Origin of the sequence: Phaeobacter sp. S60, from assembly GCF_000826845.1 — a bacterium.
Taxonomy (GTDB): Bacteria; Pseudomonadota; Alphaproteobacteria; order Rhodobacterales; family Rhodobacteraceae; genus Phaeobacter; species Phaeobacter piscinae.
This window is the reverse complement of the sequence record NZ_JSWJ01000028.1, coordinates 57672-173014: the sequence shown is the minus strand read 5'-3', so window position 1 is coordinate 173014 and position 115343 is coordinate 57672. Positions and strand designations below refer to the sequence as shown.

Annotated in this window: 105 protein-coding genes, 1 tRNA gene and 1 pseudogene (2 of these 107 cut by a window edge); 52 read left to right on the top strand and 55 right to left on the bottom strand. The window is 58.0% G+C overall.

From position 1 onward, the window contains the following. The 12 genes and pseudogenes from OO25_RS20455 to OO25_RS22410 form a co-directional block, all read right to left on the bottom strand. Nucleotides 1-951 carry the 5' portion of an IlvD/Edd family dehydratase gene (locus tag OO25_RS20455; protein WP_040182491.1) on the bottom strand. It extends 792 nt beyond the left edge of the window, so the window shows 951 of its 1743 coding nt (coding positions 1-951); it begins with the start codon at nt 949-951; the stop codon falls past the left edge of the window. A 6-nt stretch (nt 952-957) separates the two neighbouring features. Beyond that, nucleotides 958-2400 carry an NAD-dependent succinate-semialdehyde dehydrogenase gene (locus OO25_RS20450; protein ID WP_040182490.1) on the bottom strand — a complete coding sequence of 481 codons (1443 nt, stop codon included), beginning with the start codon at nt 2398-2400 and terminating at the stop codon, nt 958-960. Between the two features lie 9 nt (nt 2401-2409). Then, a complete protein-coding gene (locus tag OO25_RS20445; protein ID WP_052465741.1) occupies nt 2410-4302 on the bottom strand; it encodes a thiamine pyrophosphate-binding protein in 1893 nt (630 codons plus the stop codon). Next, nucleotides 4295-5809 (bottom strand): tripartite tricarboxylate transporter permease, encoded by a 1515-nt coding sequence (locus OO25_RS20440; RefSeq protein WP_040182487.1) that lies wholly within the window; start codon nt 5807-5809, stop codon nt 4295-4297. Before OO25_RS20440 ends, OO25_RS20445 begins: the two co-directional genes overlap by 8 nt. A 4-nt stretch (nt 5810-5813) precedes the next feature. Continuing rightward, nucleotides 5814-6317: a tripartite tricarboxylate transporter TctB family protein gene (locus tag OO25_RS20435; RefSeq protein ID WP_040182484.1), complete on the bottom strand. Its 504-nt coding sequence runs from the start codon at nt 6315-6317 to the stop codon at nt 5814-5816. Nucleotides 6318-6338: 21 nt separating this feature from the next. Next, nucleotides 6339-7304 carry a tripartite tricarboxylate transporter substrate binding protein gene (locus OO25_RS20430; RefSeq protein ID WP_040182482.1) on the bottom strand — a complete coding sequence of 322 codons (966 nt, stop codon included), beginning with the start codon at nt 7302-7304 and terminating at the stop codon, nt 6339-6341. A 44-nt stretch (nt 7305-7348) separates the two neighbouring features. Beyond that, nucleotides 7349-8410 carry a xanthine dehydrogenase family protein molybdopterin-binding subunit gene (locus OO25_RS23385; RefSeq protein WP_082035381.1) on the bottom strand — a complete coding sequence of 354 codons (1062 nt, stop codon included), beginning with the start codon at nt 8408-8410 and terminating at the stop codon, nt 7349-7351. Further along, nucleotides 8410-10296 carry a molybdopterin cofactor-binding domain-containing protein gene (locus OO25_RS23035; protein ID WP_040182480.1) on the bottom strand — a complete coding sequence of 629 codons (1887 nt, stop codon included), beginning with the start codon at nt 10294-10296 and terminating at the stop codon, nt 8410-8412. Before OO25_RS23035 ends, OO25_RS23385 begins: the two co-directional genes overlap by 1 nt. Beyond that, nucleotides 10289-11209, bottom strand: coding sequence for a xanthine dehydrogenase family protein subunit M (locus OO25_RS20415; RefSeq protein ID WP_052465740.1), 921 nt, complete (start codon nt 11207-11209; stop codon nt 10289-10291). Before OO25_RS20415 ends, OO25_RS23035 begins: the two co-directional genes overlap by 8 nt. A gap of 22 nt (nt 11210-11231) precedes the next feature. Continuing rightward, nucleotides 11232-12395, bottom strand: coding sequence for a zinc-binding dehydrogenase (locus OO25_RS20410; protein WP_040182478.1), 1164 nt, complete (start codon nt 12393-12395; stop codon nt 11232-11234). Nucleotides 12396-12426: 31 nt separating this feature from the next. Then, the gene (locus OO25_RS20405) at nt 12427-13278 is read right to left on the bottom strand and encodes an IclR family transcriptional regulator (protein WP_052463831.1); all 852 of its coding nucleotides are present in this window, start codon (nt 13276-13278) and stop codon (nt 12427-12429) included. A 766-nt stretch (nt 13279-14044) separates the two neighbouring features. Continuing rightward, a pseudogene (locus OO25_RS22410) lies at nt 14045-14241 on the bottom strand (recombinase family protein); the annotation flags it as partial. A 77-nt stretch (nt 14242-14318) separates the two neighbouring features. On the opposite strand from OO25_RS22410, the gene OO25_RS20395 reads away from it, so the two are divergent. From OO25_RS20395 to OO25_RS20390, 3 genes are all read left to right on the top strand, one after another. Continuing rightward, nucleotides 14319-14960, top strand: a complete 642-nt coding sequence (locus OO25_RS20395) for a hypothetical protein (protein WP_175304851.1) — start codon at nt 14319-14321, stop codon at nt 14958-14960. Nucleotides 14961-15002: 42 nt separating this feature from the next. Continuing rightward, nucleotides 15003-15128, top strand: a complete 126-nt coding sequence (locus tag OO25_RS23380) for a hypothetical protein (protein ID WP_255352604.1) — start codon at nt 15003-15005, stop codon at nt 15126-15128. A 120-nt stretch (nt 15129-15248) separates the two neighbouring features. Next, complete coding sequence (locus OO25_RS20390; protein WP_040182475.1) at nt 15249-16703, top strand: sodium:alanine symporter family protein; 1455 nt, start codon at nt 15249-15251, stop codon at nt 16701-16703. A gap of 216 nt (nt 16704-16919) precedes the next feature. On the opposite strand, the gene OO25_RS23300 is transcribed toward OO25_RS20390, so the two are convergent. Next, the gene (locus OO25_RS23300) at nt 16920-17162 is read right to left on the bottom strand and encodes a hypothetical protein (RefSeq protein ID WP_241770523.1); all 243 of its coding nucleotides are present in this window, start codon (nt 17160-17162) and stop codon (nt 16920-16922) included. Here OO25_RS23300 and OO25_RS23490 point away from each other — a divergent pair. Continuing rightward, nucleotides 17067-17342, top strand: coding sequence for a hypothetical protein (locus OO25_RS23490; protein WP_369808879.1), 276 nt, complete (start codon nt 17067-17069; stop codon nt 17340-17342). The genes OO25_RS23300 and OO25_RS23490 overlap by 96 nt on opposite strands. Before the next feature lie 120 nt (nt 17343-17462). Here OO25_RS23490 and OO25_RS20380 read toward each other — a convergent pair whose 3' ends face one another. From OO25_RS20380 to OO25_RS20355, 6 genes are all read right to left on the bottom strand, one after another. Further along, complete coding sequence (locus OO25_RS20380; protein ID WP_040182473.1) at nt 17463-18488, bottom strand: LacI family DNA-binding transcriptional regulator; 1026 nt, start codon at nt 18486-18488, stop codon at nt 17463-17465. Nucleotides 18489-18514: 26 nt separating this feature from the next. After that, the gene (locus OO25_RS20375) at nt 18515-18952 is read right to left on the bottom strand and encodes an ester cyclase (protein ID WP_082035029.1); all 438 of its coding nucleotides are present in this window, start codon (nt 18950-18952) and stop codon (nt 18515-18517) included. A gap of 3 nt (nt 18953-18955) precedes the next feature. Then, nucleotides 18956-19795: a carbohydrate ABC transporter permease gene (locus tag OO25_RS20370; RefSeq protein ID WP_040182470.1), complete on the bottom strand. Its 840-nt coding sequence runs from the start codon at nt 19793-19795 to the stop codon at nt 18956-18958. After that, a complete protein-coding gene (locus tag OO25_RS20365; RefSeq protein ID WP_040182469.1) occupies nt 19792-20838 on the bottom strand; it encodes a carbohydrate ABC transporter permease in 1047 nt (348 codons plus the stop codon). The genes OO25_RS20370 and OO25_RS20365 overlap by 4 nt, the downstream gene beginning before the upstream one ends. A gap of 69 nt (nt 20839-20907) precedes the next feature. Further along, nucleotides 20908-22137: an extracellular solute-binding protein gene (locus OO25_RS20360; RefSeq protein WP_040169857.1), complete on the bottom strand. Its 1230-nt coding sequence runs from the start codon at nt 22135-22137 to the stop codon at nt 20908-20910. Nucleotides 22138-22165: 28 nt separating this feature from the next. Further along, entirely contained in the window at nt 22166-23374 is a 1209-nt protein-coding gene (locus tag OO25_RS20355; protein WP_175304850.1) for an ester cyclase, read from the bottom strand. Between the two features lie 955 nt (nt 23375-24329). Here OO25_RS20355 and OO25_RS20350 point away from each other — a divergent pair. The 3 genes from OO25_RS20350 to OO25_RS20340 all read left to right on the top strand — a co-directional run bounded on the left by OO25_RS20350 (nt 24330) and on the right by OO25_RS20340 (nt 28181). Further along, nucleotides 24330-25322: a nuclear transport factor 2 family protein gene (locus OO25_RS20350; RefSeq protein WP_040182466.1), complete on the top strand. Its 993-nt coding sequence runs from the start codon at nt 24330-24332 to the stop codon at nt 25320-25322. Between the two features lie 795 nt (nt 25323-26117). Then, nucleotides 26118-27515: a selenium-binding protein SBP56-related protein gene (locus tag OO25_RS20345; protein WP_040169852.1), complete on the top strand. Its 1398-nt coding sequence runs from the start codon at nt 26118-26120 to the stop codon at nt 27513-27515. A gap of 21 nt (nt 27516-27536) precedes the next feature. Next, entirely contained in the window at nt 27537-28181 is a 645-nt protein-coding gene (locus tag OO25_RS20340; protein WP_040169850.1) for a hypothetical protein, read from the top strand. Nucleotides 28182-28763: 582 nt separating this feature from the next. Here the strand turns inward: OO25_RS20340 and OO25_RS20335 are convergent. The 3 genes from OO25_RS20335 to OO25_RS22655 all read right to left on the bottom strand — a co-directional run bounded on the left by OO25_RS20335 (nt 28764) and on the right by OO25_RS22655 (nt 30476). After that, a tRNA-Arg gene (locus tag OO25_RS20335) sits at nt 28764-28840 on the bottom strand. 104 nt (nt 28841-28944) lie between these two features. Continuing rightward, complete coding sequence (locus OO25_RS20330; RefSeq protein ID WP_338090142.1) at nt 28945-29430, bottom strand: DUF995 domain-containing protein; 486 nt, start codon at nt 29428-29430, stop codon at nt 28945-28947. 122 nt (nt 29431-29552) lie between these two features. Further along, complete coding sequence (locus tag OO25_RS22655; protein WP_040169845.1) at nt 29553-30476, bottom strand: calcium-binding protein; 924 nt, start codon at nt 30474-30476, stop codon at nt 29553-29555. A gap of 528 nt (nt 30477-31004) precedes the next feature. On the opposite strand from OO25_RS22655, the gene OO25_RS20320 reads away from it, so the two are divergent. The 14 genes from OO25_RS20320 (at nt 31005) to OO25_RS20255 (ending at nt 44443) form a co-directional block, all read left to right on the top strand. Further along, a complete protein-coding gene (locus OO25_RS20320) occupies nt 31005-32561 on the top strand; it encodes an ABC transporter substrate-binding protein (RefSeq protein WP_040182464.1) in 1557 nt (518 codons plus the stop codon). Nucleotides 32562-32712: 151 nt separating this feature from the next. Further along, the gene (locus OO25_RS20315; protein WP_014881734.1) at nt 32713-33693 is read left to right on the top strand and encodes an ABC transporter permease; all 981 of its coding nucleotides are present in this window, start codon (nt 32713-32715) and stop codon (nt 33691-33693) included. Beyond that, complete coding sequence (locus OO25_RS20310; RefSeq protein ID WP_040169841.1) at nt 33690-34637, top strand: ABC transporter permease; 948 nt, start codon at nt 33690-33692, stop codon at nt 34635-34637. Before OO25_RS20315 ends, OO25_RS20310 begins: the two co-directional genes overlap by 4 nt. Before the next feature lie 5 nt (nt 34638-34642). Further along, a complete protein-coding gene (locus OO25_RS20305) occupies nt 34643-35635 on the top strand; it encodes an ABC transporter ATP-binding protein (RefSeq protein ID WP_040169839.1) in 993 nt (330 codons plus the stop codon). Then, nucleotides 35632-36666, top strand: a complete 1035-nt coding sequence (locus OO25_RS20300; protein ID WP_040182463.1) for an ABC transporter ATP-binding protein — start codon at nt 35632-35634, stop codon at nt 36664-36666. Before OO25_RS20305 ends, OO25_RS20300 begins: the two co-directional genes overlap by 4 nt. Before the next feature lie 50 nt (nt 36667-36716). Next, nucleotides 36717-37640, top strand: coding sequence for a LysR family transcriptional regulator (locus OO25_RS20295; RefSeq protein WP_040182461.1), 924 nt, complete (start codon nt 36717-36719; stop codon nt 37638-37640). Between the two features lie 269 nt (nt 37641-37909). Then, nucleotides 37910-38800 carry a LysR family transcriptional regulator gene (locus OO25_RS20290; protein WP_040182459.1) on the top strand — a complete coding sequence of 297 codons (891 nt, stop codon included), beginning with the start codon at nt 37910-37912 and terminating at the stop codon, nt 38798-38800. Nucleotides 38801-39015: 215 nt separating this feature from the next. Then, nucleotides 39016-39708: a glutathione S-transferase family protein gene (locus OO25_RS20285; protein WP_040182457.1), complete on the top strand. Its 693-nt coding sequence runs from the start codon at nt 39016-39018 to the stop codon at nt 39706-39708. Nucleotides 39709-40228: 520 nt separating this feature from the next. Further along, nucleotides 40229-40831: a prephenate dehydratase gene (locus OO25_RS20280; protein WP_040182455.1), complete on the top strand. Its 603-nt coding sequence runs from the start codon at nt 40229-40231 to the stop codon at nt 40829-40831. Between the two features lie 37 nt (nt 40832-40868). Further along, nucleotides 40869-41285, top strand: coding sequence for a thioesterase family protein (locus tag OO25_RS20275; protein ID WP_040182454.1), 417 nt, complete (start codon nt 40869-40871; stop codon nt 41283-41285). A 23-nt stretch (nt 41286-41308) separates the two neighbouring features. Further along, the gene (locus tag OO25_RS20270) at nt 41309-42502 is read left to right on the top strand and encodes an acyl-CoA dehydrogenase family protein (RefSeq protein WP_040182453.1); all 1194 of its coding nucleotides are present in this window, start codon (nt 41309-41311) and stop codon (nt 42500-42502) included. 39 nt (nt 42503-42541) lie between these two features. Continuing rightward, nucleotides 42542-43117 carry a hypothetical protein gene (locus tag OO25_RS20265; protein ID WP_040182452.1) on the top strand — a complete coding sequence of 192 codons (576 nt, stop codon included), beginning with the start codon at nt 42542-42544 and terminating at the stop codon, nt 43115-43117. Continuing rightward, entirely contained in the window at nt 43114-43800 is a 687-nt protein-coding gene (locus OO25_RS20260; protein ID WP_040182451.1) for a M23 family metallopeptidase, read from the top strand. The genes OO25_RS20265 and OO25_RS20260 overlap by 4 nt, the downstream gene beginning before the upstream one ends. An 85-nt stretch (nt 43801-43885) precedes the next feature. Next, nucleotides 43886-44443 carry a gamma-glutamylcyclotransferase gene (locus tag OO25_RS20255; RefSeq protein WP_040182450.1) on the top strand — a complete coding sequence of 186 codons (558 nt, stop codon included), beginning with the start codon at nt 43886-43888 and terminating at the stop codon, nt 44441-44443. On the opposite strand, the gene OO25_RS20250 is transcribed toward OO25_RS20255, so the two are convergent. The 5 genes from OO25_RS20250 to tsaA all read right to left on the bottom strand — a co-directional run bounded on the left by OO25_RS20250 (nt 44440) and on the right by tsaA (nt 49893). Continuing rightward, nucleotides 44440-45936, bottom strand: a complete 1497-nt coding sequence (locus tag OO25_RS20250; RefSeq protein WP_040182448.1) for an ABC transporter ATP-binding protein — start codon at nt 45934-45936, stop codon at nt 44440-44442. The genes OO25_RS20255 and OO25_RS20250 overlap by 4 nt on opposite strands. Beyond that, the gene (locus OO25_RS20245) at nt 45933-46574 is read right to left on the bottom strand and encodes an ABC transporter permease (RefSeq protein ID WP_242407087.1); all 642 of its coding nucleotides are present in this window, start codon (nt 46572-46574) and stop codon (nt 45933-45935) included. The genes OO25_RS20250 and OO25_RS20245 overlap by 4 nt, the downstream gene beginning before the upstream one ends. A gap of 168 nt (nt 46575-46742) precedes the next feature. Beyond that, nucleotides 46743-47786: an ABC transporter permease gene (locus OO25_RS20240; protein WP_175304849.1), complete on the bottom strand. Its 1044-nt coding sequence runs from the start codon at nt 47784-47786 to the stop codon at nt 46743-46745. A 4-nt stretch (nt 47787-47790) separates the two neighbouring features. Next, nucleotides 47791-49392, bottom strand: coding sequence for an ABC transporter substrate-binding protein (locus OO25_RS20235; RefSeq protein ID WP_040182445.1), 1602 nt, complete (start codon nt 49390-49392; stop codon nt 47791-47793). 42 nt (nt 49393-49434) lie between these two features. Further along, the gene (tsaA, locus tag OO25_RS20230; protein ID WP_052465735.1) at nt 49435-49893 is read right to left on the bottom strand and encodes a tRNA (N6-threonylcarbamoyladenosine(37)-N6)-methyltransferase TrmO; all 459 of its coding nucleotides are present in this window, start codon (nt 49891-49893) and stop codon (nt 49435-49437) included. 297 nt (nt 49894-50190) lie between these two features. Between tsaA and OO25_RS20225 the strand changes: the two genes are divergently transcribed. From OO25_RS20225 to OO25_RS20210, 4 genes are all read left to right on the top strand, one after another. After that, a complete protein-coding gene (locus tag OO25_RS20225; protein WP_040182436.1) occupies nt 50191-51648 on the top strand; it encodes an SLC13 family permease in 1458 nt (485 codons plus the stop codon). Nucleotides 51649-51778: 130 nt separating this feature from the next. Continuing rightward, nucleotides 51779-53104, top strand: a complete 1326-nt coding sequence (locus OO25_RS20220) for a vanadium-dependent haloperoxidase (protein ID WP_040182434.1) — start codon at nt 51779-51781, stop codon at nt 53102-53104. Between the two features lie 90 nt (nt 53105-53194). Then, nucleotides 53195-54256: a hypothetical protein gene (locus OO25_RS20215; protein WP_040182433.1), complete on the top strand. Its 1062-nt coding sequence runs from the start codon at nt 53195-53197 to the stop codon at nt 54254-54256. 4 nt (nt 54257-54260) lie between these two features. Continuing rightward, on the top strand, nt 54261-54701 hold the full coding sequence (locus OO25_RS20210) for a hypothetical protein (protein WP_040182430.1): 441 nt from the start codon (nt 54261-54263) through the stop codon (nt 54699-54701). 63 nt (nt 54702-54764) lie between these two features. Here OO25_RS20210 and OO25_RS20205 read toward each other — a convergent pair whose 3' ends face one another. Further along, entirely contained in the window at nt 54765-55346 is a 582-nt protein-coding gene (locus OO25_RS20205; RefSeq protein WP_040169813.1) for a flavoprotein, read from the bottom strand. Between the two features lie 34 nt (nt 55347-55380). Beyond that, nucleotides 55381-57513 (bottom strand): phenylacetic acid degradation bifunctional protein PaaZ, encoded by a 2133-nt coding sequence (paaZ, locus tag OO25_RS20200; protein ID WP_040182514.1) that lies wholly within the window; start codon nt 57511-57513, stop codon nt 55381-55383. Nucleotides 57514-57846: 333 nt separating this feature from the next. Here paaZ and OO25_RS20195 point away from each other — a divergent pair, with 333 nt between their 5' ends. Then, a complete protein-coding gene (locus tag OO25_RS20195) occupies nt 57847-58956 on the top strand; it encodes an NAD-dependent epimerase/dehydratase family protein (protein ID WP_040182429.1) in 1110 nt (369 codons plus the stop codon). A gap of 5 nt (nt 58957-58961) precedes the next feature. Here OO25_RS20195 and OO25_RS20190 read toward each other — a convergent pair whose 3' ends face one another. Together OO25_RS20190 and OO25_RS20185 are read right to left on the bottom strand one after the other, a co-directional pair. Next, entirely contained in the window at nt 58962-60206 is a 1245-nt protein-coding gene (locus OO25_RS20190; RefSeq protein ID WP_040182428.1) for a lytic murein transglycosylase, read from the bottom strand. A gap of 87 nt (nt 60207-60293) precedes the next feature. Beyond that, nucleotides 60294-60767 (bottom strand): Lrp/AsnC family transcriptional regulator, encoded by a 474-nt coding sequence (locus tag OO25_RS20185; RefSeq protein ID WP_040169807.1) that lies wholly within the window; start codon nt 60765-60767, stop codon nt 60294-60296. Between the two features lie 84 nt (nt 60768-60851). Between OO25_RS20185 and OO25_RS20180 the strand changes: the two genes are divergently transcribed. Then, entirely contained in the window at nt 60852-61877 is a 1026-nt protein-coding gene (locus tag OO25_RS20180; protein ID WP_040182427.1) for a pyridoxal-phosphate dependent enzyme, read from the top strand. Then, nucleotides 61870-62997, top strand: a complete 1128-nt coding sequence (locus OO25_RS20175; protein ID WP_040182426.1) for an amidohydrolase — start codon at nt 61870-61872, stop codon at nt 62995-62997. The genes OO25_RS20180 and OO25_RS20175 overlap by 8 nt, the downstream gene beginning before the upstream one ends. On the opposite strand, the gene OO25_RS20170 is transcribed toward OO25_RS20175, so the two are convergent. The 5 genes from OO25_RS20170 to OO25_RS20150 are packed head-to-tail and all read right to left on the bottom strand — an operon-like array spanning nt 62989 to nt 66801. After that, entirely contained in the window at nt 62989-64143 is a 1155-nt protein-coding gene (locus tag OO25_RS20170) for a sensor histidine kinase (RefSeq protein ID WP_242407085.1), read from the bottom strand. The two genes, OO25_RS20175 and OO25_RS20170, sit on opposite strands and share 9 nt — an antisense overlap. 4 nt (nt 64144-64147) lie before the next feature. Beyond that, nucleotides 64148-65161 (bottom strand): ATP-binding protein, encoded by a 1014-nt coding sequence (locus OO25_RS20165; protein WP_040169802.1) that lies wholly within the window; start codon nt 65159-65161, stop codon nt 64148-64150. Beyond that, entirely contained in the window at nt 65158-65565 is a 408-nt protein-coding gene (locus OO25_RS20160; protein ID WP_040169799.1) for an ATP-binding protein, read from the bottom strand. The genes OO25_RS20165 and OO25_RS20160 overlap by 4 nt, the downstream gene beginning before the upstream one ends. Next, nucleotides 65562-65924: an STAS domain-containing protein gene (locus OO25_RS20155; protein WP_040169797.1), complete on the bottom strand. Its 363-nt coding sequence runs from the start codon at nt 65922-65924 to the stop codon at nt 65562-65564. Before OO25_RS20155 ends, OO25_RS20160 begins: the two co-directional genes overlap by 4 nt. Nucleotide 65925: 1 nt before the next feature. Further along, nucleotides 65926-66801, bottom strand: coding sequence for an STAS domain-containing protein (locus OO25_RS20150; RefSeq protein WP_040182425.1), 876 nt, complete (start codon nt 66799-66801; stop codon nt 65926-65928). Between the two features lie 242 nt (nt 66802-67043). On the opposite strand from OO25_RS20150, the gene OO25_RS20145 reads away from it, so the two are divergent. The 5 genes from OO25_RS20145 (at nt 67044) to OO25_RS20125 (ending at nt 72232) form a co-directional block, all read left to right on the top strand. After that, complete coding sequence (locus OO25_RS20145) at nt 67044-67517, top strand: MgtC/SapB family protein (RefSeq protein WP_241770517.1); 474 nt, start codon at nt 67044-67046, stop codon at nt 67515-67517. A gap of 104 nt (nt 67518-67621) precedes the next feature. Beyond that, complete coding sequence (locus OO25_RS20140; RefSeq protein WP_052465734.1) at nt 67622-68974, top strand: hypothetical protein; 1353 nt, start codon at nt 67622-67624, stop codon at nt 68972-68974. A gap of 277 nt (nt 68975-69251) precedes the next feature. Then, nucleotides 69252-69785 carry an ATP-dependent Clp protease proteolytic subunit gene (locus OO25_RS23295; RefSeq protein WP_242407084.1) on the top strand — a complete coding sequence of 178 codons (534 nt, stop codon included), beginning with the start codon at nt 69252-69254 and terminating at the stop codon, nt 69783-69785. Nucleotides 69786-69896: 111 nt separating this feature from the next. Further along, nucleotides 69897-71045 carry a lytic murein transglycosylase gene (locus OO25_RS20130; RefSeq protein WP_040182507.1) on the top strand — a complete coding sequence of 383 codons (1149 nt, stop codon included), beginning with the start codon at nt 69897-69899 and terminating at the stop codon, nt 71043-71045. A gap of 137 nt (nt 71046-71182) precedes the next feature. Then, the gene (locus tag OO25_RS20125) at nt 71183-72232 is read left to right on the top strand and encodes a DUF418 domain-containing protein (RefSeq protein ID WP_040182505.1); all 1050 of its coding nucleotides are present in this window, start codon (nt 71183-71185) and stop codon (nt 72230-72232) included. 116 nt (nt 72233-72348) lie between these two features. Here the strand turns inward: OO25_RS20125 and OO25_RS20120 are convergent, their stop codons facing one another. Both OO25_RS20120 and OO25_RS20115 read right to left on the bottom strand, forming a co-directional pair. Next, the gene (locus OO25_RS20120) at nt 72349-73002 is read right to left on the bottom strand and encodes a Rho termination factor N-terminal domain-containing protein (RefSeq protein WP_040182424.1); all 654 of its coding nucleotides are present in this window, start codon (nt 73000-73002) and stop codon (nt 72349-72351) included. A 141-nt stretch (nt 73003-73143) separates the two neighbouring features. After that, nucleotides 73144-73872 (bottom strand): metallophosphoesterase, encoded by a 729-nt coding sequence (locus OO25_RS20115; RefSeq protein WP_040182423.1) that lies wholly within the window; start codon nt 73870-73872, stop codon nt 73144-73146. 127 nt (nt 73873-73999) lie between these two features. On the opposite strand from OO25_RS20115, the gene OO25_RS20110 reads away from it, so the two are divergent. Genes OO25_RS20110 through OO25_RS20095 form a run of 4 tightly spaced genes read left to right on the top strand, consistent with a single transcriptional unit; the run spans nt 74000 to nt 78499 of the window. Then, complete coding sequence (locus OO25_RS20110; RefSeq protein WP_082035377.1) at nt 74000-76129, top strand: YjbH domain-containing protein; 2130 nt, start codon at nt 74000-74002, stop codon at nt 76127-76129. Further along, nucleotides 76126-76785 carry a YjbF family lipoprotein gene (locus OO25_RS20105; RefSeq protein ID WP_040182421.1) on the top strand — a complete coding sequence of 220 codons (660 nt, stop codon included), beginning with the start codon at nt 76126-76128 and terminating at the stop codon, nt 76783-76785. The genes OO25_RS20110 and OO25_RS20105 overlap by 4 nt, the downstream gene beginning before the upstream one ends. Before the next feature lie 56 nt (nt 76786-76841). Next, the gene (locus OO25_RS20100; RefSeq protein ID WP_175304853.1) at nt 76842-78215 is read left to right on the top strand and encodes a polysaccharide biosynthesis/export family protein; all 1374 of its coding nucleotides are present in this window, start codon (nt 76842-76844) and stop codon (nt 78213-78215) included. 26 nt (nt 78216-78241) lie between these two features. Beyond that, entirely contained in the window at nt 78242-78499 is a 258-nt protein-coding gene (locus OO25_RS20095) for a hypothetical protein (RefSeq protein WP_040169896.1), read from the top strand. Between the two features lie 26 nt (nt 78500-78525). Here the strand turns inward: OO25_RS20095 and OO25_RS20090 are convergent, their stop codons facing one another. After that, the gene (locus OO25_RS20090) at nt 78526-79971 is read right to left on the bottom strand and encodes a UdgX family uracil-DNA binding protein (protein WP_040182419.1); all 1446 of its coding nucleotides are present in this window, start codon (nt 79969-79971) and stop codon (nt 78526-78528) included. After that, on the bottom strand, nt 79971-81206 hold the full coding sequence (locus OO25_RS20085) for a putative DNA modification/repair radical SAM protein (protein ID WP_040182417.1): 1236 nt from the start codon (nt 81204-81206) through the stop codon (nt 79971-79973). Before OO25_RS20085 ends, OO25_RS20090 begins: the two co-directional genes overlap by 1 nt. Nucleotides 81207-81395: 189 nt before the next feature. On the opposite strand from OO25_RS20085, the gene OO25_RS20080 reads away from it, so the two are divergent. Both OO25_RS20080 and OO25_RS20075 read left to right on the top strand, forming a co-directional pair. Next, nucleotides 81396-82775 carry an NAD-dependent succinate-semialdehyde dehydrogenase gene (locus tag OO25_RS20080; protein ID WP_040182415.1) on the top strand — a complete coding sequence of 460 codons (1380 nt, stop codon included), beginning with the start codon at nt 81396-81398 and terminating at the stop codon, nt 82773-82775. Between the two features lie 74 nt (nt 82776-82849). Then, entirely contained in the window at nt 82850-83827 is a 978-nt protein-coding gene (locus OO25_RS20075) for a DNA topoisomerase IB (RefSeq protein ID WP_040182413.1), read from the top strand. A 9-nt stretch (nt 83828-83836) separates the two neighbouring features. On the opposite strand, the gene OO25_RS20070 is transcribed toward OO25_RS20075, so the two are convergent. Further along, nucleotides 83837-85171: an MATE family efflux transporter gene (locus OO25_RS20070; protein WP_040182412.1), complete on the bottom strand. Its 1335-nt coding sequence runs from the start codon at nt 85169-85171 to the stop codon at nt 83837-83839. Nucleotides 85172-85364: 193 nt separating this feature from the next. Between OO25_RS20070 and OO25_RS20065 the strand changes: the two genes are divergently transcribed. The 5 genes from OO25_RS20065 (at nt 85365) to OO25_RS20045 (ending at nt 89392) form a co-directional block, all read left to right on the top strand. Further along, entirely contained in the window at nt 85365-86378 is a 1014-nt protein-coding gene (locus OO25_RS20065; protein WP_040182409.1) for a ligase-associated DNA damage response exonuclease, read from the top strand. Continuing rightward, nucleotides 86378-87934 (top strand): cisplatin damage response ATP-dependent DNA ligase, encoded by a 1557-nt coding sequence (locus OO25_RS20060; RefSeq protein ID WP_040182407.1) that lies wholly within the window; start codon nt 86378-86380, stop codon nt 87932-87934. Before OO25_RS20065 ends, OO25_RS20060 begins: the two co-directional genes overlap by 1 nt. 78 nt (nt 87935-88012) lie before the next feature. Then, nucleotides 88013-88735, top strand: coding sequence for a tryptophan-rich sensory protein (locus OO25_RS20055; RefSeq protein WP_040182405.1), 723 nt, complete (start codon nt 88013-88015; stop codon nt 88733-88735). Between the two features lie 41 nt (nt 88736-88776). Further along, complete coding sequence (locus tag OO25_RS20050; protein WP_040182404.1) at nt 88777-89052, top strand: type II toxin-antitoxin system ParD family antitoxin; 276 nt, start codon at nt 88777-88779, stop codon at nt 89050-89052. Further along, entirely contained in the window at nt 89036-89392 is a 357-nt protein-coding gene (locus OO25_RS20045) for a type II toxin-antitoxin system RelE/ParE family toxin (RefSeq protein ID WP_040182403.1), read from the top strand. Before OO25_RS20050 ends, OO25_RS20045 begins: the two co-directional genes overlap by 17 nt. Before the next feature lie 12 nt (nt 89393-89404). Here OO25_RS20045 and OO25_RS20040 read toward each other — a convergent pair whose 3' ends face one another. From OO25_RS20040 to xylF, 4 genes are all read right to left on the bottom strand, one after another. Beyond that, nucleotides 89405-89833: a helix-turn-helix domain-containing protein gene (locus OO25_RS20040; protein ID WP_040169775.1), complete on the bottom strand. Its 429-nt coding sequence runs from the start codon at nt 89831-89833 to the stop codon at nt 89405-89407. Between the two features lie 125 nt (nt 89834-89958). Further along, on the bottom strand, nt 89959-90741 hold the full coding sequence (locus OO25_RS20035; protein WP_040169773.1) for an ATP-binding cassette domain-containing protein: 783 nt from the start codon (nt 90739-90741) through the stop codon (nt 89959-89961). Then, nucleotides 90738-92039: a sugar ABC transporter permease gene (locus OO25_RS20030; protein WP_040169771.1), complete on the bottom strand. Its 1302-nt coding sequence runs from the start codon at nt 92037-92039 to the stop codon at nt 90738-90740. The genes OO25_RS20035 and OO25_RS20030 overlap by 4 nt, the downstream gene beginning before the upstream one ends. A 118-nt stretch (nt 92040-92157) precedes the next feature. Beyond that, nucleotides 92158-93183 (bottom strand): D-xylose ABC transporter substrate-binding protein, encoded by a 1026-nt coding sequence (gene xylF / locus OO25_RS20025; RefSeq protein WP_040169769.1) that lies wholly within the window; start codon nt 93181-93183, stop codon nt 92158-92160. A gap of 186 nt (nt 93184-93369) precedes the next feature. Here xylF and OO25_RS20020 point away from each other — a divergent pair, with 186 nt between their 5' ends. Beyond that, a complete protein-coding gene (locus tag OO25_RS20020) occupies nt 93370-94584 on the top strand; it encodes an ROK family transcriptional regulator (protein ID WP_040182402.1) in 1215 nt (404 codons plus the stop codon). Next, on the top strand, nt 94574-96130 hold the full coding sequence (locus OO25_RS20015) for a CRTAC1 family protein (RefSeq protein ID WP_040182400.1): 1557 nt from the start codon (nt 94574-94576) through the stop codon (nt 96128-96130). The genes OO25_RS20020 and OO25_RS20015 overlap by 11 nt, the downstream gene beginning before the upstream one ends. Before the next feature lie 12 nt (nt 96131-96142). On the opposite strand, the gene OO25_RS20010 is transcribed toward OO25_RS20015, so the two are convergent. Next, on the bottom strand, nt 96143-97495 hold the full coding sequence (locus tag OO25_RS20010) for a cytochrome-c peroxidase (RefSeq protein ID WP_040182398.1): 1353 nt from the start codon (nt 97493-97495) through the stop codon (nt 96143-96145). After that, nucleotides 97488-98549 carry an aldose epimerase family protein gene (locus OO25_RS20005; protein ID WP_040182397.1) on the bottom strand — a complete coding sequence of 354 codons (1062 nt, stop codon included), beginning with the start codon at nt 98547-98549 and terminating at the stop codon, nt 97488-97490. The genes OO25_RS20010 and OO25_RS20005 overlap by 8 nt, the downstream gene beginning before the upstream one ends. A gap of 353 nt (nt 98550-98902) precedes the next feature. Between OO25_RS20005 and OO25_RS20000 the strand changes: the two genes are divergently transcribed. Continuing rightward, complete coding sequence (locus OO25_RS20000; protein WP_040182395.1) at nt 98903-99586, top strand: sugar transferase; 684 nt, start codon at nt 98903-98905, stop codon at nt 99584-99586. A 120-nt stretch (nt 99587-99706) separates the two neighbouring features. Further along, the gene (locus tag OO25_RS19995) at nt 99707-101200 is read left to right on the top strand and encodes an oligosaccharide flippase family protein (RefSeq protein WP_040182392.1); all 1494 of its coding nucleotides are present in this window, start codon (nt 99707-99709) and stop codon (nt 101198-101200) included. An 814-nt stretch (nt 101201-102014) separates the two neighbouring features. Here the strand turns inward: OO25_RS19995 and OO25_RS19990 are convergent. The 8 genes from OO25_RS19990 to OO25_RS19955 all read right to left on the bottom strand — a co-directional run bounded on the left by OO25_RS19990 (nt 102015) and on the right by OO25_RS19955 (nt 112369). Then, nucleotides 102015-104159, bottom strand: coding sequence for a methyl-accepting chemotaxis protein (locus tag OO25_RS19990; RefSeq protein ID WP_040169757.1), 2145 nt, complete (start codon nt 104157-104159; stop codon nt 102015-102017). Between the two features lie 176 nt (nt 104160-104335). Continuing rightward, entirely contained in the window at nt 104336-106138 is a 1803-nt protein-coding gene (locus OO25_RS19985) for a M24 family metallopeptidase (RefSeq protein ID WP_040182389.1), read from the bottom strand. Beyond that, the gene (locus OO25_RS19980; protein ID WP_040182387.1) at nt 106131-107129 is read right to left on the bottom strand and encodes an ABC transporter ATP-binding protein; all 999 of its coding nucleotides are present in this window, start codon (nt 107127-107129) and stop codon (nt 106131-106133) included. Before OO25_RS19980 ends, OO25_RS19985 begins: the two co-directional genes overlap by 8 nt. Then, nucleotides 107126-108124 carry an ABC transporter ATP-binding protein gene (locus OO25_RS19975; protein WP_040182384.1) on the bottom strand — a complete coding sequence of 333 codons (999 nt, stop codon included), beginning with the start codon at nt 108122-108124 and terminating at the stop codon, nt 107126-107128. Before OO25_RS19975 ends, OO25_RS19980 begins: the two co-directional genes overlap by 4 nt. Before the next feature lie 27 nt (nt 108125-108151). Next, the gene (locus OO25_RS19970) at nt 108152-109018 is read right to left on the bottom strand and encodes an ABC transporter permease (protein ID WP_040182381.1); all 867 of its coding nucleotides are present in this window, start codon (nt 109016-109018) and stop codon (nt 108152-108154) included. After that, on the bottom strand, nt 109015-109956 hold the full coding sequence (locus OO25_RS19965; RefSeq protein WP_040182379.1) for an ABC transporter permease: 942 nt from the start codon (nt 109954-109956) through the stop codon (nt 109015-109017). Before OO25_RS19965 ends, OO25_RS19970 begins: the two co-directional genes overlap by 4 nt. Nucleotides 109957-110024: 68 nt before the next feature. After that, nucleotides 110025-111611, bottom strand: a complete 1587-nt coding sequence (locus OO25_RS19960) for an ABC transporter substrate-binding protein (RefSeq protein WP_040182377.1) — start codon at nt 111609-111611, stop codon at nt 110025-110027. 146 nt (nt 111612-111757) lie between these two features. Further along, entirely contained in the window at nt 111758-112369 is a 612-nt protein-coding gene (locus tag OO25_RS19955; protein WP_040182375.1) for a helix-turn-helix domain-containing protein, read from the bottom strand. A gap of 200 nt (nt 112370-112569) precedes the next feature. Here OO25_RS19955 and OO25_RS19950 point away from each other — a divergent pair, with 200 nt between their 5' ends. The 4 genes from OO25_RS19950 to OO25_RS19935 all read left to right on the top strand — a co-directional run. Beyond that, nucleotides 112570-113595 (top strand): proline racemase family protein, encoded by a 1026-nt coding sequence (locus OO25_RS19950; RefSeq protein WP_040182373.1) that lies wholly within the window; start codon nt 112570-112572, stop codon nt 113593-113595. A gap of 93 nt (nt 113596-113688) precedes the next feature. Then, nucleotides 113689-114357 carry a GntR family transcriptional regulator gene (locus OO25_RS19945; RefSeq protein WP_040182371.1) on the top strand — a complete coding sequence of 223 codons (669 nt, stop codon included), beginning with the start codon at nt 113689-113691 and terminating at the stop codon, nt 114355-114357. A 155-nt stretch (nt 114358-114512) separates the two neighbouring features. Then, entirely contained in the window at nt 114513-114953 is a 441-nt protein-coding gene (locus tag OO25_RS19940) for a hypothetical protein (RefSeq protein ID WP_040182370.1), read from the top strand. Between the two features lie 108 nt (nt 114954-115061). Next, nucleotides 115062-115343, top strand: partial view of a Dps family protein gene (locus OO25_RS19935; RefSeq protein WP_014881656.1) — the 5' portion only. The gene runs 192 nt beyond the window's last position; 282 of the gene's 474 nt are visible here — the first part of the coding sequence; its start codon is at nt 115062-115064; its stop codon lies off the right edge, out of view.

Below are 115343 nucleotides of genomic sequence, written 5' to 3'. Positions count from 1 at the left end.
GTAATCGGAACCCGCCGGTTTGAGGTTCACCAGAACCGGCGTGGTGTCCGACAAGGCGTTCAGCCGCTCCAAGGAAACCGGGATGCCCAGCCGCCCTGCGACAGCGGTTAGGTGAATGACCGCATTGGTCGACCCGCCAAGGGCCAAAAGCACGCGCATGGCATTTTCAACCGATTTCGCGGTGATGATTTGGCTGGGCCGGATCGGATTACTGATCATACGGGCAGCCGCAAGACCTGAGGCCTCTCCTGCGCGCAACCGGTCAGCGTGAACTGCGGGGATCGCGGCGGTGCCGGGCAGCGACATGCCCAGCGTTTCAGCGATGCAGGCCATGGTTGAGGCGGTACCCATTACCGCGCAGGTTCCTGCAGTGGTGGCCAGGCGGCCTTCGATCTGGTTGATCTCCTGTGCCGAAACCTCCTTGGCCCGGTACTTTCCCCAGAACCGGCGGCAGTCGGTACAGGCGCCGAGCCGTTCCTCGCCATGGCGCGAAGTCATCATCGGACCGGCAACCAGCTGGACCGCGGGCAGATCGGCAGAGGCCGCGCCCATGAGCTGCGCCGGCACCGTCTTGTCGCAGCCCCCCATCAGCACAACCGCATCCATCGGCTGGGCGCGGATCATCTCTTCGGTGTCCATCGACATGAGATTGCGGAACTTGAGGCTGGTTGGGCTGAGATAGACTTCACCCAGCGAGATGGTAGGAAATTCGACGGGCAGCCCGCCGCCGAGCAGAACGCCGCGCTTCACCGCTTCCAAAAGTTCGGGAAAGTGGCGGTGACAGCTGTTGAAGCCCGAAAAACTATTGGCAATGCCGACGATGGGCTTTTTCAGAACCTCCTGCGAATACCCCATCGAAGACGCAAATGATCTTCGCAGATAGATTGAAAAATCGCGGTCGCCGTAGTTGGTCAGGCCCCGCGCGAGACCTTGTTTGGGTTGATCGGTCATACGGGTTTATCCTGCCAGCTTGATCTTGACGTATTTGGGATCGAGGTAATCCTGAATGCCCAAAGCGCCGCCTTCACGTCCCATGCCGCTTTCCTTGACACCGCCAAAGGGCGCCTCGGCAGTGGCGAGCAGCATCTCGTTGACACCGACCATGCCGACTTCAAGGTCCTCATAGGCACGCGTGGCCACACTCAGGTCACTGGAGAAAACATAGCCGGCCAGACCGAAAGGAAGCGCATTGGCCCTGGCAATCACCTCGTCGTAACTGGTGAACGTGGTGATCGGAGCAATCGGGCCAAACGGTTCCTCGGTCATAACCATTGCATCGTCTGGCACACGGCCCAAGACGGTTGGTTCAAAGAAATGGCCCTTGTTAAAACCGACGGGCGGCCTGCCCCCAGCCAACAGTTCAGCCCCGCGGTCCACCGCGTCCTGGACCATTCGCTGGATCGTCTCCAGACCGCGCCGATTGGCCATTGGGCCAACCTGCACACCGTCATCAAGGCCATGGCCGATTCTGAGCGACTTGGCGATTTCTGCAAAACGGGCTGAGAAGGCATCATAGCTGTCTTCATGCACATAGAAGCGGGTTGGCGAAATGCAGACCTGGCCGCAGTTGCGGAACTTGGTCGGCGCGCAGGCCTCGGCGGCTGCAATGGGATCGAAGTCGCCGAAGACCAGAACCGGGCCATGTCCGCCCAATTCCATTGAGACTTTTTTTACCCCTTCTGCCGCCAGCGACAGGATCTGCTTGCCGACCGGAACCGAGCCAGTGACGCTGACCTTGCGAACGATGGGGGAGCGGATGAGCTGCGCCGAGATCCGGGCCGAGTTGCCGGTCACCATGTTGACGGTGCCCGGCGGAATGCCCGCATCGTGGCAGGCTTGGACAAGGGCGGCACAGCTCGCCGGTGTTTCCCCGGCGGGTTTGATAATGACTGCACATCCGGCGCCCAGGGCAGCGGCGATTTTGCGGGCGGGCAGCAGCGCCGGGAAATTCCACGCAGAAAAGGCTGCAACCACCCCCACGGGCTGGTAGATCACCGCCATGCGGCTATCACCGGTGCGCGCCTCGATTATCTGCCCGTAAATACGCTTGGTCTCCTCCGCGTACCACTCGAATTGATCCGCGGCCGCCCCGGTTTCGCCTAGTGCTTCGGCCAGCGGCTTGCCGGTTTCCAGCGACATCAGATAGGCGATGTCCGCCTGGCGTTCGCGGATAAGATCCGCCGCCTTGCGGATCTTCGCGGCCCTGTCCCAGGTGCCTGTCCTTCGCCAGGCGTCGAAGCCCTGCTGCGCCGCCGCCAGCGCGGCATCGATATCGTCAGGCGTCGCTGCGGCGATGGTGCCCAGCACCTCTTCCGTGGCCGGGTCGGTCACCGGCCTGGTTGCCTTATCCGACGCCGCGCGCCAGTCCCCGCCGATAAACAAGTTCAGATCCTGATACATGATTGGCTCCTAGATGGTTGCAGCCAGATACTGGCCCTGAACGTCTTCAACCCAGTTGCCGACATTCCATGATCCATAGGCCCCCATGCCGGCGATCGGATCGCGGCCCGCGTAGACCGGGATATGAACGAGAGAGAGGCCATCATGGGCATGGGCCGCTTCGAGGGCGGCGCCCAACTCTTCCCGGCTGAAGCCGCCATGCAGGGCCTTCACGCCGCTGACCGCCCCGGCCATCGCGGCATAATCGACAGCGACGCCATCATTTGTTTTGAATTCGCGCCCGTATTGATCGTATTGCAGACCGGTGATTGCAGCCATCCGGCGATTGTCGAACAGCGCGACCATGCCGCGCACGCCGTGCTCCACCGCATCAATCAAGATCTGCGGGTTCATCATGAAGGATCCGTCGCCAGTGAAGGCAATGCCGTATTTAGCGTCTACGAGATAAGCGCCGCTCAGCAGAGCTGACCCGGAAAACCCCATGAACGAAGCCCCAGTCTCGGTATACGTCTGGCCCGGCGCGTCATCTTCGACCAGTTGGAACCCGTTGGCCTGCACGTCTCCTGCATCAAAGAACTTGACCGCGCCGATGCGGTTGGCAAAGGAAGACACCGCATGAATGGCTGCAGGCTGGGTCAGAACCGGTCGCTGCCAGACTGCATCTTTCAGCGGCTCGGCATGTACACGCTCGGCCTTGAAAGCTGTCCATTCCTCTTTCTTTGCGGCGCAGTCGCGCAGCCATACCTTGCGTTGTCTGGCGCCAGTGTCCTCACCCAATTCTTCCAGCAGCGCCTGTATCACGGCCGATATGTCACCCGGCAGGCAGATCGAGTTGGCATAGTGCGCGAGGTCGTCCAGGTCGCCGTTGATGTTCAAAACGGCTTTGGCATTTGGATACCCGATGCCCGAACAATCCGCCTGACAGACCGCCCGGCTGCCAATCATGATAACTGCGTCAGCATTCTGCATCGCGAAGTTACCGGAGATCGACCCCTTGGAGCCTCCGACATGCATGTTCTGGACATGGGCATCCATCATCACACCGGTTGACCCCGGTGACAGAACAACCGGCGCCCCGATCCGGGACGCAAACTGGCGCAGCGCTTCATGGTGGCCCCGGGTGCCGCCTCCCGCCTTGATGACAATCCGCTCGTGTGTGCGCAGGAAGTCCACAGCCGCCGCCAGATCGGCGGACCGCGCCGGAGCAACTACCGGAACCCGGTTGCGCCTGGGCAGCGTGGAGATGTTTATTCTTGTGGTCTGAGGCTGCGTATTGATTGGCAGCATCACGTAGAAAGGGCCCGCTTTGTAAGGATGATGCACGCAAGCGGTGCCACGGCGCAGGCATTCCCGCAGCGCGCCAGGAGTGTGCAAGGTATAGGACTGGCCCATCAGCGCGGTCATCTTGCCAAAGATGCCCTGTTCGGGCTTTGGCACCTGCTGCATGTTGTAGCCTTCACCCTGCGTGGTCTCATCGCCGTAGATGTGATAGACGCCAACCCCGTTCGACGCGGCAGCAAGCGATCCGGCCATTGCCTGCAGGCCGCCTGGGCCGATCGAGGTAACAACTGCAGGCGTTTTGCCATAGACCCAGGCATAGGCGGTGGCGGCATGGGCCATCTCCACCTCGTTGCGGCAGTTGATGACCTCGATAGCGCCTTCCTCTTCATAGATACGCATCACCTCACCCAGATCTGTCGATCCATGGCCAAAGATGGCAAAGTAGCGACGAACCCCCTGCTTCATCAGTCCGATAACAAGCGCCTCGGACAAGGTGAGCTGTAAAATGCCGCCATTGTTATCGTCGATCAGTGCCTCGTCGACAGGATTGACCGCCAGCCGGATTGCACGCGTGCGGATTTCTTGCTCAGCCTCTTCAGGCGTGTGAATCTTATCAAGCATCTGAGGTCTCGTTTTTCTCTTGGGGTTTCTTTTTCAGCCTCAGTTCGCTCTTCAGCTGCAGGCCGATGACCAGCAGGGCGAAGGCGAAGAAGACCAGAACAGTTGGGGATGTCAGGAAGATGCTGGGGCTGCCGCCGGACAGCATCATGGCGGTTCGGAATTCATTCTCCAGCGTCGGGCCGAGCACCATTCCCAGAATGATCGGCGTGATTGGCACACGAATGGCGATCAGCACATAGGCCAGCACCCCGATCACTCCCATCGCGTAAATGTCAAACGCGCTGTTGCGGATCGAATAGGCGCCGATGGCGCACAGCACCAGGACCGCGACGGCCAGCATATCGCGCGGGATTTTCAGGACATGCACAAAAAGGCGGATGCCCAGAAGTTGCAGACCCAGCACCCAGACATAAGCAAGGACCACGGCAATATAGATGCCATAAACTTCACTGGCGTGGTTCATGAACAGCGCAGGGCCTGGATTGATACCGTGGATCATCAGCCCGGCCAAAACGATCGCGGTTGCCGGGTCGCCGGGTATGCCAAGCGACAGCAGCGGGATCAGTGTGCCTCCGGTCACGGCGTTGTTGGCGGTTTCAGGGGCGATGACACCTTCGATGCTGCCTTCGCCGAATTTCTCTGGCTTTTTGGAAAAGCGTTTGGCGTGATCGTAAGCTAGGAAAGAGGCAATCGCGCCGCCGGTGCCGGGGATCGCACCGATCCCGGTGCCCAGAACCGAGCAGCGGACCATCAGCCACGCATGGCGGATCAGCAGACGGAATTTCGGCAGTTCAGCCCGCACTCTTGCCACCCGGGTGTCGCCGCCGGGGTTCGCCCGCGGTTCCGAAAACGCTTCGATAACAAAGGGAACTGCGAACAGCCCTATCATCGCGACCAGAAGGTTCACGCCTTGGAGCAGGTTGATGCTGCCAAAAGTCATACGTGGCACGCCTTCGATCGAGTCGATGCCGATGGTCATGATCATCAGGCCTAAAACACCTGCAATCAGCCCTTTCAGCAGGGAGTCTCCGCACAGCCCGCAAATCGTCGACATGCCAAAAAGAACCAGCGCGAAGATTTCCGCGGGACCGAAACCTATGGCCAGCCGCGACACCAGATCGACTGAGACAACCATCACAACAAGGCTGAAGATGCCGCCAAAAACAGACACGATTACAGCAGTGCCAAGTGCGATGGACGCCTCACCTTGTTTTGTCATTCGGTGGCCGTCCAGAACCGTAGCTGCCGCCGACGGCGTGCCTGGAATGCCAAGCAGGATGGCCGAGACTGATCCGCCTGTCATGCCACCGATGTATGTACCGAGAAGCAGGCCGATTGCGGGTACCGGATCCATGCTGAAAGTGATTGGCAGCGCCAGCGCAAGTGCAACGGTGAAGGTCAGACCCGGGATCGAGCCGAAGATAAGCCCCACCAGCGCGCCCAGACCAATCGCGGCGATAGCCAACGGTGTCAGGGCCTGTGAGAGTGCTTGGAGAAAGAGATCCATCAGACTATCCCAAATTTATCCAGGTGCCATTGGCCAGATAGATGCCCAGCACTTTCTCAAAGAGCAGCCAGCACCCGGCGGTCATCCCCAGCGACATGGCCAGCAGTTTAGTGATCGACCGGACACGCAAGTTCACCAGCATCACGATCAGGATGATGACAGGGGTTGCCAGGACAAACCCGGCCTTCTCCAGCAGGATGCCATAGAGCCCTATTTCGATAAGGAGCGTGATGGCAGGCAGCCATTTCACCCTGCGGGACTTGCGTCTCTTGGTGGCTGCCTGGCCGCCATGCCCGGCGCCGGGGTCGTCCGATGATACCGTCAGGTGCAGTAAAAGCAGCGCAGCCAGCGCCAGCAGGATAATCCCGAAGGCCAAGGGAAAGGCCCGGGCGCCGATCTCTCCACTGCCAAATCCAGGAGGAATGGTTTCGACAACCAACCATGTCCAGACGCCTGCCAGTACCATCAGCGTTATTGCCAGTACGAAATCAGAAGCACGATTGGTCATCTGTTGCCTCCTTGCGGCTGATTACTTTGCCAACCCAAGATCTTGAAGCAGCGCGCTGTAGAAGGCATCGTCCTCCTCGATCAACGCTTTGAACTCTGCCGCGTTCTGATAGGCCGCAGAAAAGCCGATATTCGCCGCAGCCTCCTGGAACTGCGCGCTTGCGACCGCAGCCTCTGCAGCAGCTTGAAGCTTCGCCACCGCTTCATCGGGGGTTCCTGCTGGCGCAGCCAGTCCCCGCCACATCGAAATGTCGATGTCGACACCCTGCTCCTGTGCCGTCGGAACGTCGGGCAAAACTCCAACCCGTTCGCTGCCGGTCACGGCCAGCACGTTCAACTCGCCAGCTTCGGCATAAGAAGCAAACTGGCCGGGCCATTGGATGGCCGCATCGATACGGCCGGCCAAAAGCTCAACGGGCGCCTTGCCCTTGCCGTAGGAAATAAATGCGATCCGATCGCCGACCCCCATTGCATCGAACAAGGCAGCCGAGGTCAGATGGGTGAACGACCCTTTGCCGGAGATACCGACCTTTAGTTTGCCATCCATCCCGCTAACGGCTGCGGTGAGATCCTCAAGATTGTTCCAGCCTGTAGACGCATTGACGGCAAGAGCAGGAATTTCGGTAGAGACCCGCGCGATTGGCGTGAATGCTGAGTGGTCGAAGGGCACGCGCCCGGTGTGGTGCGCGGTGCTGATGGAGTTGGAGTTCCAAACTATGTTGTAGCCGTCCGGTGCAGTTCCGGCCACGTGGGAATAGCCAACGGCCCCGCCGCCGCCGGTGCGGCTGACAGGCACCACGGGCTGGCCAAGCTCATCCGACATCAATTCTGACAGAAGCTGAGCGATTGTATTGGCGGTACCGCCAAACAGAACTGTCATGTCGACGGGCTTTTCGGGGTATTCCGCGTGTGCGGCACCGCCCAATCCGATGACTGCTGATGAAACTGCTGCGATCAATCCCCTCTTTGCTTTCCGATGATACTCCATGACTTTCCTCCCTGTTTTCTGGTTTTGCGCCTTGCGGCGCCAGATCAGCTTCTCATCACACCGCTTCGTGCAGCCTCCGCACGCAGATGACGGTTCTCCTGTGCAATCTGGTTGCGCCCAGGAATGTGATCCTGAAGTGTTTTCAATATCTTCTCCGGCGTGGCCGGCAGAGTTTTGATACGCACGCCGATTGCGTCATAGATCGCATTCATGATTGCCGGCGCGGTCGGCACCAATGCCGGCTCGCCGATCCCCTTGGCCCGCAGCGGGCTTTTAGGATCCGGGTCTTCAACGATGATGCTGTTGATTTGCGGGATATCCAGCGAAGTCGGCAGTATGTACTTTGCGAAACCATGGGTGATCGCATGACCTTTGTCGGTGATGTATTCCTCCATCAGCGCTTGCCCCAGGCCCTGAACAACGCCGCCTTCAATCTGCCCTTCAACCCCACGCGGGTTGATGGCGCGGCCAACGTCATGCGCGGCCCAGATGCCCAGCACCTGCACTTCGCCGGTCCAGGTATCAACTTCGACTTCTGCCACTTGCGTTCCAAAGACATAGGCCTGCCAGGGACTGCCGGATCCATCGACAGGATCCAGTCCGGTTCCATGCGCGGTGAATGAGGCCGATCCAACCGGCACCACGCCGCGTGCTTTGCAGGTGGCAACTGCGTCTTCCATCGACATCCGAAGGTTGGTGTCCACGGCCCAGATCTCTCCATCAAAAGCACGCAGGTCTTCGGCGGCAACCTCCCAATGGTCCGCGATCTGTTCGAACAGCACATTGCGTGCCTCGCGCGATGCCAGCGCCACGGAATTTCCGATCATGTAGGTCTGCCGGGTCGCCCCCGCGTGTGCCGCCTCGGGTGAGCGTGCGGTGTCATTGTCGCCAATCGTCACATCCTGCGGCTTGATGCCCATCTCGTCGGCGGCAACCTGCGCCAGCACCGTCAGGATGCCTTCGCCGATCTCCGTCACGCCGGTGACCACCTTGCCGGTGCCGCCGTCGTCCAGTTCCGCCCAGGCACCCGCCCGGTCGATCGTTGCGGTGCGTGCAATTCCGTACCAGCTCGCCGCCATGCCGCGGCCGCGTTTCATCCTGGTCATCATGCCACCCTTTCCGATGTAGAAGTTTCAGCGCCTGCGCTCTTTATCCGGGCGCCCAGCGTGCAGGGCTTGCGTGTGCCGGGCCCGTTCAGATCGCCGCGCTCGCTGCCGCGCACCCGAGGCGCGCCTTTTTCCCAGCGGGAGGCCTCTTCCGCGGCACTCAGCACGCGGTCCAGAGACGCGGTTTCCAGCGTCTGCTGCGTGTGGGTCTTGGCACCGATTTTCATCATGTTAATCCGCCGGATTTCGAACGGGTCCATGTCCAGAGCCTCGGCGGCCATATCCATCATGCTTTCAGTCGCAAACTGCGCCTGCATTCCGCCAAAGGTCCGGAATGCGCCGGACGGCGTGTTGTTGGTATAAACCGCGCGCGTATCGACCTTGAGATTGTCCACCTCATAAGGCCCGCAGGACAGGATCGCGGCCTTGCGCATAACGCCTTCACTCGACATCCCGAAGGCGCCGCCATCGGACAGCATGTCGAATTCAATGGCGGTGATGCGGCCGTTCCACTTCAGCCCCATTTTGTAATGCACCCGTGACGGGTGGCGCTTGGCCGAAGCGATCAGGCTCTCCTCGCGGGTAAAGTTCAACTGGACGGGCCGGTGCGTCTTCATCGCGGCCAGTGCAAGCATGCCCTGATAGATCATGTCCTCCTTGCCGCCAAAGCCGCCGCCCACCGGGCTCATGATGAAGCGTACTTTGTTGATCGGCCTGGCGATGATCTCAGCCAGCATGTGGCGGTGGTGGGTGATGTTCTGCGATGGCGAGATCACCACCACGGTATCGTCCGCGTCGACATAGGCGATGCCCGCTTCAGGCTCGAGATAGGCGTGTTCGACCTGCTGGGTGCCAAAGTCGTCTTCGAGAATAAGGTTAGCTTCCGCAAATCCCTTGCTGACATCGCCTTTGCGGACGGGGATATGTTTGACCAGATTGCCGGGCGCGTATTCATGTATGACCGGGGCACCTGGGGCCAGCGCATCCTCCGGGTCAAAGAGCCCGGGCAGTGTTTCGTATTCGACCTTGATCTTCTCCAGAGCCTGACGGGCGATCACATGGTCCTCGGCGGCAACCGCGGCGACCGCTTCTCCCACGTGGCGCACCTTTCCGCGTGCCATTATCGGCTGGTCATGCACAAAGACGCCAAATCCGTCGTTGCCTGGCACATCCGCCGCTGTGATTACGCAAGCAACGCCGTCCATGGCCTCTGCTTCGCTGGTGTCGATCGACAGGATCCGCGCATGGGCATGCGGCGAGCGCAGCACTTGCAGCTGCAACATATCCGGCATCTTCATGTCGGCGGCGTATTTGAGTCGACCGGAAACCTTGGAAGGTGCATCCAGCCGCCGCACGTTAGCCCCGATATAGCTGTCTTCAACGCCGTCTTCTTCAAAGGCCGTTTCGGGCATGTCTCCAGCGATCACCGCCCGGGCCATCTCAACCGCCTCGAAAATCTTGGTGTAACCGGTACAACGGCAGATGTTGCCACCAAGTCGTTCCTTGATTTCCTCGATGCCAGCGTCCGGGTTTTCCCGCAAAGCCGATGTCGCGGCCATCACCATGCCAGGAATGCAATAGCCGCACTGGCTGGCACCTGTCTTGTGAAAGGCGCGCTGCACCGGAGTCAGTTCGCCGGGCACGGCCAAGCCTTCAATGGTTTCAATTTTCGTCCCTGCGGCCTTGGCTGCGGGCATCAGGCAGGATTTGACCAGCTTGCCGTCGACAAAAACAGAACAAGTGCCGCATTCGCCCGCGCCGCAGCCCTCTTTGGTGCCGGTCAGGTTCAGATCTTCGCGCAGGAAATCCAGCAGGCGGCTGTACGGGGCGGTGGTGCGGGATACTTTGCGGCCATTTACTTCCGCTTCGATTGTCAGCTTAGACATGAGCCTGCTCCTTTGCGTCTGCGAACTTGATCTCGGCATCGGTCTGATCAGCGAGGGCATCCTCGATCGCGGCGCGGACGAAGTTGACGACGACCTCGCGCCGGTATTCCTGTCGGCTACGGGAGGCGACCGTATCTGCAGCAGTCTGGGCCACACGGTTGATCAGCGCATGAGAGATTTGCTCCCCTCTGAGCGCCCGTTCGGCGTCCAGCATCCGGATCGGGCGCGGCCCGACACCGCCAAGCGCCAGGCGCGCGTCTTCGATCACGCGCCCGTCGCGGTCCGCCTTGACCAAGGCCGCGCAGCAGGCGACCGAGATCACCAAAGACCGGCGCTGCCCAACCTTCTGGAACGATCCGCCGTAACCATTTGCAGTATCGACGATTACCGCCGTAGCGATTTCATCCCCGGCGATTTGCGTGCGGCCCGGACCTTCGATAAAGTCGATTACTGGCACGCGGCGGCGGGCAATGCCGCCACTGTCAAGCCGTGCCAGTTCGATCTCACCGTTCAAGGCCGCCACCGCAGGCGTCCCATCTGCGACCGGCGACGCATTAACCAGGTTTCCAGTCAGTGAAGCCTGCTCCCGGATCTGATCGTCGGCGAACCAGATCGCGCAATAGGGCATGCAGGGCAGGCTTCGCATCAGCGTCTGGTCGGTCAGGAAGTCCTGATAAACCGTGTTCGCCCCCAGCCGCACGCGGCCGTTCTCGAAGACATAACCGTCAAGTTCGGAAATGCGCGTCACGTCCACCAGTTCCGGTAAATGCACGTCTCCGGCACGGCCCTCACGGGCCCAGGGAAGGATGTCGGTGGCGCCGGACACGATCCGGCTGCCACTGGCCGCGCCCGCCCAGACCTCCAGGGCCTCCTGCAGGCTTTCCGGCATGTGATATGTGTCGCAGGTGAGCATGGCTCGTCTCCTTGCCTGTTGCCTATTCCGCAGCCGCTTTGCGTGCCTCGGCGTGAGGGTTCTTGACCACAACTTTGATTGCGTCCTCGACCCGGTCCTTGGCGTAGCGCAGCGCCTCTTTCAGGTCGCTCATCTCAAAGGTGTGGGTGTGGATCAGCGTGGCATCGAACCGCTTTTGCCGCATAAAGGCCTCGGCCCGGTGAGTCGCGGTCTTGCCTTCGCCGCGAATGCCGTAAAGGTAGATATTGTTGCGGACCAAGTAGGCGACATCGACCTCCGGGCTGTTGCCCGGGAAAGCAGCCAGGCAGATCTTGCCGCCGCGGTTCACCATCTGTGCAGCTTCGTTCAAACCATTTGGGGCTCCGGCACACTCGACCACATAGTCGACGCCCTTGCCGCCGTTCAGCTCATGCACCTTTTCGACGACATTTTCATTGCGGACGTTGATGACATGGTCCGCGCCCAGTTTCTTGCCAATTTCCAGCCGGTTGTCGCGTGTGCCGGTCAGGATCACGGGCTGGGCGCCAAGCGCCTTGGCCACCGCGGCCCCCATCAGTCCGATCGGTCCCGGACCGGTAACAACCACGCTTTCGCCAGCGAGCAGCCCGCCCAGTTCGGTCAGCCCGTACATGGCGGTGCCGGCAGTCACGACGAGTGTCGCCTCTTCGTCGGACATGCTGTCGTCGACATGCACCAGCGTGTTGATGTTGTTGACTGCATATTCGGCAAAGCCGCCATCTGTGGTGAACCCGTTGGCCCGGTGGCCCTTGTCCACATCACCATAGTTCTTCCCATAGTTGTGGCACGAGGTGTACATGCCCTGGCGGCAGCGCTTGCATTGTCCGCAGCCCGCATGAATTTCCACTGTCACACGCTCGCCGATCCTGTATTCGTCAACGCCGGGTCCAAGCGCCACGACCGTGCCCATGTATTCATGGCCGGGGGTGAAGTTTTTGTTGAACGGATCACCGCCCTGAATTTGCGCCGGCGGTCCGTGGTGGATGATCTCCAGATCGGTGGCACAGATTGCGACGGCGTCAATCCGCACCAGAACCTCGGCCTTGCCCGGAACCGGAACCGGCTTGTCGCTCAGCGTCAGCTCTCTAGGATCTCCGAGCACCCAGGCTTTCATCTGCTCGGGGATCGGATGGGTATCACTTACAGTGACATTTTCGGGCATTGCCATGGTCGGGCTCCATTTTTAGTTGCAGGTTGCGCTATGTCTTGAGGGTGCGCAGTTTGTTGGAAAACGTGTTGGCTGCCGTGATCATTTCCTTGATCAAGTGCTGCCGGTATTCTTCTGTGGCGCGTTCGGCCGATACGGTGACTGAGATCGAACCAATTACCGCCCCTGCGCCTTCCCGGATGGTTGTGCCGATGCAGACGACCCCGTCGCGAAGTTCCTCGTCGTCAACAGCGTATTTGCGGCGCCGGACCAGCCGCAATTCCTCCACCAGGCCCGACAGCGAGGTGATGCTGCGCGGGGTGTAAGACGTCAGGCCATTGGCAGAGATCACGCGCACCAGCTCTGTGTCCGGTATCCAGGCAAGGATAGCCTTTCCGGTCGCGGTCGCGTGCAGCGCGGTCATCTTCTCGATTTCGCTCGGTTCGGCCACGCTGCCCTCGCCGCCGGGAAAGCTGAGTTTAGTCAGCAGCGAGGTTTCACTGAGAACCGCAAACTGTACGCCGTGACCCAGTCTCGCACCGAGATCCCGGAGGTCTTTCTCCAATAGAACTGCGGGATCAGTTTCACTTTCGGACAATTCCACAAGTTCGCCGAGCCTCGGACCAAGCGCATACCCGCGGGTTCGGCTGAGCTGGGTCAAGTATCCCCGGTGGACCAGAGTGGTGACCAGATGGTGGCAGGTTGAAACGTTCAAACCAACCATCTCGGAAATCGACGAAACAGTCATCCCATCTCGAGCCTCTGCGATTGTTTCGAGAACGGTCAGCGCCCTGTCCACAGACTGAATGGTTCTTCCCTGCTGCTCAGCGCCGGTGACCAAGGCCTTGGCCGACTGTGCTTGGGTTTCAAACTGATTTGGCTGTTCGTGTTTCATCGCCACCATCTCATCCTTTCGGTAAGCATTGAATCTTGCCGCCTTTATAGCAACATTTTTTGATATAGTCGTGTTATATTTGATATTGTCAAATTATAGTGTCCTGCTGAGGGTGCAGTCTCACTCAGCTGCCTCACCCAACTGCTGGAATGGCTTGAAACTCTGGGCGGCCGTGTGGAGAGCAGTTCACTCAAAATGCCGAGCGCTCCGACCAAACAGCTTTTCCAGCTGCTGGCCGTCAAACCACAACCATCAGGTTGCCTCACTATTCCGGAAGCAGGCGCAAATGCAGTGCGTATTTTGCTGCGCCTTTTTTACAGAGGCGCGCGATAAATTGCTCCCAATGCCAGCGCGGTTGACTGCCGCTTAGGGCAAGCCGTGCAGCAGCGCCGCGGCACATCCAGTGGCAAAGTCAACGCAACGATGTCGAAGTCACTTCATTGGCGTCCGGCAGCTCGGTACGCTTTGTGTGGATCTGTGCTTTCGGATTTGCTGCGAGCTCTTCGAATGGCCGCAGTTCCTTCTGCTATGCAGCGGGTGAAAATCGGCGGTGCAGCGCACCGACACGCTGCGGCGCGCGCACAGAAAAATTTCAGCACTTCCGCAGTGGGCTCCAACTGAACGCTCGCTACTTCAAGAACAGATGCCCGAACTGCCGAGCAAACCGTGCTTGTACAGCTGAAGCTTTAGTTGACGCAGCATCTGATTGCGATCAGAGCGGGGCGAATTTCGCAGTGCAGCAATCGTCACCAAAGTAACGGTTTGACTGGTTGCTAGATATTGCGACGACCGAGACTTTCCAACCCGAGAGCTTATTGAGGGAATCGAGCAAGTCTTGAGTAGAGCGCCCCCAGCGGGATAGTTCGGTGACCAGCACAGCGTCGACTTTCCGGGCATGGGCCAGCTCCATGACTTTTGGTCGCTCCACGCGGTCCGACTTGGTGCCAGACGCGGTTTCCTTATAACGCCCATCACTGCATAACCGCCACGCTCCGCAAATCCGGCCAACTCGCGCAACTGGCGTGCCTACGCCTGATCGGATGGCCGAGATGGTCTCGCGCGCATTTCACGTTGCTATGTCCGGACGTCCCGGCCCGGTGGTTCTGGCCCTGCCCGAAGACATGCTGGTGGAGCAGACAGTGAATAATCCGCCGCAGCTACCAGTAGCGCACCCAGCGCGTGCGACTGTTACTGCGGGTGATGCCACCACACTGCTCGGCGCATTGGAAACGTCCACCAACCCCATGATCGTGGTCGGTGGTGGGGCTTGGTCAAGTCAGGCGCGGCTAGACCTTCAGGATTTCGCCACCAAATGGTCGGTGCCCGTTGCGGTGTCTTTCAGGTGCCAGGATTTCTTTGACAATGCCCACCCGCTCTATGCTGGAGATGCCGGTATCGGGATCAACCCCAAGCTGGCCGCGCGGATTACATCTGCCGATGTGGTGATCCTGCCGGGCACCCGGTTCAGCGAGATGAAATCGAGTGGTTACAGCTTGATCAACATTCCAAAGCCCGCCCAACACCTCATTCACATTTATCCCGACCCGGATGAGATTGGTCGGGTTTATGTGCCCGATTTGGGTATCGCCGCACCGGCATTGGAAACGATCTCTAACCTGCTGGAGCATTCTGCGCCCAAGCATTCCGCCGCAAATCGGCAGGCGTATTCTGAAGAATGCAACGTGGATTAGCGCGCGTGGTCGACCCTGCCAGAGGGGCGCGGCGAATTGGCGATGGCCGAGATTATGCAGCAGCTGAACAACACGTCGCCGGATGATGCCATGGTGACCAACGGTGCAGGTAATTACACGGTTTGGGTCCATCGGTTCCTGAGCTTTCGCAGGTATTCATCGGGCTGATGCGAACTCATTAAAGACCAGCACGCAGGTCGCCCTGCGGACATTGTGATTTCAATCCAAGGCTTTCCCTTGCCTACCGAATGGTTAATGGTTGGGCATGCAACCAAGAGGGGCAAGAGTATGACAGCAATCGTCGATTTCTTAAACACTGTCTTATGGGGATACGTCCTCGTATATGGTCTGCTGGCCGTCGGGGTCTATTTCACCTGGCGAACAGGCTTCCTGCAATTCCGGCATTTCGCCGAGTTCTTTCGCGTCATCAAGTCATCACGCGACACCTCTGCTGCCGGCATTTCTCCATTCCAAGCTCTGACAATTTCCCTGGCAAGCAGGGTAGGCACGGGTAACCTTGCCGGCGTTGCTGTGGCGATCTATCTCGGCGGCCCGGGTGCTGTTTTCTGGATGTGGATTGTCGCCCTCGTGGGGATGGCGACGGCTTACGCCGAATCCACGCTGGCACAGCTCTACAAGGTACGAAACGAGGATGGACAATACCGTGGCGGTCCTGCCTTCTACATGGCACGGGGCATCGGATCGAGCGCCATGGGCTATGTCTTTTCGGTATGTCTCATCATCAGCTTCGGACTGATCTTCTCGGCGGTTCAGGCCAACTCCATCTCCGTCGCCATGGAAGAGGCATTCTCTATCCCCAAACTGGCCACCGGCCTTGCTGTCGGCGGCCTGGCCGGCATTGTGATTTTCGGCGGCATCAAGTCCATCGCGCGGGTCGCTGAAAAAGTCGTTCCAGGCATGGCCGGGCTTTATATCCTCGTGGCACTCGCCATCGTGGTCATAAACATCGCCGATGTTCCCGCCATGCTGGCGCTGATCGTCAAGTCGGCCTTCGGATTCGAAGCGGCGGCGGGCGGCTTCACGGGTGGGTTCATGGCGGCCCTGCTCAACGGCGTGAAGCGCGGCCTGTTCTCCAACGAGGCGGGCATGGGTTCGGCCCCCAACATCGCAGCTGTCGCGGTCCCTGACCCGCACCACCCATCCAGTCAGGGGCTAGTGCAGGGTCTGGGCGTTTTTATTGATACCCTGGTCATCTGTACAGCCACGGCGCTCATGATCCTGCTGTCCGGCGTGGTTGACTATTCTGAAGGCGCACCCACCGGCATGGCGCTGACACAGATTGCGCTGGAGCAGCACATCGGGGCGTTGGGTCCGATCTTCATTGGGATCGCTATTCCGTTCTTTGCCTTCACCTCGATCATTGGCAATTATTCCTACGCGGAGAACGCAATGGAATTCCTCGGCATGGGCAGGCGCATCCCGCTTCTCGTGCTGAAGGTGCTCGTGGTTGCGATGGTGATTTGGGGGTCTTTACAGGCGGTCACGACCGTCTTCAATTTTGCCGATGCGTCGATGGCGCTCATGGCGACGGTAAACCTGATCGCAATCCTGATCCTGTCCAAGACTGTAGCAAAACTCACGCGGGACTATTTCTCGCAACGTCGAGCGGGAATTGAGCCCGTCTTCGAGATCGCTGAATATTCCGAGCTCGGCGACGGCGTGGATCAGTCGATTTGGAACAGCGACGTCGAGCGTGAGACGAGGGCCGCAGATCCCGAGTGAACCCGGCGAGGCAAGGGGAGCACCCCTTGCCTCCTGCCTTGGTCGCATGCCTGTACTATAATGCTCGCGGCGTTCACGGAGATGGCACCTGACTTCATTAGGTCAGATGAAACGAAGTATAGAGACAGGCTCATCCGGTGATTACTTCAGTCGTGAAAACTTGGTTCTGGTGACTGATACGTCGTTGTCTGGCCACCGCGTTGCATGTGAACTGAATCAGATCATCGCTGAACCGGCATGGCGAAGACAGCCATGTCGGGCAACGGCACTTAGTTCACCCGCATGGCGATCCTCAACTGGGTGAAGAAAACGGGCATCGATCGGCATTTCATCGCGCCAGGAAAGCCCCGGCAGAATGGCTTCATCAACAGCTTCAACGGAAAACTGCGAGACGAGGGCCTCAGAAAAACGCTGCTCGCAACATTGCGCCATGCCTGCAACACAGTTGAAGAATGGCAAGAGGATTTCAACTGGCGCGGACCCCCTTCAGCATGGGCAACAGGACATCGATGGAACTTCTGCAGAGAAAGACAAGGGACAAGATGGCGGCCTAACGCCAGAAATCTAACCCCAAGGCTCCGCGCAAAATTGGAGGGACCGTGGGGCTCAGGCCAACGGATCCCGCGACTTCGAGTGTAAAAATCACTTCGATTGGGAAAGAGATCTTATGGGCAGAGACAACACAAAGCCCGCACGATCTCTGCTCTGTCTGAACTGCAAGTGTTTGACCCGGCAATCATTCAGGTTCTACGACTCGGTTCAATTACGCGACTGAACGGTATTTCGTTCAATGAGCTTTGGTGCCAACGCTATGTTCTCAACTTCGATGGTTTTGCCTCTCACCAGCTCGTTAATCTGGCGAACCGCGTTGGCAACCATATTGTTAACGGGCTGTCTTAGCGTAGTAAGAGAAAACTCAGGCATAGAAGCCATAGGGATGTCATCGAACCCGATAACTGAAAGATCGTTTGGAATGCTGATATTTAGCTCGCTACGCAAAATGCTGATCGCTTCGATCGCCATATAGTCGTTTGCCACAAAAAGGGCATCCGGATGCGTTTCCTTCGCGCCCTCAAACATCTTTCGAATCGCTGCTCCAGTTCTATCGAGATCAAAGTGACCGACTTCATGTGCAAAAAGATTGCGGTCACTTTCCCGAAGCTCAGCCTCAAAGCCAAATTTTCGATCCCGGCTTGTAGATGACCGCTCCCACCCGGACAGAAGTGCAATGTGTTGATGCCCCGTTTTCAGCAGATGCCGCGCAGCCATACGTCCGCCTGCGACATTGTCTGTTGTAACGCTGGCAATGCCATCATGTTCCTGAAAACGGTTGAACATCACTACTGGGATATCGCGCTGAGAACAGAATTTGACGAGAGTTGATGAAAGCTCGACAGATGCCGTGATGATTCCGTCGACCTGGTATTCCAGCAATTGAGATACAGTGTCCTCAACGCCTTCATCTGTACTGGGCATCATGAAAACCAGTGCGTGGAACCCGATTTTTTGTAGCTCTATGCAGAGTTTCTCAAGCGCGAGCGCGTAGAACTGGTTGTCCAGATAACTGAATAGAAGCGCGACTATGTTTGATCTTTGCGTGATAAGCGAACGCGCAATGGCATTAGGCCGGTACCCCAGCTCGTCCGCGGACTTGAGAATGCGCTTCTTTGTTTCAGGGGAAACACCCGATTGGGTCGGCGTGCGGGAAAATGCACGGCTCACCGCAGATTGAGAGACGCCAGCATGGCGCGCAACATCAATTGAGGTAACCTTGGACTTTTTCAAAGGAACTCACGCCAACCCGTTTTGCATTAGCTTTTCTTGACAACTGCCATCAGATCGACACCCAATTGCTTGAACGTATCGACGTGGTCAACCATTACCCAGTTTTCTTTCAGTTTACCATCGACCACCAGCCAGAAATCCGAAAAGCGCATCTTTACCGGTAGACCGGTGGGTGGCAGACCCAGATATTCACCATGTTGGTGGCCGGTCAGATATCCTGTCCCAGCAATCCATGTTTCGTTGGCGAACTCAATCTCGTGACTGACATGGTAGTCGGGAAATGCTTTGTAGAATTCGGCAAGAACGTCATATTTGAAGCGTTCGCGGCCATGGATGTCGCCGAAACCCGGCGGTCCGTGCCAGATCATATCCTCATGCCAATACTGGTCATGCGCATCAAGATCCTGAGCGTTCAACGCTACATACATATCTTGTATAAGTTTGAGGTTAGATTCAGCAGTCATGTCTCATCCTTTCACTGCACCTGCGGTCATCCCAGACACGATTTGTTTCTGGAAAACAAAAACCAAAACAATGATGGGTATGGTGATTGAGACGGCCCCGGCGATCCCGTGCATCAGCCGCGCGAGGCTTTGGTTCTGGCCCATGTAACTGCCAAGAGACGCGGTCATAGTGGCCATATCACCGTTCATGAGTTGACTGGAGATAATAAAGTCGTTGTAGGCCAGCAGGAATGAGAACAAGCCGGCAGTCACGATACCCGGCCACATGACAGGCACAATCACACGAAAGAAAGCCTGCCACCGATTGCAACCATCAACCAGCGCAGCTTCGTCCAGTTCCTGTGGTATATTCATGAAAAAGGCACGCAACATCCAGATTGTGAACGGTTGGTTAATAGCAACAAGGACAATGATGAGTGTCTCGTATCGGCTCCAGATTCCCAGCTCAAAAAAGGCCGGGCGATAGGCTGTCAGCAACACAACGTGCGGCATTGCGCGAAACACCATCGCGGCCATCAACAGCCAAAACCCAAGTGACCCGCGGTAACGCGACAAAGCATATGCCGCCAAACAGGCAATTGTGAGTGAAACGACTACGGTCGAAGTGGTTACGATGGTCGTGTTTATTGCATACTGCCAGAATCCGTCTTCAACCCAGATATGCCTGAAATTCTCCACAGTCATTGGGGCCAGTAGCTTTGGCGGGGTCGAAAACGCGTCTACGGGTTTGCGCAGAGAGATGACGAACATCCAAAAAAACGGGAGCAGCGCGGCAAAAAACCAGAACCAAAGGCCAAGGTTGATCGATACTCGAGACGCAAGGTTGAGTTTCGCTGGTCTCATTTTTTGGCTTTCTGGTCTTTGTAAGTCCGGATCATGATCGGTATCAACAACACAACGACCCCAGCCACCGTAAGCACGGCATAAGCCGCCGATTTGTGGATATTTCCCTCAAAAACAAGTGTGTAGTAGGTTAGATACTGTACTGAATTCGCGAAGACACGCGACCCGAATACCAGAACGGGCTCGAACACCCGGTAACTGTCCATCACATGGATCAGTGTGATTACGGCGAACAATGGAGACAGGTAAGGGATTACGATGTATCGAACACGTTGCCATGGCGTTGCGCCGTCTATGATCGCCGCCTCTAGCGGCTCTTCCGGTACCGTTTGCAACCCCGCATATAGTATGATGAACGCGAAGGGTGCAGCAAACCAAACTCCGTAGGCGATGATTACAAGTCGTATCGTGACCTGATCTGCAAGAAAGTAGAACTTTCCGAAGCCCATGGCCTCTAGTGTCGCTACGACAACACCGCCATCAATGAACAACCAATAAACCGCGAGGGACGAGACAACCGGGGTTACGATCATCGGCAGAAGCGTCACAAACACAACCGACCCACGCAGTTGCAGCGTTACTCGATTGGTTGCTAGGGCGAGACCGAACCCTAGGATCAGTATCATCGGTGTCGTGACAAACGTATAAAGCAATGTGAATTCAAGCGCGGACCAGAAATCTACGTCACTGATTTCTCGATAAAGCGCTTTGATAAACTCTCTGGGGGTTTCAATTTGGGCCCCATCAACGGAGGCCTTTAGGCCCTCCACATCGATAGCGTTTTCCAAGTTTTGTCCACCGACATATTGCCAGACCTTTACCGGATTGCCATCTGCATCCAGTACCGATTGTGGAACCATTCGGGTAACTTCCCGTGTTAACCCCCCAAACAGAGGTACCTCAGTCTTAACCTCTTTCAGTTCAGTTTGGGTAAAGGATTGATACAATGCGAGATAGACAATCGCGACAAGGGGGAGCGCGATAAGCAGCAGCATGGACACCAAAGACGGTGCAACGAATGAAAAGAAAGTAGAGCGCTTCACTGAACTATCCCGTCAGAAGTTTGATGCCAGCCAAATCGTATCGACGTAGCTGGCATCAGGGAGTAGGACCTACTTCAACAGGCCCTGGTCACGCGCCGCAGTGCGGTACGCCTTTGTTGCATCGGCCAGAGAGTCTTGGGCGCTTTCTTTGCCAACAATAAAGTCCGCGATGTTTTCACCCAGGGCCGAATGCGCCAGCGCAGCTTGCGGGTTCATCGGATAAGGAGGCGCGCCTGCAACAACCGTGTCAGTGATAGCCGCAGTGTATTGGCCTGGCTCATACGCCGAACGAATCCAGAGAGTTACATCGTTGTTCTCTTCGACCGTTTCCGCTCGCATTGCGTGCATCAGCACTTGGAACGTCAGATCTGGATCACCATCGAGGTTCTTTGGCATTACGTAGCCATCCCACCAGAATGTCGATGAAGGAGCTCCGCCTTCGACCATGATAGGGGACTGGGCAAATCCAATCTGGCCAACCACGGTGCTTTCGTCTGGATTGTCCATTCCTGAGGCTTCATTGCCCCACATAACGGCCATCGCCACATCACCTTGTTGCAATTGACGCTTCACGTCACCGAAGTCCATCGACATCGAATTTGGAGACATGTACCTATAGAGTGCGCCCATTTTCTCCAACGCCGCGACTGCTTCTGGCGTTTCGAAAGTAGAGTCGGATGTCTCTGGGTCGAACAATGTGCCACCATTTGCTAGGAGCATGTTGACGTACTCATTCGCCAATTCCCAGCTGTTGCCAAAGGCTGCGCCATAGGGGTGTTCGATCCCAGCTTGCTTGAGTTTTTCGGATGCCTCCAGAACCTCATCCCAAGTGGTCGGCACAGCGATGTTATTCTCTTCAAAGATGTCTTTGCGGTAGAACAGGTGTTGAGCGTTGACCATGAAGGCAATCGCCATGATGTCGTCGCCAAAACGGATCAGCATCCCCTCCTCAATGTCGTATTTTTCCCGGTACTTCTCGACCAGATCATTCAATGGGCGAAGTTGTCCCTTAGCCTGGAGCAGAGTTATTGAACTATTTGCGACGGCAGCTGCGTCCCAAGGGGACGTCGACGATTCAAACGCTTTATTCGTTTCTTCCTTGTGATCCGTGGTCAGTTTGGTTTCGACGACAAGGCCGGCCCGCTCGCAGGTTTCCATTTCTGCGGCCAAAACTTCTAGCGCTTCGAAGAAGTTGGACAAGACATTCACTTCACCCGTACCTTCGATCGTACATTCGGCCGAAGCCGCCATCGGGCTCAGTCCGATGGCCAATGCTGGTAGTATGTGTTTCAGTTTCATATCAACCTCCTTGTTGCCGCAGTCGCCGTTAGGTGTCTCCCAGTATCTGCATCAGAACCCCGAACTCATTGAAAACAGTCCATTCTTTCTGGACCTTATTGTTATGAATATGCCACTGAGTGATGCCCCAGATATGAGCTTCTTTTCCGGTGGGTTCACCGTATGGGCCGTTTCCGCGGTGCGCGCCGACACCACCCCAACGAATTGATACGAGATACCCGTCTTTGGCATTGCCCATCCAATAAATGTCATCGACGGCAATACGTATGTTTGGGAACATAGCGATCATCGACAGTACATGTGAGCGCATTTGGCCTACCCCACGGTAGACCCTACTTGTAGAGCCTTCGAAAACGACGTCCGGCTCATAAACCTGATCCATCGCAGCAAAGTTCCTGCGATTCCAAATGCTCTCAAATGCCGCATTAACGAAGTCTCGTATGTTTCCATCAACTTTATCCGGGATAGGGTAACGTTTAGGAAACGCCTGACCGGCCAATCGCTTCGGCTCGCTGGCAGCAAAGTTCGGAGCAAACGGCCCTTGCGGCCGTTGCGAGGCAATTTGTCTGGCTACTTCGCCTACGTCAAAGCCCATTTGCTGGATCAGTGCAGCAGTGTCATAGGCAACGTGTTCGTCATAAATTTCGTTGTCTCGTACGACACAATTGGCGATGCAGAACAGCCGAAGGGGCCGATTGGTAGGGGGCCCGAAGCGCGAGTAACCTGTGTTGGTTCCCATGATCATCGTGCGATGTGAGGTATGAAAACTCACGTCGTCATTACCGGCCCAAATCACCTCGTCCGCGATAAGCCGTATGTCAGGGATCGCATTGTTGGTATGAACGGTATCTTCGACGATCTTGTCGCGCCCGTATTGCAGCCCGACATCGTCCCAAACGCGGCAGTCATGGCTGTAGGTATCATAGATACAGCCGATGTCTTTTTCTTCCCAGATCTGATGCGTTATTCGGACAATGTAGTCGACAATATTCTTATATTTGTCGTCAAACCCTCTCATCGCCTGCGTGGCCAGGTGTTCGGGCTCTTTCCCCAGGAATTCCTTCGTTCCGCCGCGTCGATACTCTTCCAGAGAGATCGAGTAATCCGCCGGCATATGTTGGTCTTTCAAGGGACTGAATCGAATATGCGTTCCCGGTTTCGCGACATCGTCGCTGCGCAGCGACGATGTCGCGGATGCGGCTGAAGTATCTTCAGGAAGTTTAGGTTTTTGTGTCACGGTGCCCTCATCGATTCCAAACCGCATACGTATGCTTTAAAATTCAAGAAATATCTGGTTCTGTCAAGAGCTCGTATCGAGATAGCGGGCAAGTCCAAGTCATATAACACTTTTAGCTATTGATTTATTGAGCGAACTTACAGATGATGCGCATACCTATGCATCCAAATACAGGGATTTCGACTTGTATCAGCTTCATGATGCAAGATCATTTGCTCACCTTAAGAGCGGTCAGCGTTGCCTTTGTCCGTGCGCCTGTGATGATATTCCCGCCTGTCCTTGCCTGACGATCCAGCCAAAAGGCGGATGCGTGAGGCTCAAAGTCAGCGGCAATAGATCTGCGGACAGGCGTATTGCCGATCCAACGAGAAAGGACAGTGACAAGTCGGCCAAGTACTGGATCTTCGTTGATCAGCATAGGCTATGGAGACAGTTGGGGGTTGATTTGACAGTGGCCCATGAAGCAATGGGCCGCTGAAATGCCAAGCTGGAGTGATCAGAAATACCATGATCTTTGCCACTTCATTGGTGATGGTTCCTACATTGGAGAAGTGGGTTGGCCTGCCATGCAGCAAACTCTGGTCGGCGACGGGCTCCTGGGTCCTCTACCAACGCGATAAACCCTAGATATTCGCGGATTGGATTTTTGACGCAGGGAGGGCGATTTCATTCGCAAAAAACTGGGCATTGGTAGACTTGCTGTACATTTACCAAAAAAACTCGGAGTCGACGCCCTAGCCCGGATGGAACAACTAAGACGGCCAAATCCCTGAGCTCCATACATACAACAGGCAACCGGACGACTTTTGTACAACATGCTATTGAGCAGGAGGTGCAGTTTTTTGACGATTTCGACCTGAGATTAAAATCATTTAGGCGAAACAATACGCGGCCTAACCCGCGGCGCAGTCTGACGGATTGCCCGCCAGACACCCTTAAGAACCGAGAGGTGAATATGTCTGATTTACAATCTGCAAAAGATCTTGTTCGTCGCTATTTTGCTGCGCTGGACGAAGGTGCCGTGGCTGCCGCCAAAACCTACTTTTCACCTGACGCCATCTGGCGTGGTTATCATCCGTTCCATGAAATTCATGATCCGGTCGAAGTTGCCAAACGGTTCTGGGAACCCCTTCAAAACTCTCTGCGCCGAATGCAGCGCCGGTTGGATATCTTCATGGCTGGTGAAAACCAACTCGATGCCGGAGGTGTCTGGGTTGCGTCGATGGGACATCTGATGGGGCTGTTCGATGAACCATGGTTGAACATTCCGCCCACCAACAAGATTGCAATGCTGCGTTATGCAGAGTTCCACCGTGTCGAAGGGGACAAGATAATCGAGACGGCAATGTTTTTTGATATCCCCCACCTTGCAGCGCAGGCTGGTTTGCGTTTGTTCGCGTCACAAACCGGAGCGCACTTGGTACACCCCGCTCCAATGACGCATACCGGCGTCATGTTCGATGCCCAGAACCCCGAAGAAGGTCTTAAAACAAAGGCCGCAATCGACTTCATGATCAACGACATTCGCGACTGGACAGGGCGCGAAGAACTGGGCCTTGAAGTAGAGTTACCACGCAGCTGGAATGACGACATGATCTGGTGGGGGCCGACTGGCATCGGTGCCACTTATACAATCGAGCGTTACATCAAACAGCACGCCGGTCCCTTCCGAGACGGGTTGGCTGATCGCACGTTCAACGGCCACATTGCCCGCATTGCAGAAGGTGAGTTTGGAGGCTTCTTTGGGTGGCCAAATCTGACGCTCAAACCATCGGGCGGATTCATGGGAATGCCTGCATCGGATAAGGCAAGTGATATGCGCGTGATAGACATGTACCGACGATCCGGTGACAAACTGACAGAAAACTGGATTTTTATTGACCTGCTGCACTTTTGGAACCAGCAGGGTGCTGACATACTTGGGCGCATCCCCCATATGCGCGGTTAGTCCCCTTGTTGGCACCCCTTTTAGTGCTGGCGCCCACAGAGCAAAGCACCCGCCCCATATGAAGCAATCGAGCGGGATGTGTAGACTGCTATTTTGTCTTGTTTAGAAGGGTGGAGCTCGTTGAGTTCAGCAAGCTAGCTTTGCAACTTGCTTGCGTCGGCGGGTTCCGATCTCGAACGTATCCGCACGCCTATCGTGCTCACAACTGCATCTACCAGAGTTCTCGCCCCCTAATCGAAGTCAATCAAAGCGCTTAAAGGCACGTATGACATGATTTTACCAGAGCAGAGCCCCCCTAGCCGATTCTGACATTGCTCATAAGCATGGCGATAACGTCTGTCGACATGCCTTCCTGCGCGGGATGGGCGCTCCACCCGGCAAAGGCCGCCCTGCGCCTCTCGCGAAACTGGCGAATTCGACTTTAAAATAGCAAGCAGCACAGCCGGGTTTGTCGCACATGCCGATTTTCGGCCACCTGTATCTCGGATGACTGTCTCAGCAACCAGTTGGTGTTTAGTGTAATACTACAAACCACGGCCGGCGCGGTTTAGGCCATATGTTCAGTGATGAGCACAAAATAACCGATACAGCGACATGCACCAATGTCTGATCTTTTCCGCAATATAGCCAGCGTCAAGAAAAATCTTGCAAAGCATAGGCAATTCGAATTCGAATGTCAGACAATTGAATTTCGAGTGTGGGCCGCCTGACTGGCGACCCCGACTATCGACGCCGATTACGAAGAGGTCCGCATCTAGTTATACAAATATCACTGACTTTTCGGGAGGAAAGACCATGAACTTAAGACCTGACCCCACGTTCCACGCCACGCCGCAGCTAGCAATGGCCGCACCCACCGAGAACTACGCCTTTACCATAATGCTGAGCCCAGACGGGTCACAATCCGACGGCATTGCGGTTGTTGACGTGAACCCCAAGTCTAAGTTCTATGGCGAGATTGTTCATCAGGTCATAGTCCCCCACAAAGGCGACGAATTTCACCACTTTGGCTGGAATGCATGTTCCTCGGCCCTATCCCCTTTGACAGGTCACGCTTTCCTTGAGCGCCGTTATCTGATCGTGCCGGGCATCCGCTCCTCGCGCATCTACATCATTGACGTTAAAGACCCGCTAAAAGCCAAGATCCACAAGACGATCGAGCCCGAAGAGGTTTTTGCCAAGACAGGCTACTCCCGCCCGCACACCATCCATTGTGGCCCTGAGGGTATATATGTCTCGACTCTAGGCGGCGGCGGCGAAGATGGGACCGATGGCCCTCCTGGCATCTTCATCATGGATTGCGAGACGTTCGAGATTATCGGCCGCTATGAAATGGACCGCGGCAAGCAGGACAAGCACTACGATTTCTGGTGGAATCTGCCGCAAGACTACATGGTCTCGTCCGAATGGGGCCTTCCACCACAGTTTGAGAACGGTGTCGTTCCCGAGGATTTGCTTTCTAACAAATACGGCCATTCCATCCATTTCTGGGACCTGCGGAAGCGCAAAAACATCCAGACCATCGACTTTGGCGAAAACTACCAGATGGCGCTTGAAATCAGACCAGCCCACGACCCCGCTAAGTCCTATGGCTTCTGCGGCGTGGTGGTGGATACGACCAACCTTCAAGGTGCGATCTTTACATGGTGGCGTGATGATGACGGCACCTGGCAGGCCAAGAAAGTTATCACTATCGACCCACGCCCCGAAGATCCGGAAAATCTTCCACCGCTCTTGCAAGGTTTTGGCGCGGTGCCACCGCTGGTCACAGATATCGATCTTAGCCTCGATGACAAATACCTTTACGTCGCGTGCTGGGGCTTAGGCGAAATGCACCAGTATGATGTGTCCGACCCGCTAAACCCGGTTCTGGCCGGGAAAGTCGAAGTTGGCGGCATTGCCAAGGGCACAGATCACCCCAACGGCAAGCCCTTCGTTTACGGCCCGCAAATGGTAGAAATCAGCCGTGATGGCAAAAGGGTCTTTTGGACCAATTCGCTGTATTCCACCTGGGATGATCAGTTCTATCCAAACGATGAAGGCGGTCAGATGATCATGGCCCACAATGACGAGAACGGCTTTTACCTCGACAAGAACTTCTATGTCGAGTTTCCTAAAGGCCTCAGGTCTCACCAAATTCGGCTGGAGGGCGGCGACTGTTCCACCGACAGCTTTTGCTACCCAAACGTTTAAGACTTGGAAAGCGCAGCATCGATGACGGCCCTGTGGTGGGCCATCATCGCCTCCGGCTTCTATCATGGCATGAACCCAGGCATGGGCTGGCCCCTCGCTGTCTCAGCCGCGCTATTTGAGCAGAAATCATCTGCTCTCCTGCACGCACTCGCGGCCCTCGCCATGGGTCACTTTATTGCTATGACCGCGGTCCTGCTTCCATTTTCAATGATGCTGACGCTGGTCGAATATGAGGCTCACATCCGTGTCGGCGCGGGCTTCTTAGTTGCCTCCCTTGGCGTCTACTTATTGATCAACCGCCGCCATCCACGATTTTTGGCGAGAGTCAGCCCGGCCAACCTGGGGCTGTGGTCCTTTCTCGCCGCCCTCGCGCATGGCGCAGGGCTGATGCTGGTTCCAATCTATTTGGGTATCTGTGCCGTCTCGGAACTCGATGCCGGCCACACAGCTGCTTATGCGCTGATGAACTCCAATGTGGGGCTTGCCTTCACCGTCGCCGCTGCTCACACAGCTGCGATGATACTGGCAGGCGGGGCGCTTGCCGCTGGGATGTATTTCTGGCTTGGTTTGAAATTCTTGTCAAAGACTTGGTTCAACCTAGACGTGGTCTGGGCGCTTAGCTTGATTGTCGTTGGGATTATTGCGATCTGGCACACAGTTGCATAGGCAGCAGTGCTATCAGCAGAACACTTTTGCAACCATGTCCAAACGGAATTCATCGCCTTCGACAATGTCGCGGCCCAAAACACACCTTGTTAAAGGGTAATCTTGTGGCAGGTTTATCCAGCAAGACAGCCGTCGCAGAGCTTTGTCTCCGATGGCGAATTTCTTTCTGATCATCCTTCAGATTACAGCGTGTTTTTGCGCAAAGTAACGGCGTAGCCCGCACCGCCACACTTGCTTTGTGACCAGCGCAACTAGGACGAGCCATTCACCCCTGGCCATCAGAGGTAAGACTCTGCTTTCCCCCTCGGGCAACCCTATTAGACAACACCGTGCCCTCAGCTGCGCCTGCGGGCAGCACCACTATTGCAGAATAGCAGTATCTCGCCCTCACCCGCGTTCGCCAAGTGGCAGATCAGCAGGAACAGGCGCCTGCGGCGTCTGATCTGCAAATCAGCCCTGACGTTCCTAAGAGGAAGTCAGGATCAATGAGTTTGGTCTATGCGTTGGATGAATAAGGTGAGGCGAAAATGGCAAGGTTCTGTCGCTGGTGGCAGAACTATGTGTCGCTTCACAGGAAGAAAGTGGCGGACCGAGGAGGATTCGAACCCCCGACCCCTTGATTCGTAGTCAAGTACTCTATCCAGCTGAGCTATCGGTCCACTGTCGCGGGGTTTATTCGCAGTTATGCGGCGGCGCAAGCCAAAAGCGAAGGGTCGGAGAGATTTTTCTCCGACCCTTCAAGAGACCAAGTCCAGCGGAGTTATCAGAAGCCCAATTTCGAACGGGTCTGCCGAACCTGAGTCTGGAACTTATAGCCGCGCACCAGGCCTGTGTCTTTTCCCATCGGCCACCATTCTGGGTCATTTGGCCAGCTGCGCCACATGACGCCCCACGCATCAACGACATGGCTGATGCAGGATCTATCACTTGAGCTGGCACCCGCACGGCGCCCGCTTGGATAATACCAGACAAGATCCTGACACATCTGACCGTTGGCATCGGTGGACCACGTACCGGCTCCCAGGTTGTCACCTTGATCAGCACACCAGGCCCGTGCCTGACCACCTGGCCCGAAATAGATCCCACCACCACAGTTGTTGGTCCAAAGCTCAGTCTTGCCAGAGTAGATCTTGGCGATCTTTTGTGGACTTGCGATTTTCGCACTGCGAGGCATTGGATCGGCAGCTGCCGTCATTGGCAGGATGCAGGAAAGGGCTGCGGCAACAAGTTTACACTTAACAAGAGTCATCATTTACCTCCTTCGGTGAGCCTAAGTTCAGCTCGTTTGTTGCCGTCTAAGCGGCTCAGAGAGCGGTAGATCCTTGGACCAATGCCGGATTGACTAAGGCATCTGGTTCTACAGCCACTATTTTAGAACAAAAAGTAGTCTGCGTGTTGTAGTTCGGAAAACGCCGTGTTCTCGACCAGAACGGTCACATTGGCAAAATAGATCGCTGCATCATCGCCAACTTGGCCAAAATCGACATCGTCCATACTCTCCGCACCACGACCCAGTTTGATACGATCAACACCGAGCTCAAAATCAGTTATGCGGTCTGTGTGATCGCCCTCGTTGAACACAAAGATGTCAGCCCCGTCACCTCCGGTCAGCACGTCATCCCCGGTTCCGCCGTACAGGCGATCTACGCCAGCCCCGCCGCGCATTGTGTCGCTGCCGGATCCACCAATCAGGCGATCATTGCCTCGCCCCCCTCCAAGAAGGTCAGCTCCAACGCCACCAAAGATGACATCGCGGCCCACTCCACCGCGCAGCACATCGTCGCCGCCGTTGCCATGCAGTGAATCGGCTCCTGAACCGCCCCGCAGAACATCAGCTCCCAACCCTCCGGTCAGGAAATCATTACCAGCACCGGCCGCGACCGTATCGTCGCCGGCGCCAAGCGAAATTTGATCTGCGCCAGCATAAGTACGGATTGCCGTAACACTATCATTCAATAGCGCGGTAATCTGATCTGCACCGGACAAAAGCTCCCTTGCGACGTCCTCGGCGCGCAACGAGACGAATTGGTCGAAGCTTACCGAGATATCAGAAATCGAAACGATCGGAGCGCCATCAAGCGAATGATCCATAGAGAATATCTGCCAGTCGGCCTGATCGTCGCTGGAGAAATCGCCGCCGAGACGCAGAATTGAACCATCTTCGCCGGTCTGCTCAAGCTCAGTAGGCGAGACGATGGTTCCGAACGACGTACGAGAGGTCTCAAACCCGTCAAAGGCCAAGTAGTTGCTCAGCGAGGACACGCCTGGAAACGACGCAACGAATACATTTGCCATTGAGGGCTCTCTTTCGCATTGGATGGAACGATTTGATTAAAAGCGATAGGGTTTTTCCGAACAGCGCGCAAACTTTTGGCCGACAATATTGGCTAACGAGACATTAATAGGCACCCATCGCGTACAAAACCCCGCAATGCTATTGACTGTTTCTTAGATGGCGACGAGCGCTCGGCGCCGTGTGGCTTCGCCACGCTCTGATTCTCGGTATTACAGCTATCGCGGACTCGCGTCGCTCTAAGCAGAAAACCGCGAAGGCGCACTGTTGCTGCGCGCAAGTTTTGGCCCATGTCACCACCTTCGGCATCGCTGTCGGAGCTGATTCTGCCATCCCGGATAGAGACTGCCCTATCTGGCAAAGGAATAGCGAGATGGCTGCGGGCAACGAGATAATGATGGTAAGAAATTGATTAGTAATAGAATATTTCGCTATACGTATTTTGCATAGCCGCATTGCAATCGGCATTGGATTGTTCGCCAGCCCTACGATACCGATGAAATAACAATATCGTAACGGGAGGACGAATAATGAAACATTTTGCGAGCACGCTCGCGGTTGCCACACTGACGGCAACTCTGAGCACGGCAGCAATGGCGGAAGTGACCATCAAGGTCGCCTATGATGCCGATCCGGTTTCGCTGGATCCGCATGAGCAGTTGTCGGGTGGCACGCTGCAGCTTTCGCATATGGTTTTTGACCCGCTGGTGCGCTGGACCAAAGACCTGCAGTTCGCACCGCGGCTGGCCGAAAGCTGGGAGCAGATTGACGACACCACAATGCGCTTCAAACTGCGCGATGGTGTAACCTTCCATAGCGGCAACGCGCTGACGTCGGCTGATGTCGACTGGACTTTTGACCGTCTGAAGGCCAGCCCTGATTTCAAAGGTATCTTTGCACCTTTCACCGACGTCGAAGTGGTGGATGAGCTGACGTTTGATCTGAAAACAGCCGAGCCCTATCCGCTGATCCTGCATACTGCGACGTATATTTTCCCGATGGACAGCCAGTTTTATTCCGGCACCACCGAGGACGGTAAAGACAAGGCTGAACTGGTTAAGCACGGCGACAGCTTCGCCTCGCGCAATCTCTCCGGTACTGGCCCCTTCACTGTTACCGAGCGTGAGCAGGGCGTGAAGGTTATCTTTGACCGCTTCGATGGTTATTGGGACACCGCTTCTGAGGGCAATGTCGACAAGATCATCCTCACGCCGATCAAGGAAGACCCGACGCGCGTGGCCGCGTTGCTGGCAGGCGATGTTGATTTTATCGCCCCCGTTCCGCCGACAGACCTGAAGCGGGTTGAGGAGCATGACGGTACCACGCTGATCACCGAGCCTGGCACACGTATCATCACGTTCCAACTGAACCAGAACCGCGTTGAAGCGTTCAAAGATGCACGCGTTCGCAAGGCGATCGACTATGCCGTGAACAACGCAGGCATCGTGGACCGCATCATGCGTGGTTTCGGTACCGTTGGTGCACAGGCCAGCCCGGCCGGCTACCTTGGTTATGATGAGAGCCTGACGCCGCGCTTTGACGTGGAGAAGGCAAAAGCTCTGATGGCAGAAGCTGGCTATGCGGATGGCTTCTCGGTCACCATGATGGCGCCGAACAACCGCTATGTGAACGATGACAAAATCGCGCAGGCTGTGGCTTCGATGCTGGCTAAAATCAACATTAAGGTTGATCTTCAGACCATGCCCAAGGCGCAATATTGGCCGACATTCGACGAGCGTGCGGCAGATATGATGATGATCGGCTGGCACGCGGATACCGAAGACTCAGCGAACTTCCACCAGTTCCTGACCCATTGCCCGGATGAAGCCACCGGCAACGGCCAGTACAACTCCGGCAACTACTGTAACCCGGAAGCGGATGCGCTGATGGCGGAAGCCAATGCAACGACCGACCAGACCAAACGCGGTGAGTTGCTGCGCAAGCTGGAAGGCATCCTTTATGAAGAAGCCGCCTTCATTCCGCTGCACTGGCAGAATCTGGCCTGGGGTGCGCGCGACGGTGTCCACGCTGAAAAAATCGTGAACGCTCTCAACTTCCCCTACTTCGGCGATCTGAAAGTCGACTGATAGGTTTCTGGCCGGGGCGGCAGAGCTGCCCCGGCTTTTTCGAAATATTTCCCAGATTTTCACCACTTCTTTATGGGCATGTCCCTGCCGCCTGCCGGGCGTCAATGGCGTTGTGCCCATCAACAAGTGACTGATACAAGGTAACTCAAACATGCTCGCCTACCTCGTGAAACGCGTGTTCCAGGCCATCGCGGTGATGTTTGCCATCTCGCTGATCGGCTTTGCCATTCAGGACAACCTCGGTGATCCCCTGCGGGAACTGGTCGGTCAGTCCGTCTCCGAAGAGGTCCGTCAGCAGCTGCGCGACGAACTGGGCCTGAACGACAGTTTCGTAACCCAATATGTCCGCTTTCTCGGCAACGCCCTTCAGGGCGATCTCGGCACCAGCTACTTCTTTAAGGAACCGGCGCTGGATGTGATCCTGAAAAAACTTCCGGCAACGCTTGAGCTGGTTATGGGCGCAACCCTGATCATTGTTGGCCTGTCCGTGCCTCTCGGCGTCTACACTGCGATCAAACCCAATACGATCCTCAGCCGCCTGATTATGGGCATCTCGATTGTCGGGATTTCCGTTCCGGTGTTCCTGACTGCGATCCTGATGATTTTTGTGTTTTCCGTCGAACTTGGCTGGTTCCCTTCTTATGGGCGCGGCGACGTTGTGCATGTATTTGGTTACTGGGACACAAATTTTGCCACCGCTGATGGCTGGGTGCATATCCTGCTGCCCTCCGTTGCGCTGGCCTCGATCATGCTGCCGCTGTTCGTGCGCCTGATCCGGGCTGAGATGATGGAAGTACTGCAAAGCGAATATGTGAAATACGCCCGCGCCAAAGGCATTCGCCCCTATCGCATTTACTTCATCCACGCGCTCAAGAACACGTTGCTGCCGGTGATCACTGTTGGCGGTGTGCAGATCGGGACCATGGTGGCCTACACCATCCTGACGGAGACCGTTTTCCAGTGGCCCGGCATGGGGTTCATGTTCCTGGAGGCGGTGAACCGCGTCGATACCCCGCTGATCGTGGCCTACCTCATCATCGTGGGGTTCATATTTGTGGTCACCAACACCATCGTCGACCTGATCTACGGGCTCGTCAATCCAACTGTTAATATCGCGAGGATGGGCGCATGAGCAGCCTTAGCACAAACCAAAGCACACCATCGCGGTTCAGCCGGCTTTGGAACTCCAACATGGGCTACAGCTTTCGGCGCAACCCGGTGGCGATGGTCTCCTTCGCGGTCTTCTTGGTCATTACCATTGCCTCGGTTCTGGCACCGGTATTGGCTCCGTTTGACCCCTATGATCCGGCGCAAATCGATATCATGAACAGCGAATATCCACCGGTTTGGATTGATGGGTCGGATTCCCAGTTTGTGTTCGGCACCGATGATCAGGGACGCGATCTGTGGTCCACCATCCTTTATGGGACGCGGTTGTCGCTATTGATTGGTCTCTGCGCTGTGGCATTGCAGGCTTTCCTCGGGATCTCCATCGGCTTGGTGGCCGGCTATGTCGGCGGGCGGATCGATAGCCTGCTGATGCGCTTTGCCGATATTCAGCTGTCGTTCTCAACATTGATGGTGGCCATCATCTTTCTTGCGGTGACGCAGGCGATGTTCGGCAGCGAGACCTTCAATCAATATGCAATCTATTTCCTCATCGCGGTGATTGGCGTCGCCGAATGGCCGCAATACGCCCGCACCGTGCGCGCCACTGTTCTGGCCGAGAAGAAGAAAGAATACATCGACAGCGCGCGTGTGCTGGGCTTTGGCCCCCTGCGGATCATGGTCCGCCATATCCTGCCCAACTCACTGTCACCGATCTTTGTGATCTCCACCGTGCAGGTCGCCAACGCCATCATCTCCGAGGCTTCGCTGAGCTTTCTTGGTCTGGGCATGCCGCCGAGCCAGCCGTCACTCGGCTCACTGATCTCCTCGGGCTTCGACTACATTTTCTCGGGCAGCTGGTGGATCACCGCCATCCCCGGCGTGGTTCTGGTGGTCCTCGTTCTAGTCATCAATCTCTTGGGTGACTGGATGCGCGACGTGCTGAACCCGAAACTTTACAAAGGATAAGAGCGATGTCGTTGCTTTCCGTTCGCGACCTGACGGTCAAATTTGCGATGCGTGATCACACCGTCACCGCATTGAACCAGATTTCCTTCGATCTTGGCAAAGGCGAGCGCCTGGGCATCGTCGGGGAATCCGGCGCTGGCAAATCCATCACCGGGTTTTCGCTGATGAACTTGCTCAGCCGACCGGGCTTCATCGACAGCGGCCAGATCCTGTTTGGCGACAAGGATATCGTCAAACTGTCAGACGCCGAAATGCGCAAGATCCGCGGCAATCGCATGGCGATGATTTTTCAGGATCCGATGGTGACCCTCAATCCGGTGCTGACCATCGGCCAGCAGATGGTTGAGACGCTGAAGGCCCACCGCTCGCTGAGCAAAGCCGAAGCGGAACAGATCGCGGTGCTGAAGCTGCGAGAGGTTTATATCCCCTCGCCAGAGGAACGGCTGAACCAATACCCGCATGAACTGTCCGGTGGCATGCGCCAGCGGATTATCATTGCGATGGCGTTGCTGCTTGATCCCGAGCTGATCATCGCGGATGAGCCGACTACCGCGCTGGATGTGACCATTCAGGCGGATATTATGGAATTGCTGCTGGAACTGTGCCAGTCCAACAAGGTCGGTCTGATCCTGATCACCCATGACCTTGGCGTCGTTAGCCAGATGACGGAGCGCACCTTGGTGATGTATGCCGGCCGGCTGATTGAGGCCGGTCCGACCCGTGAGATCATCAACGACCCCCAGCATCCCTATACGCAGGGGCTGATCAATGCGCTGCCGCAACAGACTCTGCCGGGTCAACGGCTGAAGCAGATCCCAGGAAATATGCCTGGTCTGACATCTATCCCGCCGGGCTGCCCGTTCAGTCCGCGTTGCGAATATGCGGTCGACCATTGCCGCAAGGTTTTGCCGGAAACAGTCAGCTACCGTCAGGTCGAGGTCGCCTGTCACGAAGTCTCCCGCCTGCAAAATGCCAGCCTTGAGGAGGCAAGCGTATGACTATCCAGACACAAGACAGCAAACCACTGCTTGAACTGAAGAACCTTGAAAAACGCTTTGAGCTGGACAAAGGGTTTCTGGAAACAATCAAGCTGCGCGGCGGCCGCATCACCCGGGAAAAACGCGCTGTTCATGCGGTGAACAATGTCTCCCTTAGTGCTGATCGGGGCGAGGCGCTGTGTATCGTCGGTGAATCGGGCTGCGGCAAATCCACCGTCGCTCGTCTGGTAGCCGGGCTGCTGACGCCGAGCGGCGGCGAGATCCACTATGATGGTGAACGGATTGACGATCGCTCGCGCGGGGAGATGATGCCTCTGCGCAAGAAGATGCAGATGATCTTTCAGAACCCTTATGCCTCCCTCAATCCGCGCATGACTATTCAGCAAGCGCTGGAAGAGCCGGTTCGCCACCACAATCCCTCATTGTCGGGCAGCGAAGTTCGCGACAAGGTCTCAGAAGTGATGCGGTCGGTTGGTGTGGATCCCAGCTGGTCCAGCCGCTATCCGCATGAGTTCTCCGGCGGCCAACGCCAGCGGATCGCCATTGCGCGTGCGCTGACGGTGGATCCTGAGTTCATCATCGCAGATGAACCTATCTCGGCGTTGGACGTCTCGATTCAGGCGCAGGTTCTGAACCTGATGCTGGAGGCGAAAGACCAGCGCGGTCTGACCTACTTCTTCATCACCCATGATCTGAGTGTTGTGGAGCATTTCGGCACCCGCGTTGCGGTGCTGTATCTCGGCACATTGTGTGAACTGGCCGATACGCGAACCTTGTTTGAAAACCCGAAACACCCATATACCAAAGCTCTGTTGTCGGCAGTCCCACAGTTGAAAGACCAAGGACAAAGCCACATCCGGCTGCAAGGTGAGATCCCGACGCCGATCAACTTGCCTCAAGGTTGCCCCTTCCAAACGCGCTGTGCATTTGCGAATGCTAGATGTCGCGAGTCGCGGCCACGGCCACTGCGCCAAGCAGACGGCAGCACTGTTGCCTGCCACGCAGTCGAAGAAGATAGGCTAGACAGCTAAACACCGGAACCCCCGGCCCACTGGATGACCCCAGAACGGACCTAGGCAAGTTGGATATTATCTGGCTCAGAGATTTCGAAGCGCTGACAACGCATAAGAATTTTTCGCGCGCAGCGGAAGACCGCAACGTCAGCCAACCTGCATTCTCCAGGCGCATTCGTGCCCTGGAGGATGAGGTTGGCGTAAAGCTGATCAACAGGCAAACTTTCCCGCTGTCTCTGACGCCTGCTGGGGATGTGTTCCTGTCGCAGGCAAAAATAATCCTGCGCACATACTCTGAGACACTCGAACGCTGCCAGACCATTGATGCTGCAGGTGAAAACGTCATTCGTTTTGCGTCGTCACAGTCGCTTTACATGACGCATTTCCGAGACCACATCGAACCTCTGATGGAGGCTGGCGGGCTGGACGTTGATCTCAACTCAACCAGCTGGGCGGCCGATCAATTTGTGACCGCGCTGCAGCAGAGGTATTGCGACGTTATCCTGACCTATTGGCACCCGGCGATGGATTTCCTGTCCCCGCTGGAGGTCAGCAAATGCGACTACCTGACGCTGTCAGAGGACGAATTCATCCCGGTTTCAAAAACCGATGCTGACGGCGACCCGCTGTTTGATCTGCGCCGGGATGCCAAGCGGCAGATACCTCTTCTGTCGTATGGGAGCGCGTCGGCGCTGAGGTCGGTATTGGACCACACGCTGCGCCAGCAGATTTCGCCGCCAAACCTGCTGGTGGTGAACCAGAATTCTCTCGCCAACTCGGTTAAGGCAATGATCCTTGAAGGTTTCGGGCTGGGGTGGCTCCCGCGCAAACTCTGCCAGGCCGAACTTACTGAGGGCCGCCTTGCGCTTGCCGGTGGGGAGGCGTTTGTGACCCCCCTATCGGTCCGCCTTTATCGTGAGACCGAGAATAGCAAACCCACGTTGAACAGCCTGTGGCGACGAATGGGCGATGGCGCGACGTCGATCAGCTGACGTCCACTCCGTTACGCCGTCGTTACCTCAGTTCGCTATGACGCCACCTATGTCTCATCAATTCGTTGATGAGCGTGAATGAGCGCACTCCAGCTGGTATTGAGCGCAGGCGGAATGCAGCCGAACTACCGTTTTGCGAGTGTTTATATTTTGACTTCACGCAAAAGGCGCATAAAAGATGGTCTGAGTGCGCTGACCAGGGGTGGCGGCGTGCCATTGTATAGCGGTGCCATGGTCCTTGGCGCCCTATAGCATCTGAAGGGGTAACCATGGATATCAGTCAACTCAAGACCTTTGTCACCGTGGCAAGGGAAGGAAGTATCACGCGCGCGTCAGAATTGCTGTTTCGCAGTCAACCTGCTGTCAGCGCCCATATCAAAACGATGGAAGACACGCTTGGCCTGACATTATTCCAGCGCACACCACGTGGAATGAGCGTCACCACCGACGGCCAGCGGCTCTTGGTGGAAGCGCGGCAACTGCTGGACAATCACCAGAAATTTTTGGAGGAAGCCTCTCGCCTACGTGGTCGTTTGGCCGGTCAGCTACGGGTCGGTGCCGGGCGCAATCTGGGATCAACTGAGGTAAGCCGCCTGCTGGCAGATCTGTCGAAGAACTTCCCTGACCTGGAGGTCGCTTTGCAACATGGCACCTCCTCCAGCGTGCTGGACGATATTCGCAATGGACGGCTGGATGCCGGCTTTTTCATTGATCCGGACGAAGCACATACCGATCTGGAAACGCTCGAAATTTCGCATTTTAGCGTCTATCTTGCCGCGGCCCCGGATCTGGTCCCGGAACGCACAGAACTTGACTGGGCTCGTCTCGAAGCTCTGCCTTGGATCTATCCGACGTATAGTTCATGCTGCGGTCGCATCGCGGAGCGCCTGTTTAAGGAAAACGGCATCCAACCCGCCCGCATCATCAATGTTGATGACGAAACGATCACACGAACCCTGATCGCAAGCGGTGCTGGCATAGGGCTGGTTCATGTCAGTTCTGCGGGGACCGAACCGGTGAGCGGCGATATTGCCCTGCTTCTTGAGGTGCGCAAATCCACACGTGTCCTGTTCGCGCATCTCGCATCGCGTGCAAAAGACCCAATCATCAGCGCCGTGCGCGATCTGCTGACCACAGAACAGATGGCGATCCCTGCTTAACATCACGCCGCAATCACACCCAGAGACTGCCAGCCCAGCGGTGCTATCCACCCCTGCCAGCGCCTCAAAACAGCTTTTGTTTGCCGATTTTTTATTTTTACAATAAACATATTGCTGATTTCACTTGTGTGGATAAAGCTCCGATAACTATTGAGGAATTGATTCCTGGTTTTCCAGCCAAAGTTATCCCTATAATCTCAATATGGAGCGCACAGATGAACCGCAAGCTGTACAGCCTATGTGGCGAGGACGGAATACGTCACTACTCACCACATGTATGGAAAATCATTATGGCCCTGAACCATAAAGAGCTAGATTACGACCTTATCCCGGTCTCTTTCGCAGATATCCCAAATGTTGAAGACGGAAGCTTTAGCAGCGTTCCAGTGCTGCGTGATGGCAATACGGTATTGGGGGAGAGTTTCGATATTGCCCGATATCTTGACGAAACCTATGCCGATGCCCCGGCCCTGTTTGATGGCAAGGGGGCGGTAGCTTTGACCCGTTTCGTAGAAAGCTACTGTAAAACCGTCCTCCACCCCAGTCTCGCAACCATTGCTGTCATGGATATGCACAATCTGATGTCCCCGGACGACCAGCTCTATTTCCGATCCGCCCGTGAACGTCGGTTTGGCATGCCACTTGAGACTATGGCAGAAGGTGGCGAGGACGAACGCGCGCGGCTACCGGAAAAACTCGCGCCGGTACGCGATCTTCTGGCGACCCAGGACTGGCTGTCAGGGGCGATGCCTGCCTATGCCGATTTTACCCTTTTCGGGACCCTTCAATGGTGTAACGTATGCGCGCCCAACACTTTGTTTGAAAAAGGTGATATCGTTTCAAACTGGTTTGAGCGCTGTCTTGACCTTTATGATGGCGTTGGTCGGAATCCGGCCCAGTCAGGCTGACACTGGCCTTCGTGTTCACGCCCTCTGACTATCTTGCGTGTCATGGCCGCAGGCCTCAAAAATATGTGACGCCACCCGCATGACACACGCAGCAGTCCAGCGCCTGTTTCGCCCTTCCAAGGAGGGTGAAACAGGCCATCTTTTTTGTGCAAACTGACGACCTCATAGCGTGAGCGGCATTTCGCCTGCTTATCGGGCGACACGCCGGATAACGTGATCCGCTGTACCGACAATTTCCGCTTTTCCATGACATTTGTGAGTTCATAACCCACTCCTCATTATACCTGAGGAACAGCATCAGGTTTTTCGAATTGTTCCGAGAAGCCTTTACCGTTTCGATGGGATCAAGAAATTAGATTCGTTTGAAACTATGATGTAGGGCTGGTGCAAACCTAGACAAGAACCCACCGCAATAATCATAAAAATTTGCCCTTGCCTCAATATCCAAATCAAATTTGGATAAACAGATGAGAAATTTACAATGGCCCTATATGAATTCAATTAGCGGAAGAGACGAGTGATGGATCTTCAAATCGAAAATAACGCCGACGCCGAGTATATTCCGCACCCCGAAACATTCGGCTGGGTAAAACAGGTTCATACGCTAGGTCCGGCTGGTACCAATTGCGAGCGTGCAGCCCTATCCTGGGCATTGCGCCGGTGTCAGGGCGCTTCGGTAAAGCTGCATCGGACGATGGAACAGGCCGCAGACAGTGTCGCCTGCCAGGATGGGGCAGTTTTGGTTGGCGTGGTGGCTTACCCGCACCTGCACTCAATCATCTACGAACATATCCAGAAGATGAAGCTGCTGGATGTGTTCATCATGAACACCGACAATATGGTTCTCGCCTCCCGCACCGGGGCGGAGCCCAAGATCTGCGCCACCCATCCTGCACCTGAAAAGCTGCTCCCGATCACGGTTGAGCGACGCTTTGTCTCCAGCAATGTCATCGCCGCGCGGGACTGCGCGGAGGGCCACGCTGACGGCTGTATCACCACGCTCTGCGCGGCCGAGCAATTCGGGCTGCCGATCCTGCGCAAATTCGGTCCCGTTCCTATGGGATTTACCATCCATGGTCCGCTGGAAAAACGCGCCTGCCAGGACTGCACCCAGCACGCCTGATCCTGCCCCGACAATCTACACCAACAGGAGGGACATCATGTCCAACACAGCCTTCGAAACCCCCGTCGAAATCCGTTACCGCGATACGGATTCCATGGGGCATGTCAGCAGCCCGGTTTACTACGACTACATGCAATCGGCCTACCTGGAATACATGCATGACCTTCTGGAGCTGCCAAAGTCCGAGAAGCTGCCGCATATCATGGTCAAAACCTCCTGCGATTACATCTCTCAGGCGCTCTATGGCGACAACCTCGTCGTTTGCAGCCGGGTGATTAGCTTTGGCGGCAAGAGCTTCGAGATGGAGCATGTTATGCATATCGACGACGCAGATCGGCGCGTCGTGGCCAATGCCAAATCTGTCCATGTGATGTTCGACTACGACAAACAGGCCACCTACCCGGTGCCGGATGCCTTCAAGGAAAGCGTTGCGACTTTTCAGGAAACCGCCTGATCCCTGTTTGCGAGGACGAAGACATGCAATTGAACTGGACAGCCGAGCAGCAGCAGACCCGTACCGCCTTTGCAGCGATCGGGAAAATGGCCGACCCGGATGAGCTGCACCTGGGGCGTCGTGCCTTTGATCAGCGCACTTGGGATCGCCTGACCGCAGCTGGTTTGTGGCGGATGATCGTGCCGCGCGATTTTGGCGGCGATGGCCGGGACTGGTGGGGGTTTACTGCCGCGTTAGAAGGCCTTGCGGCCACTTTGCGCACCCCCGGAATGCTGCTGTCGGTGATCGCGCAGGCTGGCATGGTGCGCGCATTGGATCTCTATGGCAGCGACAGTCAGAAGCGCGAATATCTGGGCCGGATCCTCAATGGAGAGCTGAGTGCGACTGCAATTGCGGATCCTGACACCGGCACCGATGTGCGGGCAACATCGTCACTGTTAACCCCCGGCCCCAATGAGACCTTTCGTCTGAACGGCGCAAAATACAACATTGCTCATGCCCCAGTCGCCAGCTTCATTCTTGTTGTCTGTAAGCTGAGTGACCACGGCCGCGAAGGCATTTCGCTGGTGTTGCTGGATGCCGATAGCCCCGGACTGACGATCGGCGCGCAAGATCGCAAACTGGGCAATCTGGACCTGCCGACCGGTCAAATGCGATTTGATGATGTGCCGCTCCACTACGGTCACCTTCTGGGCGAACCCGGAGCCGGCCTTCGTAACCTGGTGAACATCGTCTCCATGGGGCGTTTGTACTATGGTCTGGCGGCAGCTTGGCTGATTGAACCTATGCTGTCTGAAGCGTTTGATTTTTCAAAGAAACGGACAACGTTTGATGTCCCGATCATCGAGCATCAGTATATTCAGAAAAAGCTGACCGATATTCGCATCGGCACCGAAAGCGCGAAGTGGGTATCCTACGGCGCACTGCATCAACTGCTCAGTGGTGCGCCGGAAGCCGCAATGACCTGCTCGATTTCCAAACTTGTCGGTGCGGAAACCATCGTTGAAGGCGCGATGGAGCTGATGAAGCTCTACGGCAGCAAAGGCTACCACGAGGGGCAGATTACCACCTTTCTGCGGGACGCTCTGGCGTTCTGTAGCGTGGGCGGCACTGAGGAAATGCACCGGCGCAACATTTTTGGCCAGATGACCCGGTTGCACGCCAAGTCCAAGAAAGCCGCCAATCCCGCGACACCAAAAACGCTGGAACCCGCCTAGAGCGAGCCAACCCGAATAAATAATGACTGGAGAGAGACGATGACCTCATCCCCTTGTGCCAAAGCTGCCGGAGCGGTCGCGGCCACAGCTGCGGCGCTCACGCTGATGGCACTCCCTGCCCTTGCGGTAGATAAACCCTCCGACGCGACACGTGCTGTGAGCAGCATTGACTGGGCCGCCGCCACATCTGCAATTGACGCGGCAAGTGCAGACGACCGGACCCTCACGGCTGCGTTTCTTGCCACCGAGCCTGATGGATTTGATGATATGGCAATGGCTGTCATGATCCTCGGGGCCAATACCGCTGCCGGTCTTCCAGCGTTTCGTGGGCAGGGTAATGCCTACGCTGCTTACTACCAGCTGGAGGGAGTGCAGGTCAGTGTCATGGGGAGCCGAACGCACCTTGTGGACGTGCCCGGCCTGTCCTTCAAACACGAAGCGCGGTCCTACGAGTCCACGGGCGACGGGGCTGATCACATGCTCAGCCGCTTTGGTGGGACATACACCCTGCGGATCACCTGTGATGCTCCGACTGAGGATGTGCGCTGTATCAAACCGGACTATCTTGCGGAACTGGCCGGATCCCTCACCGTGGTGAAGGGAGCGGATCAATGACACCACGCGCAACAAGCCTCTATTGCGGTGCTCTCGCCCTCTCGGCTCTGATCTCTGTCACGCCCGCAATTGCAGATGATCGATTCAAGGCACCCGGCGACCTGATCAAAGATACTGGTATTGGCCTCTCAATCGGGGCGGTTCTATATCCCGATATGCGCTTCCCGCTGGAAAGTGGGCCAGCCTATGCGAACTCTCACGTTTATGGGCCCGGCGGGTTCAAGGGAAATGGCGGAAGCCAATGTGACAGCGTCAACTACAGCTATCCGTGGCGCGACAATTTCTGCGAGCTGCGCCGTTCAGATCTGCCGGTCTGTGCATCGGGCGGCCATCAGGGACAGGATATTCGCCCCGCCACCTGCCAGACTGATACGCATTGGGCGGTTGCGGTTGAGGACGGTGTGATTGCGCATGTAGGCCGCTTCGCCCTGACCTTGCAGACGCCCTCCGGCACGCTCTACCGCTATGTTCATATGAATATGGACGACCTCGCCGTTGCCCCGCTGGACAAGGTGTCCAAAGGGGATCGCCTTGGCAAAGTGTCAAATTCCTGGATCTCGGAACTGCCGATCCATTTGCATTTCGACGTCAAGGAAACGGTTCAGATCGGCGACGAAATGCGTTCAGTCTTCGTGCCCCCTTACAGCAGTCTGGTGACCTCCTATCGCCAGCTGACAGACTGATCTGCCTGGCGGGAGAGGGGACCCCTGACCTCTTCCGCCTTTTTTCCGACGGGGGCGCATCCTGACCGCATCAAGGAACTGCATAATGTCCGACACACTTTGGGTTTTTGCTTATGGATCATTGATCTGGGATCCCGGATTTGAACCAGCGGAGCAGCTGCCCGCCCAACTCCGCGGCTATCAGCGCCGGTTCTGTCTGAACTCTCTGCGCTATCGTGGCACCATTGCGCAACCTGGTCTGGTGCTTGCATTGGACGCCGCAGAAGACGCGGTCTGTAACGGCGTTGCACTGGCGGTGACATCCGGTCAGGAACCAGAGGTCCTGAAAGACCTGCGCGCGCGCGAGCTGTTCAATCCCGCGTACCGTGAAATCACGACGCCGCTTGCCCTCGCGGATGGCCGCATGGTTGAGGCACTGACCTATGTCGTCAACCGGGATCATGAGCAATATGACAACCACAGCCTGCCACGACAGGCGGAGATCATCGCCCATGCAGCCGGTGAACGCGGCCCCAACTGCGATTATCTGTGGAATACCGCCGATCATCTGCGCGATCTCGGGATTGCGGATGACAAACTCGACTGGCTTTCAGCAGAAGTGCGCACGCTGCAGGCAGCACAGGGTGAAGCCAATCACCGCTAAGCTGCCACGCCCGAAGGACTAAGACGCAGCTGCCCCTCCGATAGAAAGCGGATTTCATGACCCAGGGCCGCTGCCACCTTCGGGTCATGCGTAAACACGATCAGGGCCAACTGCTCCTCTACCATAAGACGCCTGAAGAGATTGAGAATGGTATCGCGGGTATCGCTGTCCAGGGATGCCGTCGGTTCATCCGCAATCATGCAGAGCGGTCGCGATAGCAACGCGCGCGCGATGATCAGACGCTGCGCCTCGCCCCCAGACAGATCCGCTGCGCGTTGTGATAAAAAGGCGCCGGAATGCGGCAGGCCAACTCTCTCCATCAGCCCCGCAATATCGATATCGCGACCCGCGCGACCTAAGCGACGAAACAGTCGCTGGGCATCGTGCAAAACCTCGCCCACACTCATATGTCGCGCCATTGCCCGATGCGGATGCTGCGCGACCAACGCCAGTTCATGTGGGTGGCATTTCCGAGGATGGGCCTCATCTCGGGGCCGCCACAATACACGGCCCGTCTGCAACCGCTCGTATCCGCAGAGCAAGCGGGCCAGCGTAGACTTGCCGCCACCGCTCGGGCCAAAGACCGCCAGACACCGGCCCGGCCGGGCTACTGCTGAGATGTCACGCAACACCTGCGTTCCGGCCTGTTGATGAGATAGATTCTGGATCACCAGCCCCGGCGGGCTCGTCGGCAGCGGTTCGGGCCTCGGAACCAGCGGGGCGATGCCCCGTTGCGCCATCGTGCGCGGACGGCGGATCCCAGCATGCCCGCTTGGTCGCATCAACATCTCGACTGCAGGGCCGCGCTCCACCAGCTTTTTATCATGCAGGATCACCATGCGATCTGCCATCTTGCCTGCCAGATCAAGATCATGGGTAATCAGCAATTGGCTGCGCTGCGCCCGCCCCTCGCTAAGTGCAGCAACTGCCAGTGTGCGATTGCCGTGATCCAGTGCAGCGGTCGGTTCGTCAAGGATCAGGACCTGCGGATCACGTGCCAAAGCCAACGCGGTCAGAACCCGCTGGATTTCGCCACCGCTGAGGGTGGCAGGATATCTGTGCAGGATACGCTCTGGAATGTTGAACCGCTTGCACATTGACAAAGCCAGGGAAGTCCGTCGGCGGCTGTGCGGCAGCAGCTCCACCACATGCTGAAGAACGGTCTGATGCGGGTTTAACGCGTCCGACAGGGCCTGCACGATCAGACTTAAATCCGTTCGCCGTAGTTTGCGCTGATCTGCACGCGGCGCGCGCAGCATATCAACCCCCAGAACCTCAGCCCGCCCCGACCAGCTGAATCCATCCCCGTTTTGATCAGCCATATCCACGTAACGGCCTGGCAGCACACCGAGTAGCAGCCGCGCCAGCGAGGTTTTACCGCTGCCGGACGCCCCGAGCAGTGCCAATGTCTGCCCTTTGGGCACCTCAAACGAGACATCCCGGAAGATCGCGCGGGGTCCATGCCAGAGACAGAGATCATCGACCCGGATCAAACTGCAGGTCCTAAAACCGCGCCAGAGCGCAAGCGCCGGTCACCCAATGTCAGTGTCGTATGTAACAACAGCGACAAAAGCGCCGCCGGCGGCAGCAAAAGCCAGATCCACGCATCGGTATAAAGCTGGTCCATCGCCGATTGCATCATGCTCCCCCAGGTTAATAACCGAGGGTCAGTCAGGCCCAGAAACGCCAGGCCTGCGGACTTCAGCGCGGCCTGTCTGATGTTTTGAACCATTAGAGCACCCAGAAGCGGGCGCAGCGCTGCAAAAAGATGCCAGCGCCAGCAATAGACCCACCCTGCCCCCATCACGCGGGCATATTGAACATTTTCGCGCAGAGCCTCTCGCCGCAAAACCGCCGCGGCTACCCGCACGTCGTCGCTCCAACCTGTTAGTACCAAGAGAAAAAACAAGGCCATGAAGCCGGGACTGACCAAGGCCGCAATAAGCAGGAGAAGCAGCATGGTCGGCACCACCTGCAATATATCCACGCACCGCAACACAAGCGCGGATAAGAACGGGCCGCCAAACACCACAAGGCTTGCAGCGCCCACGGCAAGGCTGACCGTTACCAGTGCCGTTGCTATGGCCAGCGCCAGCGTGGTCGGCGTGGCTAGTATCAGCCCCGTCAGCACGTCCTGCCCGATCTCATTTGTGCCCAGCCAATGCCCCTGTCCCGGCGGTGCCAGCACCTCTTTGCTGCTATGATATTCGAGCAGCCCACCCGCCCCTGCAAGCCAGATGCCAAGGCATAGCAAGATGACTGCCGCGAGAAGCAGCCGCCGTCGCGATGTCACCTGCATCTAACCACGCCTCGCAAGATGCGCCGACAGGCCATCGATCAGCCAGTTCATGAGCAGGACAACCCCCGCCATAAATACGACTGCCCCCTGCAACAGGTCATAGTCCCGATCCAGGATGGCGCTGTAGATCAGATACCCAGTGCCCGGATAGGAAAAAACGATTTCCACAAAGAACACAGCGCTGACCAACCCGGTCAAGGTATCGCTGAGCCGTGACAGGCAAGCGGGTACCAGGCTGCGTCCGATATAGGCCCATCGAAGGCGCCAGGGAGAGATCCCGCGCGCCCGCGCATTCACGATGAAATCACGTTGGGCTAAATTGAGCGTTTCAGCCCGCGCTAGGAAGTAGAACCGCGCCAACTCATGCAGCGCCAACGCGAGCATCGGAAGGATCGCGTGACGCAGAACGCCCATTGCCCGCCCCAAGTGCTCCGTCGAGGGGAAAAGTGGCTCTGCCCCACCGGTCGGCAGTACGGGCCATAGAATGCCAAACAGAAGGAGCAGCAGTACCGCCCCGGTAAAGGGCGGCAGGCTTGCCAGGATTGTCACAACAGGTGTGACCCAACGATCCACCGTTCCGCCCGGCAGCTGCCCGGCCTCGATCCCCGCCAGAGCGCCACCAATGAGGAAGACCGGCATCGCACCCAGGATCAACAGTCCGGTCCAAGGCAACGCAGTCAGTAACAGCTGCAGAACTGGGGCCGCGTGGGGGATTGAATAGCCCAGATCACCAGAGAGCAGCTTGCCCCAGTAGTCCCAGACCTGAGAGGCGATCCCTCCGCCCAGCCCCATCGTCTCCTGTAATTGCTGCACCTCGCCGACGCCAAGACCCCGCGCGAAATCCGTCGACAGCATGACCTCCAGCGTGTCGCCCGGCATCATCCGCGAAAGCACGGCGCAGAGCGCAATGACAAAGCAGAAGATCAATAGCCGCAGAACAAACCCGCTGAGGAGGCGCGTGAACCTTTCAACGGCTCGCGATCCTGCTCCTGTGATCTCCGTCGGCACCGGGTGGTCCAGCAGCGAGGGGGAGGCGTTGTCCACTGGATCACTCCAGGAATATGGATTTGTGAAGCGCTGACGGGATCCCAATGGCCACGCCGCCCGACATGAATGGGGCTGACAATTTGTCATTGAAGACGGTTGCCATCAGCGGATTGACCAGCATGTAGGACGGAAGGTTTTCTGCATAGAGTTTTTGGAACTGGGCCAGTATCTCTTGGCGTTCAGCCTGGTTTTGAGCAACGGCCTGCGCTTTGATCAGGCCTGTCATTTTGGGGTCCGCTGGGAAACGGTCGCTGTTCCAGCCACGCCCGAAGACCCGGCGACTGATATTGCCCGGATCGCCCAGCGTGCTGGAGGAGAACAACGTCAGATCATAATCGCCATCAGCCACCAGACTGCGCAGGGAAGCACTCTCCATAACCCGCAGATCCACAGCAAATCCAAACGCTTCCAACTGTTCTGCGATCACTTTTGCGGGCTTTACCTCACGCCCATCCGTGAGGAGCCGCAGGCGGATCTCCCCTCCCTGCGCTTGCCAGCGGCCGGTGCTGTTCTGGGTCCACCCTGTAGCCAACAGCAGGTCGCGCGCCCGAGCAGGATCATAGGTGTAACCCTCTGTTGCATCCTCACTTTTCCATTTGGAGCCGGGCTGAAAATAGCCTGTCTCAGCAAGCTCAGCGACCCCGGGAAACGCAGTCGCCAGCAGCGCAGAACGGTCAACAGCGTAGGCAATGGCTTGGCGCACTTCCTTCGTCTGAAACTGTCCACGATGATTGAATCCCAACCGCAATACATGGTCGCTTGGTGAGGTTTCGACAGCGAAACCAGCGCCCAACGCCTCAGGAAGGCGATCTGGTGGCAGGTATGAAATCACATCCACCTCACCGGTGCTCATCGCCTGAAGGGCGGCATCGGGCCCCATCTTAACAATCCAGATCTGCGCGAACCGCGGCCGCCCGAGTGGATGGTCTTCTGTTGCCTCCAACCGATACCGCCCCTGAGCCTTGTCGTAGGCGGCCAATCGATAGGGACCGCTGCCAATTGCGGCGTCAGATGTGGCAAATCGAAAAGGATCTTCCACACCCTCATAAATATGCCGGGGAAGGATAGGAATTGCGGAAAACAGACCCTCGACCAGGCCGAATTGCGCGCGTTTGATATGGATGCGCAGATCATGGGCGCCCGCGACCTCAACCCCGGCAAGCGATTTGACCGATCCGAAAACATAAGGATGCTCAGCCATATAGCGCAGAGTAAAGGCGACATCGTCTGCGGTGACCGGGGTTCCGTCATGCCATTTCGCATCCGGTTGTAGTTCCAAATCGTAACTCAAGCCATCCTCAGATCGCGTCCAAGTTCGGGCCAGTCCCGGCGCCGGATTGCCATCGGCGTCCTGGCTGACAAGCGTATCAAAGATGTAACTGGTATAAAGGTAGGCGATCCCGTTTTTGCGATGGACATAAGGCGCGAGCATGCCGCGGTCGCCCTTGCTGTCAGTGATCACCAACTGCCTCTGACGATCCGGTTCTGCAGCCATAAGCGTATCAGCACCCAAACCCGAATACTGCGCAGCGCCAAGCGCCAGTCCGACAGCCGCAGCATGGGCAAGGAAACGAGGGTGAACAAACCGGTGAACGAGTGACATGAGCCTACTTTCTTCGTGACTGGAGCACTGTGATTGGCCGGGCTACCAACCGATGGTGGCATCCGGGCGGGCATCTTCCTGTGGGACGACGGGTTTCAGGTCCACAACCGGGGTGCCGTCAATGCAATCCAGCCCGCTGATCGTCAGAACCCCATCGAAGTGGTCCAGCAACTGAACCGCACTCAGACCAATGGGGTTGGGACGGTTTGGCGCCCGGCTGGCGAAAACCCCGCGTGCAACCTGGCTCCCCCGTGCCTGCCGTATCCGTGCGCTGCGGTCGGATTTATGCAGCCAGTAAAGGACCCATAGATGCGAGGCCAATTCGATATTCTGTAGCGCACTGTGATATTCAGGGGCCAATTCAATCCGGCTGGTGGCTGGATTGCGGCGTCCGGACATCGGGCAGTCTCTGACCTCCTCAAACCCGGTGCGGATTACACCGATTGGCGTGATTTCAAATACTTCGGAAGGCACTGTCAGAAGGTGCGTCGCATCGGTCATGGTGTCTCGCAAACGGTATGTGGGAAGGAATAGGCTGGCTCACCTGTCAAAACAGGTGCGGGCGGGCCACCGTCGAACGGTTGCCCCCTGATATTGCGCAGGCCAGCCATCGTAAAATCGGAAATCTGGAGCGTACACCTCAGTATTTCTGTGGTCTGGGGGCCGTGACGTTGAAACCCTGAGGACAGCCGAGGGTTTGGATATTATGAGGCCCCATCTCTGATAAATCGATTGGCATCAAACCCCTAACGGGCGGCATATCGGGACCTGACCCAAGATCAGAGGACCTTCAGGCGCATGACCGATCAAAGTAATTCAGCCCCGCCAACATCCGCACAGAAAATGACCGGCGCAGGCCGGTCCCTGTCACAAATGCTGCGAAACGGGCGCGCCCTCTGGACATTGGTTCTGATCCTGACCTGCGCCGGGTTGGCGGCTCTTGCGACCTCAATGTACCTGTCCCCCGATCTTGTGATTGTTGCCGCGCTTTCGATTGGGGCAATTGGTCTTTGGGCCACCGGTCTTGTGCCCGAATATTGGACTGCCTTGGCCTTTTTTCTGGTCGCGGTGATATTCGGCGTCGCAGCGCCTGAAACCATCTTCTCTGGCTTCCACTCATCGACGTTTTGGCTTTTGTTCAGTGGCTTGGTCCTCGGCGCTGCGATCAAGCACACCACCCTCGACAAACGGGCCGCCGGTGTTCTCGCGTTGCTGCCGCTACGCAGCTACGGTGGCCTGCTGACCGGCATCGTCGTCTTTTCGGTGGCTTTGGCCTTTGTGATGCCATCGTCCATCGGGCGGATCATGATCCTGCTTCCGGTGATCTCTGCACTGGCGGAGCGTGTCGGTTTCGGCGCTGCCTCAAACGGTCGGACAGGGATGCTGGCAGTTGCTACCTTTGGCACCTTTGCCCCGGCTTTCACTATTTTGCCCGCGAATGCCCCGAATATGATCCTCGTTGGGATGTCGGAAACCATCTACGGGATCAATATCTCCTATTTTGACTATCTTCTTCTGCATTTTCCAGTGCTTGGCGTTGTGAAATCCGCAGTCCTAGTCGGGTTGGCGATGGTGATGTTTCCAGACCGCATCCCACCGCATAGTGTCAAGGTCGCGCCCGCTGCCGCGCCGTTTAGCCGTCAGGAACGAGCTCTAAGCCTCGTGTTGGCGTCGTGCCTGTTGCTGTGGCTAACCGACCAGATCCATATGGTGTCCCCCGCGTGGGTGGGCATGGCGGCCGCACTGATTTGCCTGCTGCCGGGAGCAGATCTCACGCGCAAAGGCTGCATCAACACTGATCTCAGCTACGGAGCTTTGTTGTTTGTCGCTGGCATCATGGGGCTCGGCGCCGTCATATCCTCCGCCGGACTTGGCGAATCTGTAGTCGGGGCCATCACCGGGACCGTCGCCTTCGCTGGGGATTGGCCGGTGTGGAACACATCAATCCTGATTGGCCTGTCAACGCTGGTGGCGATGATCACAAATCTACCCGGTGTGCCAGCTGTGATGACCCCACTTGCGGGCGAGTTATCAGACGCAACTGGTCTGCCGCTCGAAACAGTCCTGATGACGCAGGTCGTGGCCTTTTCCAATGTCTTCCTCCCGTTCCAGGCGCCTCCACTGATCGCAGCCATTCAGGCCGGAAACCTGCCGGCGGGGGCAGTAATCCGGCTATGTCTCAGCCTCTTCCTGATAAGCCTTCTGCTGTTGGCGCCGCTGGATCTGCTGTGGTGGCATCTCCTTGGAATGTTCTGATCGGGCTGATCCCGCCACGGTGAAGGCGCCCCAGAAGAAATACTGAGGGGCGTCTTCGGGACTTTCGATTTGTGCGAACGGCCAAAGCGTTTCTACCTGTAGCTGCACTTTTCACGGACGAGGTACTCCGATGTTCACCCTGACCCCATGGCGCCGCCAGCTGCTCTCGCACACCTGTCTCACCGGTCTGGCCACCGCGCTCTTTTTCACCACAAGCGGATCAGCTCAGGCCGAACTGGCAGCTGATTGGCAGGAAACCGCAATGCGATTTGTTGTTGAGGAAAAATGGCCCGGCGCACAACGTCAGCGCACGCTTGCATTGCTGCATGCCGCGATGTTTGACGCTGCAAATGCGATTGAGGGAAGCTATAGTGCCTATGCATATGATGGCCCTCAGCAACCGGATGCCGATCGGCGCGCTGCGGTAACGCAGGCGGCATTGGTTGTCATGCAGACCCTTATGCCAGAGCGCGAGGCAGACCTAGCTGCCGCTGCCGAGACAATCCTGAGCGAAATCACAGATGATGAGGCCCGGGAGGCAGGTGTCCAGCTTGGCGCCCTTGCCGCAGAGGCAGTGCTCGAAAAACGGGCGGCGGATGGCGCTGATTTTGCAAGCGATTTCACCCCTGGTCAGGCGGATAACGGCGTCTACCAGCCCACCTCTGAGCGGCCGATGGTTGCCCCTAAAATCCGCAACATGCAGCCCTTCGCTCTGACCTCTGCCAAGCAGTTTGACGTCCCGCCACCACCCGAGCTCAATAGTTTTCAGTTTCAGCGTGATCTTGCGGAGGTTGCCAAACTCGGCGGCGCAGCATCGCAGAGCAATCCTGAACTGATCGCCATCGCAAAACTTCATGCCGGGTCAGGCTCCGGAGCCTGGAACCAGATCGCACGCGACAGCAGCCGTGCCTGCGTGCTCCCACTGGTTGAGGAAGCCCGGACACTGGCACTGTTGAATATCGCTCTGACCGACGCATTGGTTGCCGGGTTCAACGCCAAATACACCTATCAGTTCTGGCGGCCAGAAACTGCGATCGCCGCCCTCGGCGACGGGTACGACCACCCGACACTGGACGCGATGGACGGCTGGACCCCCTTGGTGGCTGCCCCCATGCATCCGGAATATCCCTGCCAGCACTGCACCAGCGGCAGCGCCGCTCAGCAGGTCATGGAAACTGTCTTTGGTACGGATGAGTTTTCCTTTAGCTTTGAGGGGAAAGACGGCTATAGCCGCAGCTATCAGACCTTCGCGCAATTCGCTGAAGAGGAGGCAGAATCGCGCGTCATCGGCGGCGTACACTACCGTCGGTCAAACACGGTCGGCGACATGCTTGGCTATCAGATCGGCAGCCACATCAGCGCTGAATTTCTGACCCCGACAAACGCCGGTTCGGGCAAAGGCAGCGCGGCAGCGACGGAGTGCGCAGGCGTTCTAACTACCAAACTGTCGCAATAACACCGCCTGGGCAAAGTGGTCCCCCGCAGCAGGTTCACTTGTTGCGGGGCGTGCTGCGAATATGCCCACCACCAGCCAAGGAGCCAGACCATGGCGCAGCCTGTCTCTGCCCGCATTGTTCTCGGTCTGAGCATCGGCCTGATCCTGACCAGCGGATCTGTGGCAGCACACGAACCATGGCTGCTAACGCCCCAAGAGGTTCAAACCCTGTCACTGCAGAGCGTGCCCGAGTTGTTTCGCAGCCCGGGCCTATTGCTTGTCTTCGCCCTCTTCGCAACGCTCACCGTTTTCGCAGCCGTGCTCGCGGGGCAACTCTTGCGCCCAACGGAGGACCGTATTTTCAGGCGTTTGAGTGATCGCAGTCTCGATTGGGGCCCGTTGTGCCTGCGTCTTGGTCTGGGGACGACCGTAGGCATGAATGCTCTGGGCGGTCTGCCCCGGCATGGCACTGAAACATGGAGCGCGCCAACGCTATTTGTCCCCGATATGCAGCTGACACTTATCCCAGGCTGGGACTGGCTGGCGTTGCCGGCGCTGATCACATCTGTGTTGCTGGTATTGGGTCTTGGCACACGGCTGGCCGCGCTTGGCATCCTCGGCCTTGTTGGGTTGGGCAGTTGCCTCTTCTCCATCGATTTCATCGCCTACTACGGCTTCCATTTTGCCGCGCCGGCGTTCCTGCTGTTGCATGTTGGCAGTGGCGCGCTCAGCCTTGATCGCCTGTTGCCGCCAAGCCTCCCACCGCTTTTACCCAGTGCGCCCGTTTTGGTCTGGAGTCTTGTTCAATTGGCTATGGGCGCGACCTTTGCGGCCATTGCCGTATTGGTAAAATTCCTGCAGCCCACCCTGCTGATCGCAATTCTGGAGCATGGCGATATGTGGTTCTTCGGCCTGCCGCTGCCGGTTGTTGCACTGATCATGATGGCGATTGAACTGATGGCCGGGGTTCTTCTGGCTCTTGGACAATTGATCCGGCCGATCTCGCTGCTCCTGCTCTGCGCGTTCAGCTTCTTCGCAATCAGCCTGCAGGAAACGCCTTTGTTGCACGGCAATCTATACGGGGTTTTTCTATTCTTCCTGCTGCACGGCGGCGCCCCGGTTGACCTGTTTCAGCGGCCGCAAACCACCCTCGTCGAGGCCCAAGGGATCTAGCTGAATGCTGCGAAGAGTGTTCTGTATCAGCATGCTTGCCGCGGCCCCGCTCATCGTCATCTGTGCCTGCCTGCCGCAGATCAAACAGGTGGAGGCCCTGCCCGCTCAACTGTTTGTCACTATCCCCTCTCACCATCCGCAGCCGGACCTTCGGGTCAGCAGCATCTACAACGCTGCAGACGGTTGGCGCCTGCGGATCGAGGTCGAGAATTTCGTGTTCACAGACCTTTGCGTCAGCGATGCCAAAGATCTTGCGCGGGGGCATGCCCATGTTCATCTTGGTGACAAAAAACTCGCTACTGCTTATCAGCCAGATGTCGTGCTCGGACATCTACCAACCGGGCGGCATCAGGTCACGGTGTCCCTTCGCGCACAGGATCATCGGGTTCTCGGGCGGCAAGAGGGCGGGGTGTTTGCCGCTACGGTCACGATTGACGCCCTCTGACGCGCAGCAAAACCGGCGCAGATGCAGCTGCGCCGGATTGTATCAGATCCCTATTGGCCGGTATCAGCGAGCCGTGGGCAACCGGTTTTGCAAGATCTGCACAACCTGCTCCGGATCGGGCAGCGAGTGATGTCCATGCTGAATCTTCAGCAGCGGATCATAGTTCTCACGCCAAACCGGTTCAAACACCTCATAGCCGTCTTCGCGCAGCTGGGAAACGTTGCGACGCACCGCCGGCTTCTCCCACATCGGACCACCCATGACAGGGAACAGCAACACTGGAAAGGTCGCCGCCAGAATTACTGTGGTCAGCCGGTTTTGCGAGGATCCATGCGCTATCGCAGACAGCGTGTTCGCCGTCGTGGGCAGAATGGCCAGAATATCGTGATCCGCAACAATGCGGCCCGGTTTATCGGTGGGCCAATCCTTGGGGTTATCACCGCTGATCACCCGATCCAGAAACAACGCAACCGCGTCCATATTCACGAATTTCGTTGCAGTCGGTGTAAACAACGCGGTGAGTTCACAGTCGATCTCGTTCTTGATCGCCCGCAGGTATAGCGGCAGCATGGTGGCATCCAGGGACCCCGTAACCCCAATCAGAATACGCGGCCGCGCAGCAGGGCCAATCGCAGTGTCAGTCATTGAAAATGTCCTGTTATCAGTTGGTTAATATAGTCTATTCAGCCGGTTGCTGAACCGTATCCTGTGCCCTGTGAGGTACGGCTCCCGTAGGCGGCGCAGCTTTATGTTCACTCACGTTGTCCTGAGGAACCGGCGGCCAACTCTTCATCACCAGTGTCAGCAGATCGAACCGCGCAACCACCGCACCGCAGGCATTCAGAACGCAGCAGTCCCAACGCACATCCCCAAAGGGGGCAGAGGCACGCGGTGTGATTTCCTTGCAGGTCACACGCACATGCAGGCAATCGCCGAAATACACCGGCGCGTGAAAGCGCAGATTATCGGAACCTATATTGGCCAGCACCGGACCCGGCGCAGGGTCAACCAACAGCCCGTTCGCAAAAGAGACCACCAATTGCCCATGCGCGACACGGTCGTCAAAAAACGGGTGCGTGCGCGCGGCTTCCTGGTCCATATGGGCGTAGAAAACATCTCCCGTAAAATGGGCGAACTGCTCCACATCCTGTTCGGTAATCTGTCGCGTTTCAGTGATGAGTTGATCCCCAATACGCAATGTTTCCAGAGATTTACGGAACGGGTGCCCGTTGTGCCTGGTCTCCGCTCCCTCGACCCATCGCCCTGTGAGCGCGGTCAGCAGCTGCGGCGGTGCGTGTATCTCCGTGCGCATCATATAGGCGGCGACAGCATGGCGAATGTCCTCTGCACCGCAGACCTGTGCGTGATGCGTCGCTGCGAACAGCCGCGGCACTGATGGATCCGGCGACAACTCCAAGGCCTGACGCGCCATATCACTTCCGCAAATACGGATCTGACCTTCCGCCGATGTCAGGCAGGCCGCTGCCTCCTGTGCCAGCGGACTATCGTTGGTGAAGACGTTTGAGTAGCGCGAGCAGGGCGCCAAATTGGCAAGCGCGATGGCGTCACATAGGCTGTCGTAGGCCATTACCGTCGCGACGGGTCCCTGAACAAAGGTATGGTGAACATCAGGCGTGTTGGCAGGCTGGGAGCAATGCAACAGCATCGGCGACAGAAAAGCCCCGCCCGTCTCAACAGGGGTAGAAATCGGTTCGGATAGGAGTTCTGCCCCATGACGCAATCCAGCCAATGCGTTCTGCACCGTCTCAAGATGCCCGCGTGAGACCAATGCCCCCATTTGGGTGGCCACATCATCCGGCATTCCAACGATGGTCTCCCCCAATGTCGTGACCAGATCAGCGAGGACTTCGGCCTCGCGGTGGCGGGGCAGAAGAATACGGCGCACTGCATGACGCCGCTGGCCGGCCCTCAGGATCAATTCACTGCGGATCTCCCGCAAGAAAAACTGATACTCTTGGCTGCCGGGCACCACATCGCTGCCGAGGATGGCTGCAGACAGACCCGTTTCGCAGGATTGCAACCGCACCAGACCAGCAGCCACCACCGGGTGCTGCCGTAATTTCTGGGCCGCGCTGCGGGACCCGGCAAAGCTGATTGCATCTCCGGCGGACAGGCTGTCCAGAATCTCCAGCGGCGGGCTGTATACCAATTGCAAGGCCCCGGTGGGCAGGATCTGGCTGTCGTGGATTAGCTTCACCAGGCGCTCGCTCACACAGGCAGTGACCGGGTCGGGACACACAATACATGGCACGCCAGCGATGAGTGCGGGCGCAATTTGCTCCAGCATCCCCAAAACCGGATTATCCAGCCCAGTCATATGCACCGCAACACCGGACAGCGGGGCGAGGATCTGCTGGCGGCCGGTGGTGCTGCCCGGCCCGATACCATCCTCAACGTGCAGGACTGGCGCATTGGGCAGTGATTTCAACGCCTGCCCCGCCAGCGCCGACAGACGTGCAATACCGCCGTCCACGTCCAGTGCGCAGTCATGCCGTGTCGCACCAATGGTCAGGCTTTCACGATAAAGTGCAGCGCGATTGTCCTTCAGAACGCGTGCAACATCCCGCAGCTGCTGTGCACGATCCTGAAACCCCAATGCCCGCAGTGCAGGCCCGCCAACCGCTCGAGCGAAATCAACAGCCTGGGTCCCGTCATCGCGACCGTAGGCAAGTACAGCATTGGGGTGATCGGTTGCCGCATCAGCAAACATCTGCGTCTGTGCGCCACAGTGATCCCAACGCCCTGCAATCAAACTTTGAAGAAAACGGGGTCGTTTTACATGATCGGTCACTTCAAAGCCCTCTTGTTGATCAATCGCCGGATGATGCGGTGTCCTGATAACCGGGGCCTTGTACGGCGACCTAACGCGCCAGAAGGTTCCAGTCATTTCGCTGCTAGGGTTCATGCAAAGCGCACGTTACATCCAATCGAAACTTTGAAATCTGCGCCTCAGGATTTCTGAGGCTGCCGGGCGCATAGACCATCAGACATCGCTGATGCCCGACCTCAAGATTTTCGATGTGCAATTTTGACGTGCCGCTGCGAGCTTGCCTGCGGATGGAGGGCGCGCCGCGTGTCGGCTCACCCAGTTTGAACGTATCGCTCTGAATAAGGGGACAATGTCATGACCCGTGCCACATTGCCACAAAATCTGAGACAAGCTTCCTTTGGCAGTACTCAACGCAAGGCTCGGCATATCTGTGTAGCGGGTGTTTCCGGACTGGCAGGCGCACATATCACCCGCGCCGCCCTCGCGTCGGGGTGGTCTGTCACCGGCACATTGCGGGACGCGACAGATACCTCAAAAACAGTTCCGCTCATGGCTTTACCCGGCGCTCGCGACAGGCTCCGCCTGGTGTCCGCAGACACCGCCCATCCTGAAAGTTTTACCAACGCACTGAAGGGTCGCGATGCTTTGGTCATTGCCTGCTTGCCATCCATTCGGACCGCCCCCGACGGGACCCCTGCAAACGATCTGGATCCGCGCGCCGGGATGGCGCATTGCGTAACCCCCGCCAAAACAGCCTGCCGAAACCTGATCACAGCGGCGGATCGCAATGGGATTGGTGATATCGTGCTCCTGTCGAGCACCGCCTCAGCAGACCCAAACCTGCCCCCCGCGATCAAGAATGAACTGCAGCACCATTCTGACCTTGAGCACCAGATTGAACATGGGAAATTCATCGCGGCCCAGAAAACCGCGATGGAGATTGCCGCGACACGTCTGGCACAGGACCGTGACTTGCGTCTGGTTATTTTGCTCTCGGGTATGATCCTTGGCCCTGGGCTACTGCCCTGCCATGATCAGGGTCATGTGCTGGGCCATCTTCATGACATGGCCGTCAAGGGGCGCCCCTGGCATCGCAATATGCCCAATGGGTCAATGTCGCTGATCCATCCAGTAGATCTTGCAAGTCTATGTCTGGCGGCTCTGCAAAAACCTGAAGCGGAAGGCCGCTATTTTGCCGTTGCGAAAAGCTGGCAGTGGTCTGATATATATAATGAAATATCTAATTTCGCACCCAAAGACGCCTTGCCCACCGCTGTCCCCAAGGGGACAATCCCCGCAGCAACCACTGCGTTTGATTTCACCAGACGGGACAGCCTTGCACTGCCGCGCAACGGGTTGCCGGAGATGGTTGCCGACTTTTATCACTGGCTGGATGATCGCGCCGAACCGAAGCTGAACGGTCTGCAAATCAGCGCTGAACCGGTCGGCGCAGTGGTCAGGTAATAGGCTTATCTGGACAGGTCAGCCAGCAGTGCAGCACTTGGGAAGCAGGTCGCCCGCCGTCCGGTTGCCTCCTGCCAGCGTCCGATCGAACGCCGCGTTTTGAAACCCGCAAGCCCATCTGCGCCGCCAACATCATGGCCGCGCCGTTCCAGACCGCGCTGCATGGTGGCCACATCAGACCGCAGCATGCTGTCCACCCGGCCCCAAGCGCCCCGGAAGTCCTGCACGCCAAACTGGATGCGATCCCCGACATGCCCGACAAACAACGCATAAAGATCGCTCTTGTTGTAGTCCTTCAGCACATAGAAATTTGGTGTCACCAAAAACGCAGGCCCGTTGCGCCCTGCCGGCATCATCAGATAGGCCACGCCGTCCCGTTCATGCGCCGGAAAGGCTCGGCCCGAACTGCGGCGGATGCCGCGGGCTTCCCACTCGCGAATGCTCAGTCCTTGATCCGGTCCCTCCAAAGAACAGGATACCGACGCGGGCACAGAAACCTCAAACCCCCAGTCGCGGGTCTTGTCCCAGCCGTGTTGCGCCAGATACCCCCCGATTGAGGCGATCGTATCCGCTTCCGATCGCCAGATATCGGCGCGCCCGTCCCCATCGCCGTCTTCGGCAAACTTGAGGAAACTGGACGGCATGAACTGTGGCTGCCCCAGTGCGCCCGCCCAACTGCTCCGCATAACCTGTTCAGGCGCATGTCCGGCCTCAGCTATTTGCAACGCGGCAATCAATTCCTGGCGAAAATAGTCAGCGCGGCGGCTCATAAAGCCCTTGGTGCCCAGAACTTCAAAGACATTGTGAGGGATCTTTACCTGACCATAGCCGCTTTCGCGGCCCCAGATCGCCAGAATAATCCGCCCCGGCACGCCTGTGCGACGTTCGGTTTGCCGCAGGGCGGTCGCGTGCCGCTTCGCCATCCGCCTCCCCATGGAGGTTGCCCCGTCAACAGAACCGCGGTTGAAATATCGTCCGGGCGCGCCAAATTCCGCCTGACGCTGACGGCGGGGCGAGGCCGTTTTGCTGCCGGGCGGCACCAGATCCGGCAGGTCCCAGTTCAAGCTCACTCTGGAGAAGGCCGCGTCAAATGTCGGGCGCCGCACCCCGGCCGCCCGCGCCTCGGGCCAAATCTCCTTCACCAACCACTGCTGAAACTGCCTTTCAACCTGTGCGCGATCCACGGCCAACGCAGGCTCATATGGCAGCGCCAAGAGGATCAACAGCAGAGATAGTAAACGAAACAGCATCTCAGACACTCCGTTCGGTGATAACTAGGAATCGGCACGCACCACGTTTGCGGCCCCGCAACAAGACACCGCCCTACCAGACTGATTTCATCCGGCGGAGACCGGAATTTCAAGGCTGACTTTCTTGCGCCCCATCACCACGGAAGTTCGGAAACGGCGCACATTTGAGTCCTCGAAAAACAGCCGTTTGGTCAACTCTTCAAAGGCCTCCATATCCGACGCGGTGCAGATCAAACAGAAATCCGCCTCGCCCGTCAGATAGTAACACTGCTGGACCATCGGTTCGGAACCAGCCCGGCGAGTGAAGGCGTCAATCTGGTCCAACCGCTCCCGCTCCAACTCCACCATCACCACAAATGTCATTGGCATACCGACCTTAGCCGGGTCGACCAATGCAATTTCATCCGTGATCACCTTGCGCTCGCGCAGCGATTTCAGACGCCGCTGTACCGAGGCCGCAGACAACCCAGCCTGAGTCGCCATCGCTTCAAGCCCGAGCCGCGTGTTGCGCTGCAGAAGAGTCAGGAGCGTCACATCCGCCTTATCGAGTCTTTCGCCCACAGAACCTCACCAGTATGCAATATTTTTTCGCATGTGGCCTAATATTGACCAGAACACAGCAATACTCTTGCCTAGACTGTCGGAATGAACAAGATCAATGTCACGCTCGACCCCGCGAAACCACAGCAGATGCTGCAGGCCTGCCCCGCGTATCGCCCCTCACCACTGGCCTTGCATGAGGTGGTTGGCCACCAGGTCTGGATCAAGGATGAAACCGATCGGATGGGCCTTGGCGCCTTCAAGGCGATGGGGGGTGTCTACGCCGTCGCCGAATTGCTGATGCGTGAAACCGGGCTGACGGAAAATGATCTCACCAGTGACGCCGGGCGGGCGGCGGCATCACATGTGACCTTCGTCTGTGCGAGTGCAGGGAACCATGGCATGGCCGTTGCCGCCGGAGCGCGGCTTTTTGGGGCGGCTTGCAGGATCCATCTCGCCGATACCGTCCCTAAGGATTTTGTCCAGCGGCTGCGCGCCAAGGGCTCAGAGGTCGTCCGCTCCGGTGCCACCTATGAGGAGAGCATCGCCGCCGCCATCAAGGACGCTGAGGAAAGCGGCGCTGTTCACCTAGCCGATGGGTCCTGGCCCGGCTACACGGAGCCCCCTCGTCTGGTGATGGAAGGCTACACGGTGATCGCGCAGGAAATGCGCGACAGTTTCGCAAGCTCGGGCCAATGGCCGACCCATGTCTATCTGCAGGCTGGTGTCGGTGGGCTGGCTGGTGCGATGGCCTATATGATCCGCACCAATTGGGCGGTTCAGCCCGAAATCATCGTGGTTGAACCCGACGCCGCGCCTTGCCTTCAGCATAGTGCACGCGCGGGTGAAATGGTGACAGTAGACGGCCCGGTCTCCAATATGGGGCGTCTGGATTGCAAGACACCCTCACTGCTCGCCTACGAAATACTGTCCAAGGCAGCCAACCGATACGTGACCATCTCTGATACAGCGGCGCTCAGAGGAGTCGAGGTCTCAGCCACGCTCGGGATTGCCAGCACCCCATCCGGCGCTGCCGGGTTGGCGGCTTTGGTACAGGATCTGGAGGCGGGCACATCTCCTGACATGCGGCCACTGGTGATCCTCTCAGAGGGGGGCGTTGACGATGCCTGAGCTGGATCTCGTCGCCTTTCGGCGTGATTTACACGCGCATCCGGAAACAGGTTTTGACCTCGCGCGTACCGCAGATGCCATTGCTAAAGAGCTGGAACAGGCCGGGCTGACGGTGACCCGCGGAATTGGTGGTACGGGGCTCTTGGCCACCCTGACCCGGGGTCAGTCTACCGCCGGGGTCGCGCTGCGCGCCGATATGGACGCGCTGCCGATTGAGGAAGCCACCAACCTCCCCTATCGCTCCCGCCATCCCGGCCGGTTCCATGGCTGCGGTCACGATGGGCACAGCACCATGCTTCTGGGGGCTGCCCTGCGTCTGGCGCAGGATCCAGATTTCAATCAAACCGTTCATTTTCTCTTTCAACCGGATGAAGAAAACGGCACGGGCGCTGCGGCGATGATTGCCGATGGACTGTTTGATCGCTTTGATATCACCCGGATTTATGGCCTTCACAATATGCCGGGGATGCCGCTTGGTCACTTCGCGACTGAGACCGGCGCTTTCTGTGCCTTTGAGGATAATTTCGAGATCCGCATCACAGGGCGGGGCGGCCATGCCTCCATGCCGGAGAAAGCCATTGACCCAATCGTGACAGGCGCTGCGATCGTCACCCAACTACAGACAATCACATCGCGCTCGGTGTCAGCACGGGATCATTGCGTCGTTTCAATAACGGATTTCGAAACCGATGGTGCGCGCAACATACTGGCTACCAACGTATTTATTTCCGGAGACTGTCGGGGATTTGAGGCCCATGTCTCCAACACGATCGAACAGCGTATGCGCGACATCGCCAGTGGCATCTGTGCCGCACAAGGCGCCCGCTGCGAGGTGTCCTATTCAACATCATTCCAACCATTGGTAAATGACGCGGGTGCAACCACATTGGCCGTTGCTGCAGCAGAATCCGCTGGCAGCATTGATGCGCAGTACGGGCGTGTGGGGTTTTCAGAGGATTTTGCGGCCTTCCTGCAGCACCGGCCGGGCGCATTTGTCTTGATGGGCAATGGCACTGACGGCGCCCATGCTATGCCGCTGCACAATCCAGGGTATGATTTCAACGACAGCGCCATCGAACATGGCATTGCGTACTGGTGCGCCTTGGCCAGATCAGGCTGATCTGTCGGCCTGTTCGCGGGCAAATGGCAGAGTGAACTGCACCCGCATACCATTGGAGCCATCCACCTCAGTGGTGCCTGCATATTTTCCGACCATGCTGCGGATCATACGCCAGCCGAGAGAACCTGACCGCTCAGGCCGGGCATCCCCCTCGGCCAGGCCGCGCCCGTCATCCGCGATCACCAGTCGCAATGCATCATCCTGTTCGGTCAGCTCAACCAGAATATTTCCCTGCTCACGCCCGACAAAGGCGTGCTTGTAGGCGTTTGTCAGCAGCTCACCCGTAATAAGGCCCAGATCAATCGCCATAGAGCTGGGGATTTCAATGTCGTCACCACGTACCGACACCGTCACGTTGAGACTGTCGGAGTTGAAAGCCCCCTCCGCATTGGACGCGACCTCCTGCAGGAAAGGCACTGCCTGCAGATGATCGACCCGCGCAGAACGCTGCAATTGTTCGTGCACGCGGATCACCGATTGGACCCGCGCCTCCAGGTCCGACAACACCGAGACGGTTTCCGGTGCCTCGGCCCCTCTCCGGCTCATCCGGATCAGCGCGCCGATCAGCGCCAGGTTATTGCCCGTCCGATGATGAACCTCTTTCATCAGGAGATCCCGTTCCGTCAACGCCTCAAGCAGCACCCGGTTCTGTTCTGCAAGTTCAGCAACAGGATCGGCATCGCGGATCTTGCTGATAGCATCAGTCGCGGCCTGAACAGAGGCGATCATCTCATCGCTTTTTACCGGGCTCAGGAACAGAAGTTCGATTTCCGTGCCCTCTGGCCCGCTGCGTATCGCGTGATGATCCGAAAGGCGTGACAGCCCACGTAACCCTAGCCCCAACCCCGGACCCGTCCCACCTCTGCGTCCCCGCAGTATGTCCTCGAGCCCCTCAACACCCGGCCCCTGATCCGTGATAATGGCACGCAGAGCCACCTTCTTCCCATGCTCCTGCAAGCTCAACCGAGCCCGCCCCACTGCAGCATGCTGTTGGGCATTTCGAGCCGCTTCAAGTAGCGCCGTTACCGCCCGCGTCTGCGAAAATGTCCCGAATTGCAATGATTTGGTGATCGCCATCGCGATGAATCGTAGCCTCAGAACATCCTGTTCTGTATCAATCTTCAATGTAATCAAGGCGGTGGACACGGAATTATATCTCTTTCGCAATTTTTATGACGGCAAGACTGGCGTCATCGCGTCCCCTGAAATTCTCGGCCATAAGTTTTCCTGCAATTAACAGTGCCGAACGCATCAGCAGAGCGGGCTTCTCGTGAAGGTCACGCAACGTGAGAAGCCCATCACTGTGCAAAATCACCGTATCGCCAGGCTGGAGACTGATCTCATCTGAAAATGGAGAACGCACTCCTCCTCCGAGATGGCCATCTCGCGTCGCAAATCGCTTTGTCTCGCCGAGCCGTGCGCGGATCGTAGCGATATTGCCAACCGAGGCATAAGATAAGCGCCGCCCATCCGAAGCCACCGCGACACAGGCCGCAACAGCTCCGCGAGTATCAGCGATATCATCCGAAATATCTGCCAAGGCCGCGGCAGGGGTGCGCCCCCGCATTTGCCCAAAGGCCTTAAGAACCCGTTCTGCAGCGTCGGCCGCCCGATGACCATGGCCAAGCCCGTCGCAGAGGATCAGATCCAGTCTGCCACCCGAGGCGGTGTTGGATGCCACACAGGTCATATCCCAAGCATCACCACAGCGGGTTTCCCCAGGGTGCGTCACTAAAAGACCCGCGACGTCCACTGCGGCTGGCCGGTATGGGCGTAGCTGGAATTCACAGGCAACGACTGTGCCTTCATCACGGTTTGAATAGATGTCGAACTGGTCCGACAACCGTTGCATCGCACCCAGACCCAGCCCCGCCGAACCTTCGCTGCTGCTCCCGTCCCGCATCATTTTGTCGAGTGTATCAATCCCCGGACCCTGATCGACGACGACCATCGCCAAACGCGGACCACCGATGCCGGGCATTTGTTGCAACAGGCAACGGCCCCGTTTGGCATATCGCAGAACATTGGTCGCCGCCTCGCTGACAACGATGGCGATCTCTTCGGTCCGGGGACGCGAAAACCCCGCGGCCTGCGCAAGCTGGCGCGCGTTTCGGCGACAGACGGAGATGTCGCTGGGATCTGAAAGGGGCAACCAATGGGTCATATCCGGGCCATCATTGTTACGCGTGTTCCTTTGCCTTCTTCGGTCTCAACGTCCAATGCATCGCTCAGCCGTCTCGCACCACCAAGGCCACGCCCCATGCTGCCCGCAGTGCTGAATCCATCGCTGAACGCTGCGTCCAGATCCGCAATCCCGGGCCCATTGTCGACACAGACCACACTGATCGCGGACGGTTCACTGTGCATATAGATACGCGCTTCGCCTCCGCCACCATGCATCACCACATTTCTGGCGATTTCACTGACTGCAGTGACAAACCGGGTTTTTTGAACAGTACGCGCTCCGCGGTGATCCATTTCGCGACCGGCAACTCGGCGCACCTGAATGACGTCGCGATCCCCAATCAGCGCGTAAATACCGATCAGAACGCCATCAGTGGGTATCATCCCCGGCTCTCGCCGCGCAGATCGCGCAACGCGTGTGTCAGGCTGAGCGCCGTTTTGCTCTCAGGCAAATCCATGCCCAATTCCACCAGAGTCATTGCCACCGCCGGACGCATGCCAACCACGTATGTCTGGGCATCCAATAGCTTGGACATACTGGCCAGCTGCGCCAAGATACGGCCCACAAAAGTGTCGACAATTTCCAACGCACTGATGTCCATGACCACCGCGCGCGCAGCTTCGTCCATCACACGCTCGGAGAGAGCCTCCTGCAAATCCAAGATATCAGTGTCGGAAATGTCTTCTTGAATTGCAACCAACAGAACGCCTTCGACAAAGTAGATGGCCGACGCGCTGGACATGTCAGCGATCCTTCTTTCTGGTAATCTCATACCCTACACGGTTCAGCGCATCCGCCAGCCCACTGCGGATGGTAGACCGGGTCGTTACTTCCCCAACATCCACGCCCAATTGCACCATAGTCTGCGCAATGGTCGGGCTGATACCACTGATAATACATTGCGCGCCCATCAAGCGCACAGCTGCAGCCATCCGCAGCATATGCTGGGCCACCTGGGTGTCCACGGTCTGCACGCCGGTCAAGTCGACGATAACCACCTCTGCCTGACGGCGCAGAATGGTTTCCAACAGGTTTTCCATCACCTCTTGCGCGCGTGCTGAGTCCATCGTGCCGATGAGGGGCAGGGTCAGTACCTTGTCCCACAGTTCAACCACCGGTGTGGACAGCTCCTGCATCTGGTCACGCTGCTGTTCGATAATGCGGTCCCGTTCGGCGATAAAGACCTCCGTACAGTAAACCGCAAAGGCATCGATCACCCGACTGAAGAACCAGATCTCCTCAACCAGGTTGGTCGGGTATTTTGCCAGTTTGTCTTTGAGACGATAGAACACCGGCGCCTTCAGCGCCAACACAAAGGACGCCATATCGCTGGGGCTTACACCACGCGAACTGCGCTCCTTAGTGACATCGACCAACACGCTGCGCAACTCCGCCCAGGCGTCGCTCGACAGATCGAACCGGTCGCCGGTAGCACCTTTCTCGATGCCGACGATCAATGCGCGCACCAGCACGCTTGTTTGCTCGCGGCCTTCTTTGTGGCTGAAAAGATCCGTCCGCTGCACGCCTTCGTCGCTCTGGGTAGAAATCCAGGCGTCGATGATCTCCTCGAAATCATTCTGCAAAATCGTGAGCACAGTTTCAGTGGCGGTTTCGGACATCTCTACCTCATTTCGGCTGGAGATCCGACGTAGGGTGCGCCGGAGTGCTCTGTGGAGTGAGTGTTTTGATAGCGCTCTGCAGCCCCGAGTGTAAACAGAGAGTTTTAATACATGGATAGAGAGGTGGAAATTTTCCTTCGTTCTTGCAAGGATAGGGTGCAATGGCCGTATCGCGACAGTATCCGCGCATTTCGGTTGCTCACTTGGAAAGGTCAACGATGTCCGCATCACAGACTGCTACCATGGTCGCCTACGACAGTTTTCTACTTCGGTGCTGCCTCGCCGTCGCACTGGGCCTGCTGATCGGTCTCGACCGCGAAATCAAAAAGAAGCCACTGGGCGCACGCGCCTACATGTTGATTTGCCTTGGGTGCGCTGCTCTGACAATGCTAACCCTCAATATTGCCGCTGCGACGCAGAACGGGACTGCCGCCGTCGATCCATCCCGGACAATACAGGGTATTGTGGGTGGAATCGGGTTCTTGGGTGCCGGGGCGATCATGTCTACAACCGAAACCGGCAGGCTGCGGGGGGTTGGCAGCGGTGCGGCCATTTGGGTCGTCGGCGTGGTTGGCATTGCTGTGGGATTTGGCTTCCTAGCTGAAGCGACCACGGTGTCGGTGCTGGCATTTTTGATCCTCGCCATCGTTGATTGGGCACAACAACACAAGCCAGATCTCGACAAGGGCCGGGACGCGTCTGATGGCGGCGATTGACTCACCTACGTAACTCGAGCGGCAATTCACCAGCGCTGCGACAGCAGCGATTGCATCTGCCCCTCTGCGTCATATCTTGGACCCAGCAACAAGGAGCATCGCACATGACCACGGAACCCAGCGGCCAGCACTCAGATCGTGCAACCGGATCCGCCACCGGGTTGAGTCGGAGCGAAGCTCGCGCCGCGCAGAACGCCCGCGATCTGGAGGACCACCTCAGCTGGCTTGATAGCATCACAGGCACTGCGCTTGGCGTCCTGGCCGTCGCTTCGGGGATCTACACCTATCTTGGCGTCTCATCTCTTTTGGATGACACCGGCGCATTCTCGGTGATTGCAGCCTTGGCCTATTCGGTGGCCGTATCCGTCGGAATTTTTGTATTCTGGTCTTATATGATGCGCCTTGTGCCAACCGTACGGACAGCCGCTGCGCGTATCGGTCTTGTGCTGTCGATGGCGCTAGGCTCGGTTGCGATTATCGCAATGTCATCCTGGCTAAATGCCGCAGCCTTGGCAGGAGCCGCAGCTGTTGAGCAACATCTGGCCGTGACTGTACAGGATTATCAGACCGCATTGGAACGGGCAGATGAAATCACCCAGAGCGGCCAGAGCCTGGCGCGGGATGTGGCGCGGGTGCGCCAAACCTTTGTTGATCTCTCCGAACAGGAGGCGACCGGTCAATTATCCGGTTTCGCCGGTCAGGGCGCAGTATTCCGATTGCTACGCCAGAAATCGGATGAGTTGGCGGCGCTGGAAACGCAGATCACCAGCCAGCAACCCTTGGTAGAGGCAGCCTTCGATGAGGGCAACGCCATCCTGTCACGCATGCGGGCGCTCACAGTCGAACAAGGTCCGGTCGCCCAGCGGTCAGTCCTCTTTTCAGAAGAGGCTGTGCGCCTTGCCAATGTCATCACCCAGCTGCGCCAACTGTCGGTCGCCCCACTGGTCCAAAGGGCCGCGCGCGACCTTTCCGACAGTGTCGTTACACCAGAACTGGACGGTTCTGATGCGGCCACCCGACAGGGGCAGCAGGCCACAATCGACAGCGTTCGCCGTGTTCTGGCGCAACGCGCAGATGGGCTTGGCGCTGCGGCCAGCGCGGTTCTGAGCATGACCCCGCCACGTGATACCACCTACACTCCTGTCTCTGCTGCGGATGCCGTTATTCTCTACGCGGGTAATTTCGTACCCTCTTGGGCAGGCGCCATTGCGATTGACCTCCTGCCGGCGGTGCTGGTGTTGATTGTCGCCATTACTCAAGCGGCAATCCGTGCCGGCCGTGAAGGGGCCGCCACCGAGGACACAATGACGCTAGCAGAGCTGCGCGCCGCCGTGGCCGCCATCCGGGACATTGACACGTCTCTGGAACGCGCGGGCCCCTTCGCCGCAACCCCGCCCGCACCCGGGAGTCAGCCGCCGGATATCGCCAGTCTGGACAATAAACGCCGTGCCGATTGATCGCGACGACCCCCAGCCGATAGCTGTCGCGCGCCGTCGAAAAAGGCCAGATACCTGGCGCGTGTTGCGATGGGTATTTGCGGCGCAACTCGGGTTTGCGGCTGTCCTGCTCGGAACGGATCTTGCAAAGCTTATCCCGCAACTGGCTTGGCCCTCTACCGCCCCGGAGCTGACAGCACCAATTGGTCCTGGCGATCAGACCAGGCGATACACTCCCACACAGCTGCCAGATCGCCCGCCTTCCCCTGGCAGCCGACCATTGCCCAGCACTGAGAATATGCCCGACAGGCTGACCTTCGCCACACCTCAGTGGCAGGGCGAAACCGTGTTGACCCTGACTGGCCGGATCGCCGAGGGCGACGCGACGCGCTTTAACGACTATCTGGAGACGCTGGAAACCCTGCCGTCACGAGCCTACCTCAACAGCCCGGGCGGCTCCGTCTCTGACGCTTTGACCATTGGTCGCGCCCTGCGCGCACGAGATATGAACACTGTGATGAGTGCCAGTGACATCTGCCTGTCCGCGTGCCCCTATATTTTGGCCGCCGGGGTCAGCAGAATTGCAGATGCAGACGCCATGATCGGCGTACATCAGCATTATTTCGGCCAAAATACGGTGCTGCCCGCCTTTGTCGCCGTAGAGCAGATCCAGCGCGGTCAGGGTGAGGTCATGAGCTATCTTCAGGAAATGGGCGTTGATCCGCTGATGATGCAACCTGCGCTGATGACCCCATCCGATGAAATCTACCTCCTGACGCCCGCCGAGCGGAGCACCTATCGCCTCACCACCACGGACGGTGATCCAGAGTAGGCGCGCTGACGCCTCTCCGTCATGACAGGCGAATAATCGCCAGCCAAAGCCTTGCAGCACCGCAGTGATCCGATAGGATTGTAGTGACAAAAACAAATGGCAGGCAGGCAGATGAGCATTTCACGACGCAGCTTCGGATTCGGACTGATGGCGCTTGGCCTCGGGGCCTGCAGCGAAGGGGCAACCAACACATCGACACTGCCCTCTGTCGGCGGGCTACCGGCCGATCTGCGCCCGGTGCCCAACGCGGCCTATGATGCTTGGGTTGCCGGGTTTCGCCAACGCGCAAGCGCCGCCGGGATCAGCAACGGCACTCTCAATGCCGCGTTTCGTGGCGCAGGCTACCTGCCGGGTGTGATCAAACGCGACCGCAACCAGACAGAGTTCAAACGCAGCCTTGAGGATTACCTCTCTATTGCCGCTTCCGACGAACGCGTCAGCAAAGGGCGCGCGGCCTATGCCCGCCATCGCGGCACTCTCAACGCGCTTGAGCAGACCTATGGTGTTGATGCCGAAACCATCACTGCGATCTGGGGTCTTGAGAGCTTTTTCGGAGAGCGTCGGGGCGACGTGCCGGTCATCTCCGCCACATCAACCCTCGCTTTTGACGGTCGGCGGGGCGCCTTTTTTGAGAAACAGCTGATAGCTGCCCTTAGAATCCTGCAGAATGGCGATATCTCCGCCGCACGCATGACAGGCAGCTGGGCTGGTGCGATGGGGCATACCCAGTTCATCCCCACGTCCTATCAGGCCTTTGCCGTTGATTTTACCGGCGATGGTCGTCGCGATATCTGGTCCGAAGATCCCAGCGACGCTCTCGCCTCAACCGCCGCCTATCTGGCTCGCAACGGCTGGACCCGCGGGCTGCGCTGGGGTCAAGAGGTGAGCGGAACAGCCGCCCCCGGCGGAACACTCATTCAACCCCAGGCAGGCGGTCCGAAGTTTGCCGTCACGAGCAATTTCCGCGCCATCAAGCGCTATAACAACTCTGACGCCTATGCGATCGGGGTTGGCCATCTCGCGGATCGTATCGGTGGGGCCGGCCCCCTGCGCAGCAGCTTTCCACCAGACGCAAATGGGCTGACCAAGGATGATCGTATCCTGCTGCAGAAACGCCTGACCGCGAAGGGCTTTGACACTGGCGGTGCTGATGGCGTTATCGGACCAAACAGCGAAAACGCCATCCGCGCCTATCAGCAAAGCCGTGGCCTGCCTGCCACCGGGACTCCATCGCAAGCCCTGCTCGGCGCATTGGGCTAAGCAAGCACCGAAATCAAGCTCGCCGGGTCTACGTGACCAACGTCAGCGGTAGACACATGCGCGGTGCCTTTGGCGCCTTGAACTGGGACGTGCGCACCTCATATAGTGAACGTACGTTCATTCATTTTGGAATCATTATGACCTCCACACCCGCACCCCGTCTGCAAGGCCTGGACCTTGCACGCTATTTCGCATTTGTCGGAATGGTCATTGTCAACTTCAAGATCGCCATGGGGGCCGAGGGCGGCACGGGTGTTGTGGCGTTTCTCAGCACCGCTCTTGAAGGACGCGCGGCCGCATGTTTTGTCGTTCTGGCCGGGATTGGGCTGGGCCTTGCGTCAGACCGGTCAACCGGAAGCATCGCTGCAACGACGGTACGGCGCGCTGCTTTCCTGATGGGCCTCGGGATGATCAACATGCTGATCTTTGACGCTGATATCCTGCATTACTATGCCGTCTATTTCATGTGCGCGGCTGTCCTGCTGAGAGCGTCGACACGGGTGCTTGCATCCCTCACAACCATACTGATCCTGATATTTCCAGTGATGCTATTGATCTTCAACTACGACAGCGGCTGGGATTGGGAGCTTTATACCTATGCAGACCTCTGGACGATAACGGGGTTTTTGCGCCATCTTCTGTTCAATGGCTGGCACCCTGTTGTACCCTGGCTTGCATTTCTTCTTGCCGGTATCGTCTTGTCTCGAATGCCATTGCAGAGCCGAAGATTTCAGATCGGCCTTATCCTCGTCGGCGCGGTGATTTACACGGTGACCGAAGCAACCAGCGCAATCGCGGTTCAAAGTCTTCAGCAGATTGATCCTGAACTGGCAGACTTGGCGACAACACTGCCAATCCCGCCAATGCCGTTCTACATGATCGCCGGGCTCTCCGCCGCCGCTATCGTGATCGGTGGATGCCTGGTGTTCACGCCGACGCTGCAACGGCTCGGCGTCGTGCAGGCATTGGCCCCCGCGGGCCGCCAGACCCTGACGCTTTATATTGCGCATATTCTCATCGGCATGGGTATTCTGGAAGAAATGAACATGTTGGAAGGTCAGACGCCTGAGACGGCCGTCTCGGCAGCCCTCCTGTTCTGCATCTGTGCGACCGGGTATGCGTGGCTCTGGTCACGATTTGCCAAAACCGGCCCGATCGAAATGGCCATGCGCAAGCTGGCGGGGTGACGGTTCGTATTCTGCGCGGTACCAGATAGACACACATCCCGCGCACCTGTGGCTGCAAGAAGGATGAGGATCTTAGTACAATCCTCATCACTAGAAACGACTTTGATTAGACCCAGTCAGGTCTTGGCCAAGGCATCAACCAGTTCAAATTTGGTCATGTCCGAGCGGCCGGGAATATCGCGATCCTGTGCGTGTTGGTACAATTCGGATTTGGTTTTTGCATTCAGAGCGGCCTCACTGCCCTTGGCACGACCATTGTCATCGGTTGATTGACGGATCGCCTTCAGCAGATCTTCCTTGGACATCTCAGATCGCCCGTCGATCTCCAAATCCTGCGCCCGCTCGTACAGCATATCATAGGTCGGGCCGCTCTCCTTCATCTGCGCAACTTTGTCTTGGACGTCGTCAGGCTGATCGGAAAACTGCTCACTGCCATCCTGCGTATCGCTCTGTTTTTTCGCGGTTGAGCGCTGGTATTCATCTTCGGTCAGAACCATCCGGACGTCCTTGGGCAGGTAGCGCTCGCCGGTATCGCTACTTTTGGCGCCAGATTTTGTGCCCCAATCCTCTTCACTCCATTGGTTGAGGTCGGTCTCGCCCTGATCGGGGCCGTCATCTGCATAGGTCCCGCCGCGTCGCTTGTACATCTGCACAGCCAGCTGGGCCTTTCGGGCGGACCATTCGCCCGGCTCACCGCCCTTATCGCTTTGCGTGATCTCTTCCTTGACCTCCTGCCAAAGCTCAGGGTCATTCTTCTTGGCTGTTGTCATCAATCGCTCCTCCTGATGCTGTTGCAATCAGCAATCCGCCCGACCAGGAAAAGCGTCCGCCACCCTCGCCCCACCGACCATGCAGGTTTGATGAGAAACGCGCCAAGCGGCTTTCCGTTCCCCGACCTGAGAAGATCCATTTCACGTCGAGATAAACGTAACCTCGCCGCGATCAATCTCTGCCGCTGTCAGACGGCCGGTGGCGAATGCGCCAGTATCCAATGCGATCCGCCCCTCGGCGACGGTCGGCTCGTTCACGATCCAGTGGCCGTGCACGACCCAGATACCATCCTCACGACGTAGGCGGCGCGTATCAGGGTGGCCCCATACCAGCGCCTGCCGAAACTGAGCCGTCAATGGTGCCTCGGGATCGGCACCGGCATGGGCCATGAAGACGTTGCCAGATTGGCAGCAGGCCGGCAGGGTCTCCAGCCACGCAATCATCTCGGCACCCATCACCGCGCGCAGCGTCTGCGCCGCGCTCTCAAGGTCAGCTGCAGAGGATTGTTCCGAAACCCCACCCACACCAAAGCTCGCCAGCGTCTGCAATCCGCCATTGCGCAGCCAGATCTCCGCGTTCGGGATTGGGTCCGCCAGAAAATCCAGCAGCATCGCCTCATGATTGCCGGTCAGGGCTACAATATCAGGCCGTGCCATCAGCCGCCGCAAAACCTTCGCGCTCTGCTCTCCCCGGTCGATATAGTCGCCAAGACAAACCACCGGCAGCTCAGGATTAAGTTGCCCCAGAAGTTTGGCCAGCAGGTCATCACAGCCATGGATATCTCCGATCACGTAAAAGCGCAGCTCTGGGTTGAGAGCTACGAAATCTTGCGATTTTCCCTGAACTCCGGTAATTAACTTTTTGAACATAATCGCTGCTCCCTGGGGGCCTGACGCTGTTTCAACCGGCAAATCTGCGGGTTTAGTGTTAGGCGGGGTTGGGCGCAGTGTGAAGAAGCACCACCAAAAAAGGTGGGCACGACGAGGCTGGGTGGGAATGCGGGTACACGCAATTCTTCTGATTGGCTGTCTGAGCACGCTCAGCGGCCCGCTGGGTGCAATCCGTGCACCAGCCCAAACGCTGTCGACCTATGGCACCCCGGGGTTGGTCGATATGCCAACTGCTGAGGTTCTGCCGGATGGAACACTGGCGCTGACCACCTCGAACTTTGAGAACACCAGCCGCAATACCCTGATGTTTCAAATGTTGCCGAATGTCTACGGCAGCTTCCGCTACAGTTTTCTGCGGGACTTCGATTCCGGGGTGGGTCTCAGCCGCTATGACCGCAGCTTTGATGTTCACTTTCAGCTGCGCCGGGAAACCGCTGCGGGGCCTGCCATTGCCCTTGGCCTGCGCGATTTCGGGGGCACCGGCGTTTATGCCAGTGAATATCTTGTCGCAACAAAACACGTGACGCCCGATGTCATCGTTACTGGCGGGATCGGATGGGGGCGGCTGGCCGGACGCGGTGGGCAGCGCAATCCGCTGACCGCACTGAACGGGCGGTTTGATACCCGTCAAGATTCAAATGCCGGTGGCATATCGACCACAGGCCAGCTGGATTTCGGCAATTGGTTCCGGGGCGATGCTGCCCTCTTCGGTGGGCTGCGCTGGGATGTGACCCCGCAATGGTCTGTGATGGCGGAATATTCCTCCGACACCTATTCTGCAGAGGCTCAGCGCGGGCTGAGCGATGTTCGCTCCCCCTTCAATATCGGGGCATCCTATCAGTTCGACAATGGCGTGACCCTGGGCGGGTCATATCTGAATGGTTCTGCGTTTGCCGTGCAGCTGAGCTATGCGTTTGACCCGCGCCGCGCCGCGACACCCGGTGGTCAGGGCGCAGCAGCGCCCGCGCTGAAACCAGCCGAACAGGTGGCAGTGGCGAGTTGGAACCTCGCCCAGGGCGGGCCTGATGAACCACAACCTCCCCGCCTGAACGATGTGCTGAAATCCCAGCTGGAGGCGGAGGGCCTTCGGCTGATCAGTTTTGAACGCGAAGGGTCCAGCGCGCGCATCACTGTGGAGAATTTGCGCTACGGCGCGGCGGCGCAAGCGGTTGGGCGCACAACCCGCGTCATGGCCAATACTCTGCCGCCCCATTTGCAGCATTTTGAGGTGACGCTAGCTGAGAACGGACTGCCCACAACCCGCATCAAAAGCCAGCGCAGCGACCTCTACGAGCTGGAGGGGTATCTGGATGAAGCGTGGCGCAGCCTCGCCCGCGCTGAGATCGAAGATGCCCCGGACCGCATCGCTGTGGATGAGGATGTTGCTGCCTTTCCCCGCTTCACCTATCGCTTTGGGCCCTATACGCAACTTTCCTTCTTTGATCCGGATGAGCCGCTGCGCTATGAGATCGGCGCGGAGCTGAAAGCCAGCTACCAGCCTGCGCCCGGCTGGACCTTTGCCGGTAAGCTGCGTCAGCCAGTGGTCGGCAACCTTGATGCCTCGGCCCGCCCGTCGAACTCAGTTTTGCCCCGGATTCGTTCGGACTGGGCACGCTATGCATCAGAATCCGACCTGCGCCTCAGCCATCTGACCGCTGACTATAGCTGGCGGCCCGGTCAGGATCTGTTTGCCCGCGTCACCGCAGGCTACCTTGAGCAGATGTTCGGCGGCATCTCAGCAGAGCTGCTCTGGTTTCCGGTTGGCAGCAGCCTCGCACTTGGAGCGGAGCTGAACTATGCCAGACAGCGCGATTTTGACGCTCAGTTCGAGTTTCAGGACTATGACGTCATGACCGGCCATGCCTCCGTCTACTACAAAACTCGCGGCGACTATCATGTTCAGGTCGATATGGGCCGGTATCTTGCCGGCGACTGGGGCACCACGGTTACCGTTGATCGGGAGTTCAACAACGGCTTCAAAGTCGGCGCATTTGCAACGCTGACAGACGCCTCCTACGAAGAATTTGGCGAGGGCTCCTTTGACAAGGGCATTCGTGTTGAGGTGCCGGTTGCCTGGCTCACCGGAAAACCCTCCCGTCGCAGCATCACACAGGTCATCCGCCCGGTCCTGCGGGACGGCGGTGCCCGCCTGAACGTACAGACACGCCTTTATGACAAGGTCAGAGACAGCCGTGGACGGGCGCTTGCGGCACAATGGGGGCGTTACAGCAGATGATGATCGCGCGACGCCTCCACTTGGTCACCAGTGCCATCGCAGCCCTCGCCTGCCTGAGCACTGCGGCCTGCACGAATGATGAACGCGAGGTCCTGACGGCAGAGCAGCTGACACGAGGGCTTTCTGACCAGACCACCGCGCGCGCCGCCATGCTGGCCAACGCGGGTGCCGAGCAGATGCAGGTCCGCTTTCTCAAGACCGGAAGAAGCGGTGTAATGCTGCAGGAAACCCGCCGCGCCGGGCTGGTTACATGGCTGTCCTCCGACGGTGCGAGCCTGCAAACGGACAAGGGGCTGCTGCGCGCAACCCGTGGTTTCGGCGCGGGCCTGATGGCTGTGGACCTCAAGCAGTCTCGTGGTCGTATTTTTGCACATGCAGAAGGTCCGGCAGAGCGATTTCACAGCTATCTGACCGGCAATGACGAGACTGAGACCCGAACTTACCACTGCGACATCAGGGATCGAGGCAACCGCACGCTGACCGTTGCCGGCCAAGAAATCGCCACCCGCCTGATCGCCGAGAGCTGCATCAACCCGGACCAGAGTTTCCTGAACCTCTATTGGCTACGAGCAACCGACAACAGGCTCATCCAGAGCCGCCAGTGGACCGGACCTTATCTTGGTACAGTAACAACACGGCTGCAGGTGACACCATGATCCGCGCCCTCAACGCGCCTTGCCAGCGCCATCCCACCCCGACCGGAGGAAAGACCTTGCGCCTGATTTCCATGATCTGCTGCGCCGCCCTTGCGCTGGCAGGATGTTCAACCGTCTATCGCAGCTCTGATGTCATTCCCGGTGCAGGGGATGGCACACAGGTGCGTGTGGTGCCGCTGACTGGCGAAACCGTAACGCAAGCCAACCGGGCCGCCTACGCCCCGCAATCCCTTCCGGAGGCCTACGCGCACACCGCCGGTACCGGCGCGGGTGTTTCTGTTCGCGGCGCGGGGCGACTGCCAGAGGCGCCATCCACTCAGGAGGGCCTGCGCAATCAGCGCCTTGCCCTGAAGCGTCCTCCGGCGGTTCCAGAAATGTCCTATCAGATCGGGGTTGGTGATGTTGTCATGCTGGCAACCCCCACGACACGCAACACGCTGGAAGAGCTGACCGGATTGCTGGCAGCGCAGAACAGCCGCAATGGCTATACCGTACAGGATGACGGATCGGTCAATATTCCCGATGTCGGGCGCGTGCGCATTGCGGGCCTGACGATTGAGGATGCGGAGGAATTGCTGTTCCAGAAACTGGTCGAAGCTCAGTTCGACCCGACTTTCAGCCTCGAAATCGCCGAGTTCAACTCGCGCCGCGTCTCTGTTGGCGGAGCCGTTGGAAAACCCGGTGTTCTGCCGATCACCCTGACACCGCTCTACCTCAGCGAGGCGCTGGCCGCTGCGGGAAGCGTGTCCGTAGCGGATATCGACGTCAGCTCTGTCAGGATCTATCGCGACGGTGAACTCTATCAGATCCCGCTTACAGATTTCTACGCCAGCCCCGATCTACAAAACACACGCCTCATCTCCGGCGATGCGGTGTTTGTCGATACAGATTTCAATCTCAACCGCGCGGAGCGCTTCTTTGAACAACAGATACGCCTGAAGCAGACGACGCTCGCTGCCCGCGCACAGGAACTGAGCGAGCTGAACACTGCGATCTCCTTGCGCCGCAGTGACTATGCAGAACAGCGCAGCACCTTTGAGGCGCGCGAAGATCTTGGCGCGAATGACCGTGACTATGTCTATCTGACCGGCGAGGTCGATAAACAGACCCGCTATCCCCTGCCCTATGAACGCCAAGCCTCGTTAGCGGATGCGCTCTACGATGCAGGTGGTGGGATCGCGCGCGAAACCGGTGATGTTTCGCAAGTCTATGTGCTGCGCGCCTCCAGCGACCCGCGTGAATTCGGCGCGGTGACCGCCTGGCATCTGAATGCCAGCAGTGCGGCCAACCTGACACTCGCAACCAAATTCCAGCTACGGCCGGATGATGTGATCTTCGTCGCCGAGAACCCGGTCACCAAATGGGGCCGTACCCTACGCCAAATCACCCCTTCCCTGATCACAACACCCGTCGCGGCGGCGGTGAACTGATGGGACAAACGGCGATAGGCTATATCATGCGCCCAACCGTAAGCTGCGCCCTTGCCCTTCTGCTGATGGCAGGTTCCGGTCTGGCGCAGACGGCAAAGACCACAGATGACCAACTGGACTGCGAGGATGACCGCAACGCGGAAGAGGACGCGTGTCTTTTGTTCATTGAACCGGTTGCAGGTCAATTCGCACCGATGATTGCACCTGCAATTGGTCTTCTGGGTCTGGCGTTGGTCGCGGGCCTTGGCTCCTCAGGGTCGACCAGCACCACAAGCACGGACTAGGAGCAGGGCCTTAGTGGCGGCTCGCATTAAGGCCTGCCCGACGTCTCGCACTGAACCAACCAATCAGCTGCGACCCGCAGGTCTGCCCGAAAATCCTCGGTTGCCTGCGCGCGCAGATGGGGGTCAGGCACCCGAAGCAGATAAGACGGATGCAAGGTGATCAGGACAGGGGTCCCGTCGGTGCGATGCTCAATCGTGCCACGCCGTTGCAGGATATCATTGCCCGACCCAAGCAATGCCTCCACCGCTGTCGCGCCTAGCGCAAGGATCAGCTTTGGTTGGACCAGATCCAGTTCAGCCCGGAGCCAAACCTGACAGTGGTGAATTTCCGATCCATTGGGCCGTTGATGCAGTCTCTTGCGGCCTCTCGGCATAAATTTGAAATGTTTCACCGCATTGGTGACATAGGCTGCCTCCCGCGACAGCCCGATCTCAGCCGCCAACTGATCAAACAGCTGCCCGGCGGGCCCCACAAATGGCCGCCCCACCAGATCCTCCTGATCACCGGGTTGTTCGCCGACAATCATCAGATCCGCATCTGTTGGACCTTCACCGGGCACGGCCTGAGTGGCTGGGCCATACAACGGACAACGAGTGCAGCTGTTGATCGCCGCGGGCAATTCATCTGCCGGTCCCTGCCAATAGGGGTTTGCCTCTGGCAAGCGGGCCTGCACCCGCGCGGCGCGTAACGGTGGCAAGGTTGGTGCGGCTTCCGCCATGGCGCGTGCCCGCGCCGGGGCTGTGGCGATCAACTCCGGAATGGCGGCGGCCTCCGGCATGTTCTTCCAGTATTTCTTTGGCATCTCTGACTGCATGGCCTGAACCTTCAGCCGCGCCGGATTGAAGATATTGCGGAAATAGGTGATCCAGAGCTGTTCGCTGGCATCCTGCGGCAGTTCGGGCCGGGGATGGCCGGGCTCAAACCGCAACTCGCCCCCCTCAAATATCGCTGCAACATCCGGCGTCAGTATGCGCCAGTCCATATCGGCAAAGCGCCGGGCAAAGAACGTTGCCGTTGGTTCCACCGTGTGATGTGTTGGCTCGAACCACGCCGCGAAGGACCGGCGCGGCGCATCCACGTCACCCAGTTCACGAAACCGGACGAAGGCTTTCATCTTGTGTTGGCAGCGCGACACAGCTTTTTCCATCTGCCGTAGCCGGGCCAAATCTACATCACCCCGATCACTCATCAGACCACGCGCCCCCCGCAGGCGCCAGAGAAACCCATAGAGCCGGGAAAACCGGCTCGGATCGCTGTGCCAGACCACCTTATCCGCCAAGGTGACAAAGCCGCGCGGCACATGGATATCTCCATTGGGCGGCGGGCGGGTCTGTGATGCGAACAGATCCGGCGCTGTGCTATCGTTGTTCCAGAGAATTGCCTCAGGTGGAACACCCTGTGCCAGAAACCCCCGCGCAGCGCGGCGCCAGGCCTCCCCGGTCCCGATTACAGGCATTTCAGCATGGTACATCAGAACAGGGCCAGCTGTTCTGGTGGCGGTGCAAACCGCGCCCGCAAATCGACACTGTCTGTCAGCCGACCCGGTGTCCAACCGCCCGCCACGACAAAAGCCCGTGCCTTCTTCATTGAGGCCCCGATGCGCAGAAGATCCTCATATCGCAGCGACCGGTGCCGCCGGGTACTCAGGATGCGGTTCACCGTCTTCACGCCAAACCCCGGCACCCGCAACAGCATCTCCCGGCTGGCACGGTTCACATCCAACGGGAACATTTCACGATGGGCCAGCGCCCAGGCCAGTTTGGGATCTATATGCAGATCCAGATTGCCATCCGGCGTCACCGAGGTGATCTCATCAAGCTGGAAATCATAAAACCGCAGCAACCAATCTGCCTGATACAAGCGATGCTCGCGCTGCAATGGCGGGGATATCAGCGGCAACTTGGCCGAGCTGTCGGGGATGGGAGAGAATGCAGAATAATAAACCCGCTTCAGCTTGTAGCTGGAGTAAAGCCGGGTCGACTGGCCCAGCACCATCGCGTCGTTTGACCCATCCGCCCCGATAATCATCTGTGTGGACTGCCCTGCCGGGGCGAACCGTGGCGGGCGACGGCCTGTGTGGCTGCGATCCTTGGCAGCCTCCTTGCGCAGGCGCACATCGCCCATCGCCTTGCGGATTTGGCTGGGATCTTTCTCCGGCGCATGTTCGCGCACTGCTGCATCATTCGGCATCTCGACGTTGATCGACAGGCGATCCGCCAACAGACCAGCCTCAGCGATCAGCTCCGGTGCTGCATCTGGAATGGTCTTGAGGTGGATGTAACCGCGAAAATTCTCTTCCTGCCGCAGTTTACGCGCAATCTGTACCATATCCGACATCGTCGCGTCCGGCGACCGGATGATCCCAGAGGAGAGGAACAGACCTTCGATATAATTGCGTCGGTAGAATTCGATGGTCAGCTTCACCACTTCATCCACCGAAAACCGCGCGCGCGGCACGTTCGAGGACACCCGATTCACGCAATATGTGCAGTCATAGATGCAAAAGTTGGTCATCAGGATCTTCAACAGACTGATGCAGCGCCCATCTGGCGCGTAGGCGTGGCAGATTCCCGTCCCCTCGTTTGAGCCCAGCCCCTTCCCATCGCGTGAGTCGCGTTTGGTCGAGCCAGAAGACGCGCAAGAGGCATCATATTTGGCAGCATCACTTAGGATGGCGAGTTTTTGATCCAGTGTCTGTCGAGTCATATGTTCTATATATGTTCTCATTGAGGGGAAGGCAATCCAAGTTGCGATGAACAGGCCGACCCATCCCACAACTTCGGATGCGACCTCACGTCCCCGCGATTACCGGGAACCCAATCGCCGACGCTACGTTGTGCCTGCAAGAGACAGGCAGAGGCATCCCTCTCTTGCCGATAGAACGAAAGGCAGACCATGTCCGATACAATCACAACCGTGAACCCCACCACTGGCGAGACGCTCGACACCTATAACGTGCTCAGCAATGCGGCGCTGGAGGACGCTGTGCAAAGCAGTCACAAAGCATTTCTGGAATGGCGACTGACCCCTGTGGAAGATCGCGCAAAAGTCATCAAATCTATTGGCGCGGCCCTGCGCGACCGCAAGGATGAGCTTGCAGAACTGATGACAAAGGAGATGGGCAAACTGCTCAAGCAAAGCCATCAGGAGATCGATCTATGCGCCGCGATCTGTGACTACAGCGCGGCCGAAGCCCCGGCTGCGTTCGCCCCGGAAGAACGCGATATCGAGGGTGGCGAGAAAGGGCACATTTTCTACTCACCCATCGGCGTTGTGTATGGCATCCAGCCATGGAATTTTCCCGCTTATCAAGTTGTCCGCTTTTCGGTTGCCAGCTTGATTGCTGGCAACGGCGTGCTGCTGAAACATGCCTCCAACGTGACCGGCTCGGGTCAGATGCTGCAGGAAATCTACGAGGCCGCGGGCCTGCCGAAGGGTTTGTTTCAGGCGCTGGTGATTTCCCATGATCAATCGGATAGTTTGATCAGCCACGATCTGGTGCGCGGTGTCACCCTGACCGGCAGCGATGGCGCGGGCCGCAAGGTCGGTGCCAAGGCCGCTGAGGCAGTGAAGAAAACCGTATTGGAGCTGGGGTCGAACGATGCCTACATCGTGCTAGAGGACGCCGATATCGAGGCTGCCGTTCAGACCTGCGTCAATGGCCGGACCTACAACAATGGCGAAACCTGCATTGCCGCCAAGCGTTTCATCGTGGTGGACGCCATCTATGATCAGTTCCGCGACGCCTATGTCGAGGCGATGAAGCGGGTCACCCCTGGTGACCCGATGGGGGAAGATGCCGACATCGGGCCGATGGCGCGAAAGGATCTGCGCGACGATCTTCATCAACAGGTGAAAGACAGTCTCGAAGGTGGTGCCAAACTGCTTTGCGGTGGTGAGATGCCAGATGGCGATGGTTTCTTCTACCCGGCCACCGTTCTTGAGAATGTGACCCCCGGCCAACCCGCCTATGATGATGAACTGTTCGGCCCAGTCGCCGCATTGATCCGCGCGCAGGACGAAGATGACGCCATGCGCATCGCCAACGACAGCCGCTTTGGCCTTGGTGGCGGCATCATGACCAAGGACACCGAGAAGGCTCTTGCCCTCGCCCGTGATCACTTCGACACGGGGATGGTGTTCATCAACGGGTTCGGCCTTGCGATCCCCAACATGCCTTTCGGTGGTGTCAAGGATTCCGGTTATGGTCGGGAACATGGCGGCTTTGGCATGAAAGAATTTGTGAACGTCAAATCAGTCATGGTTATGAGCTGATATCGTGAGGGCCGCCTGACCTCGGGCGGCCCTCAACCCCATGGTCCATCGTTGTTGAGACAGGGATCAACACAATGAAACTGGTCTACTACACGGATGATCAGCCCGGTGTTACCCGCCGCCGTCGAGGCCGCGGGTTTTCCTACTACATGCCCGATGGCAGTCATATCGGCGATGCGGCGGAACGGGCGCGACTGAATGGTTTGGGCGTCCCGCCTGCCTACACAGATGTCTGGTTGTGCCCACTATCCAATGGCCATCTTCAAGCCACCGGGCGCGACGCCCGCGATCGGAAGCAATATCGCTATCACCCTGAATGGCAGGCGCACCGGGCCGAACAGAAATTTGCCCAGCTCGGCATCTTTGGGGAGCGCCTACCCGTGTTGCGCCGCTGGATCAGCGACAGGTTGACCGGCCCTGTTGGAGACGAAGACACCGCGATCGCCGCCGTACTCGCCCTGTTGGATCGCGGCTCGCTCAGAATTGGAAATCCCAGCTACACCGAGGAGAACGGCAGCTACGGCGCCACCACATTGCGCCCGCGTCACGTCGCCTTTTCGGGGCAGGTGATACAGCTGAGATATACGGCGAAGGGCGGCCAGACCGTGGAGAAATCCCTACGAGGCCCTGCGTTGCAACGCATTCTAGAACGCTCACAGGATCTGGCCGGTCCCGAACTGATCTCTTGGGTCGACGCCGACGGCAATGCCCGCGCCGTGCGGTCAGAGCAGGTGCAGGAAGTTTTGGCTGAGCTCTGCGGCGATGGGGTCTCCGCCAAGACCCTGCGCACCTGGAACGGCAGCCACGCCGCATTTACCGTCGCTCTCGATGCCCCAACCCTGACCATCACCGCGATGGCCGAAGCCGCTGCAGAGCGGCTACACAACACCCCAACCATCGCCCGCAACAGCTATATCCATCCGCAGATCATCGCATTGGCCGAGCTACCAGACCCTCAACGTGCAGCACGGCTGAGCGCTTTGCCACAGCGCCAAATCAGCGGGCTACGCTTGGGGGAGGATAGACTAATTGATTTCCTCAATGCCGGTTGAACGGCGCTTTCAGCGCGCCACCAATCCCGTCCTGCGACCGGTGAAATAAGCGCCCGGAACAGCCGCCAGATTGGCGATTACCGCAGCGCCAAGAATGCCTGCATAACCAAACATCCAGACACCCAGCCACGCCAGCGGCACATAGACCGCAAAGATCCGCATCAGGCTCAAACCCATCGACCAAACAGCTTTGGAACGCGCATTCATCGCGGCGTTGGCGGTCACCAAAACGCCATACCCGAGAAAGCTCCAGCTGACGATGCGCAGGTATTGCGCGGTCGTTGCAGCCGCCCCCTGATCTGACGAAAGGAGCCCCGCAATGTTAGATGCAAACAGCGTCAGCGCCAAAGCCACGGCCAGCCCGTATCCGACGCAGAATTGCCAGGATCGCCACACTGCCAGACGCGCACGCGCCTGCTGATCCGCGCCCCAGTTCTGCCCGACAACAGGCCCGATACCCGCCGACAGCGCCAGCAATGGAACAAGAGCCACCGATTGCACCCTCTGTGCAGCCCCGAGCCCGGCAACGACAGTATCACCCAGCGTCGCCGCCGCGGCTGTGACCATCGCCATTCCGGCCGGGTTGATCGCATTTGAAAATGCGGCCGGGAGGCCAACACGGATAACCTCGCGCACAGAACCGCCGATGCCATCGGTGAACACCTCTGGCGGGCGAATGACCCCGATCCGAAGCGCGTAGCTAAAAGCCCCAATCAGCGTCAGAACCCGCGCTATAGCAGTGGCAAGTGCAGCCCCGGCAGTCGACATCTCCGGCACCGGGCCGAGCCCGTAGATCAGGACCGGGTCCAGCGCGATATTAAGAACGGCTGCCACCAACATGATCATCGCCGAGGTTGCGCCATCCCCATGCGCCCGGAACACCGCATTCAAAAGCGCCATGCCGACTAAAAACGGGAACGACAGCGCCCAGAATGGCGCATAAGACCGCGCCTCTGCCAGCACATCATCCTTCGCGCCCATCACCGAGAACAGAGCGCCCGCGCCCAGGTAAAACGCCAGCGCCACCAATGTCGCAACCACGGTGCCCAAGACGATGGCGTGGATCGACAGCCTGTTGGTTTCAGCCTCGCTATCGCCGCGTCCCAGACTTTGAGAAATTGCCGCATTTGCACCAGCGGACAGGCCGATCGACAGCGATGTCACCGCTGTTGTCACGGGATAGATGAACCCTACAGCCGCAAGCGGTGCCTCTCCCAATTGACCTAGGAAATAGGCATCAGCCAGACCAACGCTCAACACGCCCAGAATGCCCAGCGACATTGGTGCAGACACTGCTGCAAGCGCACACCAGACCCCCCCTTGCGTCAAATTCTTCTGCGCCACGGGTCGTCTCCTCAGCTGATATTTTGGGATGGCTGCGTCACAAAGGGCAAAACGCGTGACTCCGCAGATAGTTCCAGCCCCATCCATTTAACACTGAATTTGTCAGTCGATAGCACCACAGCCCTTGTCCAAACACCTGATTGGGTTAGCTTCTTCCCGATACCCGTTGGTTTGACACGAAGGAGCCAATCCCGTGAGCGCAAAACGCCTGCCGGAGGAGTTACTGCACCCCCAGCCGGATGGCCTCTATTGCCCGGCGGGGGATTTCTACATCGATCCAATACGCCCGGTGCCCCGCGCGATGATCACCCATGGGCATGCCGATCATGCCCGCGCCGGTCACGGCACGGTCTGGGCCAGCCCCCAGACTCTGGATATCATGGCCATACGCTATGGTGAGGACTTCTGCGCCACCCGTATCGCCGTTGAAGAAAGGGCGGTAGTGGATGGCATCGACGCGCGGTTCACGCCCGCCGGCCATGTGTTGGGCTCTTGTCAGATTACCGTCGACGACGGCAATACCGCCATCACCGTTTCAGGTGACTACGCCCGCGTGGACAACCCCGCCTGCGCATCTTTTCAACTGGCCCCTTGCGACGTTTTCGTGACCGAGGCCACCTTCGGTCTGCCGGTGTTCAACCACCCCAGTCCGCAGTCCGAAATCGAAAAACTGCTGCGCTCTGTCGCGTCCCAACCTGAGCGCTGCCACCTTGTCGGGGCCTACGCATTGGGCAAGGCGCAACGCGTCATCGCGCTGTTGCGGCAGGCGGGTTGGGATCAGCCGATTTATATCCACGGTGCCATGCAGCGCTTATGTGACTACCACATCGCGCAGGGGATCGATTTGGGAGAACTGCGTCCGGCCACCACCAAGGAAGGCAAAGCGGCTTTTAAAGGCCAGATTATTCTTGGCCCGCCTTCCGCCTTTGCCGCGACCTGGGCACAGCGCTTTCCCGATCCGATCGTCTGTTTTGCCAGCGGCTGGATGCAGGTGCGTGCCCGCGCCCGGCAGCGGGGCGTCGAACTGCCCCTGATCCTCAGCGACCATGTGGACTGGCCGGATCTGACCCGCACCATCAAGGATCTCAACCCGAAGCAAGTCTGGGTAACTCACGGCCGTGAGGACGCGCTGGTCCGCTGGTGCGAGTTGAACCAGATCACCGCCCGCCCCCTGAGGCTCGTCGGCTATGAGGAGGAGGCAGAGTGATGCAGGCCTTCGCCGAGCTTTTGGAGCAACTCGCCTTCACACCGTCGCGTAATGGCAAGATTGCGCATCTTAGGACCGCGTTTGACGCCATCCCGGACCCGGACCGGGGCTATGCGCTTGCGGCCATCACCGGTGACCTTGCTCTGCGCAACGTAACACCCTCCCTGCTGCGCGGTCTGGTGGCAGAGGAAACGGACGCAGAGCTGTTCCGCCTGTCCTATGATTTTGTCGGTGATCTGGCGGAAACCGTGGCCCTGATCTGGCCGCACTCCGACACGGTGATTGACCTGTCGCTGGCCGATGCGGTGCATGAACTGACCAGCACCGCCAAAGCACAACTCCCCGCACTCATCGCTCGGCGGTTGTCACAGATGACCCCGACGCAGCGCTATGCTTATCTGAAGTTGGCGACAGGTGGTCTGCGCGTTGGTGTCTCTGCCCGGTTGGCGCGCAGCGCGCTGGCCCAGTTTGGCAATGTTGATGTCACCGAGATAGAAGAGCTCTGGCACGGGCTGACCCCGCCATATCTACCTCTGTTTGCGTGGTTGGAGGGGGGCGAAAAACCCGTGAACCTTGCCGCGGCCCCCTTCCGCCCGGTCATGCTGTCCACCGGCACCGATCTGGAAGACCTCACCAGCCTCTCACCGGCAGACTTCGTCGCGGAATGGAAATGGGACGGCATCCGTGTTCAAGCCGTGAACGACGACGGGACAAGACGACTGTATTCGCGCACCGGTGAAGATATCTCCGGATCCTTTCCCGATGTGATCGAAGCGTTGAATTTTGACGGGGTGCTGGATGGTGAGCTGCTGGTAAAGCGTGAGGACATCGTTGCCCCCTTTGGCGATCTACAGAAGCGGCTGGGTCGCAAGAAGGTTGGAAAAGCCATGTTGGCAAGCCATCCCGCTGCGCTACGGGTCTACGATGTACTGTTCTGGAATGGCGAGGATCTGAGATCCCGCACATTGGTTGATCGCCAGACCCATTTGCAAGCCTGCGTCACAGATCTGAATGATCCGCGTATTGATCGTTCTCTGCCGCTTGACTTTGAGACTTGGGAAGATCTGGCGAAACTGCGCGCGGATCCACCAAACAGCGTGATAGAAGGCGTTATGATCAAGCGCCGCGACAGCGCCTATATAGCGGGGCGCAAGCGCGGCAACTGGTTCAAATGGAAACGTGATCCAATGCTGGTGGATGCGGTCATGCTTTATGCACAGCGCGGGCATGGCAAGCGTTCAGGCTATTACTCCGATTTCACCTTTGGCGTCTGGGACGGAGACCTACTGGTACCAGTAGGCAAGGCATATTTCGGATTCACCGACGCCGAATTGAAGGAACTGGACCGATTTGTCCGCAATAATACAGTTGATCGCTTTGGCCCTGTCCGGGCGGTAAAGCCTGAACTGGTGCTGGAAATTGCCTTTGAGGGATTGAATGAATCGAGCCGTCACAAAAGCGGGCTCGCCATGAGGTTTCCCCGGATCAATCGCATCCGAACCGATAAACCACCGTTAGAAGCAGGCTCGATCGAGGAATTGAGAGGCTTCCTTTAAGGTTGTGTAAGTAAACAGGAATACTCAGATAATTCCTACCCAGACCATCCGCGTGAACAAAAGCGAGTACCAAATCCCATGAGCAAGCAGACATTGGCCTACCTCACTTTTCTGCTCGCCGTAGCATTTGCGGCAGCACCGTTGGTGACGAACCCGTTCACCGGCTACACCGCCGACCAGTTGCCCTACCCGCAACCCCAACCGATTATACAGCCGATAGGCCCGACTTTTTCGATCTGGCCCGTGATCTATCTCTGGCTCATTGTAGGGGCGGGCTACGGCGCACTTCGTGCGGCCGAGGATCCGTCTTGGCATGAAATGCGAAGATACTTGGCGGTCAGCCTGGTTATCGGTACCTGCTGGCTGTGGGTTGCAAACATTTCGCCGATTCTTGCCACGTTCATGATAGTGGCGATGGCTGCCACCGCGACTCTCGCAATGCGCTGCGCTGGTCGGAATGACAGGATCTGGAAGCGAGGGCCCGTGGGGCTCTACGCCGGGTGGTTAACTGTCGCTTCTGCTGTATCTATTAGCATTGTCCTTCCGGGATATGGCCTGATGGACCCGCAGCTGTCCGGAATACTATGCCTCATCATCGCCTTGGTCGTAGCGCTTCTGGTACAGACAGGTAGCCCCTCAGCTTGGACCTACACTGTTGCCATCTGCTGGGCTGTCGGTGGCATCGTCATCAATCAGTGGGGCAGCGACAACTTGCTCGTTGTTGCCTTGGCCGGTCTGGGCTGGATCATCGTTGCGTTGCGCGGCCTATTCAGCGCCGGATTGAAATATGCTACTGAGTAGTGTAGGCATGGTACTAGTCAGCCCGCAACATCAGGTACGATATGAGTGTTAAAGCCTCCATCTCCTTGACCGAAGCGCAGGATGACTTTGCCCGCACCTTGGTCGCGGAAGGCCGGTATTCGAGCCTTAGCGCGGTGTTGCAACAGGGTCTTGAACTTCTGCGCGAAGAAACAGAGGCACGCCGTGCCGATACCGCAGCCCTGCGTGCCCTGATTGCAGAGCGGCGCGATGGTGCCTTTGTCAGTGCGTCAGACGGCCGCCAACGCACAGCTGATTTTCTGGCACGGAAACGGATGCAGCATGATCTACCGGGTTGATCGTGCCGAAGCGATCGACCGAGACCTAGAGGCTATTTTCGACTTTCTCTTTGAAGCCGCCATCAGCTTTGGTGAGGACGCAGAGACGGCGTTTGAACGCGCCGCGACACGTCTGACAGAGATTGACGACGCGGTTGAGGCATTGGGGCAAGCGCCCCACCAAGGCACGCTGCGCACCGACATTGCGCCGGGCCTGCGCAGCGTCACAAAGGGGCGTGCCATCTTCTATTTTGATCTCAACGAGACAGGCCAACAGCTGCGCGTGCTGGCGGTGTTCTTCGGTGGGCAAGATCACCAGCGCCGAATGCTGTTGCGTGCGCTTGGCCATGATGAGGCGTGACCAAAGATCTGATCAGGCCCCGATTTCATCATGATTGGTCAGGCATTCGGAATGATCCCGCAACACCTCCAGAACGCGACATTCGGCGACCGTACCGCCAGCACAATCGCAGATCATTCGCTGCAACTCAGTCTGCAGGGCTTCCAGTCGCGCGATCCGGTCCGCCACTTGCTTCAGCTGCCGTTGCGCTATGGAATCCGCATTGGAACATGATTGACCGGGATGATCCGCCAGATCCAACAATTCACGAATGGCCTCCAACGGAAACCCCAGTTGCCGGGCATGGCGGATAAAGGCCAATCTATCCAGCTCGGTATGGCCATACCGACGTTGCCCGCCCGCGGTTCGGCCCGGTTCCGGCATTAAACCGATTTGTTCATAGTAGCGAATGGTCTGCACCTTTGTCCCGGTGCGTTTGGCCAATGTCCCAATCGTCAGCATGCTGTTTTCCCCAGCGACCATAAAAATCTACATAGACTGTAGAATTCAACCTGCCGCCCCGCAAGCCAGGGAAACCGCAAAAAGGGGCCGCCCATGGCAGCCCCTTTTGTCAAAACCTTGATGCCTCAGGCAGCCGCTTCTCCCGGCCGCTTACCCAGAATAATCATACTCAGCAGGTCGTCATCGGTGACATCGTCAATATCAACGGTGCCGACCAGCTGACCATTCTTCATGACAGAGGCACGGTCACACAGCTCCATCACCGCATTGACGTCATGGTCGATCAGGAAAATCCCGATCCCCTGTGCCTTCAGCTGCTGAATCAGCTCTGCCACCATCTGCGTCTCATGCGGACCAAGGGCTGCCGTCGGCTCATCCATGATCAGGATTTTGGCGTTGAAATACACCGCCCGTGCAATGGCCACCGACTGGCGTTGGCCACCGGAAAGCGCCGACACCGGTTCTGAGAACTTCTGGAAATTCGGGTTCAGCCGGTTCATGATCTTGCGGCACTCAGCCTCCATTGCGGAGTCGTCGACCAATCCAAACGGCGTCACCAGCTCACGCCCCAGAAACAGGTTTGAGGCCGCATCAAGGTTATCCGCCAGCGCCAGCGTCTGATAGATCGTCTCGATATTATGCGACCGCGCATCCCGCGGATTGGTGATCTCAACCCTGTCGCCATTGACCCGGATTTCACCGGCATCCATCTGGTAAGCGCCGGACAACACCTTGATCAGGGTGGATTTCCCGGCACCGTTGTGGCCCAGCAATCCGACAACCTCACCCGGGTAAAGGTCGACGCTGACGTGGTCCACGGCTTTGATGCCGCCGAAGGAGATCGAAATATCCTTCATCTCGACCAGCGGGGTGGCGCCTGCGGCGCGCAGCTCTTTTGCGGTGCTCATATCCGGGCCCCCACACGTTTACGGTACAAGATATCAATCCAGACTGCCGCGACCAGCACTGTGCCGACAACGATATTCTGAAACGGTGCATCGACACCAACCATGGCCATACCCGATTGCAGACTCTGCATGATCAACGCGCCAAGGATCGCACCGTAAATCGTGCCAAAGCCGCCAGACAGGGCCGTGCCGCCGATGACTGCCGCCGCAATGACGCGCAGTTCATCCAAGGTGCCGATATCGTTGGAGTGGTTCGCCAGTCGCGCCGACGCCACCACTGCAGAGAGCGCACAGAGGAACCCCATGAGGGCGAAGATCTTCACCGTCAGAAGCCGCGTGTTGATGCCAGACAGCTCAGCCGCATCAGGATTGCCGCCAGTCGCAAAGATATACCGCCCCAGACGCGTCCGGCGGGCGATAATCGTCATCACCACAGCGGTAGCAATCAGGATCAATACCGAAATCGGCAGACCATAGCCAACGACCAGCCCCTCGGGCATGGTTTCCCCCTGCGCTTCCAGCATCCGCTTCAGACGGCGGGCGGGAATTTGATAGGCATTGAGGACGGCAACAAAACCAAGGATGGACGCGGCAATAGTACCGGCGATCACCGCTTCTGCCCAGGCTGGCTTCACCGGGAAGCCATGTCCCTGTTTCGCACGACGGCTGTTCCACAATGCGGCCAACGCCAGAACGGTCGCAACGATCCCAACCGCCCAGCTCAGCGTGGTGCCCAATGTGCCGGAGGTGCCGCCAAAGACCAGAAAGGTGCTGTCGAGCGGGCCAATCGTCTGACCATCGGTCAGATACCAGGCCACATTGCGCCAGACCAGAAATCCGCCCAGCGTCACAATAAAGGCCGGAATGGTCAGAAAGCCCACCATCCACCCCTGAAAGGCACCGATCAGCGTACCAATGGTGAGGCCCACAGCCACGGTGATAATCCAGGTGGCAGGATGGTTGAGGCCAAGACCCAACATATCCGGCAGCACATCCGTCTGCACCACGGCCATCACCGCCGAGCAGGTCGCCAGCAGCGCGCCAACACTCAGGTCAATGTGACGGGTCACGATCACAAACACCATGCCCGTGGCCATGATCGCCACCGACACGGTCTGAATGGTCAGGTTAAAGATATTGCGCGGCGTCAGGAAACGCCCATCCGTCAGGATGTTGAATCCAATGCACAAGATGACAAAGGCACCGATCATTCCCAATAGGCGGACGTCCAGTTCCAATTGCTGGAACAGGCCACGCTTGCTGTGTTCGGGGATCGGCTGAGACGTGGTTTCGGTCATATCCGAACTCCAGTGATCAGCGGTATTTAAAGGAGGGACGCGCGCCCGATCCGATCAGGACCGTCTTGTGGGCGCGCGCCGGTTTGAAACGCAGCAGCTGAGCGTTCTCAGCCGCAGCTTAGTTGCAGGGCGCGGGGCCGTTGGTCACACCTTGGCACAGCGCTTCTTTGGTGATCCATCCAGCATCCACAACAACCGACAGGTTGTCGGCGGTTACCGGGATCGGTTCCAGGAAGCGAGCGGTCAGCTCAGTGCCCGCAGGGGAGGTCCAGGCAGCGCCGCCCGCAACATCACCCATGGCAGCACCTTCGGCCATTTCAACCGCGATATTTGCCGCAGCCTTGCCCAGATCACGGGCGTCTTTCCAGACAGATACAGTCTGCGTGCCCTTGGCAACACGGTTGAGTGCAGCGTGATCCCCATCCTGACCGGAAACCGCGATGCCTTCCATGCCCTGTGCGGTCAGCGCGGCGACGACACCGCCGGCGGTGCCATCATTGGAGGCGACGACCGCATCAACCTTGTTGTCGCTGGCGGTCAGGATCTGCTCCATGTTGCGCTGTGCGTTGGCCGGCAGCCAGCCATCGGTATAAGCTTCACCAACGATTTTGATGTCGCCGCTGTCGATTGCGGCCTGAATGATCTCTTGCTGACCACCGCGCAGAAAATCGGCATTTGGATCGGTGGGCGAGCCCTTGATCATCACATAGTTGCCGCTGGGTTGGGCGTCGAGCACGGCGCGCGCCTGCATCCGACCCACTTCGACGTTGTCAAAGGTCAGGTAGAACGCACGGCCGTCTTCGATCAGGCGGTCATAGGCAACAACAGGGATGCCCTCGTCTGCGGCAGCCTGCACGGCCGGGCCGATGGCCTGGGCATCCTGGGCCAGTACGATCAGCGCATCAACGCCCTGTGCGATCAGGCTTTCGATGTCAGAAAGCTGCTTTGCCGAAGATGACTGCGCATCTGCAGACACATAGGTTGCACCTTTTGCTTCCAGTGCGGCCTTGATCGCGGCTTCGTCGGTTTTCCAGCGTTCTTCCTGAAAGTTCGACCAGCTGACGCCAACGGTCACATCTTCGGCAAGGGCCATGCTCGCGGTTGCGGCAAAAGCTAGTGCGGATACGCCACTCAAGAATTTCATTGTTTTCCTCCCTCGGGTCGTTGCGGGCCCGTGCAGCAGTCAGGTCCCCCCTCGCTGCATGCCCGTCCTGATATCCCTAACATTATTTTTTTTGAAACTCAAATTAAATAATGTATCATGAGGCCGGATATCTTGTCGGTCGGTCGTTTCCTGCGATAACCCGCCCGACAATAAGGGGGAAATACGGTGGTCAAATCGGACAGGCTTTCACATTCCGGCGAGTTGCGCGAAAGCAGCCGCCTACAGGTATTTGATACCATACGCGCCGCCGGGCAGATCGCCCGAATCGATATTGCCCAGATCACCCGGATCAGCCCGGCCACTGTCACCGCAATCACTGCTGAGCTGCTGGCTGCCGGATTGATCGAGGAGGTCAGCCCCGACACCGCGCGCGGTGCCAAACGGGGCCGCCCACGGGTTGCCCTCAAAATTCGGGGCAGCGCCCATCATATCGCAGGGTTGAAACTGTCCCATCACGCCATCACCACGCTGATCACCGATTTCGAAGGCACCGAATTGATCAGCCACGAAATGCCCCTGCGTGGCGGTCAGATGTCCCCGGATGCCCTGTGCGAGAAAATTGTCGAGGCGCTGGATCAAAGCTGCGCCAAAGGTGGGCTGACCCGCGCGCAGATCTCCGGCGTCGGCATCGGCATGGCAGGTGTCATGGATGCGGACCGAAACTTCATCTATTGGTCCTCATCGCTCAATGTGCGCAACATTGACCTCGGAAGTGCGCTAAAGTCGCACCTCAGCATGCCGGTGTTCATCGACAATGACGCCAACTTGGTCGCCAAAGCAGAGCATCTGTTCGGCGAAGGCGACACCCGCAGCAACTTTGTCGTTGTCACCGTCGAGCACGGCGTCGGCATGGGCATCGTTATTGACAACCAGATCTATCGTGGCGCGCGTGGCTGCGGTGCGGAGTTCGGCCATATCAAGGTGCAGTTGGAAGGCGCGCTCTGCCAATGCGGGCAACGTGGCTGTCTGGAAGCCTATGTTGGCGACTATGCCCTGCTGCGTGAGGCAAATATCACCAGTGGAGTCGAGCGGCACAAAGATCTTGCTTCGCTTTATGCAGCGGTGGCTGATGGCGACATGATGGCACAATCCATCCTCGACCGCGCCGGACGGATGTTTGCCATGGGTCTGGCGAACATTGTCAATATCTTCGACCCTCAGATGATCGTCCTGGCCGGCGCGCAGTTGGCCTTTGGATACCTGTCTTCTGACAAAGTGGTCGAAGAAATGCGCCGCTGGGTGGTGCAGGTGGATGGCCCCCTACCAGAGGTGCGCGTGCATGGCTGGGGCAATCAGATGTGGGCGAAAGGCGCCGCAGCCTATGCGATTGAAGAAGTCTCGGCCCTCACCATTCGCGAGGTTGCAAGCCATGCCAGTTAGGGTCCGTCTACTTCTGGCGCCACTGTGCCTTCTGCCGCAGATTGCGCTCGCCAACGGTTCTGAGCCGCCCGTTTTCACCCCACGCCCGATCGCCGCGCATATCTATGATGGCGGCTGGGAGCATTTCGTGGGCGGCGGGCTGGCTTCGCTGGATTGCAACGGCGACAGATTTCCCGATCTGGTGGCCGCAGGTGGCAGCAACCCGGTTCAGTTGATGATCAATCGAACAAAGACCCCCGGTGCAAATGTGCAGTTTACCGCCGATACGCCAGAAGCCTTGGCGCAAACGGGGGTCACCGGCATCTATCCGCTGGATATTGACGGTGACGGGATTCTGGATCTCGCCCTGTTGCGTGTCGGCGCCGACCAATTGCTGCGTGGCACCGGAGACTGCCAGTTCGAACCATTTGATGATCTTGGATTTTCCAGTGGTGATCACTGGACCACTGCCTTCTCCGCGACATGGGAAAATGGGGCGCAACTCCCCACTCTGGCCTTCGGCACCTACGTAGACCGGAGCAACCCGGATGGTCCTTTTGAGGCCTGCGATGACACGCTGCTTTATCGCCCCGAGGGGAGCAGATATGGCCCGCCAAACAGGCTCAAACCCGGCTATTGTGCCCTATCCATGCTGTTCACCAACTGGCACCGGCGCAAGGACGGGCCTGTGCAGGGGCGCGCCGACCTGCGCATCAGCAATGATCGGCACTATTACGTCCGCGACGGGCAGGAACAAATGTGGAAGATGACCACGCCGCCCGTGCTATACCAGCAGGATGACGGCTGGGCCCCCTATCACCTCTGGGGTATGGGAATCGCGTCGCGCGATCTCAATGGCGATGGGTTCTCTGATGTCTATCTCACCTCAATGGGGGATCAGAAGCTTCAGCTGTTTGATCCGGCCGGTATCGGCCCGTCCTACCGCGATGTGACCTACGACTACGGAACAACCGCCCACCGTCCAACCAGCGGCGGCGACGGGCGACCCTCCACCGGATGGCATGCGGATTTCGGTGATGTGAACAACGACGGACGTGACGATATCTTCGTGACCAAAGGCAATGTGGAACAAATGCCAGACGCCGCCATGCGTGACCCAAATACGCTTTTGATCCAAGGTGTTGACGGGCGATTTACGGATGCCGCCGCGGCGGCACAAATCGCCAGCATGGCCCGGTCTCGTGGCGCCGTACTGCGTGACTTCAATCTGGATGGTCGCCTTGACCTCGCCGTGGTCAACCGTCGCGCGCCGATGGAGCTCTATCAGAACGCCACTCAAGCAACAGGTAACTGGCTCTCCCTGTCGTTGCGGGGCATTGCGCCGAACACCCAAGCCATCGGTGCCTTTGTCGAGCTGGACACCGGAACCCGGATCCATACCCGCGAAATCACGGTTGGTGGAGGTCACGCGGGCGGTTCCGTCGGCGATCTACATTTTGGCCTGGGAGAGGCGCAGGGCCTGCGATTGCGTGTGATCTGGCCGGATGGAGAGACAACCGAGTGGCAGGCGGTGCCACCCAACCAGCATATTACAGTGATCCAGTAGCCCCGTCCGGGCCTACTGCTCCACAGGCAGGCCTGAGGGCACGGTATCAGGTACGCCAAGCCGCCCCGCCGCCGCAGTGCTATCGGTCAGAGCCTCAAGAAAGGCAACAAGATCGGCGATCTCACCGTCACTCAGCGCAACAGGCGCCAGATCATTGGCGGATGCGATACGCTGCACCTCCGCAGGATCATCCAATGCGGCCCAATCTACCGCGCCCGAAAGTGCAGGCAGAACCACCTGAGTGCGGTCATATGCCATCAACGCGTCCAGCGGGTCCAGATGATGACGCACAACCGCCTCCAGAGTGCCATAGGCGCCGCTATGCCCATAGGGTGCCGTCAGCGCCACATTCCGCAACGAGGGGGTGCGAAATCTATACGCATCATCAGGGGTTCCGGTGACACGTAGCCTGCCTTCATCGCGGGCATGCGCTTCAAACCGCGCCGCCTTTCCCGGTCCGAGTTGTGGCATTGCGATTGCGTGAAACCCATTGTCTGTCTGCAACCAGCCGGAATGGCATTGGCTGCAGCCTGCTGCGCCATAAAACAAGCCCTGCCCCCGCGCCGCAACGGGTGGCAGCGGCTCTCCCTGCATCTGCGCACGATCAAACGGGCTGTCATCGGCCCGCCACTCAAACCGGATAAAGGCGGCAAGCATATTGCCGATATCCGTGAACCGAATGGGAGCCCCAGCGCCTAGCACGCGATCAAACCGCTGCCTGTATTCCGGAATATCCGCCACCCGACCTGCGACCAGATCCCAGGCGCCCCCCGGGTGGCTCAACTGACCCAGACGCACCGCGCGGGACACCTCGTTTTCGCCGTAGTGGCCCGCCATCTCATCTGCTGAAAGCACCGGAAACATCGCCTGGGCAGACAGCGCCGAGTCAAACCCAGACAGCATATCGCCCTCCAACGGCGTCCGAATACCTGACCCGTAGGCGGGATCTGCCTCCAGACGACCGTCATGAAACATCACATCCATCCCGCGCGCGCCAAGGTTCCAAAGTGCGGGCGCATTGCGCGGGATGCGTTGCTCCGGCAGGTTTTCGGGATCCACCTGTCGTTTGGGGCCCAGCCCGTTGGCGCCTTCACCCAGCGACAGCGACACACCATCACCAGTGCCAAACCGCGGATGATGACAGCTGGCGCAGCTGATGTTGCGATTGCCTGACAGGATCGGATCGTAGAACAACAACTGCCCCAACTCGACCTGTGCCTGATCCATCAGCGCGAAACTCGGACGTTGTCCAAGATCCAAGGGCTGATGCTTGGTCTCCGCGATGACAGCGTTGGTATAGGCCACAAGGCTCAGACCAGCGATAACACACCCCAGAAGACCGTTCCGACGCCAATACTCAGTCATCCTGATCCGCCTCATTTGTTGAGAAATTCAATGATAATCTCTGATGATACGGCCGCCCTGGGTGCACCAAAACACTTGGAAAATCAGGTTGATTGACCGCATCCGGGAACCCCTGCGGCTCAATACAGACAGCGACAAAGGGTGCAAGCTGCTGCCCGCCCTGTGCCGCCACCGCGCTGTTCAGATGTGTTGCGGTATAGATCTGCGCACCCGGCTGATCCGAAAAAACCCGCATGGCGACCCCGTTTGGAGCAGTCAATCTTGCAATTTCCGGCATATGGCTATCGGCACCCTTGGCAAAGATGACATGATTGTCGGTCCCAAGCCGCAATGGATCCAGCGTTGCAAAGGATTGCCCAACGGTAAAATCCAATGAGGTCCCCGCGACAGGCGCAATCGCGCCTGTTGGCACCCCGTCCGGGCGAAGCAGAAGATAGGCGCTCGAAGGACAGCGGAGGCGATGCCCCCAAATGTCGCCGGTGACACCCAGCGTATAGTAATTGTGCTGCGCCAGATTGATTGGTGTCGTCTGATCAACGCTGGCACTCATATCATAGCTGACACTGGCGCCGGACACTGTGATCCGCAGCAGGAATTCAGCGCACCCGGGATAGCCATTCTCACCATCAGCTGAGGTATATCTCAGCTCCGCCGCATCATCGGCCACCTGCTGGATTTCCCAAAACACCCGCCCGAGACCCGCCGTCCCACCATGCAGCTGATTGCCCCCCTCATTGGCATCCAGTGCAACCAGCCGCCCCGCCAGATCGAAACCCGCGCCGCCAACGCGATTGGCCAACCGGCCAACAATAGCGCCCAGATAGAAAGGGTCCCCCAGATAGGAGACGATATCACGATAGCCCAGAACCATCGGCACCCATCCATCGCCGACGCGCAGATCCAGCCGTGCCGTGACCGCGCCGAAGTTGAGGACCCGAAGCCGCAGAAGATCAGTCTCCAGATCCAGCCATCGCAGCTGATCAGCGGCAGTCTCCGGCAAATGCGCGTGCGGCGGAGAGGATGCTCCAATAGATGACTGGCTGGCTGATGGCATAAATGGGTGTCCTTGGCTACAGAACCCCGACTAGTCCTGATATGGCTATTTATTTCGAATATCAAATTAATACGCCGCATCAGAGCTGTCAATTCAGCCGACACTGGTGGCTGAGCAGCGGGCATCAGAGATGTCGGCGTCGGTGTCAGCCACACGTTCCATCGGCCGCGCCAGACACCGACGCAGCCCCGGCAATCAGACAGCGCCCAAGCAATACTCTGTTTAAGACAAATTCTTGCCACGAATTTGAATCAAATCTTAGGAAAGGCGGATGAGGTCGCAGCCACCAAGAGCAAATAGCGACCCTGTCGACATTCATGTTGGCACCGCGAGGTTGAAGATCGGGGTAAGACATGAGCGACATTACAAATTTCGACAACCTGCGCTCACCCGTCGGCTGCGAGCAGGCCGCTCCACGGCGTATTGGCCTTTACGCCATCATCGGGAAACGCCTTCTCGATATCCTCTTGGCCCTGATACTGTTTCCGGTACTTTCGCCGGTGATTGCCCTTCTGTGGATGATCAGCCGACGCGACGGGGGGCCGGGCTTCTTCGGCCACACGCGCATCGGGAAAGACGGTACCCCCTTCACCTGCTGGAAAATCCGCACCATGATCCACGGTGCCGAAGACGTATTGGCCGAACATCTGAAAACCGACGCCAAGGCAGCTCAGGAATGGGCGCGCGACCGTAAGCTGAGCCGGGACCCGCGGATCACCGGCCTGGGGCTATTCCTGCGCCGCAGCAGCCTGGACGAGCTGCCGCAGATCTGGAATGTGCTGCGCGGCGACATGAGCTTTGTCGGGCCACGGCCAATCGTGCGGTGTGAGTTGAGCAAATATGGATCCGCCGCGCCGATCTATCTCAGTCAGAAACCGGGAATCACTGGCTTGTGGCAGGTATCCGGGCGCAATGATGTCAGCTATGAGGATCGCGTCTCTTTTGATATTGATTACCTCGCACGCCGGACATTCAGCTTTGATATCAAACTGATCCTGTTGACGGGCCTGTCGGTTATCGCCCGGACCGGACGGTAAAGACGCCATTAAGCCCTATGCGATACTGTCCGGACGAAGGCAAAAGGGATCACAGCCTGTGTCAGCGGCGGAGAGCCGCGCGGCATCAGCTTCCCTCACTGCAATAGCGGGACGACCAGAATGCACGACAGCAATACCGACGCATCAACACTGAGCCATGTATCAAGAGGCCGCGGCCGCCTCGCGTTGCTCGGGGTGTTCTGGTCTTTCGTCAACATCATGGTCAGCAATGGTCTCACCGTTGTTGTTTTCCTCGTCACCTCGCTGCTGCTGGAGCCTGCCGATTTTGGCGCGGTGGCCCTTGCGACATCAATTGTGATCTGGGTGATGACCTTGGTGCCCCTCCCCCTGGGCGACGCCATTATTCAACGCAGCGATCTGAGGCAGGCGCATCTGGACAGCGCATTCTGGCTGACCATGGCCATTGCCTTGGCCGCGATCGCGATCTTGGTTTTCACAGCCCCGCTGATCGCAAGCTGGACCAGTCTCGATGTGCTGGCAGTCATTCTGCCGGTCTTGTCCCTGCGCATCCTCTTCGTATCGCTTGGAAATATCCCCGCCGCCCTGGTGAACCGGCGCATGGAGTTTCGCCATATCGCCCTGCGCACAACGCTGGCCAACGGGTTGGGTGCGGCGGGTTGCCTGCTGCTTGTCCTACAGGGCTATGCCATCTGGGCTCTGATCATGGCACAGGTGATCACCGCCGTGGTTGGCTGCGTCGTCTCCTACTGGACCGCAGATTGGCGTCCTGGATCTCAGCTTTCCCGTGCGGCGCTGAGAGATTTGCGCGGTTTTACCCTGTTTACCATGGGCGGGCGGATGATCGAACCGACCAAGATCAACCAGATTCTTCTGGGGATTGTTGCAGGGCCGGCTGTGCTCGGCATTTTCTTCTTCGCCCGTAGAATCTGCGAGATCCTGCAGGAGCTGACCATCGGGACCCTGCTGCCAGTCACCAGAGTCCTGTTCGCCAGCCTCCAAGCGGAAAAAGATCAGCGCCGCGAGGCGTTTATCCTCAGCAGCTTTGCCGCAGCAACAGCTGCCTTTCCGTTGTTCATCGGCTTTATCATCGTGGCACCAACAGCCATCCCCTTTGTCTTTGGCAGCAAATGGCTGGCGGCAATCTATCCGCTGCAATGCTTTGCCATGCTGAGCCTGATGATGAGCATCGGCGTCATGCAGGCTTCTCTGGTTCGGTTCTCAGGTCATGCCAGATGGTGGTTCGGCTTCGAATGTGTGGTCAGCCTGACAGGATTTGCGGCAATACTACTGCTGGCCCCTGGAGGTCTGAACCCGATCATGTCCGCGCTCGTGGGCATCTCCTTCCTGCTGTGGCCAATTGCGACACGCAAAACCCTGAGGATACTCGATATGTCGGTGGCAACCTATATATTCGATTCCCTGCGACCGGCCCTGATATCTGTATCCATGATGGCCATCGCCCTATTTACGCTGCGCGAATTGGGACCTCCGATGTATGGGACCTCGCAACTGTTGGCGCAGTTTGCCGTGGCTATCCCCACCTATGTTGCTATGATCCTTCTGGTTGGGGGGGACCGACTCCATCAGATTGTCAGCAAGATCCGAAGCAACAGGAACAATTGCTCGCAGTAGCGCGGACAACCCCCGGTCAGCCTGGAGAAGCAAGCCTTACGCCTGGCTTCAACACCGCCGTATGCTGGGCTGCATGTTCCTGACGTAGAAATTCACTGAACACGGTGAAGCCGTTTCAGCGCTCTCTGCGCGGCTCTCGGTATTGACCAAGCTGCACCCCGCAACGAGCTTTCCATCCGATCCTTACCGCATCGGCGGCTACCCCATGTAGGCGTCCGGAGAGAAAGCTGAAGCTCGTCGCAACTTCGAGCCCTTTGTGTCATTTTGCGGCTAATCGACCTAATCTGTGCTGTCAGCGATGCGGAATTAGAGAACGGCAAGTGCCACCAAGAAATATCTCGCCGTTGGATATCACGAGCCCCAACCATGCGCCAAGATGACAGTGCGCAGTTCAAAAGCCAGCCTGGAGAGCGGGGCAAATCAAAGACCAAGCCCCCGTCTTCTTTCAACGCTGCGAACCTCGTCCTATGGAAATAGGTGCCAACGCCACCCGACCGGGGGACTGTGCCAGACATATAGCAGGAGTCTGCAAGAGTTGGTTGCCGATCCATTTCCGAAACACCAGTCGATGCGTCGAACTGTTGCTGAGCGGAGCCGATACACATCGCCGATGCCAATATTGCAACAAGGGGCCACCGCCTCTAGCAAGCTGCGGTGGCCCAAGTAGCCCTCAACCTGAAGCCCCCAGACGATCTGCCTGTAAGCCCTTCAGGAAGGAGTGTCATGTTGTTCGGAACATCTCGCCAGACAGATCTTGGCTACCGAGTGTAGTGCTGATGCAGTGATAACTGTTGATCTGAGAGCCATTCCTGATCTAGGCGGCTGCGACATAGCGGTGCGAATTCCGTTCACCCTCTATGCGATCACCGGTCTGAAAGGATGTCACCAGGCGAGACAGGTTCGTCGTCTCATGATCCAGAGAGCTACAGGCTGCAGCGGTTTCTTCGCACATGGCAGCGTTCTGTTGTTGCGCAGCCTCTAGCGTGCTCATGGCCCCGTTCAACTCGGAAATCCCTCTAGATTGCTCGTCCGCCTGCTTGGCAATATCGCCGACATGTTCAGAAATGCTGCCAATGGCATTCATGATCGTGGTGAGTGAGTCGTTTGTCCGGCCTACAAGATCGACACCATGGGCCACCTGCGCTTCAGAGGCAGCAATCAACTTCTTGATTTCGAGGGCGGATTCCGATGACCGCAGAGCGAGGCTGCGGACTTCAGCTGCTACAACCGAAAACCCGCGACCTGCCTCACCCGCGCGCGCGGCCTCTACACCGGCGTTCAGAGCAAGAAGGTTAGTCTGGAACGCGATGTCATCAATCATGCCGGTGATCCGCGTGATCTGCTCGGACGTCGCGGCAATAGAGTCCATTGCATCCACTGTCTCACGCGCAACCGCTGAGCTGTTGGTTGCATTCTGACTCACTGAGGTGACCAGAGCCTCGGTTTCGCGCGCGCCGCCGGCGACATGTTGCACATTCTGTGTAAGCTCGCTCAGGGAGGCGGCTGTCTCTTCCAGCTGCAGCGCTGATTGCTCAGTCCGCTGGGACAGATCATTGGTTGCGGACGCAATTTCCGTCAGCCCAGTATCGATGGAGTCAGCGGAGTCATTGACCGATGTGATCAGCTTGCTCAGTTGTTCAACCGTGTTGTTGAAGTCCTGGCGCAGCGCCTCATATTGGCGCGGCATCTCGTCATGGATTTTGACATCCAGCCGCCCAGCGGCCAATTGCTGGAGTTGTAGTGCAAGCGTTTTGACAACCTCTTCCTGTTGTTGTTTCTCGCGCAACTGAGTTGCCTCCAGCTCTTCCTTGGAGGCTAGGCCCTGACGCAGCGTCTCGATGGAAACAGCCATCGCCGCTATCTCGTCTTTTCGTTTCGGAATATCAACAGGTTCATGGACTTTGCCCTCGGTCAGGTCCTTCATGACCCGGAGCATCCTGCCCAGAGGACGCCGCACGAGCGAACGAACCGAGAAAAGGATAGTGGCCAGAGTCAGACCCAACAACAGCACGTTTGTAATCAGCTGCTCATAAATGCTGGCCTTGACGGGGTTAACGAATACGTGGCGTGGGACATCCAGAACCACAACCCAGGTCTTGTTCATGCCATAGGCGGTAAACGGGTAGAACAGACGTGTAGATCCGTCCGCTCGATCTGAGACAATCTGCACCTCACCCGTTTCAACAGCAGCCTGAAATTCAGCGACTTCCTCACCTTCAAAGGCTTGGACCAGCATCTCCGGGTCCGGGTGAGAGAGCCATTTGCCCCCCTGCCCTAACAACATCACACTGCCGCCCTCATAGACGGAGAGCCCACGAACGAAGTCGCCCAGATTGTCGAGGACGATATCTACGCCCGCGACACCGACGATCTGCCCTTTGGCGTTGACCGGGACCGACACCGATGTCAGCAGCCTGTTCTCATTGGAAAGATATGGCTCAGTGATCACACTCTCACCGCTGTCGATGGGCAGGCGATACCACTCGGACGTATCATTCGGATCAACTTCGAAGGTCTCGAAGTTCAACCCGCCCGCATCCGATTTGGTCCAATAGGCGGCGAAGATACCATCCGCATTGCGGCCTTCGGATCCAGTAATGAAATCCTCGGTGGCGCCATCAGGGATTGCGGACATCCAGGAGGAAAACACAAGATCGTAACGGCCTGGTACACCTTCCATGATTTTGATCAGATCGGCGGTGGTCGCTTCGCCATCCTCAATGTAGCCGGACAAGGCTCCACCAAGAGCAGATGCGGCCGAGGTCGCCTCAACCAGCTGCGAAGACAGGCTCTGGGCAATGTCCGAAGCGCGTTGGGATGCGCCTTCCAGGACCCGCTCTCGAACCTGTTGGGACTCATTGAGAGCCGTGAACACGCTGAAGCACAGCATCAAACCGGTGATGGCAACCGTGGTCGCGGCAAGAAGCTTGCCTGAAATTGTATTGAACAGAGCTGGCATTGAAATCTCCACTTGGAAGGCTCGTCGTTAACGATCCCTCCCACATTTGCCTGAACAAAGTGTTGACCCATGTATTCAATGCGTAGGTCCAATCCGGTTTACCCAGCATATTTCAATCAGATTGGAGATAATTTTTACGCCACTGTGTTCATCGCTCCAAGGTGAGTGCGGCCCTATCAGATCTCCGCAGTCACCGCAGACAGCCAAGCCTGTGCAGCCTCACTCAGCAACGGAGCCAGCCGTTGTGACACCTGTCGATGATAGCTGTTCAGCCACAACCGTTCAGCCGCAGTCAATGCATCAGGGATCAGCATATCAGTCTGTATCGGTGCCCACGTCATATTCCGGAACGCCAAGAAACCATTCTGTTCCTCAATGATTTCAAAGATATTCTCGATGCGGATACCAAACCGGTCAGCCTCATAGTAGCCCGGCTCAATCGACACCACCATGCCAGCAGTCAGATCCACCGGATTAAAGGGCTTACCGATGCGTTGGGGATGCTCGTGAACCGACAGCCGGTGCCCGATCCCATGACCAGTGCCATGATCGTAATCAAGACCCAGATCCCAGAGCGGGCGTCGGCAGATCGCATCTATATGATGCCCTTGGGTACCGCGCGGAAACCGCAGCGTGGCAAGCGCATGGAAAGCTTTGAACACGGCCGTATAGGCCCGGTCGTATCCTCCGGGGCGCAGGTCAAACGCATAGCTGCGGGTGGCATCGGTGGTCCCTGTCTCATACTGGCCGCCGCTGTCCAACAGATAGGGGTGTTCTGGCAGTATCGGCGCATTCCGACCGTTGGTGGCTGCGTAATGGCACATGGCAGCATTTCCCCCAGCGGCGGAGATGGTCTGGAAACTCTCGGTCAAGAAACCCGGGCGGTCTTGTCGAAAGGACAGGATTTTCGCTTCGGCTTCGCGTTCGGTCACCGGATGGCCAAGGGCGGCACGGGCCGGGACGGTTTCAGCGAGCCAGCATGAAAACTCCGCCCAGGCGACACCATCCTGAACATGACAGGTGTGCAGCCCCGCCAGTTCCACCGGATTCTTGATCGCTTTCGCCCGGGTCAACGCGCTGGCCATCGCAACCGGCGTGGCCCCTGCTTCTGCAATCGTCTCGCGGACAGCAACGGGTGAGAAATCAGGGTCGAACAGCACCCCCGCGCCCGCGACACATAGACGGCGCAGAGTGCTTAGAAATTCTGACATTGGATAGGCCGTCACGGCGGCTGGAAGATGGTCCTTCACCTCGTCATTCAGCTTGGCTGAATCTATAAACCATGCAATCGCGCCACTCCGGTCGACGATGAGAAAAGACTGTGGCATTGGATTAAACGCGACATCATCACCGCGCACGTTCAGCAACCACGCGATATTGTCTGGCTGGGTCTCGACCAGACATTCCGCGCCTTTCTCGTTTAGATGCGCAACCAAATCCAAGCATTTCTCGGCACAACTGCGCCCTGACAATTGCACAGGGAACACCGTAATTTTGCCCGATGGCGGGGGCGGTTGATCCTGCCAAATGGCGTCCACCGGATTGTCCTGCTGCGGCTGCATTGCGGCGCCTGCCTGCGCGCAAGCCGCAGCAAACCGGTCATACCAGCCTGGCGGCAGGTGCATCGGGTCAAACCCTATCTGCCAGCCGTCCCGCGCGACCGAGGCCAGCCAGTGTTCCGGCGGCTGATCAAAGATGTGCAGCCGCGAAAACACGGGGCCTGCACATTCATGTGCAACCTGCACCCTGTAGCGGCCATCGACGAACACCGCGACGGTCTCTGCCGTCACGATCGCCATTCCGGCGGAACCGGTGAACCCAGTGACATAGGCCAAACGTTCGTCATGCGGGGCGACATACTCCCCCTGATGGGCATCAAACCGGGGCAGGATGAAGGCATCAAGATTGCGGGCGGTCAGTTCCAAACGCAGATCAGCGATACGGGCCGCCGTCGGCGGCGTGCGCAGTGTGTCAGGCATTTTGAGAGATCTCTTCAGCAAGATGGCAGGCGACCTCACCCCGGTCGCCAAGGGGGCGCAGGCGCGGAACATCCCGCCTGCAGACATCGGCGGCATGAGCACAGCGCACATGAAACGGGCAGCCCGGCGGTACATTCAACGGCGAGGGCAACTCGCCCTCCAGCCGGATCGCATCGCCCGTATCATCCGGGTCAAGCGAGGGCGCCGCACTCAGCAAGGCTTGTGAATAGGGATGAGCAGGGTTGGCAAACAGGGTCTCACTGTCGCCGATTTCAACGATGCGGCCCAGATAGATCACCGCCACCCGGTGCGAGACATGACGCACCAGCCGCAGGTCATGGGCGACAAACAGGATGGTCAGATCCAGTTGCTCCTGCAATTCCAGGAGCAGGTTCACCACCTGCGCCTGAACTGAGACATCCAGCGCCGACACCAATTCATCAGCAATCAGCACCTCCGGCTCCACCGCCAGCGCGCGCGCAATCGCAATTCTCTGGCGTTGGCCACCGGAAAATTCATGCGGCAGTTTCTGAGCCGCATCAGCGGGCAGCCGGACCAGCTCCAACAGCTCCTCCACCCGCGCCGGAATGTCATCCGCCGGACGCATCTTATGCACGTGCAAAGCTTCGCTCAGGATTTGACCACAGGTCATACGCGGATTGAGCGAGGAATAGGGGTCCTGAAACATCATCTGCACGCGCCGGTTATAGCTGCGATCGCTGCGTGCCCCTTCAGCAAAAATATCCTGTCCGTGGTGGCGAATACTGCCATTCTGCGGCTGATAGAGACGCACGATACAGCGTGCCAACGTGGATTTTCCACATCCGGATTCACCAACAACGCCAAGGGTTTCGCCCTTTTGCAGCGACAGGCTGACGCCATTCAGCGCCCGCACAGCGCGCCCGGGCCTCTTGCGTATCACATCGACCAGGCTGCGCGGCAGCTGAAAGGTCAGGCTGAGATCATCAATCTCCATCACCGGATGCGTCATGCCACTTCTCCCTGAATGGCAGGCACCGGATGGAAACAGGCCGCGCGCCGCCCGGCACTGATGGTTTCCAGCGGTGGACGCGTGCGGAGGCAGGCTTCCGTCCGCCCCTCACAACGCGGCGCATAGGCGCAGCCCCGCGGCAGCATCTCAAGGCTCGGCGGTGTGCCCGGCACGGAATAGAGCGGCGTGCGCGGCGCAATATCCTGCGGCACCGACCGCATCAGCCCGGCAGTGTAAGGATGCCTTGGCGCGCGCAACACCTGTCGCACCGCACCCTGTTCCACGATGCGACCGGCATACATCACCGCAACGTGTTCACAGGTTTGCGCCACCACCCCCAGATCATGGGTGACCAGAATAACCCCCATGTTCATCTCCTGCGACAGACGCAGGATCAGGTCGAGGATCTGCGCCTGAATGGTGACATCCAGCGCGGTGGTCGGCTCATCCGCCAGCAGAAGCTTCGGTTCCGCCGCCAGCGCGATGGCGATCATCACCCGCTGACGCATGCCGCCGGAAAACTGATGCGGATAGTCCTGCAACCGGGAGGCCGCAGCGGGGATCCCGACGTGATCCAGCATTTCAATGGCCCGGTCCCGGCGCGCCGCGCGAGACAGATCGGTATGGGCCTTCAGCGTTTCGGTCAGTTGCAAACCCACGGTCAACAGCGGGTTAAGCGAGGTCATCGGCTCCTGAAAAATCATCGCAATCTCACCGCCGCGTACCCCGCGCAGCTGGCGATCCGTCAGCCGGGAGATATCGCGCCCGTTCCAGCGCACCTCCCCCGTGACCTCGCCGTGGCGCCGGGTCAGCCCAAGGATCGACCGCAGGGTAACGCTTTTGCCCGATCCGCTCTCCCCAACCAGGCCAAGAACCTCCCCCTGGCGCAGGTCAAAACTAACATCACGCACCGCTGGCAGCAGCACACCACCACGCCGGAAGGTGGTACAGAGGTTGCGAACCTCCAGAACTGGATGTGTCTCTTGCATGGTCATTGGTCCTCCCCCCGCCTCTGTCACGGGTCAACCACGGGGCCGGAGCAGATCAGCCAGCCCGTCACCGATCAGTGAAAATCCGATACCCGTTAATACGATGGCGATGCCCGGCATCAGGCTCAGCCACCAGGCTGTGGTGATGAAATTGCGCCCCTCAGCGATCAGCACACCCCATTCTGCCTGCGGTGGCTGCGCGCCCAGACCGAGGTATCCCAGTGATGATCCCAGAAGGATTGCCAGCGACATATCTGTCATCCAGTAGACAATCACCGGGGTGATCGCATTTGGCAGAAGGTGGCGAAAAATAACCCGCCGGTCGGAATACCCCATCACCACCCCTGCTGAGGCATAATCATTGCCCATCTGGGTGATCACCTCGGCGCGCATCAAGCGCGCATAATACACCCAGCCGACCACTGTGATGGCGATATACATATTGGCCAGTCCCGGCCCCAGTAAGGCAACAACCGCAATCACCAGAACCAGAAACGGAAAGGTGATGACCGCGTCCACCACCCGGCCAAAGATCATGTCCGCAATACCACGATAATATCCGACCAATGCGCCAATGGTGACGCCAATCAGCATCGCAAAGACCGTGGCCAGAACTGCCATCTGCATATTCACCGAATAGGCCGAGATCACCCGGCTTAAACTGTCCCGGCCCAACATGTCGGTGCCAAAGGGATGCGCCCAGCTCGGCGGCTGGCGCACCGCATTATAGTCAATGAAGTTGGGGTCATATGGGGCGAACAGCCCCGGCGCGATGGCCAGCAGCGTCGAGACTGCGATAATCGCGACACCAATCATGAAGCCGGGTTTGCGAAGGGCAATCTGCCACCGGCTCTGCGGCGGGCGCGTCGCCTCGGGCGACTGGAGTGTGGCATCAGTCATGTCAGACGCATCCTCGGGTCTAGGGCGCTTTGGATCAGATCGGTCAGCAGGAACACGATCGACACCAGCACGGCAAAGGTCAGGGTCAGCCCCTGGATCAGCGGATAGTCACGGGCAAAAATCGCCTCCAACATCAACCGGCCCACCCCCGGAACGGCAAATACCGTCTCGGTAACTAGGGTGCCGCTCATCAGGTTGCCAATGGACAAACCCAGCAGCGTGACTGTGGAAATCAGCGCATTTCGCAGCACGTGCCGTCCAAGGATCTGCCAGGCCGACAGCCCTTTGGCTCGGGCAAATTCAACATATTCCGCATCCACCACCTCAACGATGGCCGACCGCAGGTTCCGCATGATGATCGCAGAGGTATAAAGCGCCACCGCCACCGACGGCAGAAACAGGTGGTAGAGCCGTTCCGCAAAACTGTCGCCATATCCGCCCACCGGGAACCAGCGCAGCTGTGCCGCCAGAAAGGTGAGCAATATCAGTCCAATATAAAACACCGGCATCGACAGACCGACCTGAAAGACGGTTCGGATCACCGCATCTGGCCAGCGCCCCCGGTTGAGTGCCGCAACAAAAGCAAGCGGCCCCGCGATCAGCACGGACAAGGCCACCGCATAGGTGGTCAGAAACAGCGTCGTTGGCAGGCGACTGGCAATCACATCCATCACCGGTGCGCGCATCAGGATCGACCGTCCCAGATCCCCCTGAACGGTGTTGGACAGGAACTGCCAAAACTGGACCACCAAGGGTTGGTTCAGCCCCAATCGTTCGCGAATGGCAGCCAGATCAGCGTCGGACGCACGATCCCCTGCAATGGCGATAGCCGGATCCCCCGGCAACAGGCGCACCAGCGAAAAGATGATGATCATGACCAAAAAAAAGGTCACCGCCATCAGCGCCAGGCGCTTGAGAATATACTGAATAGTGGCCATTTCGGCATCCGTTCGTAGGCGCCGTCAACCAGCTGGGCTGACGGCGCTTGGTTGTCCAAAGCAATCGCTCAACGGTTGATCGACGCCTCCTCGAACAGGTTGTTGCCCAACGGCGTCTGCACATATCCGCTGACACTCTTGGCCACGGCCACGGCAAACGGCGTCTCATACATGAACAGCAATGGCGCCGCCTCTGCATAGATCGATTGCATCTCGGCGTATTGGCCAGCGCGGGACTCTGCATCCATTTCCGTCGCCGAGGCTTCGAACAGGCTGTTGAACTTCTCGTTCTCCCAACCAGTACCAACCGCCTTCGCCGTCGGGAAATAGCCCAGCCAACCGGTGACCTGACTTGGATCATTCACGTCATTGACCCAGCCATAGGTGTGGATGTCGAACTCACCCGACCGGTTTTTGGCACCACGGGTGGCATTGTCCACCTGCTCCACCTTTAGCTGGATGCCTAACGGCGCCCACATCTGCTGCAGCGCTGCAAAGATGGTGCTGTCATCAGCGGAACCGGCCAGAGTGGTAAAGGTGATCTCAGTGCCCGGTGCCAGACCGGCCTCGGCAATCAACGCCTTGGCCTTGTCCATGTCATAGCCGTAGAGCGGATCGGTTTCAGTGGCCAGCTGCGTCGCAGCCGCCATCAACGGCGAGGTCATCGGCTTGCCAGCCCCCTGCAGCACCAGGCCAATCAGCGCCTTCTTGTTGGTGGCATAGTTCAGCGCCTGGCGCACGCGCGCATCGGCCAGTGGGTTGGGCGACCCATCCGCCCGCGTCGGACGCGTGTTGATCGGCGAATAAATGATCCGGGTTGACGGGAACAGATTCATATCAATCTTCTGATCTGCTTCCAGCTCAGCCACGCGTGAAAACGGGATAAACTCTGCCGCGTCCATCTCGCCCGCCTGCAGCTTCAGGATGCGGGTGGCATCATCCGGAATGATTTCAAAATGCACACCCTCCAGATAGGGCAGCGGTTTGCCATCCGCACCTGCGCGCCAGTAGTGTTCATTGGCGCAGAAATCCATCGAGGTCCCTTGTTCAAACCCGCAGAGGTAAAAGGGCCCAGTACCGACGCCAGCATTTTTCGCGGCAAATATAGCAGCGGATTTCTCCTGATCGGTCGCGCCATCGGCGGCCTCGAACCTCGCCTTGGACACAATGCCGGTCGTGAAGGTGGCGAGCATCGACAGGATCGTGGGGTCGGGCGCCGAAAGCGTCAGCATGACCTCATTTCCATTACTGGCAACTGTATCCAATGTACCGAGAAGACCCGCCCAAGGGCTCAGATCAGCATCACGCGCGCGATTCAGCGAAAACACCACATCTTCTCCAGTGAGCGGTGTTCCGTCGGAAAATTTGATGCCCTCGCGCAGGGTCAGCGTCACGGTGGTGCCTTCTTCTGACACAGCATAGGCCTCGGCGAGACCAGGCACGACGGAGTTCCCGTCCTGACTGGGGCGCAGCAACGTATCAAACAGGCTGCCAACCATCCAGATATCTGGGTTCCGATCAGCATAGATCGGGTCAATCAGCGTGGAGCCATCATAGCGGGCGAAATTCAGCACGCCGCCGCGATCCTGCGCGAGGGCCGGCGCGGTTAACGCTGTGGTTAGGGCGGCCGCAGCCGCCACCAGTTTTCTTGTCATTTGTGAGATCCTCCCAGATCGATTCTCCGTCTCATGGGAAGGAGCATAGCGCGAGTTTTAAAATTACTAAAATTATTTTTAGCAAAACGCGTCATGAGGGTATCAGGGTGCTCCTTTCGCCGATGAAACCAGATCCGAACAATCCGTCAGGGCGACGCGCTTTTCATCGGCATGGTGCTGACCCAGAGTTCGACAGCCTCTTCCTCGCTCAACACAATCGAATAATGTGGTTTTGAGCAATCATGATGGACAGTATCCCCCGGTGACATGATATGCACGGCATCGCCCAGATGATATTCGAGCTGTCCCGAAATCAGATAGCAGAACACCTCCCCCTCATGGCACATTTTTTCTGACACATGGCCGGGAGGTCGATGAATGATTGAAGGATAGCACAGCGCGCCTGAGAACCCCGGCCCCAGTTTCTCGTAAAGCCTGCCGTTCACGCCCAACGCGTAGGTTTGCCGATTATCCTTATGAATATATTCGCGGAATTCTTCCTCAACACTCAGCAGTTGCTCCACAGTGGTCTGCAGAGAGGCGGCAATCGACAACAGAGACGACAACGACGGCGTGCTGATGCCACGTTCCACCTGTGAGATGAAGCCGGGCGTCAGCTCGGTTTCCTCGGCAACCTGCACCATTGTCATTCCCATCGCCTTGCGACGACGGCGGATGGCATGGCCCAACTGTTCAGGGTTGTCTTTCTTCCGGCTTCTTTTGTTGGTGCCTGCTTTGCGCGTGCCTGAGACGTCCATGTCGATATCCTGAAAATTTCGGCGAGCCTCGCATCATACCATCCAAAAACATCAAACCGGTCATTCGGGGTGGCCTGCGGATAGTGGAGCCGCGAGTGCTAGGAAAACGTATACTAAAATTTGTTGAAGTGCTACATTAGAAATAGCCTGCGATTGACCTCGCGAGGCGTTTCGCTTGTTTCCAACCTCAGAGAGGCCCGATGCGCAGCACCAAGACCGTACATGTAATTTCAGCTCATGCCGAGGGGGAAGTGGGCGATGTCATCGTTGGCGGAGTTGCCCCGCCGCCCGGCGCCACCCTCTGGGAGCAGCGCTCTTTCATCGCAGAGGATCAGACCTTGCGGAATTTCGTGCTCAATGAACCGCGCGGCGGTGTGTTTCGGCATGTGAACCTTCTCGTGCCACCGAAACATCCGGATGCCGATATGGGCTTCATCATCATGGAACCCGAGTTCACGCCACCCATGTCGGGGTCAAATTCGATCTGCGTTGCCACCGTCCTGCTGGACAGTGGCATCCTGCCGATGCAGGAGCCGGAGACCCACCTGACGCTGGAGGCGCCCGGTGGGTTGGTCCGCGTCCGCGCCGAATGCAGGGACGGCAAGGCGCAGCGTATCTATGTTCAAAATGTCCCCAGCTTTGCTGGCGAAATTGGCGTTCTGTTGAATGTACCCGGGATCGGAACGCTGCATGTAGATACCGCCTATGGCGGCGACAGCTTTGTGGTGGTTCAGGCTGCGGATCTGGAGCTTGAGATCTGCGAGACAAACGCCAAAACGCTGGCCCAGACCGGCAGCCGCATCCTTGCGGCAGCCAATGAGCAGCTGGGGTTTGCCCATCCCACCAACCCGGACTGGGCGCATATTTCTTTCTGCGCATTCTGCGGACCACTCACGCCGACGGCAACCGGCCTGCGCAGTCGCTCCGCCGTGACGATCCAACCCGGCAAGGTTGATCGCTCTCCGACCGGTACCGCTGTATCAGCGCGGATGGCTCTTATGCTGGCCAAGGGGCAGATGACCGCAGAACAGGACTTCGAGGCAATCTCAATCATCGGCTCAAGCTTTAAGGGCCGCATCGCGGCGCAAACCACCGTGGGTGACCTCGCCGCAATCATACCCGAAATCAGTGGGCGGGGGTGGATCACCGGCACCCACCAACACATGCTCGACCCTGACGATCCTTGGCCAACAGGCTATCGCCTGAGTGACACCTGGGGGGCGTGATGCGGATCCTCTTGATCGGTCGACCACAAAAGGGCACACCCGGCCCACCCCTGCCGAAAGGCACCAGACGCAACCATCACTGATGAGGTCTCAATGGCAGCCAGGCGTGCCATCTCCCGCAACACTCTCCCCGACGTTATCGCCGCTGATCTGCGTGAACGCATCCTGAGCGGCGAACTGGCGGAGGGGGAACCGATCCGTCAGGAGGCTTTGGCCGAAGAATATGACGTGTCGCGCATGCCGGTGCGCGAGGCACTGAAGCGCTTGGACGCCGAAGGTTTGGTGCTGTTCACAAACAATCGCGGGGCCACGGTAACCAAACACTCGCTGCGCGAAATCGCTGAGATCTTTGATCTGCGCATTCTGGTCGAGGTCGATCTGTTCCGTCGCTCAATTCCGGCGATGACGACCACGGATTTTGCCCGATGCAGTCAGATCCTGGACGAGATGGACGCCTCCTACGACGCCGACGATGTCGCGACATGGGGCGCGTTGAACCACCGCTATCATTCCGCACTTTATGCTGCGGCTGAACGCAAATTGACCAATGAGATTCTGCAGGGCCTCAGCCTCCACTCCGACCGGTTCATCCGCATGCATCTAAGCGTGATGAAACAGCGCGAACCCGCCAAGGCAGAGCATCGCGAGCTGCTGGCCCTGGCCGAGGCGCGCGATGTCAATGCCGCCTGCGCCGCCCTGACCCGGCATATTTCCCGCACCAAAGAAGAGCTGCTGACATTGGTCGCCGAAAACCGCGCCTAACCCCGGCACTGCCATCGTCACCGAACAGTGGGCACTGCGTGAATTCCGCAGGAAGCGGATCTTCCCCTCTTGTGAGTACGCTTAAAACCAATATATTTAGTCAGGAATTATTCAGAGCGCCCAAACGCGGGTTACAGCAGACGGATCCACCACCGATGATGTCAGTGCAGACGTTGCCCCTGCCGCAAGCGCAGGCCCCTGATGACTTGCGCCAAGCGCCCGTGTTCAACGAACATGAATATAGCATTCTCAACACTTTGCGTCTTGCCGCGATGGGGTGCCGAGCTGCCGCGCGTACTGACCTGTTCGAGGCCTGCGCCCTGCTCTGCGTTGATGGAGAGGACGCCAGACGCACGTATATCGACACATTTGTTAAATGCCTCCCCGAGGCGCTGCCGCGCCGAATCAAATGGTTTCGCCCCGGTACCACGGAGATCTCATTCGACGAAGCTTGGGTATTGCGCTGCCTGTCGCGTGTTTCCGCGCAGGATTACGACAGCCTCTGCTTTTTGCTAAGGTCGCAAATCGACCCTGCCCGCCGCCGGTACATCGGGTTTTTGCTGGGGCGTATTTCCGAGCAATTCCCTAAGACTTAGAATCATTCTAAAAACTCTTGATCTATACCCCGTGTCAGGTATTATATGGCTTACAGCAAGCCAGCTTCTGCCAGCCAGCTATTTTATTACGGAATAATGGGGAACACGATGACACAGACCGCTGCTGCACTTTCGACCGATGCAAAAACCGCAATCGCCGACGCGCTGAACCAATCCGTGGCAGAAACCGCTGTCACCACGATGCTGGCCCAGAATTTTCACTGGAACGTTAAAGGCATGGCATTTGGCCCTCTGCATGATCTGTTTCAGAAAATCTACGAAGATCACTTTCTCGGGCAAGATGATCTGGCGGAGCGTGTGCGCGCGCTGGACGTCCACGCCGAAGGCACCTTGGCCGGGATGCTGAAACGCTCCAAAGTGGCCGAGCAT

Excerpts from the sequence above, each read along its gene's own strand:
- OO25_RS20310 (WP_040169841.1), top strand. The coding sequence starts at position 33,690 with ATGAGCAGCCTTAGCACAAACCAAAGCACACCATCGCGGTTCAGCCGG.
- OO25_RS20145 (WP_241770517.1), top strand. The coding sequence starts at position 67,044 with ATGGTCGCCTACGACAGTTTTCTACTTCGGTGCTGCCTCGCCGTCGCA.
- OO25_RS20225 (WP_040182436.1), top strand. The coding sequence starts at position 50,191 with ATGACCGATCAAAGTAATTCAGCCCCGCCAACATCCGCACAGAAAATG.
- xylF (WP_040169769.1), bottom strand. The coding sequence starts at position 93,183 with ATGAAATTCTTGAGTGGCGTATCCGCACTAGCTTTTGCCGCAACCGCG.
- OO25_RS20140 (WP_052465734.1), top strand. The coding sequence starts at position 67,622 with ATGACCACGGAACCCAGCGGCCAGCACTCAGATCGTGCAACCGGATCC.
- OO25_RS20125 (WP_040182505.1), top strand. The coding sequence starts at position 71,183 with ATGACCTCCACACCCGCACCCCGTCTGCAAGGCCTGGACCTTGCACGC.
- OO25_RS23380 (WP_255352604.1), top strand. The coding sequence starts at position 15,003 with ATGGCCGAGATTATGCAGCAGCTGAACAACACGTCGCCGGATGATGCC.
- OO25_RS20195 (WP_040182429.1), top strand. The coding sequence starts at position 57,847 with ATGACCCGTGCCACATTGCCACAAAATCTGAGACAAGCTTCCTTTGGC.
- OO25_RS20175 (WP_040182426.1), top strand. The coding sequence starts at position 61,870 with ATGCCTGAGCTGGATCTCGTCGCCTTTCGGCGTGATTTACACGCGCAT.
- OO25_RS20160 (WP_040169799.1), bottom strand. The coding sequence starts at position 65,565 with ATGATACCCACTGATGGCGTTCTGATCGGTATTTACGCGCTGATTGGG.
- OO25_RS20155 (WP_040169797.1), bottom strand. The coding sequence starts at position 65,924 with ATGTCCAGCGCGTCGGCCATCTACTTTGTCGAAGGCGTTCTGTTGGTT.
- OO25_RS20190 (WP_040182428.1), bottom strand. The coding sequence starts at position 60,206 with ATGCTGTTTCGTTTACTATCTCTGCTGTTGATCCTCTTGGCGCTGCCA.
- tsaA (WP_052465735.1), bottom strand. The coding sequence starts at position 49,893 with ATGACCGATGCGACGCACCTTCTGACAGTGCCTTCCGAAGTATTTGAA.
- OO25_RS20350 (WP_040182466.1), top strand. The coding sequence starts at position 24,330 with ATGTCTGATTTACAATCTGCAAAAGATCTTGTTCGTCGCTATTTTGCT.
- OO25_RS19985 (WP_040182389.1), bottom strand. The coding sequence starts at position 106,138 with ATGCCTGACACACTGCGCACGCCGCCGACGGCGGCCCGTATCGCTGAT.
- OO25_RS23385 (WP_082035381.1), bottom strand. The coding sequence starts at position 8,410 with ATGACCAGGATGAAACGCGGCCGCGGCATGGCGGCGAGCTGGTACGGA.
- OO25_RS20260 (WP_040182451.1), top strand. The coding sequence starts at position 43,114 with ATGACACCACGCGCAACAAGCCTCTATTGCGGTGCTCTCGCCCTCTCG.
- OO25_RS19965 (WP_040182379.1), bottom strand. The coding sequence starts at position 109,956 with ATGGCCACTATTCAGTATATTCTCAAGCGCCTGGCGCTGATGGCGGTG.
- OO25_RS20035 (WP_040169773.1), bottom strand. The coding sequence starts at position 90,741 with ATGAGCACCGCAAAAGAGCTGCGCGCCGCAGGCGCCACCCCGCTGGTC.
- OO25_RS19975 (WP_040182384.1), bottom strand. The coding sequence starts at position 108,124 with ATGACCATGCAAGAGACACATCCAGTTCTGGAGGTTCGCAACCTCTGT.
- OO25_RS20285 (WP_040182457.1), top strand. The coding sequence starts at position 39,016 with ATGAACCGCAAGCTGTACAGCCTATGTGGCGAGGACGGAATACGTCAC.
- OO25_RS20000 (WP_040182395.1), top strand. The coding sequence starts at position 98,903 with ATGAGCGACATTACAAATTTCGACAACCTGCGCTCACCCGTCGGCTGC.
- OO25_RS19995 (WP_040182392.1), top strand. The coding sequence starts at position 99,707 with ATGCACGACAGCAATACCGACGCATCAACACTGAGCCATGTATCAAGA.
- OO25_RS20205 (WP_040169813.1), bottom strand. The coding sequence starts at position 55,346 with ATGACTGACACTGCGATTGGCCCTGCTGCGCGGCCGCGTATTCTGATT.
- OO25_RS20120 (WP_040182424.1), bottom strand. The coding sequence starts at position 73,002 with ATGACAACAGCCAAGAAGAATGACCCTGAGCTTTGGCAGGAGGTCAAG.
- OO25_RS20265 (WP_040182452.1), top strand. The coding sequence starts at position 42,542 with ATGACCTCATCCCCTTGTGCCAAAGCTGCCGGAGCGGTCGCGGCCACA.
- OO25_RS20345 (WP_040169852.1), top strand. The coding sequence starts at position 26,118 with ATGAACTTAAGACCTGACCCCACGTTCCACGCCACGCCGCAGCTAGCA.
- OO25_RS20370 (WP_040182470.1), bottom strand. The coding sequence starts at position 19,795 with ATGAGACCAGCGAAACTCAACCTTGCGTCTCGAGTATCGATCAACCTT.
- OO25_RS19960 (WP_040182377.1), bottom strand. The coding sequence starts at position 111,611 with ATGACAAGAAAACTGGTGGCGGCTGCGGCCGCCCTAACCACAGCGTTA.
- OO25_RS20275 (WP_040182454.1), top strand. The coding sequence starts at position 40,869 with ATGTCCAACACAGCCTTCGAAACCCCCGTCGAAATCCGTTACCGCGAT.
- OO25_RS20180 (WP_040182427.1), top strand. The coding sequence starts at position 60,852 with ATGAACAAGATCAATGTCACGCTCGACCCCGCGAAACCACAGCAGATG.
- OO25_RS20255 (WP_040182450.1), top strand. The coding sequence starts at position 43,886 with ATGTCCGACACACTTTGGGTTTTTGCTTATGGATCATTGATCTGGGAT.
- OO25_RS19945 (WP_040182371.1), top strand. The coding sequence starts at position 113,689 with ATGGCAGCCAGGCGTGCCATCTCCCGCAACACTCTCCCCGACGTTATC.
- OO25_RS20450 (WP_040182490.1), bottom strand. The coding sequence starts at position 2,400 with ATGTATCAGGATCTGAACTTGTTTATCGGCGGGGACTGGCGCGCGGCG.
- OO25_RS20445 (WP_052465741.1), bottom strand. The coding sequence starts at position 4,302 with ATGCTTGATAAGATTCACACGCCTGAAGAGGCTGAGCAAGAAATCCGC.
- OO25_RS20015 (WP_040182400.1), top strand. The coding sequence starts at position 94,574 with ATGCCAGTTAGGGTCCGTCTACTTCTGGCGCCACTGTGCCTTCTGCCG.
- OO25_RS20165 (WP_040169802.1), bottom strand. The coding sequence starts at position 65,161 with ATGACCCATTGGTTGCCCCTTTCAGATCCCAGCGACATCTCCGTCTGT.
- OO25_RS20430 (WP_040182482.1), bottom strand. The coding sequence starts at position 7,304 with ATGGAGTATCATCGGAAAGCAAAGAGGGGATTGATCGCAGCAGTTTCA.
- OO25_RS20150 (WP_040182425.1), bottom strand. The coding sequence starts at position 66,801 with ATGTCCGAAACCGCCACTGAAACTGTGCTCACGATTTTGCAGAATGAT.
- OO25_RS20040 (WP_040169775.1), bottom strand. The coding sequence starts at position 89,833 with ATGCTGACGATTGGGACATTGGCCAAACGCACCGGGACAAAGGTGCAG.
- OO25_RS20320 (WP_040182464.1), top strand. The coding sequence starts at position 31,005 with ATGAAACATTTTGCGAGCACGCTCGCGGTTGCCACACTGACGGCAACT.
- OO25_RS20415 (WP_052465740.1), bottom strand. The coding sequence starts at position 11,209 with ATGCTCACCTGCGACACATATCACATGCCGGAAAGCCTGCAGGAGGCC.
- OO25_RS20010 (WP_040182398.1), bottom strand. The coding sequence starts at position 97,495 with ATGACTGAGTATTGGCGTCGGAACGGTCTTCTGGGGTGTGTTATCGCT.
- OO25_RS20060 (WP_040182407.1), top strand. The coding sequence starts at position 86,378 with ATGCAGGCCTTCGCCGAGCTTTTGGAGCAACTCGCCTTCACACCGTCG.
- OO25_RS20055 (WP_040182405.1), top strand. The coding sequence starts at position 88,013 with ATGAGCAAGCAGACATTGGCCTACCTCACTTTTCTGCTCGCCGTAGCA.
- OO25_RS20090 (WP_040182419.1), bottom strand. The coding sequence starts at position 79,971 with ATGTACCATGCTGAAATGCCTGTAATCGGGACCGGGGAGGCCTGGCGC.
- OO25_RS20300 (WP_040182463.1), top strand. The coding sequence starts at position 35,632 with ATGACTATCCAGACACAAGACAGCAAACCACTGCTTGAACTGAAGAAC.
- OO25_RS20375 (WP_082035029.1), bottom strand. The coding sequence starts at position 18,952 with ATGACTGCTGAATCTAACCTCAAACTTATACAAGATATGTATGTAGCG.
- OO25_RS22655 (WP_040169845.1), bottom strand. The coding sequence starts at position 30,476 with ATGGCAAATGTATTCGTTGCGTCGTTTCCAGGCGTGTCCTCGCTGAGC.
- OO25_RS23295 (WP_242407084.1), top strand. The coding sequence starts at position 69,252 with ATGCCCGACAGGCTGACCTTCGCCACACCTCAGTGGCAGGGCGAAACC.
- OO25_RS20080 (WP_040182415.1), top strand. The coding sequence starts at position 81,396 with ATGTCCGATACAATCACAACCGTGAACCCCACCACTGGCGAGACGCTC.
- OO25_RS20235 (WP_040182445.1), bottom strand. The coding sequence starts at position 49,392 with ATGTCACTCGTTCACCGGTTTGTTCACCCTCGTTTCCTTGCCCATGCT.
- OO25_RS20215 (WP_040182433.1), top strand. The coding sequence starts at position 53,195 with ATGGCGCAGCCTGTCTCTGCCCGCATTGTTCTCGGTCTGAGCATCGGC.
- OO25_RS20085 (WP_040182417.1), bottom strand. The coding sequence starts at position 81,206 with ATGACTCGACAGACACTGGATCAAAAACTCGCCATCCTAAGTGATGCT.
- OO25_RS20330 (WP_338090142.1), bottom strand. The coding sequence starts at position 29,430 with ATGACTCTTGTTAAGTGTAAACTTGTTGCCGCAGCCCTTTCCTGCATC.
- OO25_RS20440 (WP_040182487.1), bottom strand. The coding sequence starts at position 5,809 with ATGGATCTCTTTCTCCAAGCACTCTCACAGGCCCTGACACCGTTGGCT.
- OO25_RS19990 (WP_040169757.1), bottom strand. The coding sequence starts at position 104,159 with ATGCCAGCTCTGTTCAATACAATTTCAGGCAAGCTTCTTGCCGCGACC.
- OO25_RS20270 (WP_040182453.1), top strand. The coding sequence starts at position 41,309 with ATGCAATTGAACTGGACAGCCGAGCAGCAGCAGACCCGTACCGCCTTT.
- OO25_RS20005 (WP_040182397.1), bottom strand. The coding sequence starts at position 98,549 with ATGCCATCAGCCAGCCAGTCATCTATTGGAGCATCCTCTCCGCCGCAC.
- OO25_RS19970 (WP_040182381.1), bottom strand. The coding sequence starts at position 109,018 with ATGACTGATGCCACACTCCAGTCGCCCGAGGCGACGCGCCCGCCGCAG.
- OO25_RS20045 (WP_040182403.1), top strand. The coding sequence starts at position 89,036 with ATGATCTACCGGGTTGATCGTGCCGAAGCGATCGACCGAGACCTAGAG.
- OO25_RS19980 (WP_040182387.1), bottom strand. The coding sequence starts at position 107,129 with ATGACGCATCCGGTGATGGAGATTGATGATCTCAGCCTGACCTTTCAG.
- OO25_RS20030 (WP_040169771.1), bottom strand. The coding sequence starts at position 92,039 with ATGACCGAAACCACGTCTCAGCCGATCCCCGAACACAGCAAGCGTGGC.
- OO25_RS20315 (WP_014881734.1), top strand. The coding sequence starts at position 32,713 with ATGCTCGCCTACCTCGTGAAACGCGTGTTCCAGGCCATCGCGGTGATG.
- OO25_RS20360 (WP_040169857.1), bottom strand. The coding sequence starts at position 22,137 with ATGAAACTGAAACACATACTACCAGCATTGGCCATCGGACTGAGCCCG.
- OO25_RS19950 (WP_040182373.1), top strand. The coding sequence starts at position 112,570 with ATGCGCAGCACCAAGACCGTACATGTAATTTCAGCTCATGCCGAGGGG.
- OO25_RS20395 (WP_175304851.1), top strand. The coding sequence starts at position 14,319 with ATGGTCTCGCGCGCATTTCACGTTGCTATGTCCGGACGTCCCGGCCCG.
- OO25_RS20435 (WP_040182484.1), bottom strand. The coding sequence starts at position 6,317 with ATGACCAATCGTGCTTCTGATTTCGTACTGGCAATAACGCTGATGGTA.
- OO25_RS20405 (WP_052463831.1), bottom strand. The coding sequence starts at position 13,278 with ATGGTGGCGATGAAACACGAACAGCCAAATCAGTTTGAAACCCAAGCA.
- OO25_RS20410 (WP_040182478.1), bottom strand. The coding sequence starts at position 12,395 with ATGGCAATGCCCGAAAATGTCACTGTAAGTGATACCCATCCGATCCCC.
- OO25_RS20220 (WP_040182434.1), top strand. The coding sequence starts at position 51,779 with ATGTTCACCCTGACCCCATGGCGCCGCCAGCTGCTCTCGCACACCTGT.
- OO25_RS20075 (WP_040182413.1), top strand. The coding sequence starts at position 82,850 with ATGAAACTGGTCTACTACACGGATGATCAGCCCGGTGTTACCCGCCGC.
- OO25_RS19955 (WP_040182375.1), bottom strand. The coding sequence starts at position 112,369 with ATGGACGTCTCAGGCACGCGCAAAGCAGGCACCAACAAAAGAAGCCGG.
- OO25_RS20105 (WP_040182421.1), top strand. The coding sequence starts at position 76,126 with ATGATGATCGCGCGACGCCTCCACTTGGTCACCAGTGCCATCGCAGCC.
- OO25_RS20210 (WP_040182430.1), top strand. The coding sequence starts at position 54,261 with ATGCTGCGAAGAGTGTTCTGTATCAGCATGCTTGCCGCGGCCCCGCTC.
- OO25_RS20130 (WP_040182507.1), top strand. The coding sequence starts at position 69,897 with ATGAGCATTTCACGACGCAGCTTCGGATTCGGACTGATGGCGCTTGGC.
- OO25_RS20390 (WP_040182475.1), top strand. The coding sequence starts at position 15,249 with ATGACAGCAATCGTCGATTTCTTAAACACTGTCTTATGGGGATACGTC.
- OO25_RS20050 (WP_040182404.1), top strand. The coding sequence starts at position 88,777 with ATGAGTGTTAAAGCCTCCATCTCCTTGACCGAAGCGCAGGATGACTTT.
- OO25_RS20115 (WP_040182423.1), bottom strand. The coding sequence starts at position 73,872 with ATGTTCAAAAAGTTAATTACCGGAGTTCAGGGAAAATCGCAAGATTTC.
- OO25_RS20290 (WP_040182459.1), top strand. The coding sequence starts at position 37,910 with ATGGATATCAGTCAACTCAAGACCTTTGTCACCGTGGCAAGGGAAGGA.
- OO25_RS20305 (WP_040169839.1), top strand. The coding sequence starts at position 34,643 with ATGTCGTTGCTTTCCGTTCGCGACCTGACGGTCAAATTTGCGATGCGT.
- OO25_RS20340 (WP_040169850.1), top strand. The coding sequence starts at position 27,537 with ATGACGGCCCTGTGGTGGGCCATCATCGCCTCCGGCTTCTATCATGGC.
- OO25_RS20110 (WP_082035377.1), top strand. The coding sequence starts at position 74,000 with ATGCGGGTACACGCAATTCTTCTGATTGGCTGTCTGAGCACGCTCAGC.
- OO25_RS19940 (WP_040182370.1), top strand. The coding sequence starts at position 114,513 with ATGATGTCAGTGCAGACGTTGCCCCTGCCGCAAGCGCAGGCCCCTGAT.
- OO25_RS23035 (WP_040182480.1), bottom strand. The coding sequence starts at position 10,296 with ATGTCTAAGCTGACAATCGAAGCGGAAGTAAATGGCCGCAAAGTATCC.
- OO25_RS20095 (WP_040169896.1), top strand. The coding sequence starts at position 78,242 with ATGCGCCCAACCGTAAGCTGCGCCCTTGCCCTTCTGCTGATGGCAGGT.
- OO25_RS20280 (WP_040182455.1), top strand. The coding sequence starts at position 40,229 with ATGGATCTTCAAATCGAAAATAACGCCGACGCCGAGTATATTCCGCAC.